The sequence below is a fragment of the Herbiconiux sp. J20-20 genome (assembly GCF_057365085.1).
Genome location: NZ_CP195122.1, coordinates 1,635,430 through 1,746,963, shown reverse-complemented (window position 1 = coordinate 1,746,963; position 111,534 = coordinate 1,635,430). Strand labels below are relative to the sequence as shown.

At 69.5% G+C, this 111,534-nt stretch carries 107 protein-coding genes and 3 tRNA genes (2 of these 110 cut by a window edge); 58 read left to right on the top strand and 52 right to left on the bottom strand.

The window, feature by feature from the left end; genetic code table 11:
* Both rocD and ddaH read right to left on the bottom strand, forming a co-directional pair.
* Window positions 1-1,065 carry the 5' portion of an ornithine--oxo-acid transaminase gene (gene rocD / locus ACR3ZA_RS08450; protein ID WP_473661529.1) on the bottom strand. Its footprint begins 165 nt before the window's first position, so the window shows 1,065 of its 1,230 coding nt (coding positions 1-1,065); its start codon is at window positions 1,063-1,065; the stop codon falls past the left edge of the window.
* Window positions 1,062-1,910, bottom strand: a complete 849-nt coding sequence (ddaH, locus tag ACR3ZA_RS08445) for a dimethylargininase (RefSeq protein WP_473661528.1) — start codon at window positions 1,908-1,910, stop codon at window positions 1,062-1,064. The genes rocD and ddaH overlap by 4 nt, the downstream gene beginning before the upstream one ends.
* Window positions 1,911-2,014: 104 nt before the next feature.
* Here ddaH and ACR3ZA_RS08440 point away from each other — a divergent pair, with 104 nt between their 5' ends.
* Window positions 2,015-2,452 (top strand): AsnC family transcriptional regulator, encoded by a 438-nt coding sequence (locus tag ACR3ZA_RS08440; RefSeq protein WP_473661527.1) that lies wholly within the window; start codon window positions 2,015-2,017, stop codon window positions 2,450-2,452.
* Window positions 2,453-2,513: 61 nt separating this feature from the next.
* Here ACR3ZA_RS08440 and aceB read toward each other — a convergent pair whose 3' ends face one another.
* A complete protein-coding gene (gene aceB, locus ACR3ZA_RS08435) occupies window positions 2,514-4,154 on the bottom strand; it encodes a malate synthase A (RefSeq protein WP_473661526.1) in 1,641 nt (546 codons plus the stop codon).
* Window positions 4,155-4,195: 41 nt separating this feature from the next.
* Complete coding sequence (gene aceA / locus ACR3ZA_RS08430; protein WP_473661525.1) at window positions 4,196-5,509, bottom strand: isocitrate lyase; 1,314 nt, start codon at window positions 5,507-5,509, stop codon at window positions 4,196-4,198.
* Window positions 5,510-5,637: 128 nt separating this feature from the next.
* Between aceA and ACR3ZA_RS08425 the strand changes: the two genes are divergently transcribed.
* Together ACR3ZA_RS08425 and ACR3ZA_RS08420 are read left to right on the top strand one after the other, a co-directional pair.
* Window positions 5,638-7,107: a helix-turn-helix domain-containing protein gene (locus ACR3ZA_RS08425; RefSeq protein ID WP_473661524.1), complete on the top strand. Its 1,470-nt coding sequence runs from the start codon at window positions 5,638-5,640 to the stop codon at window positions 7,105-7,107.
* On the top strand, window positions 7,104-7,460 hold the full coding sequence (locus ACR3ZA_RS08420; protein WP_473661523.1) for a GntR family transcriptional regulator: 357 nt from the start codon (window positions 7,104-7,106) through the stop codon (window positions 7,458-7,460). Before ACR3ZA_RS08425 ends, ACR3ZA_RS08420 begins: the two co-directional genes overlap by 4 nt.
* A gap of 368 nt (window positions 7,461-7,828) precedes the next feature.
* Here the strand turns inward: ACR3ZA_RS08420 and ACR3ZA_RS08415 are convergent, their stop codons facing one another.
* Complete coding sequence (locus ACR3ZA_RS08415; protein WP_473661522.1) at window positions 7,829-11,293, bottom strand: proline dehydrogenase family protein; 3,465 nt, start codon at window positions 11,291-11,293, stop codon at window positions 7,829-7,831.
* Window positions 11,294-11,433: 140 nt separating this feature from the next.
* On the opposite strand from ACR3ZA_RS08415, the gene ACR3ZA_RS08410 reads away from it, so the two are divergent.
* Both ACR3ZA_RS08410 and ACR3ZA_RS08405 read left to right on the top strand, forming a co-directional pair.
* Window positions 11,434-11,901, top strand: a complete 468-nt coding sequence (locus ACR3ZA_RS08410; protein ID WP_473661521.1) for a MarR family transcriptional regulator — start codon at window positions 11,434-11,436, stop codon at window positions 11,899-11,901.
* Entirely contained in the window at window positions 11,898-13,454 is a 1,557-nt protein-coding gene (locus ACR3ZA_RS08405) for an FAD-dependent oxidoreductase (RefSeq protein WP_473661520.1), read from the top strand. Before ACR3ZA_RS08410 ends, ACR3ZA_RS08405 begins: the two co-directional genes overlap by 4 nt.
* Here ACR3ZA_RS08405 and ACR3ZA_RS08400 read toward each other — a convergent pair whose 3' ends face one another.
* The 3 genes from ACR3ZA_RS08400 to ACR3ZA_RS08390 form a co-directional block, all read right to left on the bottom strand.
* Window positions 13,455-14,030 (bottom strand): thioesterase family protein, encoded by a 576-nt coding sequence (locus tag ACR3ZA_RS08400; protein ID WP_473661519.1) that lies wholly within the window; start codon window positions 14,028-14,030, stop codon window positions 13,455-13,457.
* 71 nt (window positions 14,031-14,101) lie between these two features.
* Window positions 14,102-15,025, bottom strand: a complete 924-nt coding sequence (locus ACR3ZA_RS08395; protein ID WP_473661518.1) for a DNA-3-methyladenine glycosylase family protein — start codon at window positions 15,023-15,025, stop codon at window positions 14,102-14,104.
* 99 nt (window positions 15,026-15,124) lie between these two features.
* The gene (locus ACR3ZA_RS08390) at window positions 15,125-15,391 is read right to left on the bottom strand and encodes a hypothetical protein (RefSeq protein ID WP_473553173.1); all 267 of its coding nucleotides are present in this window, start codon (window positions 15,389-15,391) and stop codon (window positions 15,125-15,127) included.
* Between the two features lie 148 nt (window positions 15,392-15,539).
* On the opposite strand from ACR3ZA_RS08390, the gene ACR3ZA_RS08385 reads away from it, so the two are divergent.
* From ACR3ZA_RS08385 to ACR3ZA_RS08375, 3 genes are read left to right on the top strand one after another with little or no spacing between them, the layout of a single operon-like run.
* A complete protein-coding gene (locus ACR3ZA_RS08385; RefSeq protein WP_473661517.1) occupies window positions 15,540-16,562 on the top strand; it encodes an ATP-dependent 6-phosphofructokinase in 1,023 nt (340 codons plus the stop codon).
* Window positions 16,559-17,557, top strand: a complete 999-nt coding sequence (locus ACR3ZA_RS08380; RefSeq protein ID WP_473661516.1) for an acrylyl-CoA reductase family protein — start codon at window positions 16,559-16,561, stop codon at window positions 17,555-17,557. The genes ACR3ZA_RS08385 and ACR3ZA_RS08380 overlap by 4 nt, the downstream gene beginning before the upstream one ends.
* Before the next feature lie 24 nt (window positions 17,558-17,581).
* Complete coding sequence (locus ACR3ZA_RS08375) at window positions 17,582-18,001, top strand: DUF1304 family protein (protein ID WP_473661515.1); 420 nt, start codon at window positions 17,582-17,584, stop codon at window positions 17,999-18,001.
* Between the two features lie 2 nt (window positions 18,002-18,003).
* Here the strand turns inward: ACR3ZA_RS08375 and ACR3ZA_RS08370 are convergent, their stop codons facing one another.
* The 10 genes from ACR3ZA_RS08370 to ACR3ZA_RS08325 all read right to left on the bottom strand — a co-directional run bounded on the left by ACR3ZA_RS08370 (window position 18,004) and on the right by ACR3ZA_RS08325 (window position 32,703).
* Window positions 18,004-18,762 (bottom strand): uroporphyrinogen-III synthase, encoded by a 759-nt coding sequence (locus ACR3ZA_RS08370; RefSeq protein WP_473661514.1) that lies wholly within the window; start codon window positions 18,760-18,762, stop codon window positions 18,004-18,006.
* 40 nt (window positions 18,763-18,802) lie between these two features.
* A complete protein-coding gene (locus ACR3ZA_RS08365; protein ID WP_473661513.1) occupies window positions 18,803-19,024 on the bottom strand; it encodes a DUF3618 domain-containing protein in 222 nt (73 codons plus the stop codon).
* Window positions 19,025-19,026: 2 nt separating this feature from the next.
* On the bottom strand, window positions 19,027-19,446 hold the full coding sequence (locus tag ACR3ZA_RS08360) for a phage holin family protein (protein ID WP_473661512.1): 420 nt from the start codon (window positions 19,444-19,446) through the stop codon (window positions 19,027-19,029).
* Window positions 19,447-19,469: 23 nt separating this feature from the next.
* Complete coding sequence (locus ACR3ZA_RS08355; protein WP_473661511.1) at window positions 19,470-19,778, bottom strand: hypothetical protein; 309 nt, start codon at window positions 19,776-19,778, stop codon at window positions 19,470-19,472.
* A gap of 276 nt (window positions 19,779-20,054) precedes the next feature.
* On the bottom strand, window positions 20,055-22,235 hold the full coding sequence (locus ACR3ZA_RS08350; RefSeq protein ID WP_473661510.1) for a hypothetical protein: 2,181 nt from the start codon (window positions 22,233-22,235) through the stop codon (window positions 20,055-20,057).
* Between the two features lie 358 nt (window positions 22,236-22,593).
* Window positions 22,594-24,762 (bottom strand): hypothetical protein, encoded by a 2,169-nt coding sequence (locus tag ACR3ZA_RS08345; RefSeq protein WP_473661509.1) that lies wholly within the window; start codon window positions 24,760-24,762, stop codon window positions 22,594-22,596.
* A gap of 323 nt (window positions 24,763-25,085) precedes the next feature.
* Window positions 25,086-27,089, bottom strand: coding sequence for a hypothetical protein (locus ACR3ZA_RS08340; protein WP_473661508.1), 2,004 nt, complete (start codon window positions 27,087-27,089; stop codon window positions 25,086-25,088).
* 512 nt (window positions 27,090-27,601) lie between these two features.
* Window positions 27,602-29,503 (bottom strand): hypothetical protein, encoded by a 1,902-nt coding sequence (locus tag ACR3ZA_RS08335; protein WP_473661507.1) that lies wholly within the window; start codon window positions 29,501-29,503, stop codon window positions 27,602-27,604.
* 327 nt (window positions 29,504-29,830) lie between these two features.
* Complete coding sequence (locus ACR3ZA_RS08330) at window positions 29,831-30,739, bottom strand: serine hydrolase (RefSeq protein ID WP_473661506.1); 909 nt, start codon at window positions 30,737-30,739, stop codon at window positions 29,831-29,833.
* Window positions 30,733-32,703: a M13-type metalloendopeptidase gene (locus ACR3ZA_RS08325; RefSeq protein WP_473661505.1), complete on the bottom strand. Its 1,971-nt coding sequence runs from the start codon at window positions 32,701-32,703 to the stop codon at window positions 30,733-30,735. Before ACR3ZA_RS08325 ends, ACR3ZA_RS08330 begins: the two co-directional genes overlap by 7 nt.
* Window positions 32,704-32,766: 63 nt before the next feature.
* On the opposite strand from ACR3ZA_RS08325, the gene ACR3ZA_RS08320 reads away from it, so the two are divergent.
* The 4 genes from ACR3ZA_RS08320 to ACR3ZA_RS08305 are packed head-to-tail and all read left to right on the top strand — an operon-like array spanning window position 32,767 to window position 36,736.
* Window positions 32,767-33,978, top strand: coding sequence for an MFS transporter (locus tag ACR3ZA_RS08320; RefSeq protein WP_473661504.1), 1,212 nt, complete (start codon window positions 32,767-32,769; stop codon window positions 33,976-33,978).
* A 9-nt stretch (window positions 33,979-33,987) separates the two neighbouring features.
* Entirely contained in the window at window positions 33,988-34,683 is a 696-nt protein-coding gene (gene nucS / locus ACR3ZA_RS08315; RefSeq protein ID WP_294178845.1) for an endonuclease NucS, read from the top strand.
* Between the two features lie 4 nt (window positions 34,684-34,687).
* Window positions 34,688-36,037, top strand: a complete 1,350-nt coding sequence (locus tag ACR3ZA_RS08310) for an MATE family efflux transporter (protein WP_473661503.1) — start codon at window positions 34,688-34,690, stop codon at window positions 36,035-36,037.
* Between the two features lie 9 nt (window positions 36,038-36,046).
* Window positions 36,047-36,736 carry an HAD hydrolase-like protein gene (locus ACR3ZA_RS08305; RefSeq protein WP_294178841.1) on the top strand — a complete coding sequence of 230 codons (690 nt, stop codon included), beginning with the start codon at window positions 36,047-36,049 and terminating at the stop codon, window positions 36,734-36,736.
* A gap of 24 nt (window positions 36,737-36,760) precedes the next feature.
* Here the strand turns inward: ACR3ZA_RS08305 and ACR3ZA_RS08300 are convergent, their stop codons facing one another.
* From ACR3ZA_RS08300 to ACR3ZA_RS08265, 8 genes are all read right to left on the bottom strand, one after another.
* Window positions 36,761-37,804: an NAD(P)/FAD-dependent oxidoreductase gene (locus tag ACR3ZA_RS08300; protein WP_294178840.1), complete on the bottom strand. Its 1,044-nt coding sequence runs from the start codon at window positions 37,802-37,804 to the stop codon at window positions 36,761-36,763.
* On the bottom strand, window positions 37,801-38,340 hold the full coding sequence (locus tag ACR3ZA_RS08295) for an isoprenylcysteine carboxylmethyltransferase family protein (RefSeq protein WP_473661502.1): 540 nt from the start codon (window positions 38,338-38,340) through the stop codon (window positions 37,801-37,803). Before ACR3ZA_RS08295 ends, ACR3ZA_RS08300 begins: the two co-directional genes overlap by 4 nt.
* On the bottom strand, window positions 38,340-39,401 hold the full coding sequence (locus ACR3ZA_RS08290; RefSeq protein ID WP_473661501.1) for a type III polyketide synthase: 1,062 nt from the start codon (window positions 39,399-39,401) through the stop codon (window positions 38,340-38,342). Before ACR3ZA_RS08290 ends, ACR3ZA_RS08295 begins: the two co-directional genes overlap by 1 nt.
* A gap of 32 nt (window positions 39,402-39,433) precedes the next feature.
* Window positions 39,434-40,540, bottom strand: coding sequence for a bifunctional 2-methylcitrate synthase/citrate synthase (locus ACR3ZA_RS08285; protein WP_473661500.1), 1,107 nt, complete (start codon window positions 40,538-40,540; stop codon window positions 39,434-39,436).
* 1 nt (window position 40,541) lies between these two features.
* On the bottom strand, window positions 40,542-41,450 hold the full coding sequence (gene prpB, locus ACR3ZA_RS08280; RefSeq protein ID WP_294178834.1) for a methylisocitrate lyase: 909 nt from the start codon (window positions 41,448-41,450) through the stop codon (window positions 40,542-40,544).
* A complete protein-coding gene (locus ACR3ZA_RS08275; RefSeq protein ID WP_473661499.1) occupies window positions 41,450-42,955 on the bottom strand; it encodes an MmgE/PrpD family protein in 1,506 nt (501 codons plus the stop codon). Before ACR3ZA_RS08275 ends, prpB begins: the two co-directional genes overlap by 1 nt.
* Window positions 42,952-43,608 carry an FCD domain-containing protein gene (locus ACR3ZA_RS08270; protein WP_473661498.1) on the bottom strand — a complete coding sequence of 219 codons (657 nt, stop codon included), beginning with the start codon at window positions 43,606-43,608 and terminating at the stop codon, window positions 42,952-42,954. The genes ACR3ZA_RS08275 and ACR3ZA_RS08270 overlap by 4 nt, the downstream gene beginning before the upstream one ends.
* A gap of 116 nt (window positions 43,609-43,724) precedes the next feature.
* Window positions 43,725-44,174 carry a rhodanese-like domain-containing protein gene (locus ACR3ZA_RS08265; protein WP_473661497.1) on the bottom strand — a complete coding sequence of 150 codons (450 nt, stop codon included), beginning with the start codon at window positions 44,172-44,174 and terminating at the stop codon, window positions 43,725-43,727.
* A gap of 127 nt (window positions 44,175-44,301) precedes the next feature.
* On the opposite strand from ACR3ZA_RS08265, the gene ACR3ZA_RS08260 reads away from it, so the two are divergent.
* Complete coding sequence (locus tag ACR3ZA_RS08260) at window positions 44,302-45,870, top strand: molybdopterin-dependent oxidoreductase (protein ID WP_473661496.1); 1,569 nt, start codon at window positions 44,302-44,304, stop codon at window positions 45,868-45,870.
* A gap of 28 nt (window positions 45,871-45,898) precedes the next feature.
* Here the strand turns inward: ACR3ZA_RS08260 and ACR3ZA_RS08255 are convergent, their stop codons facing one another.
* Window positions 45,899-46,540, bottom strand: a complete 642-nt coding sequence (locus ACR3ZA_RS08255) for a LysE family translocator (protein ID WP_294178827.1) — start codon at window positions 46,538-46,540, stop codon at window positions 45,899-45,901.
* A 68-nt stretch (window positions 46,541-46,608) separates the two neighbouring features.
* On the opposite strand from ACR3ZA_RS08255, the gene ACR3ZA_RS08250 reads away from it, so the two are divergent.
* Both ACR3ZA_RS08250 and ACR3ZA_RS08245 read left to right on the top strand, forming a co-directional pair.
* Window positions 46,609-47,544, top strand: coding sequence for an aldo/keto reductase (locus ACR3ZA_RS08250; protein WP_473661495.1), 936 nt, complete (start codon window positions 46,609-46,611; stop codon window positions 47,542-47,544).
* Window positions 47,545-47,578: 34 nt separating this feature from the next.
* Entirely contained in the window at window positions 47,579-48,466 is an 888-nt protein-coding gene (locus tag ACR3ZA_RS08245; RefSeq protein ID WP_473661494.1) for a bile acid:sodium symporter, read from the top strand.
* A 6-nt stretch (window positions 48,467-48,472) separates the two neighbouring features.
* Here ACR3ZA_RS08245 and ACR3ZA_RS08240 read toward each other — a convergent pair whose 3' ends face one another.
* Together ACR3ZA_RS08240 and ACR3ZA_RS08235 are read right to left on the bottom strand one after the other, a co-directional pair.
* Window positions 48,473-49,171, bottom strand: coding sequence for an RraA family protein (locus ACR3ZA_RS08240; protein WP_473661493.1), 699 nt, complete (start codon window positions 49,169-49,171; stop codon window positions 48,473-48,475).
* Between the two features lie 84 nt (window positions 49,172-49,255).
* A tRNA-Leu gene (locus tag ACR3ZA_RS08235) sits at window positions 49,256-49,341 on the bottom strand.
* 261 nt (window positions 49,342-49,602) lie between these two features.
* On the opposite strand from ACR3ZA_RS08235, the gene ACR3ZA_RS08230 reads away from it, so the two are divergent.
* From ACR3ZA_RS08230 to pknB, 7 genes are read left to right on the top strand one after another with little or no spacing between them, the layout of a single operon-like run.
* A complete protein-coding gene (locus ACR3ZA_RS08230) occupies window positions 49,603-50,301 on the top strand; it encodes an FHA domain-containing protein (protein WP_294178821.1) in 699 nt (232 codons plus the stop codon).
* Window positions 50,302-50,332: 31 nt separating this feature from the next.
* Window positions 50,333-50,863 carry an FHA domain-containing protein FhaB/FipA gene (locus ACR3ZA_RS08225; RefSeq protein WP_294178820.1) on the top strand — a complete coding sequence of 177 codons (531 nt, stop codon included), beginning with the start codon at window positions 50,333-50,335 and terminating at the stop codon, window positions 50,861-50,863.
* 3 nt (window positions 50,864-50,866) lie between these two features.
* Window positions 50,867-52,108: a protein phosphatase 2C domain-containing protein gene (locus tag ACR3ZA_RS08220; protein ID WP_473661492.1), complete on the top strand. Its 1,242-nt coding sequence runs from the start codon at window positions 50,867-50,869 to the stop codon at window positions 52,106-52,108.
* A 1-nt stretch (window position 52,109) separates the two neighbouring features.
* Window positions 52,110-53,498, top strand: a complete 1,389-nt coding sequence (locus ACR3ZA_RS08215; protein WP_294178818.1) for an FtsW/RodA/SpoVE family cell cycle protein — start codon at window positions 52,110-52,112, stop codon at window positions 53,496-53,498.
* Complete coding sequence (locus tag ACR3ZA_RS08210) at window positions 53,495-54,952, top strand: penicillin-binding transpeptidase domain-containing protein (RefSeq protein WP_473661491.1); 1,458 nt, start codon at window positions 53,495-53,497, stop codon at window positions 54,950-54,952. Before ACR3ZA_RS08215 ends, ACR3ZA_RS08210 begins: the two co-directional genes overlap by 4 nt.
* Window positions 54,949-56,622, top strand: a complete 1,674-nt coding sequence (locus tag ACR3ZA_RS08205; protein ID WP_473661490.1) for a protein kinase domain-containing protein — start codon at window positions 54,949-54,951, stop codon at window positions 56,620-56,622. Before ACR3ZA_RS08210 ends, ACR3ZA_RS08205 begins: the two co-directional genes overlap by 4 nt.
* A 56-nt stretch (window positions 56,623-56,678) precedes the next feature.
* Window positions 56,679-58,418 (top strand): Stk1 family PASTA domain-containing Ser/Thr kinase, encoded by a 1,740-nt coding sequence (gene pknB / locus ACR3ZA_RS08200; RefSeq protein WP_473661489.1) that lies wholly within the window; start codon window positions 56,679-56,681, stop codon window positions 58,416-58,418.
* Between the two features lie 30 nt (window positions 58,419-58,448).
* Here the strand turns inward: pknB and ACR3ZA_RS08195 are convergent, their stop codons facing one another.
* From ACR3ZA_RS08195 to ACR3ZA_RS08185, 3 genes are read right to left on the bottom strand one after another with little or no spacing between them, the layout of a single operon-like run.
* Window positions 58,449-59,087: an aminodeoxychorismate/anthranilate synthase component II gene (locus tag ACR3ZA_RS08195; protein ID WP_294178814.1), complete on the bottom strand. Its 639-nt coding sequence runs from the start codon at window positions 59,085-59,087 to the stop codon at window positions 58,449-58,451.
* Window positions 59,084-59,281 carry a hypothetical protein gene (locus ACR3ZA_RS08190; protein WP_473661488.1) on the bottom strand — a complete coding sequence of 66 codons (198 nt, stop codon included), beginning with the start codon at window positions 59,279-59,281 and terminating at the stop codon, window positions 59,084-59,086. The genes ACR3ZA_RS08195 and ACR3ZA_RS08190 overlap by 4 nt, the downstream gene beginning before the upstream one ends.
* 19 nt (window positions 59,282-59,300) lie before the next feature.
* Window positions 59,301-60,065 (bottom strand): class E sortase, encoded by a 765-nt coding sequence (locus ACR3ZA_RS08185; protein ID WP_294178812.1) that lies wholly within the window; start codon window positions 60,063-60,065, stop codon window positions 59,301-59,303.
* A gap of 84 nt (window positions 60,066-60,149) precedes the next feature.
* Here ACR3ZA_RS08185 and ACR3ZA_RS08180 point away from each other — a divergent pair, with 84 nt between their 5' ends.
* Entirely contained in the window at window positions 60,150-60,392 is a 243-nt protein-coding gene (locus tag ACR3ZA_RS08180) for a cell division protein CrgA (protein ID WP_294178811.1), read from the top strand.
* Window positions 60,393-60,456: 64 nt separating this feature from the next.
* Here the strand turns inward: ACR3ZA_RS08180 and ACR3ZA_RS08175 are convergent, their stop codons facing one another.
* A complete protein-coding gene (locus tag ACR3ZA_RS08175; RefSeq protein WP_473661487.1) occupies window positions 60,457-61,362 on the bottom strand; it encodes a rhomboid family intramembrane serine protease in 906 nt (301 codons plus the stop codon).
* A complete protein-coding gene (locus tag ACR3ZA_RS08170) occupies window positions 61,362-61,901 on the bottom strand; it encodes a peptidylprolyl isomerase (protein ID WP_473661486.1) in 540 nt (179 codons plus the stop codon). The genes ACR3ZA_RS08175 and ACR3ZA_RS08170 overlap by 1 nt, the downstream gene beginning before the upstream one ends.
* A gap of 136 nt (window positions 61,902-62,037) precedes the next feature.
* Between ACR3ZA_RS08170 and ACR3ZA_RS08165 the strand changes: the two genes are divergently transcribed.
* Both ACR3ZA_RS08165 and ACR3ZA_RS08160 read left to right on the top strand, forming a co-directional pair.
* Window positions 62,038-62,610 (top strand): hypothetical protein, encoded by a 573-nt coding sequence (locus tag ACR3ZA_RS08165; RefSeq protein WP_473661485.1) that lies wholly within the window; start codon window positions 62,038-62,040, stop codon window positions 62,608-62,610.
* A gap of 152 nt (window positions 62,611-62,762) precedes the next feature.
* Complete coding sequence (locus ACR3ZA_RS08160; RefSeq protein WP_473661484.1) at window positions 62,763-65,303, top strand: AAA family ATPase; 2,541 nt, start codon at window positions 62,763-62,765, stop codon at window positions 65,301-65,303.
* A gap of 124 nt (window positions 65,304-65,427) precedes the next feature.
* On the opposite strand, the gene ACR3ZA_RS08155 is transcribed toward ACR3ZA_RS08160, so the two are convergent.
* From ACR3ZA_RS08155 to dnaA, 9 genes are all read right to left on the bottom strand, one after another.
* Window positions 65,428-65,500 (bottom strand) — tRNA-Ala (locus ACR3ZA_RS08155).
* Between the two features lie 14 nt (window positions 65,501-65,514).
* A tRNA-Ile gene (locus ACR3ZA_RS08150) sits at window positions 65,515-65,588 on the bottom strand.
* 77 nt (window positions 65,589-65,665) lie between these two features.
* On the bottom strand, window positions 65,666-66,070 hold the full coding sequence (locus tag ACR3ZA_RS08145; protein ID WP_473661483.1) for a DUF3566 domain-containing protein: 405 nt from the start codon (window positions 66,068-66,070) through the stop codon (window positions 65,666-65,668).
* Complete coding sequence (gene gyrA, locus ACR3ZA_RS08140; RefSeq protein WP_473661482.1) at window positions 66,067-68,658, bottom strand: DNA gyrase subunit A; 2,592 nt, start codon at window positions 68,656-68,658, stop codon at window positions 66,067-66,069. The genes ACR3ZA_RS08145 and gyrA overlap by 4 nt, the downstream gene beginning before the upstream one ends.
* Window positions 68,648-70,621: a DNA topoisomerase (ATP-hydrolyzing) subunit B gene (gene gyrB, locus ACR3ZA_RS08135; RefSeq protein ID WP_473661481.1), complete on the bottom strand. Its 1,974-nt coding sequence runs from the start codon at window positions 70,619-70,621 to the stop codon at window positions 68,648-68,650. The genes gyrA and gyrB overlap by 11 nt, the downstream gene beginning before the upstream one ends.
* Window positions 70,622-70,764: 143 nt before the next feature.
* The gene (locus tag ACR3ZA_RS08130) at window positions 70,765-71,325 is read right to left on the bottom strand and encodes a DciA family protein (protein WP_473661480.1); all 561 of its coding nucleotides are present in this window, start codon (window positions 71,323-71,325) and stop codon (window positions 70,765-70,767) included.
* The gene (gene recF, locus ACR3ZA_RS08125) at window positions 71,322-72,494 is read right to left on the bottom strand and encodes a DNA replication/repair protein RecF (RefSeq protein WP_473661479.1); all 1,173 of its coding nucleotides are present in this window, start codon (window positions 72,492-72,494) and stop codon (window positions 71,322-71,324) included. The genes ACR3ZA_RS08130 and recF overlap by 4 nt, the downstream gene beginning before the upstream one ends.
* 39 nt (window positions 72,495-72,533) lie before the next feature.
* Window positions 72,534-73,679: a DNA polymerase III subunit beta gene (gene dnaN, locus ACR3ZA_RS08120; protein WP_473661478.1), complete on the bottom strand. Its 1,146-nt coding sequence runs from the start codon at window positions 73,677-73,679 to the stop codon at window positions 72,534-72,536.
* 449 nt (window positions 73,680-74,128) lie between these two features.
* On the bottom strand, window positions 74,129-75,556 hold the full coding sequence (dnaA, locus tag ACR3ZA_RS08115) for a chromosomal replication initiator protein DnaA (RefSeq protein ID WP_473661477.1): 1,428 nt from the start codon (window positions 75,554-75,556) through the stop codon (window positions 74,129-74,131).
* A 293-nt stretch (window positions 75,557-75,849) separates the two neighbouring features.
* On the opposite strand from dnaA, the gene rpmH reads away from it, so the two are divergent.
* The 8 genes from rpmH to ACR3ZA_RS08075 all read left to right on the top strand — a co-directional run bounded on the left by rpmH (window position 75,850) and on the right by ACR3ZA_RS08075 (window position 80,866).
* Window positions 75,850-75,987, top strand: a complete 138-nt coding sequence (gene rpmH, locus ACR3ZA_RS08110; RefSeq protein ID WP_022881903.1) for a 50S ribosomal protein L34 — start codon at window positions 75,850-75,852, stop codon at window positions 75,985-75,987.
* A 28-nt stretch (window positions 75,988-76,015) separates the two neighbouring features.
* A complete protein-coding gene (gene rnpA, locus ACR3ZA_RS08105) occupies window positions 76,016-76,327 on the top strand; it encodes a ribonuclease P protein component (RefSeq protein ID WP_486179528.1) in 312 nt (103 codons plus the stop codon).
* A complete protein-coding gene (gene yidD, locus ACR3ZA_RS08100) occupies window positions 76,324-76,641 on the top strand; it encodes a membrane protein insertion efficiency factor YidD (RefSeq protein WP_473552904.1) in 318 nt (105 codons plus the stop codon). The genes rnpA and yidD overlap by 4 nt, the downstream gene beginning before the upstream one ends.
* A gap of 9 nt (window positions 76,642-76,650) precedes the next feature.
* Complete coding sequence (gene yidC, locus ACR3ZA_RS08095) at window positions 76,651-77,631, top strand: membrane protein insertase YidC (RefSeq protein WP_473661475.1); 981 nt, start codon at window positions 76,651-76,653, stop codon at window positions 77,629-77,631.
* Window positions 77,628-78,146, top strand: coding sequence for a R3H domain-containing nucleic acid-binding protein (locus ACR3ZA_RS08090; protein WP_473661474.1), 519 nt, complete (start codon window positions 77,628-77,630; stop codon window positions 78,144-78,146). The genes yidC and ACR3ZA_RS08090 overlap by 4 nt, the downstream gene beginning before the upstream one ends.
* Window positions 78,147-78,185: 39 nt before the next feature.
* Entirely contained in the window at window positions 78,186-78,815 is a 630-nt protein-coding gene (gene rsmG / locus ACR3ZA_RS08085; RefSeq protein WP_473661473.1) for a 16S rRNA (guanine(527)-N(7))-methyltransferase RsmG, read from the top strand.
* Window positions 78,816-78,926: 111 nt separating this feature from the next.
* Window positions 78,927-79,913 carry an AAA family ATPase gene (locus ACR3ZA_RS08080; RefSeq protein WP_473661472.1) on the top strand — a complete coding sequence of 329 codons (987 nt, stop codon included), beginning with the start codon at window positions 78,927-78,929 and terminating at the stop codon, window positions 79,911-79,913.
* Entirely contained in the window at window positions 79,913-80,866 is a 954-nt protein-coding gene (locus tag ACR3ZA_RS08075; RefSeq protein WP_473661471.1) for a ParB/RepB/Spo0J family partition protein, read from the top strand. The genes ACR3ZA_RS08080 and ACR3ZA_RS08075 overlap by 1 nt, the downstream gene beginning before the upstream one ends.
* Window positions 80,867-80,898: 32 nt before the next feature.
* On the opposite strand, the gene ACR3ZA_RS08070 is transcribed toward ACR3ZA_RS08075, so the two are convergent.
* The 6 genes from ACR3ZA_RS08070 to ACR3ZA_RS08045 all read right to left on the bottom strand — a co-directional run bounded on the left by ACR3ZA_RS08070 (window position 80,899) and on the right by ACR3ZA_RS08045 (window position 88,140).
* The gene (locus ACR3ZA_RS08070) at window positions 80,899-81,849 is read right to left on the bottom strand and encodes a D-alanine--D-alanine ligase (RefSeq protein WP_473661470.1); all 951 of its coding nucleotides are present in this window, start codon (window positions 81,847-81,849) and stop codon (window positions 80,899-80,901) included.
* Between the two features lie 6 nt (window positions 81,850-81,855).
* Window positions 81,856-83,172: an aminotransferase class I/II-fold pyridoxal phosphate-dependent enzyme gene (locus tag ACR3ZA_RS08065; RefSeq protein WP_473661469.1), complete on the bottom strand. Its 1,317-nt coding sequence runs from the start codon at window positions 83,170-83,172 to the stop codon at window positions 81,856-81,858.
* Window positions 83,173-83,270: 98 nt separating this feature from the next.
* A complete protein-coding gene (trxA, locus tag ACR3ZA_RS08060) occupies window positions 83,271-83,594 on the bottom strand; it encodes a thioredoxin (protein ID WP_473661468.1) in 324 nt (107 codons plus the stop codon).
* Window positions 83,595-83,624: 30 nt separating this feature from the next.
* On the bottom strand, window positions 83,625-84,599 hold the full coding sequence (gene trxB, locus ACR3ZA_RS08055) for a thioredoxin-disulfide reductase (RefSeq protein WP_473661467.1): 975 nt from the start codon (window positions 84,597-84,599) through the stop codon (window positions 83,625-83,627).
* Between the two features lie 78 nt (window positions 84,600-84,677).
* Window positions 84,678-86,384 carry a lipid II flippase MurJ gene (gene murJ, locus ACR3ZA_RS08050; protein WP_473661466.1) on the bottom strand — a complete coding sequence of 569 codons (1,707 nt, stop codon included), beginning with the start codon at window positions 86,382-86,384 and terminating at the stop codon, window positions 84,678-84,680.
* A complete protein-coding gene (locus tag ACR3ZA_RS08045; RefSeq protein WP_473661465.1) occupies window positions 86,377-88,140 on the bottom strand; it encodes a DUF6049 family protein in 1,764 nt (587 codons plus the stop codon). Before ACR3ZA_RS08045 ends, murJ begins: the two co-directional genes overlap by 8 nt.
* 72 nt (window positions 88,141-88,212) lie before the next feature.
* Here ACR3ZA_RS08045 and ACR3ZA_RS08040 point away from each other — a divergent pair, with 72 nt between their 5' ends.
* From ACR3ZA_RS08040 to ACR3ZA_RS08005, 8 genes are all read left to right on the top strand, one after another.
* Complete coding sequence (locus ACR3ZA_RS08040) at window positions 88,213-89,646, top strand: CCA tRNA nucleotidyltransferase (protein ID WP_473661464.1); 1,434 nt, start codon at window positions 88,213-88,215, stop codon at window positions 89,644-89,646.
* A 122-nt stretch (window positions 89,647-89,768) separates the two neighbouring features.
* The gene (rpsF, locus tag ACR3ZA_RS08035) at window positions 89,769-90,167 is read left to right on the top strand and encodes a 30S ribosomal protein S6 (protein ID WP_473661463.1); all 399 of its coding nucleotides are present in this window, start codon (window positions 89,769-89,771) and stop codon (window positions 90,165-90,167) included.
* 3 nt (window positions 90,168-90,170) lie between these two features.
* Window positions 90,171-90,677, top strand: coding sequence for a single-stranded DNA-binding protein (locus ACR3ZA_RS08030; RefSeq protein ID WP_473552847.1), 507 nt, complete (start codon window positions 90,171-90,173; stop codon window positions 90,675-90,677).
* Between the two features lie 35 nt (window positions 90,678-90,712).
* Window positions 90,713-90,976 (top strand): 30S ribosomal protein S18, encoded by a 264-nt coding sequence (gene rpsR / locus ACR3ZA_RS08025; protein ID WP_294179586.1) that lies wholly within the window; start codon window positions 90,713-90,715, stop codon window positions 90,974-90,976.
* A 9-nt stretch (window positions 90,977-90,985) separates the two neighbouring features.
* Window positions 90,986-91,438, top strand: a complete 453-nt coding sequence (gene rplI, locus ACR3ZA_RS08020; RefSeq protein ID WP_473661462.1) for a 50S ribosomal protein L9 — start codon at window positions 90,986-90,988, stop codon at window positions 91,436-91,438.
* Window positions 91,439-91,878: 440 nt separating this feature from the next.
* On the top strand, window positions 91,879-93,255 hold the full coding sequence (dnaB, locus tag ACR3ZA_RS08015; protein WP_473661461.1) for a replicative DNA helicase: 1,377 nt from the start codon (window positions 91,879-91,881) through the stop codon (window positions 93,253-93,255).
* 52 nt (window positions 93,256-93,307) lie between these two features.
* Window positions 93,308-93,955, top strand: coding sequence for a DUF308 domain-containing protein (locus ACR3ZA_RS08010; protein ID WP_473661460.1), 648 nt, complete (start codon window positions 93,308-93,310; stop codon window positions 93,953-93,955).
* Complete coding sequence (locus ACR3ZA_RS08005) at window positions 93,952-94,188, top strand: hypothetical protein (RefSeq protein ID WP_473661459.1); 237 nt, start codon at window positions 93,952-93,954, stop codon at window positions 94,186-94,188. The genes ACR3ZA_RS08010 and ACR3ZA_RS08005 overlap by 4 nt, the downstream gene beginning before the upstream one ends.
* Before the next feature lie 18 nt (window positions 94,189-94,206).
* On the opposite strand, the gene purB is transcribed toward ACR3ZA_RS08005, so the two are convergent.
* The gene (gene purB / locus ACR3ZA_RS08000; RefSeq protein ID WP_473661458.1) at window positions 94,207-95,601 is read right to left on the bottom strand and encodes an adenylosuccinate lyase; all 1,395 of its coding nucleotides are present in this window, start codon (window positions 95,599-95,601) and stop codon (window positions 94,207-94,209) included.
* Window positions 95,601-96,122, bottom strand: coding sequence for an arsenate reductase/protein-tyrosine-phosphatase family protein (locus ACR3ZA_RS07995; protein ID WP_473661457.1), 522 nt, complete (start codon window positions 96,120-96,122; stop codon window positions 95,601-95,603). Before ACR3ZA_RS07995 ends, purB begins: the two co-directional genes overlap by 1 nt.
* A gap of 141 nt (window positions 96,123-96,263) precedes the next feature.
* Here ACR3ZA_RS07995 and ACR3ZA_RS07990 point away from each other — a divergent pair, with 141 nt between their 5' ends.
* Together ACR3ZA_RS07990 and ACR3ZA_RS07985 are read left to right on the top strand one after the other, a co-directional pair.
* Window positions 96,264-96,515 (top strand): hypothetical protein, encoded by a 252-nt coding sequence (locus ACR3ZA_RS07990; RefSeq protein ID WP_473661456.1) that lies wholly within the window; start codon window positions 96,264-96,266, stop codon window positions 96,513-96,515.
* Complete coding sequence (locus ACR3ZA_RS07985) at window positions 96,508-97,971, top strand: hypothetical protein (RefSeq protein ID WP_473661455.1); 1,464 nt, start codon at window positions 96,508-96,510, stop codon at window positions 97,969-97,971. The genes ACR3ZA_RS07990 and ACR3ZA_RS07985 overlap by 8 nt, the downstream gene beginning before the upstream one ends.
* Here ACR3ZA_RS07985 and ACR3ZA_RS07980 read toward each other — a convergent pair.
* On the bottom strand, window positions 97,968-98,369 hold the full coding sequence (locus ACR3ZA_RS07980) for a phage holin family protein (RefSeq protein WP_473661454.1): 402 nt from the start codon (window positions 98,367-98,369) through the stop codon (window positions 97,968-97,970). The two genes, ACR3ZA_RS07985 and ACR3ZA_RS07980, sit on opposite strands and share 4 nt — an antisense overlap.
* 61 nt (window positions 98,370-98,430) lie before the next feature.
* Between ACR3ZA_RS07980 and ACR3ZA_RS07975 the strand changes: the two genes are divergently transcribed.
* The 15 genes from ACR3ZA_RS07975 to ACR3ZA_RS07905 all read left to right on the top strand — a co-directional run.
* Window positions 98,431-99,516 carry a histidinol-phosphate transaminase gene (locus ACR3ZA_RS07975; protein WP_473661453.1) on the top strand — a complete coding sequence of 362 codons (1,086 nt, stop codon included), beginning with the start codon at window positions 98,431-98,433 and terminating at the stop codon, window positions 99,514-99,516.
* Between the two features lie 4 nt (window positions 99,517-99,520).
* On the top strand, window positions 99,521-100,639 hold the full coding sequence (locus ACR3ZA_RS07970) for a thiamine pyrophosphate-dependent enzyme (RefSeq protein ID WP_473661452.1): 1,119 nt from the start codon (window positions 99,521-99,523) through the stop codon (window positions 100,637-100,639).
* 17 nt (window positions 100,640-100,656) lie between these two features.
* Complete coding sequence (locus ACR3ZA_RS07965; protein ID WP_473662299.1) at window positions 100,657-101,616, top strand: transketolase C-terminal domain-containing protein; 960 nt, start codon at window positions 100,657-100,659, stop codon at window positions 101,614-101,616.
* Between the two features lie 49 nt (window positions 101,617-101,665).
* On the top strand, window positions 101,666-103,054 hold the full coding sequence (locus ACR3ZA_RS07960) for a 2-oxo acid dehydrogenase subunit E2 (protein ID WP_473661451.1): 1,389 nt from the start codon (window positions 101,666-101,668) through the stop codon (window positions 103,052-103,054).
* A gap of 237 nt (window positions 103,055-103,291) precedes the next feature.
* Window positions 103,292-104,293 (top strand): metal ABC transporter solute-binding protein, Zn/Mn family, encoded by a 1,002-nt coding sequence (locus tag ACR3ZA_RS07955; RefSeq protein WP_473661450.1) that lies wholly within the window; start codon window positions 103,292-103,294, stop codon window positions 104,291-104,293.
* A gap of 7 nt (window positions 104,294-104,300) precedes the next feature.
* Window positions 104,301-105,104 carry an ATP-binding cassette domain-containing protein gene (locus ACR3ZA_RS07950; protein WP_473661449.1) on the top strand — a complete coding sequence of 268 codons (804 nt, stop codon included), beginning with the start codon at window positions 104,301-104,303 and terminating at the stop codon, window positions 105,102-105,104.
* Entirely contained in the window at window positions 105,101-105,970 is an 870-nt protein-coding gene (locus ACR3ZA_RS07945) for a metal ABC transporter permease (protein ID WP_473661448.1), read from the top strand. The genes ACR3ZA_RS07950 and ACR3ZA_RS07945 overlap by 4 nt, the downstream gene beginning before the upstream one ends.
* Window positions 105,967-106,350, top strand: coding sequence for a transcriptional repressor (locus tag ACR3ZA_RS07940; protein ID WP_473661447.1), 384 nt, complete (start codon window positions 105,967-105,969; stop codon window positions 106,348-106,350). Before ACR3ZA_RS07945 ends, ACR3ZA_RS07940 begins: the two co-directional genes overlap by 4 nt.
* Before the next feature lie 215 nt (window positions 106,351-106,565).
* A complete protein-coding gene (gene rpmB, locus ACR3ZA_RS07935) occupies window positions 106,566-106,802 on the top strand; it encodes a 50S ribosomal protein L28 (RefSeq protein WP_473552766.1) in 237 nt (78 codons plus the stop codon).
* On the top strand, window positions 106,802-106,972 hold the full coding sequence (rpmG, locus tag ACR3ZA_RS07930; RefSeq protein ID WP_036301131.1) for a 50S ribosomal protein L33: 171 nt from the start codon (window positions 106,802-106,804) through the stop codon (window positions 106,970-106,972). The genes rpmB and rpmG overlap by 1 nt, the downstream gene beginning before the upstream one ends.
* A gap of 2 nt (window positions 106,973-106,974) precedes the next feature.
* Window positions 106,975-107,280, top strand: a complete 306-nt coding sequence (gene rpsN / locus ACR3ZA_RS07925; RefSeq protein ID WP_294179480.1) for a 30S ribosomal protein S14 — start codon at window positions 106,975-106,977, stop codon at window positions 107,278-107,280.
* 245 nt (window positions 107,281-107,525) lie between these two features.
* Complete coding sequence (locus ACR3ZA_RS07920) at window positions 107,526-107,810, top strand: HU family DNA-binding protein (protein WP_294179478.1); 285 nt, start codon at window positions 107,526-107,528, stop codon at window positions 107,808-107,810.
* An 88-nt stretch (window positions 107,811-107,898) separates the two neighbouring features.
* Window positions 107,899-109,866: a cytochrome c oxidase assembly protein gene (locus ACR3ZA_RS07915; RefSeq protein ID WP_473661446.1), complete on the top strand. Its 1,968-nt coding sequence runs from the start codon at window positions 107,899-107,901 to the stop codon at window positions 109,864-109,866.
* Window positions 109,867-109,926: 60 nt separating this feature from the next.
* The gene (locus ACR3ZA_RS07910) at window positions 109,927-110,481 is read left to right on the top strand and encodes a helix-turn-helix transcriptional regulator (RefSeq protein ID WP_473661445.1); all 555 of its coding nucleotides are present in this window, start codon (window positions 109,927-109,929) and stop codon (window positions 110,479-110,481) included.
* A 76-nt stretch (window positions 110,482-110,557) separates the two neighbouring features.
* Window positions 110,558-111,534: the 5' portion of an AarF/UbiB family protein gene (locus tag ACR3ZA_RS07905; RefSeq protein WP_473662298.1), read on the top strand. It continues 655 nt past the right edge of the window; only the first 977 of its 1,632 coding nucleotides appear in the window; its start codon is at window positions 110,558-110,560; its stop codon lies beyond the right edge, outside the window.

Below are 111,534 nucleotides of genomic sequence, written 5' to 3'. Positions count from 1 at the left end.
ACGGCCGGTGGCGAGCTCCGGGTCGATGTCGATGCCCGCCCACAGTCCGACGCAGCGCACCGCGACGACGCCATGCCCGAGCAGCGCGCGGAGCCGCTGGTGCAGGATCGCGCCCAGGTCGCGTGCCCGCGCCTGCAGCTCACCGGTCCCCAGCAGCTCCACGACGGCCCGGCCGACGGCGGCCGCGAGCGGGTTGCCGCCGAAGGTCGAGCCGTGCTCACCGGGACGCAGCACGCCCAGCACCTCGCGGTTCGCGACCACCGCGCTCACCGGCACGATTCCGCCGCCGAGCGCCTTGCCGAGCAGGTACATGTCGGGCACCACGCCCGCGTTGTCGCACTGGAAGGTGGCGCCGGTGCGCCCGAGCCCCGACTGGATCTCGTCGGCGATGAAGAGCACGTCGAACTCGGCGGTGATGCGCCGCACCTCGGGCAGATAGTCCGCCGGCGGAACGACGATGCCCGCCTCGCCCTGGATCGGCTCCAGCAGCACCGCCACGGTGTTCTCGTCGATTGCGGCGGCGAGCGCCTCGGCATCCCCATACGGCACGCTCACGAAGCCGGGCGTGTACGGCCCGAAGTCGGCGCGGGCCTCCGCGTCATTCGAGAAGCTGATGATCGTCGTCGTGCGGCCGTGGAAGTTGCCGTCGGCCACCACGATCTTCGCCTCGTCGTGCGGCACGCCCTTCACGCGGTAGCCCCAGGCGCGCGCCACCTTGATCGCGCTCTCCACCGCCTCCGCGCCGGTGTTCATCGGCAGCACCATGTCCTTGTGCGCCAGCCGGGCGAGCGACTCGAGAAACGGTCCGAGCTGGTCGTTGTGGAAGGCACGGCTGGTGAGGGTGATCCGGTCGAGCTGGTCTTTCGCGGCGGCGATGAGCCCCGGGTGGCCGTGCCCGAAGTTCACGGCCGAGTAGGCGGCCAGGCAGTCGAGGTAGCGGCGCCCCTCCACGTCGGTGAGCCAGGCCCCCTCGCCCCTCGCGATCACGACCGGAAGCGGGTGGTAGTTGTGCGCGCCGAACTCCTCGACCTGCTCGAGGTAGCTCCGCGCGTCGACCGCGGTCATCGCCGCAGCTCCAGGGTGCAGCACTTCACTCCCCCGCCGCCGAGCAGCAGCTCCGACAGGTCGACCGGATGCGGCACGAAGCCCCGTTCGCGCAGCCGGCGACCGAAGTCCTCGGCGCGGGCGGCGATCACGACGTTGCGCCCGTCGCTGAAGCTGTTGAGCCCGAGCACGGCGGCGTCCTCGTCGGTGACGTGGATGGCGTCCGGGAAGCGCTCGTCCAGGATGTCGAGGCTGGCGGCGTCGAAAGCCTTCGGGAGGAAGGCCACGCTGCCCGGTCCACCGTTCGAGTCGAGCACCGCGAAGGCGGTGTCCAGGTGGTAGAAGCTGGGGTCGACGAGGCGCAGGGTCACGACCTCCCGGTCGTAGATGCGACGCAGCTCGTCGTGGCTCGCGGCGTCGCTGCGGAAACCGGTGCCGGCGAAGATCGTGTCGCCGACGAGCAGGAAGTCGCCCTCCCCCTCATTGGTGAAGACCGGTTCGCGCACCTCGAAGCCGTTCGCCGCGAACCACTCCATGTAGGCGGGGCCCTCCGGCGCGCGCTCCGGGAACTGGAACCGGGCGCCGTAGGCGATGCCGTCGAGGGTGAAGCCGCCGTTGGCGGCGTAGACCATGTCCGGCAGACCGTCGACCGGGTCGATCAGGTGCACCTCGAAGCCGAGCTCCTGGTAGATCCGGTAGAGCTCGTCCCACTGCCGCACCGCCAGTCCGGTGTCGGTCGGCTCCTCCGGATGCATCCACGGATTGATCCGGTAGCTGACGGTGAAGTGCTCCGGACGACACATCAGCACCGTGCGCTGGGTCGCCACACGTTCGGGAGCGAGGGAAGCGGAGTCGGTCATCGTCATGGCTTCCAGTGTTGCACGCATGCATCCGATGGATTCGGGCTCCGCGCGCACCTTTTCGCCGTGATCGCTGGGTTTCACGCAGCATTTCCGCGTAGGATCGGCGCGTGGATAACCTCGACTACGGCATTCTCGACCTCCTCCGCCAGAACTCACGCGCCGGCTACGGCGATATCGGCGACAAGATCGGCCTCTCGGCCTCGGCGGTGAAGCGGCGCGTCGACCGCCTGGTCGCCGACGGGGTGATCCGCGCATTCACCATCCAGGTCGACCCGAAGGTCGACGGCCTGGCGACCGAAGCCTGGGTCGAGCTGTTCTGCCGCGGCACCGTCGCCCCCGACGAGCTCAAGCGCATCCTGCAAGGCGTGCCCGAGGTGGTGGACGCCAGCACGGTGACCGGGTCGGCCGACGCGGTCGTGCTGCTGCGCTCGCGCGACATCCCCTCGCTCGAAGACGCCCTCGAGAAGGTGCGCGTGGCGCCGAGCGTCGACCACACGCGCAGCGCGATCGTGCTCACCCGGCTGATCCACCGCAACTACGACTGAACACGAGAGCCGCGGTCCCGCTCGGCACTGAGCGGGACCGCGGCGAGTCGGTCGCGGCTGACTAGGCGGCGACCATCTCCCGTGCGCGGGGAGTCGCGGCGGCCGGCTCGACCAGGTAGCGCGAGTAGGCCGCGATCGTGAGGAACGTCGGGAAGTCATCGCCCAGCGTCACCTCGCGGAACAGCTCCGCCGCGTCATCGATGCGTGAGCCCTCTCCGCCGCGCTCGGCGACCTCGCGCTGAAGCAGCCGCTCGACGAGCTCGGCCGTCACCCGCGTGCCCTCGGCGGTGACAACGCCCTGGCGGATCCACTGCCACAGCTGAGACCGGCTGATCTCCGCGGTGGCCGCGTCCTCCATGAGGTCGTCGATCGCGGCGGCGCCGACGCCGCGCAGCCAGCTGTCGAGGTAGCGCAGCGCGATCGACACGTTGGCCGCGAGTCCCGCATCCGTCACCGCACCGTCGATGTCGAGGTCGGTGAGCTGCGCCGCCGTCACGTGCACCTCCTCGCGGAGGCGCTCCAACTGGTTGGGCCGCTCGCCGAGCACCGCGTCGAACTCGGCGCGCGCCGTCGGGATCAGGTCCGGATGCGCCACCCAGGTGCCGTCGAAGCCGTCGCCCGCCTCGCGGCGCTTATCGGCCTGGACCGCGGCAAGCGCACGCTCGGTGACCTCCGGGTCGCGCCGGTTGGGGATGAAGGCGCTCATGCCGCCGATCGCGTGCGCGCCCCGCTTGTGGCAGGTCTGCACGAGCAGCTCGGTGTACGCCCGCATGAACGGCACCGTCATCGTGATCTCCTTGCGGTCGGGGAGCGTGAAGCGCGCCCCGCGTCCGCGGAAGTTCTTGATGATGCTGAAGATGTAGTCCCAGCGCCCCGCGTTGAGCCCCGCGCAGTGCTCGCGCAGCTCGTACAGGATCTCGTCCATCTCGAAGGCGGCCGTGATCGTCTCGATCAGCACCGTGGCGCGGATCGTGCCGTGCGGGATGCCGACCGCGTTCTCGCTGAACGTGAAGACGTCGTCCCACAGCCGGGCCTCGAGATGGTTCTCGAGCTTCGGCAGGTAGAAGTACGGTCCCGTGCCGCGCGCGATCAGCTCCTGCGCGTTGTGGAAGAAGTACAGCCCGAAGTCGACCAGCGAGGCACTCGCCGGCGAGGCGATCCCCGCCTGGTCGGTGTAGCGGAGGTGCTTCTCGACCAGGTGCCAGCCGCGCGGGCGGAACACGATCGTTGGCGTCTCCTCGCCCAGCTCGTAGCGCTTCCCCTCCGGCGAGGTGAAGTCGATCTGGCGACGGATCGCGTCGAACAGATTCTGCTGGCCGCCGATGACGTTCTCCCAGGTCGGGCTGAGCGCATCCTCATGGTCGGCGAGCCACACCTTGGCTCCCGAGTTCATCGCGTTGACCGTCATCTTGCGATCGGTCGGGCCGGTGATCTCGACGCGACGGTCCTCGAGTCCGGGACCGGCGCCGGCGACGCGCCACTCGGTGTTCTCGCGCACCGGCTTGGTCTCGTCGAGGAACCGCAGGTTGCGGCCGTTGTCGATGGCGTGACGGAACAGCATCCGTCCGGAGAGCCGCTCCTGGCGGCGCCCGGCGAAGATGTCGTGCAGTCGGGTGAGGAAGCGCAGCGCTTCCGGCGTGAGGATGCGTGCGGTGCTCTCGTCCTGCGGACCGAGCACCTCCATCCGGATGGGGTGAGTCATGATCGTCTCCTGTTGTGTCGCGTGTCTCGTGCCTGAGCGGCCTAGTGGAATTGCGCAGACTCGGTGGAGCCGACGAGCGCGAGAGTGGCACTGTCCGGGTTGAGGGCAGTGGAGATCCGGTCGAAGTACCCGGTTCCCACCTCGCGCTGGTGCTTGGTCGCGGTGTAGCCGCGGGATTCGGCGGCGAATTCCGCCTCCTGCAACTCGACGTAGGCGCTCATGTGCCGCGTCGAGTAGCCCTGCGCCAGCTCGAACATCCCGTGGTTCAGGGAGTGGAAGCCGGCAAGCGTGATGAATTGGAAGGCGTAGCCCATCGCCGACAGCTCGCGCTGGAATCTCGCGATGGTGTCGTCGTCGAGGTGTCGCTTCCAGTTGAAGCTCGGCGAGCAGTTGTAGGCGAGCTTCTGGCCGGGGAACTCGGCGTGGATGCTCTCGGCGAAGGTGCGCGCGAGCTCCAGGTCGGGTTCGCTCGACTCCACCCACAGCAGGTCGGCGTAGGGCGCGTAGGCGTGGCCGCGGGCGAGCACCGGACCGATGCCGTTCTCGACCTCGTAGAAGCCCTCACTCGTGCGGCCGCCGGAGAGGAACGGGCGGTCCCGCTCATCCACGTCGCTGGTCAGCAGCGTGGCGGCGAGCGAGTCGGTGCGTGCGATGACGATCGTCGGCACGTCGGCGACGTCGGCGGCCAGCCGGGCGGCGTTGAGGGTGCGGATGTGCTGGCCGGTGGGGATGAGCACCTTGCCGCCCATGTGACCGCACTTCTTCTCGCTCGCCAGCTGGTCCTCCCAGTGCACACCCGCAGCCCCGGCCTCGATCATCGAGTGCATGAGCTCGTAGGCGTTGAGCGGGCCGCCGAAGCCGGCCTCGGCGTCAGCGACGATCGGCACCATCCAGTCGCGCGAGGCGTCGCCCTCGGTGAACTCGATCTGAGCCGAGCGCTGCAGCGCGTTGTTGATGCGCCGCACCACCGCCGGCACCGAGTTCGCCGGGTAGAGGCTCTGGTCGGGGTAGGTCTGGCCCGACAGGTTGGCGTCGCCGGCGACCTGCCAGCCGGAGAGGTAGATGGCCTTGAGCCCGGCGCGCACCTGCTGCACGGCCTGGTTGCCGGTGAGGGCGCCGAGCGCCGCCACCCACTCCTCCGGGTTCTCGCTGTTGGCCTGGATCAGCTCCCACAGGTTCTCGGCCCCGCGACGGGCGAGCGTGCGCTCCTCCCGGACCGGGCCACGGAGGGCGATGACGTCCTCGGCCGTGTAGTCGCGGCGGACGTTGGCCCACCGCGGATCGGTGTCCCACTCGTGCTGGAGTTCGGCGGCGGTCTGCGTCTGGTCGCCGGGACGCGGGGGGTTGATGCTCATGGACTGCTCCTTTGCTGACGTCGTGCTTCGACTGTGCGCCCGCCGTACCCGGAATTTCTCGGGACTTCGGGCAGAAATTCCCCGGTATTTCTGATGCGAAGAACAATCGGACCTGGGATGCTGTCGGAATGGCCCCCCTCGACGCCGCCGCCCTCGACGATGAAGGCATGCTCGATCCGCTCACCATCGGCCGCCGCATCCGACAGCTGCGCTCCGACCGCGGGATGACCCTCGAGGTGCTCGCACAGGCGATCGGCCGGGCGCCGTCGCAGGTCTCGGTGATCGAGAACGGCAAGCGCGAGCTCAAGGTGGGCGAGCTGCAGCGCTTCGCCCGCATCCTCGAGGTGAGCCTCGACGAGCTGCTCTCCCCCGAGCCGCCGAGCTCGCGGGATGCGCTCGAGATCGCGCTCGAGCGCGCCGGCCGCGGCCCGATCTTCTCCTCGCTCGAGCTGCCCCCGGTCCCGGTGCGCAAAGGCCTCAGCGACGAGGCGATCGCCACGATCCTGCGGCTGCACGACGAGCTGGAGCGCCTGCACCGGCAGCGCGCCGCCACCCCCGAGGAGGCGCGGCGGGCGAACGCCGAGCTGCGCGCCGAGCAGCGCCGGCGCGGCAACCACTTCCCGGAGCTCGAGCGCACCGCCCGCGAGCTGCTCGCGGCCGTCGGCCACAGCGGCGGGCCGCTCTCCCAGCGCGTCGCCTCCGAGCTCGCCGCGCACCTCGGGTTCTCGCTGCACTACGTGCCCGACCTTCCGGCCTCCACGCGCAGCGTCACCGACAAGGAGAACGGGCGCATCTACCTGCCGGTGCGGCACGGCGACACGGATCCGCGCTCCACACTGCTGCAGGCGCTCGCGGCGCACGTGCTCGACAAGAAGGAGCCGCACGACTACGCCGAGCTGCTGCGGCAGCGCGTCGAGACCAACTACCTGGCGGGCGCGCTGCTCATTCCGGAGGAGAGCGCCGTGGCGTTCCTCAGTGCCGCCAAGCAGGCCCGCGAGCTGAGCGTCGAAGACCTGCGCGATGCCTTCGCCGTCAGTTACGAGACCGCCGCCCACCGCTTCACGAACCTCGCCACCGAGCACCTGGGCCTGCCGGTGCACTTCCTCAAGGTGCACTCCAGCGGCACCATCTCGAAGGCCTACGAGAACGACGGCGCCGCCTTCCCGACCGACGCGCTCGGAGCCATCGACGGGCAGATCGTCTGCCGCTGGTGGAGCGCGCGCCAGGTGTTCGAGGTCGCCGACCGGCTGAGCCCGTTCCACCAGTACACCGACAAGCCGGCCGGCACCTACTGGTGCAGCTCGAGCATCCAGTCGACCGCCGCCGGTGACTTCTCGGTCAGCGTCGGCACGCCGTTCGCGCACGTGAAGTGGTTCCGCGGGCGCGACACCCAGCGCCGACTGCGCTCCACCTGCCCCGACCCCTCGTGCTGTCGGCGACCCCCGGCCGAGCTGTCGCAGCGCTGGGCCGAGAAGGCGTGGCCGAGCGCGCGCCTGAACGCCTCTCTGCTCGCCGCGATGCCGACCGGCACCTTCACGGGCGTCGACACGACCGCGGTCTACGAGTTCCTCGAGAAGCACTCCGGGGCGCGCGCATGAGACTCACGATCGATCACGAGGCCGCCGAGGCTCCCTTCGAGCAGCTGCGCCGGCAGATCCGGGATGCCGCCCTCTCCGGGGAGCTCGCCGCCGGATCCAAGCTCCCCACGGTGCGCGCCCTCGCCGCCGAGCTCGGCCTCGCCGCCAACACGGTCGCCCGCGCCTACCGCGAGCTCGAGTCCGACGGGGTGATCGAGACCCGCGGCCGCAACGGCTCCTTCGTCACCTTCTCGACGGATGCCGCCGAGCGATCGCTGCAGGAGGCGGCCGCCGAGTTCGCCGCCCGCGCCCGCGCGCTGGGCGCCGACCGGGCGGCCGCGCTGAACGCGGCCCGCGCCGCCCTCGACGCCTAGCCCCGGCCCGCGCCCGCACACCCGCGCGCCCGCAAACCCCCACGCCCACACCCGCTCCCCGCGCACCCCACCTCCCGGCGAGCGGTGCCAAACGTGGGGTGTACGGTCCCAACACCGCACTTTTCGCACCGCTCGCCGGAGGGTCAGGCGCGCGTCGGAGCACCATCCGCGCACGGGGCACGCCTCACCCCGTGCCGCGCACCCTGCACGCCCCGCGCACCCACGCGCCCACGCGCCCGCGCACGCTGGCGCCACGCGCCGCCCAGCACCCCGCGAGCGGTGCCAAACGTGGGGTGCACGGCCCCAACACCGCACTTTTCGCACCGCTCACGGGGATATGTGGTGGAGCGCGCGGGACGCGGGGCGGGCTACACGCGCAGGTCCAGGAACCCGTGGTCGGGGTTGCCGAAGCGGTGCGCGGTCACCGAGACCGCCTGTTCGCGCACGAACGTCAGCAGCTCGATGCGGCCGGCCGTGGTGACCGGCCCCGCCCACACGGCGACATCGGGATCGCCTTCGATCGCCTCGCGCAGCTCGGCGGCGAGCGCTCCCGTCGCCGAGACGAGCCGGACTCGGTGCGGCCGCTCGTCACGCACCCGGGAGGCCCAGGCCGCGTCCGACTCGATCAGGATGCGGTCGGTGCGCAGCTCGCCGAAATCGGTGTCCAGCAGCGGCACGAGCGTCGCCGGCAGCGGGCGCGAGGAGCTGATCGTGAGCGGCGAGCGCGCCAACGCCGCGGCGGCCAGCAGGCGCGCGAACTCGGCGATCGACCCGTCGGCGGCGAGCCTCAGCTCGACGACGGCCGGACGGTAGCGCAGCACGTTGCGCTCGACCCCGAGCTCGGAGGCGTCGCGCGCGACCCCGAACTCGGCATCCCAGGCCTCCGCGTCGCGAAGGGCGCCGCGGCGCACCAGGTCGAAGCCCACGTAGTCGAGCGCCGGCTGCACCGCTTCGACGACGGCGCGCACGCGATCGTCGAGGGCATCGAGCCGCAGGTCGCCGTCCGGCTCCTCCGTCACCGGCTCCCAGTCGCCGAGCACGAACAGCGTGTTCGGCCCGCCCGCCTTGGCCCCGGTGCCGACCGAGGAGCGCTTCCACCCTCCGAAAGGCTGCCGGCGCACGATCGCGCCGGTGATCGGCCGGTTCACATAGAGGTTGCCCGCCTCCACCTCGGCGAGCCAGTGGGCGACCTCGTTCGGATCGAGCGAGTGGATACCCGCCGTCAGCCCGTAGTCGACGTCGTTCTGCAGCGCGATCGCGTCGTCGAGGTCGGAGGCGGCCATGAGGCCGAGCACCGGCCCGAAGAATTCGACGCGGTGCGTGGTGCTGCCCGGGGCGACCTGGTCGCGCACCCCCGGCGACCACAGCCGGTCGGTGCCGTCGAGCTGGCGCGGACGCACCAGCCAGCTCTCGCCCTCGTCGAGCTCGGTGAGCGCACGTTCGAGCTTGCCGTGCGGCGGCTCGACGAGCGGGCCGACGAGCGTCGCCGGGTCGTCCGCCGGGCCGATCGCGAGACTGGACACGGCGTCGATGAGCTGCCGACGGAACCGCTCCGAGCGGGCCACCGATCCGACCAGGATCGCGAGGGATGCCGCAGAGCACTTCTGGCCCGCGTTGCCGAAGGCGCTCTTCACCAGGTCGCCCACGGCGAGGTCGAGGTCGGCGCTCGGCGTGATGATGATCGCGTTCTTGCCGCTCGTCTCGGCCAGCAGCGGCAGGTCGTGCTTCCAGGAGCGGAACAGCGCGGCGGTCTCGTAGCCGCCGGTCAGCACGACACGCCCCACCTCGGGCGCCGTGACCAGCTGCTGGCCCAGGTCGCCCTCCTCCACGTCGACGAAGCTGAACAGGTCGCGCGGAACACCCGCCTCCCAGATCGCCTCGGCGAGCACCGCGCCTGAGCGCCGCGCCTGCGGGGCGGGCTTCAGGATCGCGGCGCTGCCCGCGGCGAGCGCGGCGAGCACGCCCCCGGCGGGAATCGACACCGGGAAGTTCCAGGGCGGCGTGACGAGGATCACCCCGGCGGGCACGAAGCGGGCACCCTCGACGGCGTCCAGTTCGCGAGCGCGCTCGGCGTAGTAGCGGGCGAAGTCGACGGCCTCGCTCACCTCGACATCCGCTTCGGCCACCGTCTTGCCGGTCTCCGCCGCCATCACCTCGATGAGGCGACCGCGGAACGCCGCGAGCGAGTCCCCGACGCGCTCGAGCAGCGCCGCGCGATCCTCCGTCGACGCGCTCCCCCAGTCGCGCCCCGCACGGGCAGCGCGGCTGAGGCACGCGCGCAGCGCCTCCTCGGTGTCGATCCGTGCCTCGTCGAGCGGCGCCGTGCCGAGCGTCGTGTGCAGGCTGCGCTCGAGGGCCGCCGTCGCCCACGCCCGGTTGGGGGCGCGCGAGGGGTCGGTGTCGGGTTCGTTGTCGAACGGTCGGCGGCTCCACGGCAGGTCGGGCGTCATCCGATTCTGGGTGCGCATCGACGCGGGGATGGATGCCTCCAGCAGCGCGAGCGCGGACCGGAACCGGTTGGCCTCCCGCTCGAAGATCGCCGGATCGTCGAGCTCGAACGCGCCGGAGAGGAAGTTCTCGGTGCTGGAGTTCTCCTCCAGGCGCCGCACCAGGTAGCTGATGGCGCTGTCGAACTCGTCGCCGTGCACGACGGGGGTGTAGAGCAGGATTCCGCCCGACTGCGCGCGCAGCGCCTCCTGATGCGCTGACGCCATTCCGAGCAGCATCTCGATGTCGACCCGGTCGGTGACGCCGCGCTTCTCGGCGAGCAGCCACGCGAACGCCAGATCGAACAGGTTGTGGCCGGCGACCCCCACCCGCACCGCCTCCGCGTTGCGGGGCCGAAGGGCATGGTCGAGCAGGCGCTTGTAGTGCGCGTCGGTCGCCGTCTTCGACGGCCAGGTCGCGAGCGGCCAGCCGTGGATCGCCGCATCCACCCGTTCCATGGCGAGGTTCGCGCCTTTCACGATGCGCACCTTGATGCCCGCACCGCCCTCGCGGCGGCGGTTGCGCGCCCAGCCGGTGAGCTCTTCGAGCGCCCCGAGCGAATCCGGAAGGTACGCCTGCAGCACGATCCCGGCCTCGAGCTGGTGGAACTCCTCGCGCTCGAGCAGCCGTGTGAAGACCGCGATCGTGAGGTCGAGGTCGCGGAACTCCTCCATGTCGAGATTGATGAACTTGGGGGTCGGCGCCTCGGCGGCCTGCCGGTAGAGCGGCACCAGCCGCTCGATCACCCGGTCGACGGTGTGCTCGAATCCCCACATCGACAGCTGGCTCACGACCGACGAGACCTTGATCGAGACGTAGTCGACGTCGTCGCGGGCGAGCAGCGCGCGCGTCCCCTCCAGGCGGCGCTCCGCCTCGCGCTCGCCGAGCACCGCCTCGCCGAGCAGGTTCACGTTGAGGCGTGCGCCACCGTCACGGAGCTTGGCGAGGGTGCGCCCGAGCCGCCGGGGATGCGCATCCACCACGAGGTGACCGACCATGCGGCGGAACACGGCGCGCGCGATCGGCACGATGGGCCAGGGCAGCAGGATGCCGAACCCTCCCCCGACGACGACGGCAAGCCGCAGGAACCAGGGCAGGAAGTCGGGAACCTGACGCGACAGCGCCTCCAGGTTGCGGGCCGCGATGCGGAGGTCTTCGGGCCGCACCACGCGGTCGACGAAGCCGATCGTGAATTCGAGGCCCTGCGGATCCTGCAGCAGCCCGGCGAGCCGCTCGGCGTTGGCGTCGGCGCGGTGGCCGGCGCTGCGGCGCAGCCAGCGCTCGACGAGGTCGATCGTCTCCTCGGCCGTCGGAAGCTCGGTCGCAAGTTCGGGTTCCGGCACCATGGAGTCGAGAATAGGGCGCGCGCCCGCGCACAGCCGGTGTCCGGCGACGATTCGATGGAAAACTGCGGATCGTGCAATGCCGGGCCACCGCGCCGTGCTGAGCCGCACGATTCCGGCGCGCCGCCGCGTACCATGACGGCATGACGGAGGCGGGCATGCTCGACCCGGACGACTGGGCGCTCTGGCGGTCGTACATGATGATGTCGGTGCACCTCGAACGGGCACTCGAGCGCCAGACGCAGCGCGATGCGGGCCTCTCTCAGGCCGACTACGCGGTGCTGCACGTTCTCGCCCCCCTCGGCGGGCAGCGCCGCCGGTCGGGTGAGCTCATCGAACCGCTCGCGTGGGAGAAGAGCCGTGTCTCGCATCAGCTGCGGCGCATGGAGTCGCGCGGTCTCATCGAGCGCACTGCCTGCGAGGAGGATCTGCGCGGCACCTGGGTCGCCGTGACCGCGGAAGGGCGGCGCGCATTCCTGCGGGCGACGCGCGGACACGGCGAACTCATCCGCGAGCTGTTCTTCGAGGGTCTCACCGCCGCGGAGCGAGCGGCACTGGCGTCCGTGATCGCACGCGTGGCCGCACGCCTGGACATCCCGAGCACCTCGTGACGGGCACGGAGCGGGCCGATGTCGTGATCGTCGGCGGCGGGCACAACGGGCTCACCGCCGCCGCCTACCTCGGCCGCGCGGGCCTTCGCGTCGTCGTACTGGAGCGGCTCGATCAGTTCGGCGGCGCCGCCGTCTCGGTGGAGCCCTTCGCCGGCGTCGCGGCCCGGCTCTCCCGATACTCGTACCTGGTGAGCCTTCTCCCCCGCCGGATCATCGCCGACCTCGGCCTCGACATCACGCTCGCCCGACGCCGGTTCTCGTCGTACACCCCGGTTCCGGGTGAGGAGCGGGGCCTGCTGATCGACACCGGCGACGCCGCGGCGACCGAGGCCTCCTTCGCCGCGATCGGCGCGGGTGCGGATGCGCGGGCCTGGCGCGACTTCTCGGCGGGCACCGGACGCCTGGCGCGCGCGCTGTTCCCGACCATGACCGAACCGCTGCCGACTCGCGGCGAGGCCCGCGCCCTGCTCGGCGACGATGAGCTCTGGAACGCGCTCATCGAAGAGCCGATCGGCGCCGCGATCGAGCGCACCTTCGCCTCCGACCTGGTGCGCGGCGTGGTGCTGACCGACGCCCTGATCGGGACCTTCGCCGAGCCGGTCGATGCCACCCTGGCGACCAACCGCTGCTTCCTCTACCACGCGATCGGCGGCGGAACGGGTGACTGGGATGTGCCGGTCGGCGGCATGCAGAGCGTGAGCGGCGCGCTGTGGCGCGCCGCCCTCGACGCGGGGGCGGAGCTCCGCCGCGGCGCCGAGGTGACGAGCATCAGCCCGGACGGCGAGGTCGGCTACACCCAGCACGGCACCGATCGGACAATCGCTGCCGGCACGGTTCTGTCGAACGTGACGCCGTTCGAGCTGGCGCGGCTGCTCGGCGGGGATGCCCCGCGGGCCGAGGGCGCACAGGTGAAGGTCAACCTGCTGCTCTCCCGACTTCCCCGGCTGCGTGAGGCGGGGGTGGATCCGTCGGCCGCGTTCGGCGGCACCTTCCACGCGAACGAGGGCTGGGCCTCACTCGGCTCGGCGCATGCGGCGGCGAGCGCCGGGCGCATCCCCGACCCGCTCCCGTTGGAGATCTACTGCCACTCGCTCACCGACCCGACGATCCTCGGGCCGGAGCTGGCCGCCAGCGGCGCGCACACCATGACGGTGTTCGGGCTGCAGGTTCCCGACCGGCTGATCTCGGCCGACAACAACGACGCCCGGCGCGCCGAGCTGGAGGCGGCGGTGTTCCGCTCGCTCGACGCGGTGCTCGGCGAGCCGCTCGCCGACCTGGTGCTGCGCGATGCGGAGGGTCGTCCGTGCGTCGAGACGAAGACGACGCGTGATCTCGAGCTCGCCCTCGGGATGACCGGCGGCAACATCTTCCACGCGCCGCTCGACTGGCCCTTCCTCGAGGAGGACGCTTCCCGTGCGAGCGCCGCGGAGCGCTGGGGGGTCGCGACCGCCCACCCCCGGATCCTGCGCTGTGGCGCGGGCGCGCAGCGCGGCGGCGGGGTCAGCGGTCTCGGCGGTCACAGCGCCGCGATGGCGGTGCTGGAGACCGTCTAGCTACGAGACGCTCTCGTCCTCGTTCCACTGACTCGGCGCCGGCTGCCGCGTGCCGGGAAGGCGCACGTGCGCAGCCCACTCGTGCAGCCACGCGGGCACCTGGAAGTGCTCGGGATCGATGCCGGTGACCTCGGCCAGCTCGTCGGTCGGCACGGTGCCGCCGGCATCCCGCAGGAAGCGCGCCTGCACGAACGCCCGCGCGTAGATCTCCCCCTGCACGACGAAGCGCTGCTCCATGTACACGCAGCGGTCGTCGAGCCCGAGCAGGCGGGATTCGATCTCGTAGCGCTGCCGGAACGTCAGCGACTTGCGGTAGGTGATGGTCTGCGCCGTGACGACCGGGTACATCTTGGCGGTGCGCAGTCGCGCCCACACCCCGGTGCGGACGACGAGCTCCTGGCGGGCGTGATCGAGCATCGACAGGTACACGCCGTTGTTCATGTGCCGCAGCTCATCGATGTCGCCGAGCATCACGCGGCGCTGCACCCTCCCGACGTGGCGCGGATCGATGGGAGGCAATTTCGGCGCGCGCACCGCGAGCCAGGCGAGACGACCGAAGCGACGAAAGGGATTCACGCCGGGAACGCTAGCCCCGGTCGACGCGGCGCGCGAACCGTCTGTCACTGCACGACAGACCGCAGCGGCTCTCAGCGCGCGCGGTTGTCGACGATCGTCATGCGCGGGCCCCGGCGCTCGTAGCCGATCCCCGCCGCCTCGATCAGGCGCACCACACGGTGCCGGTGACCCCGCCACGGCTCCAGCAGCTCGAGCATCCCGTCGTCGTCGACGCCGCGACCGCGCACCGCATCACCGAGCAGCGCGGCGCCGACGCGGCGACTGACGTGGTAGTCCCCCACGCTGACGTGGTCGGGGTCGCCGTGCGAGCGCTGCACCACCTCGGCGGCGGTCCACACTCCGATGCCGGGAACCGTCGTCAGTCCGGTCACCGCGTCCGCGGCCGGGCGGCGCGCGAGGCGCTCCAGCGAGTCGCCGAGCTGCACCGCGCGCATCACCGTGTCGGAGCGCTGCGGCCCCACCCCGGCGCGGTGCCACTCCCAGCTCGGCACCCGACGCCACGTCGCCGCATCGGGCGCGACCCGCATCCCCTCGGGTGCGGGCCCCGGGGCGGGCTCCCCGTGCCGACGCACCAGTTCGCGCCAGGCGCTCTTCTGCTCCACGCCGGTCACCTTCTGACCGAGGATCGTCGGAACCAGGAACGGCAGGATGCGGTCGGCCCGCCCGTGCCGGAGCCCGCGGAACCGGCGGTGCAGTTCGGCGATGAGCGGATGCCGCTCCGGCTCGAACCCGCTCTCGTCGTCCTCGGCGCCGAGCAGTCGCGGAACCGTGTCCAGAGCCTCGGCGGCTCCGTCTCCCCAGGCGAGCGCGTCGACCGCACCGGAGGACTCCCGCAGCAGCAGCGTCGCGCTTCCGGCCGGGGTGGCAACCGCCAGCCACCAGCCCTCGGGCGTGCGCCGCAGGCACGGATCGGTGCGCCCCTGACCGAAGGGGGCGAGCGTCAGCGCCAGCCGCACCTCGCGATCGGGGGTGTAGCGCATCCGGAGCGGTTCCATTGCGAGGAAGCCTAGGCCCGGCCCCCGAGAACGACGAAGGGGCGAGCCACCGGCCCGCCCCTCCTCGCGCTGCCCTCCCGAAGGGGCAGCGCCGTGATGCTAGTAGCCGACCGTGGTGAAGGTGGCCGCGCTCAACGCGAAGGTCGCGATGAAGATGATGAGCCCGAGCACCATGAAGATGATGCTGAGGATGATGCCGACCTTGGCCGGGGTGTTGGGAACGCCAGCAGCCTTCGACTGGTTGGCCGCGACGATGCTCAGGATGAGGCCGAGCAGCGGGAACAGGAACGCCAGCACGAGGCCGACGATGCCCAGGGTCTTGCCGGGAACGGCGGGGGCAGCGGCGGGAACGACGGGGTCAGTCATGACTCTCCTCTAGGTCTCTCACAATGAAAATGAGTGACAGTCGATGCCACTCGCCGACGACCTTATCGGGGTCTGTGCGTGCGCGCGAGGGGTACTTGCTACCTATCCCGCGCCGCGGATGCGCCGAAACACGGCATGATGGACCCTGATGAAGATCGGAATCTTGACCAGTGGGGGCGACTGCCCCGGCCTCAACGCGGTCATCCGCGCGGCCGTGTTCACCGGCACGAAGCTGCACGGCATGGAGTTTGTGGGCTTCAAGGGCGGCTGGCGCGGCGTCGTCGAAGGCGACACCATGCCCCTCGGCCGACCCCAGGTGATGGGCATCTCCAAGCAGGGCGGCACCATCCTCGGCACCTCCCGCACCAACCCCTTCGAGGGAGGCGGCGCCCCGCGCGTCGCCGAGGTGATGGAGGAGCAGGGCATCGACGCGCTGATCGCGATCGGCGGCGAAGGCACGCTCGCCGCGGCGAAGCGCCTCACCGACGAAGGCATCCAGATCGTCGGGGTTCCGAAGACCGTCGACAACGACCTGTCGGCCACCGACTACACCTTCGGCTTCGACACCGCCGTGCAGATCGCCACCGACGCGATGGACCGCCTGCGCACCACCGGCGACAGCCACGGGCGCTGCATGGTCGCCGAGGTCATGGGCCGCCACGTCGGCTGGATCGCCCTGCACTCGGGCATGGCCGCGGGCGCGCACGCGATCCTGATTCCCGAGCAGAAGACGAGCATGGACCAGATCATCGAGTGGGTGCAGTCGGCCCACGATCGTGGTCGAGCCCCGCTCGTCGCCGTCGCCGAGGGGTTCAAGCTGGACACGATGGACGACGCGCACTCGGAGCGCGGCCTCGACGCCTTCGGGCGCCCGCGACTCGGCGGGATCGGCGAGCTGATCGCCCCCGAGATCGAGGAGCGCACCGGGATCGAGACGCGCGCGACCACGCTGGGTCACATCCAGCGCGGAGGAACGCCGACCGCCTACGACCGCGTGCTGGCGACCCGCTACGGCATGGCCGCGATCACCTCGGTGCTCGAGAAGCACTGGGGCCGGATGGTGGCGCTGCGCGGCACGCAGATCGTGCACGTTCCGTTCGAGGACGCGCTCGGTCGCCTGAAGACGGTGCCGCAGAGCCGGTACGACGAGGCCGCGGTCCTGTTCGGATGAGCTTCCGCGCGATCCGCGTGACGCGTGCCGCGGAACGCGGCGCGCCGAACCGGGTCGCTCTGGTCGACCTGCCCGACCTCCCCGAGGCTCCCGAGCCCGGCGACGCACTCGTCGAGATCGAGTACTCGAGCCTGAATTTCAAGGACGCGCTCGCACTTGCCGGCAAACCCGGGGTCGTGCGCGTCGACGAGCTGACGGCCGGCATCGACCTCGTCGGCGTCGTGCGCGCCTCGGCGGCCGACCGCTGGCGCCCGGGCGACCGCGTCGTGGTGAACGGCTACGGTCTCGGCGAGACCGAGCCGGGTGGGCTCGCCGAGCGGGCGCGCATTCACGGCTCCTGGGGCATCCGCCTGCCCGAGCGGATGACGAGCTCTCAGGCCGCCGCGATCGGCACGGCCGGCTACACGGCGGCGCTCTGCGTCGACCGGCTGGCACAGGCGGGCCTCGGCGACGGGGCTGAGGTCGTCGTCACCGGCGCGGCCGGTGGCGTCGGCACGATCGCGCTGCTGCTCGGCCGTGCCGCGGGGTGGCGGATGACCGCCGTTACCGGGCGCCCCGAGCTCGCCGATGACCTGCGTGCGCTCGGCGCCGCTGACATCGTCGATCGCACGGAGCTCTCCGGCGAGGGAAAGCCGCTGCAGTCGGCACGCTGGGACGGTGCGATCGACGCGGTCGGCGGCGAGATCCTCGCCAACCTCCTCGCCCAGACGCGCCCCGGCGGCACGGTCGCCGCGTGCGGCAATGCCGCCGATGCGCGGTTGTCGACGACGGTGATGCCGTTCATCCTGCGCGGGGTGACGCTCGCGGGCATCAACTCGGTGGAGCCGCCTCACGAGGTGCGGGCGGCTGCCTGGGAGCGACTCGACCGCGACCTCGACCTCGACGCCCTGGACTCGGTGACCGAGCAGATCCGGCTCACCGACGCGATCGACGCCGCCGCGCGCTTCTTCGCGGGCGGCGTTCGCGGCCGCCTCGTCGTCGACGTGCGCCGCTGATCGGCGGCGTGCCACACTGACGCCATGACCGTACCGTTCGATTTCACGGGCGCCCTCCTCGTCGGCGGTGTCTTCGCGGCCGTCGCCGCCGCGATCCACGTGGCGATCTTCGTGCTCGAGAGCGTGCTCTGGATGCGGCCGAAGGTGCGCCGGATCTTCGGCGTCCGCAGCGACGACGACGCGCGGGCGATCCGCCCGATGGCCTTCAACCAGGGCTTCTACAACCTGTTCCTCGCGCTCGGCATCGTCGCCGGGCTCGTGATGCTCTCCGCGTCGTCCGCCGCATCGGCGGGCCTGGCGGTCACGGTCTTCGCCGCGCTCTCGATGCTGCTCGCGGCGCTCGTGCTCGTCGTCTCGCAGCGTCGGCTCTGGCGCGCGGCGCTGATCCAGGGCACGGCCCCGCTCCTGGCGCTGATCGCGTTCGGCATCGCCGCGCTCGGCTGAGCTCAGCTGTCGCGAACGTACTCCTCGAGGGCCTCGAGCATGGACTCGACGGTCTTCTCCTCGGCGATCACGTGCACCGGGAGGCCGACCGCGCGGGTGTCGAACGCGGTGCGCGGCCCGATGCAGGCGACGATCACCGAGTCGTGGAGGGGCGCGAGCTGTTCGGCGATCTGGCGGGCAACGCTTCCCGAGGTGACCAGCACCGCGCGGATGCGCCCGCTCGCAACATCGGCCGCGACGGCCGGGGCAACCGGCACGCCGACCGTGCGGTAGGCCGAGACGAAGGTCGCCTCGAAGTTGAGGCGGGCCAGCCCGGCCACCAGGGTCGGGTCGCTCGCGTCGGACTGGGGCACGAGTGCGCGCCCGCGCACGTCGCCCACCGGCCACTCGGCGACAAGCCCGCGCGCCGAGTTGTCGCTCTGCGGAACGAAGTCGACGTGGTAGCCGGCGAAGGTCAGCGCCTGAGCCGTGGTCTCGCCGACCGCCGCCACGCGTGTCGTCTCGGGCAGGCGGATGCCGTGGCTGACGAACACGTCGACCGTGGTCGCGCTCGACACCACGAGCCAGTCGAACTCCCCCGCCTCGAGCCGTCGCAGCTCGGCGGCCAGCACGTCGGGGTTCTCGACGCTCGCGAAGTTGACGAGCGGTGCGATCACGGCGATCGCGCCGCGCGCGCGTACGGTGGCGGCGACGCCGTCGCCCCACCTTCCGCCGCGCGGCACCAGGATGCGCCACTTGGCCAATTCGCCAGAGGATCTCACTCGCCCATCCTCCCGCGTGCGCCGCGCCGACGCGAATCGATCAGTCGTCGCTGAAGATCGCCCAGGCGACGAGACCGACGGCGATCACGGCCACGGCCGCGCCTCCGATGATCCACGGAACGGGGTTCGACTTGTAGGCGGCCACCGCCTTGTCGCTCAGCTCCCCGACCCGCTTGGGAACGTTGACGCGGTCTTCGATCGCGTCCAGCGTCGCCGCGAGTTCGTGGCGGGCCTTGGCAGCTGCTGCTTTTGCGTCAGTCATGCTCATGGGGTGGTGCCTCGCTTTCCGATTCCTTGAATTGCTCTGAGGTCGCGCTTCCAGCTCTCGACCGATTCCGTGGGAACGGGCGGGATGCCTCGCATCAGCACGCGATAGCCGATGAATCCGACGATCGCGGCGATGATGAGCAGCACCAGCGCCACGAGGAGTGCCGCCAGCCACCCGGGCATCACGAGCGACAGCGCCAGGATGGCCGCGGTCAGCAGCACTCCGAGCATCGCCAGCAGCACGAGCGCCGCGCCGGCCAGGAGGCCGGCGCCGATCCCGATCGCCTTGAACTTGGCGATCAGCTCGGTCTTGACGAGCTCGATCTCGCGCTGCACGAGCGCGGTCACCTGATCGGGCAGCTCGGCGATCAGGGTCAGGAGTCCCCGCCGCGGGGAACGAGTACGGGTATCAGTCATGGGGTCACCCGGCGCTGCGGCGCCTAGCTCGACTTGGCGGTCGACTTCGAGGAGGAGCTCGACGTCGCCGGCTTCTTGGCGGCCGGCGTCGCGGACTTCTTGGAGGAGACCTGCGAGACGACCTTCTTGGCGTTCTCGGAGACAAACTCGGCGACGTCTGGCGCCTTGTCCTTCACGAAGGTCTCGACGGTGTCGACCTGGCGCTGGACGCGCGGGTCGTTCCAGAACTTCGCGGCGGTCGACTTGATCTGCTCGTAGCGCTCACGTCCCGCCCGAGTCCCCAGCACATAGCCGACGCCGAGTCCGGCGACGAACAGAATCTTGCCTCTCACGATGGTTCCCTCCCACGGGTGTGTCTCGAGTCACCAGGGACTCAAGCGTTCAGGTCTGGTTCCAGCGTCCTCCACGAATTGCATTCCGTCAACGGAATACCCCGAAGAGACACGGAAGTTTCAGGATGCTCGGATTCGGCATGCTATGCGGGCGCGCGCTGGCACCCGGTGACACGCAGGGGCCCCGCGGCGTCCGCCGCGGGGCCCCTGCGTTCACATCCGGACACCCCACCCCTCGAGTCTCAGCTCTCGAGAGGCGGGGGCCGAGTCAGATCCCTAGCTCTTGACCTGTGCCCGGCGGCGAGCCGCCAGGAGCACAGCGCCCGCGAGCAGGAGCGTCGCGGCAAGACCCAGGGATCCTGCTGCCACCGCGCCCGTCAGCGCCAGGGTGGGAAGGTCGCCGCACGTGGAGGGCGTCGCATAGGTGAACGTCCAGCTGTACGGCAGTTCGCGGTCACCCGGGAAGCCCGCACCCACCGCCGGCGTGGCCGTGATGGTGACCGTACCCGCGGCCGAGACCGTGAAGGTGCCGCCCGTGGTGAACGGCGTTCCGCCGTTCACCGTCCACAGGATCGCGTCCGGCTCACCCTCCTCGTTGCCGAGGGTGTACGAGCCGCCGCCCGAGCAGTCGAGCTGCACGAACGAGACGGTCGGGGTCACGACACCCAGAGTCGGCGGGCAGAACCCGTCGGTCTGGAAGGCGTGCTCCCAGCTCGAGGTCCCGGTCAGGCGGTAGCCCTCGTCGGCGTGAGCCGTGACCTGGATGTGGGTACCCGGCTCCACCGTGTAGGTGCCCGGCTCGATCGGAGCCGCGGTGGCGCCGTCGACGGAGACCTTGTAGGTGACGTGGTCGGCCGCCACGACCGTGTAGCTCTGCTCGAGCACACCGCCGTTGATCTCGTCGCAGAGGTCGTTCCAGGTCACCGGGTCACCGGGCACCGAGACGTCCGTGAGGCAGTCGGGGTCGGCCATCGTGTACTCGCCGAGCACGATGCGGTCGACGTTGCCGGGGAGGAAGTAGCCCGCGCCATCGGCGATCGCGATGACCGTGAACGTGGTGCCCGGTGCCACAGCGTGGAAGCCCGCCGCGACGCCGGTGGCAACGCCGTCGCCGATCTGCACGAGGTAGGTCACGTTCGCCGTCGCCGGGATGGTGTAGCCGCCCTCGGTCTGCGCCCCAGGCGTCGACTCGTCACACAGCACCTGCGTGATGGTCGGGTCCACCGGGGTGACCTCGATGCCGCAGTCCCCGGCGGAGGAGAACGTGTGCTCCCACTCCTTGAGAACGGCGCCGGTCACGGTCTTGAGCGCCCGCAGCTCGACGGTGATGTCAGCCGAGGTGGGGTTCACGTTGTAGGTGCCCGCCGCGACATCGCTCCAGGTGCCGTCCTTGAGCAGCTGGTAGGTCACGCCGGAGGCCGCCGTGATCGTGTACCGCGCCTGAGTGCGCTCGCCCGGCGTCACTCCGGTGCACTCCTGGTCGGTGAACGACGGGGTGACCGGCGTCACGATGATGATGCAGTCGCCCGCGCTGGAGAACGTGTGCTCCCAGCTCTTGAGCACGGCGCCGGTGGAGGTCGCCACCGCCCGCAGCTGGACCGTGATGTCGGCCGACGTGGGGTTCACGTCGTAGACGCCCGCCGCGATGTTCTCCCACGTGCTGCCGTCAAGCACCTGGTAGGTCACGCCCGACGCCGCGACGATCTCGTACGAGGCCTGCGTGCGGTCGCCGTCCGTGACGCCCGTGCACTCCTCCGCGACGAAGGTCGGCGTGACCGGCTCCGGGTCGTCGCAGTCGGCAGCGTCGAAGACGTAGGGACCCCACGTCGTGGTTCCGCCGAGCACGTAGCGCGACGCGTCGTAGTTCGGATCCAGAACGGCTCGGATCGACACCGTCGAGCCGATCGCCGGGGTCACCGTGCCCGCGGCGGCGTTCGCGAAGGATCCGCCGTTGAGCGAGACCTGGTAGACGACGCCCGCCGTGGTCGGAATCGCGTACGTCCCGTCGGTCGGGGCGAAGTCGACGCATCGCGACAGCTCGACTGTCGGTGCCGTCGGGATGATCTCCGTTGGCGCGCATGCCTCGGGGAAGTCGTACTTCGGCTTGATCGTCAGGTAGTTCTTCTTCTCGTAGCCGTTGCTCCAGCGCGCCGTGAGCTCGAGCTTCTTCTCGACCGCCTCGGTCATGTACTCGGTGACGACAAGCGTCCCGCCCTTGGCGATGACCGTGCCGACCGGAACCAGGCTCGTGTCGCTGGACGCGATGATCTCCTCGGACTTGTTGCTCTCCGAGTTCTGGATCGTCCAGGTGATCTTGTAGGTGGAGTCGTTGTCGGTGCTGCAGACGACGCTCGCGCCGATGGTGTTGTGGTGCGCGGCACTGGGGCCGGCAACCACGGCGATGATGCCCGCCGCGATCGCCAACGCGCCGAGGCCCGCGAGGATCTTTTTGAACATGGGGGATTTCCTTGCTGAGAGGGGGACGGCGGCTGCTGCGCGCGACGGCTCCGGGGGACGGAGCGCGCACGTCGATGCGCCGGGTTCCGGCGGGGGAGCCGGAGAAGAGGGAAGGCGTGGGGCCGCAGGGATTCGGGACGCGGCCTCAGCAAATGGGGGACAAGACGTGAGAGCTCGGGTCGGCACCTTTCCACGTCGCAAAGGCTGAGAGGCAACGCGCCCGGGGGTGAACGCGCTCTTCGCGACGAAGTTTCACCAAGCTAGCAGGTCCGCACTTTGGTGGACAAGGTGTTCCACAGGCTTTCTGCCCTCCGTCGTGCGGCGCCCGTTCTCAGCACGGGCGCCGCACGACGCCGGATCAGTGTCGCGGTGCCGGCCGCCGGCGAGCGAACAGCAGCAGACCGCCAGCGAAGAACATCGTCGCTGCGAGACCGAGAGACCCGCTCGCGATCGTGCCGCCCGTGAGCGCGAGGGTCGGAAGGTCCTCACAGACGCTCGGACGCTCGAAGGCGAGGTGCCAGGTGTACGGGAGCTCATCCTCCCCGGCGAACCCGGCGCCATCGGCCGGCATCGCGGTGATGGTCACGGCACCCGGTGTCGAGACGGTGAACGTTCCCCCGCTGGTGAAGGTCTCGCCGCCGTTGACGCTCCACAGGATCGCGTCCGGCGTGCCCTCCTCGTTTCCGAGCGTGTACGAGCCGTCAGCGTCGCACGTCATCTGCTGGGTCGCGACCGTCGGAGTCACCAGGCCCAGCGTCGGCGGGCAGAACCCGTCGGTCTGGAAGGCGTGCTCCCAGCTGACCGTGCCCGACAGCACATAGCCGTCCTCGGCGTGAGCCGTCACGACGACGTAGTCGCCGGGCGCTGCGGAGTGGACTCCTGCGGCGATCGGCGACGAGTCGCCGCCGTTGATCGACACCGTGTAGGTGACATGGTCCACCGCGACGATCTCGAAGCTCTGCTCCAAAACGCCTCCGTTGATCTCGTCGCAGAGATCGCTCCAGAACACCGGGTCTCCGACGACGATCTCGACGCCGCAGTCCGGGTCGGCGATCGTGTACGGGCCGTAGAACTTCGCCGTCTCACCCGGAGCCGTGATGTAGTAGCCCGCCGCCCAGTCGCCGACGGCCTTGATCTCGAACTCGTCGCCCGGGCTCAGCACCTGCAGGCTGCCGGTCGTCGCGGCGGTCCAGCTGCCGCCGTTGACCTTGACGAAGTAGCTGACGCCGGTGACGGCCGTCAGCGTGTACCCCGCGGTGCTGACCTCGCCCGGGGTTCCCGTGCAGACGGCCTGGCTGATGGCCGGCTCGATCGGGGTCACCTCGGTGTAGCACTCCTCGTTCGGCTCGGAGAAGCTGTGCGACCACTCGCCGACGAGCGTCGAGCCGCGGTAGGCCTTGATGGTCACCTCGGTCGCGCCGTCCGGCGAGGGCACCTCGTGCGCGACGCCGGCGGCGACGGTGGCGTAGCTCGCGGAGCCGATCTTCGCCTTGTAGGTGATGCCGTCCAGCGCGGCGAGGGTGAAGGTGCCGGTCGTGTCGTCACCGGTGCCCTCGATGCACACCGAGTCGGTGAACGTCGGGGCCGGCGGGGCGCACGGCGGCTCGCTCGTCGTCAGCGCCGCCTCGATCGTGTAGCTGACGGTCTTCGTGGTCTCGCCACCCGGGAAAGTGTGGCCGTCGTCCGCCGTCGCCGTGCGCTCATGGGTGCCGGCGGTGGTGGCCGCGGCCGAGTTCCACGTCGCATTCACGATCGTGAACTCGGCGGTGCCGGCGACGCCGCACGAAGCGGGGGTGACGACGACGCTGGCCGCGGCGTCCTCATCGAGGCAGTCGGGCGACTTGACGAGCTTGTAGGTGAGGTTCCAGCCGGACGGCGACGGGAAGTCCTCCGCAGGCTGGCCCGGGCCGGTCAGCACCTTGCCGTTCAACAGCGAGGTGGTGGTGGCGCTCACCTCGTAGAGGTCGACCTGGTAGTAGGCATCGCAGGTCTCGAGCAGCTGGTCGTCGAGCTTGGACAGCTCGCTCGGCTCGCAGGTGTCGGTTCCGACGTGCGTGAAGTACGCCTGGGGCCAGGTCGGCGTCGTGGAGTTGACCCATCCGGGCATCTTCCACGCGACCAGGACGCAGCCGTCCGGGTCCACCGGCGGCTCCTCCGGCTCATCGGTCGGCACCTGACAGACGATCACGTGGCTGATCGAACCCTTGACGGGGTGCACGAACGTGGCACCGGCCGCCAGGCCCGAGTCGTACAGGTAGCTGCCGTTGACCTGGCCGCCGTCGTTGCTGCTGCCGGCCTTGATCACGACCTTCGACCACTCCCAGCCGTCATCGGCTTCGGGGAGCGTGTACGGGTTCGCCGCGGAGTTCTCGGTCGAGAAGCTCGGCTTCTCGCAGCTTTCGCCTTCGAGCGTCTGCCAGTAGGCGGCGTGGTTGGAGTCGGTCGCGTTCGCGGGTGCCGCGACGACGCCGACGATGCCGGCGCCGAGGGCCAGCGCCAATGAGGTTGCAAACAGCTTTTTGTACATGTGGGGGAGGATTCCTTGCTGAGAGGATCCGCGTCCCGCGCGCAACACAGTGCATCACGTGGGGGACGTGGACAAGGGGGGCCTTGCCGCTTGGTCGAACTCAGCCGTCACGCGGGGGAGCGAACAGCCGATCGGGATATCGACGAAGCCTCGCCAACGTAACATGTCCGCCAAATGGAGGACAAGGAGTTGCCCACAACGGGGGGCCGCAACGCGGCCCCGCGTCGCCGAGTCTCAGCTCACGGCGACCGGACCGCGCCACCCGCACGTCCGCAGCGCTCCCGCCCACGATCGAGCGGGAGCGCCGCGAAGCGCGAGGCTTCTCAGTGACGGATCAGCGACCGCCGCTGGCGAGCCAGCACGAGCATGCCGCCGGCAAGCAGGAGCACGCCACCGAACCCGAGACCGCCCACAACCGACGAGTCATTTCCCGTCAGCGCGAGAGTCGGCAGGTCATCGCACGGCCTCGGATCTGTGAAGTCGAGCTCCCATTCGAGAGTCGACCCCTCTTCACCGGCGAAGCCGTAGCCTTCGGCGGCCGTCGCGGTCAGCAGCACCGTCTGCGTTCCGGCGATGTCGTAGCTGCCTTCCGTCGCCGGCAGACCTCCGACCGTCCACGAGACCGCGTCCGGGAAGAGATCCCCGTCGAGGGTCGCGAAGCTCAGCGATCCATCCGCGTCGCACGTCGGCTGCGCCGTGTCGACGTCCACCGTCACGGTCGGCAGGGTGCACAGGTCGTCGAGCGTGAACTCGTGCACCCAGCGGGCGAGCCGCGGATGCTTCAGCTCGTAGCCGTCCATCGCATGCGCCTTGATCACCACGGTGTCGCCGATGTTGGCCGCGATCGGGATTCCGTAGGCCTCCGCCGGCACGACTCCCTGGTCGACTCCGTTGAGCTTCCAGGTCAGGTACACCCCGTCCGTGCCGTACACGATGAAGTACGGATCGACCACACCGCCGCGCACCTGATCGTCGCAGTACGCGTCGAAGAAGTCGGGTTCCTCAGGCACGATGCACTGACTCGCGTCGAGGACGTCGGGAATCGTGTACTCGAACTCCTTCTGCAGCGATCCGTCAGCGAAAGCGTGACCGGGGTTCGCCGTCGCCGTCCGCGTGTGCGTGCCCGGCGTCATGTCGGCCGGGGCGTCCCACGTGGCGTTGTGGATTCGGAACCGCACCGAGCCCGGCTCGTCGCAGGTCGCTCGTGTGGGGTTCGCAGCGGCCCGCGCGTCGCGGACCTCACAGCCCGGAACCGTGGAGTCCAACACGTCCGGGACGGTGTATTCGACCTCCTTGGTCAGCATTCCGCCCGCAAACGCGTGTCCGGGGTCAGCCGTCGCCGTCACGGTGTGCGTGCCGGGCGAGGTGGGAGGAGTGCTGTCCCAGGTCGCGTTGGCGATCTCGAACTCCGGCGCACCCGGTTCATCGCAGGTGGCCTGCGACACCGTGACGCTGGCGGTCGCATCGTTCACGATGCAGTTGCCGTCCGGCGCGGTGACCGTGTGGCTCCACTTCCAGTTGTCATCGTTGCCTTGGAGCTCATAGCCCGGCAGCTCGACGGCCTTGATCTGGATGTAAGTGCCGACGGCAACGGGATAGGTCCCCGCACCGACATCGCCGTAGCCGCCGGTGCTGTTGAGACGCACCTGGTACTTCACGCCCGCGGTCGTCGGGATCGTGTAGCTGCCGTTGCCCCACTGGCCGGGATCGGTGCACTGCGCGTTCGCGAAGGTCGGAACGGCGGGCACGACCGTCGGCTTGTCGCAGCCCGCGGCGTGAAGCAGCTGGTTGTACGGCGTCCAGTTCTGGCCCGGGTAGCTGCCGCTCACGCCCTGCTTGACGTAGTTGAACGGGGGAATGATGTCCTGCGCGTGTGCGCCGTGGCCGCTGGGCTCCAAAACCGCGCTGATGGAGATCTCGTTCTCGGTGTAGTTCGGTCCGCCCGTCTTGTGACAGATCTTGACCTTGCGGTCGGTGTCATCCGGCGGACACGGCTCGACGACGACCGTCCCGGTGTCGCGGCTCCACTGGTCGCCGTCGTGGGCGACCACGACCACCCGATAGCTGTGCGACAGGCCGTCATCCGGGAAGCTCTCGACGCGCGTGAAGTTGCGCCCGAAGTCCGAGTCCTCGACGACCTTCACGTCGTCGATGTAGATCGCGACGTAGTTGTCGCCACCGTTCTGATAGTTGGTCAGAGTGACCGACACCGCGTCACAGGTGTGGCTGATCTGGGCCGTATGGGCGCTCGCCGGGCCGGCCGTCAGCGCAACGATGCCGAGCGAGAGCGCAATCACGCTCAGCCCGGCAAGGAGTTTCTTGAACATGGGGGACGTTCCTTTGACTGAGAGGCGTCGCGCCGCTCACGTCTTTCGGCGTGGGGGGACGCCAAAGGGGGGCGACGTCTGTCGCCGAGAGGGACCGGTGTCGCAGTGACCCGGGAGAGCACACACGCGGCGAGGTCAGGGAGGGGAATCCCGCGCTCGCCCGTCAGAGGGGGAGTTCTAAGCTTTTTCCATCTTTGGCAATCGCCTTCCCACGCCGGGGAACAATCAGCCACGTACCAGTCGCACGCGACCAATCCGACGTAATCTCGTCACGCTAACAAGCGAACTCGCCGGCTGCCAGATAGACAGAGCCGTCGCGAACTCCGCTCAGGTATCGCGAGGGTCTGCGGCCGCGGCGACCCCGTCCCGCCCGGGAACGCGCAACGCGGCCCCGCGATGCCATGTCTCAGCTCATGGCGGCGGGACCGCGCCACCCGCGCGTCCGCGGCTCCAGCGCATCCGTGGCGCTCCCGATCACGTTCGAGAGGGAGCGCCACGGGGCGCGTGGCTTCCTAGTGGTGGATCAGCGCTCGGCGCTGTCGGGCGAGAACGAGGAGACCTCCCGCCAGCAGCACGCCGCTCGCGAATCCGAGCCCGCTCACGACCGACGAGTCAGTACCCGTCAGCGCCAGCGTGGACAGATCGTCACACGGCCTCGGATCCGTGAAATCGATCTCCCATTCGAGAGTCGACTCCTCTTCACCGGCGAACCCGTAGCCCTCGGCCGCCGTCGCGGACAGTTCCACCGTCTGCGTTCCGGAGAAGTCGTAGCTGCCTTCCGAAGCCGGCAGACCGTTGACCATCCAGGAGACCGCATCCGGGTAGAGCTCACCATCGACCGTCTCGAAGGTCAGCGTTCCGTCCGCATCACAGGTCGGCTGCGTCGAATCGACGTCGACCGACACCGTCGGGAAGGTGCACAGCTCATCGAGCCCGAAGTAGTGCTTCCACTCGACACGGCGGTCCTTCAGCGTGTAGCCCTCCATGGCGTGCGCCTTGATGACGACCTTGTCTCCGATTTCGGTGGCGATCGGCACACCGTAGGCCTCCGGAGGCACCACGCCCTGGTCCACTCCGTTGAGCTTCCAGGTCAGGTACACCCCGTCGGTTGCGTAGACGATGAAGTACGGGTCGACGATGCCGTTCGGCACATACTCGTCACAGTACGCGTCGAAGAACTCCGGCGGCATCGGCTTGATCGGGCACGGACGCTCCGGTGCCTTGATCTTGTCGCTCCACTTCCAGTCGCCCTTCAGCTCGTACCCGTGGAGTGCCACCGCCTTGACCTGCACATACGTGCCGGCGGCGACCGAGTGCTTCCCGGCCTCGACGTCCATGTACGGTCCGTCGTGGCCGTAGCGCACCTGGTACTTCACATGGTGGACCTGCGGGATCCAGTAGCTGCCGTCACCGACATGCCCGTCGTGCGTGCACTGCGCGTCGCGGAAGACCGGCGGCTCTGCCGTCACCTTCTTGTCGCACTTGTGATCACGCCCGTCGCGACTCTGCGACTGGGTGTTCAGGAGCGAGTCGCCGACGTCGGAGGTCGGCCGCTGGTCGTCGCGGTCGCGATCCTCGCAGTGGTCATCGGGCTTGTCGCACTTGTCATCACGACCACCCGACTGCGTCAGCAGACCCGACTCCCCAGCACCCGACTTCGGATTCTGGTGGTCACCGTCGTGGTCATCGCAACGGTCATCGGGCTTGTCGCACTTGTCATCACGACCACCCGACTGCGTCAGCAGACCCGACTCCCCAGCACCCGACTTCGGATTCTGGTGGTCACCGTCGTGGTCATCGCAACGGTCATCGGGCTTGTCGCACTTGTCATCACGACCACCCGACTGCGTCAGCAGACCCGACTCGCCAGCACCCGACTTCGGATTCTGGTGGTCACCGTCGTGGTCATCGCAACGGTCATCCTTCTTTCCGTCGCCCTTCTTCCCGTCGTCCTTCTCTCCGTCGTCCTTCTTGTCGCAGTCGTCATCGCGCCCGCCCGACTGCCCGGACAGAACGGATTCGTCGAGGGCGACGTTCGGGTCGTCGTGGTTGCCGTCGCGATCCTCGCACCGGTCATCTTTCTTCCCTTCGTCCTTCTTCCCTTCGTCCTTCTTGTCGGAGTTGTCCTTCTTCTTGTCGGAGTCATCCTTCTTGTCGGAGTTGTCCGTCTTGTCGGAGTTGTCCTTCTTGTCGGAGTCATCCTTCAGTGCGACGAAGGCCTGATCGGCGTCGTCACTCTCGTCGTCGCCGAGCAGCACTTCCGTGCCGTCGGCGTCGAGACACAGACCGACCGTGACGTCATCGCACGAGGGGATGACCGGGTCGTCTTGCGCGCTGGCCGTGCCGGCCGTCAGCGCAACGATGCCGAGTGAGAGCGCCATCGCGCTCAGCCCGGCGAGGAGCTTTTTGAACATGGGGGATTCCTTCAGTGAAGGCGTCGCGGCGCAGCGAAGTCGCGGCGTGGGGGACGCCGGTGTGGCGACGAGATTCGTCGCAGAAAGGGTGCGGCTCGCTGAGAGGAGTCGAGTGAGACTTGACTCGACGGGGCGACGAGCTGAGACCAGCCCTAGTCGATCAACTGCGTGGGTCTATGCGTGATCCATGTGGGCGCTTGCCTTTCCACGCCGGGGAACAATCAGGCACGCGCTGTCGGAGCGTGACCAATCCGACGTAATCTCGTCACGTTAACAAGAGGATTGGCCATATACCAGATAGACAGACTGGTCGCCAAGCCGACACGCCTAGTGCACGTACTCCAGCAGATCGAAGCCGACGGTGCGCATCGCCTCAAGAGCGCGCAGTCGCGACGCGGCTCCCTCGTCCGCGAAGTGCACCGTCACGGCGTAGGCGACCGCGTGGCGCGGGCCGCGAAGCACCCCCGCCTCCGCACGCACCCCCGCATCTGTTCCGGTCTTGTTGACGAGCTGCAAGCCGTGATCGGGGGTGCGATGCGAGAACGGATCGAGGCCGAAGGCGCTGGCCACCATGGAGAGGTCGGCGTTCAGCGAGAGCCACCCGAGCACGCGGCTGCTCGTCGCGTGATCGACGACGCGGCCGTGCGCCAGCGCCACGAAGAGCTCGGTGAGCTCTGCGGTGGACCCCACCGAGAGCTGCGGGGCGTCGTCCGGCCCCCGCAGATCGCGCACCAGGTCGAGCAGCGCGGTGCGCGTGAGGCCGAGCCCCTCGGTGCGGGTTCGGACCGCGTCGAGGCCGACCTGACGCAGCAGCACGTTGGTGGCGAGGTTGTCGCTCGCGGCACCGATCAGCGTCGCGAGGTCTGCCACCGGAAGCGAGGGGGCCTGCAGGTGCTGCCACACGCCGCTGTCGCCCACGGTGTCGCTGGGAGACTTGTCGAGGATGGCGAATCCGCTCGCGTCGCGCTCGGTGATGCGCGCCGACAACTCGACAAGCAGCAGGATCTTGCCGATGCTCGCCGTCGGCAGGGCGATGCGCTCATCGATCGAGGCGAGCGGCTCGTTGGAGTCGAGGTCGACCACCGAGGCCGAGACCTGGGCGCCGTCGTACGCGATCTCGCCGAGCGCGGTGAAGCTCGCCGAGAAGTTCGCGACTCGCTCGATCGCACGATGACGAGGCGTACGCGGCCCGCGTACGCGATCTCGTCGCTCAGGCGACGGCGCGAGTTCTACCAAATGGTCACACGATCGTTCGGGTCGAGCCAGAGGGCGTCCGTCTCGCTGAGATCGAACGCACGAGAGAACTCGTCAATATTACGAACGATCTGGTTGCAGCGGAACTCGCTCGGCGAATGCGGGTCGATGGCGAGCAGCCGGATCGCCTCCTCGTCGCGGTACTTCGACCTCCAGGCCTGTGCCCAGCTGAGGAAGAAGCGCTGCGCGCCGGTGAGCCCCTCGATGACGGGAGGCTCGGCGCCGTCGAGCGACAGCTGGTACGCCTTCCACGCGATCCCGAGCCCGCCGAGGTCGCCGATGTTCTCGCCGATCGTCAGCGCACCGTTGACGTGATGGTCGGGGATGCCGCTCGGCGCGAGGGCGTCGTACTGGGCGATGAGACTGGCGGTGCGCTCTTCGAAGGCCGCGCGGTCCTCGGCGGTCCACCAGTCGGTCAGCCGGCCGTCGCCGTCGAAGCGCGAGCCCTGGTCGTCGAAGCCGTGCCCGATCTCGTGGCCGATCACGGCGCCGATCGCGCCGTAGTTGGCTGCCGCATCCCGGCTCTCGTCGAAGAAGGGGAACTGCAGAATGGCCGCCGGGAACACGATCTCGTTGAAGCCGGGGTTGTAGTACGCGTTGATCGTCTGCGGCGTCATGAACCACTCGTCGCGGTCCAGCGGCTTGCCGATCTTGCCGAGCTCGCGCTGGAACTCGAACTCCGATGCGGCGCGGACGTTGGCGACGAGGTCGTCGGCATCGATCGCCAGCGTCGAGTAATCGCGCCACCTCACCGGGAAGCCGATCTTGGGGGTGAACTTCTCGAGCTTGTCGAGGGCGCGCTGCCGGGTCTCCTCGGTCATCCAGTCGAGGTTCCGGATGCTCTGACGGTAGGCCTCCACCAGGTGCGCGACGAGGTCGTCCATCGCGGCTTTCGCCGTCGGGCTGAAGTGCTTCTCGACGTAGATGCGGCCGATCGCCTCGCCGAGCGCGCCCTCGGTGACGGCGACCCCGCGCTTCCAGCGCGCGCGCAGCTCAGGCGTACCCGTGAGCGTCTTGCCGTAGAAGTCGAAGTTGGCGTTCACGACCTCGCGGTGCAGGTAGGGCGAGGCGGAGCGGATGACCTGCCAGCTCAGCCAGTCGCGCCAGGCGGGCACCCGGTCCTCGACGAGCAGCTCGGCGAGACCGGAGACGAAGCTCGGCTGGCGCACAACGACCTCGTCGAAGGACCCGGCGGGCACATCGAGGGCGGCCAGCCACGAGTCGACGAACGACGCGGCGACACCGGCGAGAGCGGTCACCTCGCTCCAAGCGGTGAGGTTGTAGGTGGCCTGGCTGTCGCGCGATCGCACGTTGTCCCAGTGGTGGGAGGCGATCGCCGTCTCCAGCTCCAGGATGCGCGCGGCGCGCACGCCCGCGTCGTCGAGCCCGGCCATCGCCAGCATGCGCTCGAGGTGCGCGAGGTAGGCGGCACGGATCTCGGTGAACTTGTCCTCGCGGTAGTACGACTCGTCGGGAAGACCGAGGCCGCCCTGCTCGAGGAACACCAGGTAGCGCTCGGGATTCCCGGGGTCGTTGTCGACGAAGGCCTGGATGAAGCCGCCGACTCCGGCACGCTCCAGACGCCCGAGCGTCTGCGCAAAGCTCGTCAGGTCGGTGGCGGAGGCGGCCGCCGCCAGCTCCTCGGCGACCGGGCTCCAGCCCAGCTCCTCGATCCGCTGCTCGTTCATGAAGCTGGCGTAGAGGTCGCCGATCTTGCGCTCCTCGGTGCCCGGGGCGGCCGACTGCGCGGCCTCGATGATCTCGCGCACCGCCTGCTCGGCCTCTTCGGCGAGCACGTAGAAGGAGCCGTAGCGCGCCTTGTCGGCAGGGATCTCGGTGCGGTCGATCCACCGTCCGTTCACGTGCCGGAACAGGTCGTCCTGAGGGCGGACCGCCGGATCGAGTTCGTCGATTTCGATGCCGGAAGGAAGCAGTGCGTCGGTCATACCCGTCAGCCTAGATTCTTCTCCGTGCACGAATGCCGCGCCCTCGCCGGATAGCGTGAGGAGGTGAACACTGCTCCTCCTTCGGTGACGGCCTGGCGCAACGCCGTCTTCGTCGCCTTCACCGTCAACGGTCTGGGCATGGCGGCCTGGATCTCCCGCATCCCGGCCCTGCGCGATCAGCTGGACATCCCGGTCTCCCAGGTCGGCATTCTGCTGTTCGCCATCTCGACCGGGGCGATCCTCGGTCTGCTCATCTCGGGGCATCTCGTGCACGCGATCGGCGGCGCGCAGACGATCCGTCTGACGCTGCTCGCCTTCGGGCTCGGGCTGATCCTCACGGGCGCCGCGACGACGCTGCTCTCGAACTTCGTGCTCGCGCTGCTCGGCATGGCGATCACCGGCTTCGCCGGTGCGGTGTGCGACGTCGCGATGAATGTCGAGGGCGCGGGCGCGGAGCGCGCGCTTCGCCGCAACATCATGCCCTGGTATCACGCGAGCTGGAGCCTGGGCACCGTCGCGGGGGCCGGCATCGGCTCGGCGGCGGCGTTCGCCGGGGTGCCCGTGCTCGTTCACTTCGGGCTGATGGGCGCTCTTCTGGCGGTCGCCGCGGTCATCGTGCCGCGCTGGCTGCCCGCGCACATCACCGAGGAGGAGGGGCAGGAGCCCCGCCCCGACTTCCGCGAGCGGATGGCGATCTGGACCGACCCGCGCACCCTGCTGATCGGCCTGATCGTGCTGGGCATGGCCTTCACCGAGGGCAGCGCGAACGACTGGCTCGCGCTCGCGCTGATCGATGCGCACGAGCTGGAGAACGGAACGGGCGCGCTGCTGTTCGGCGTCTTCGCCACCGCGATGACAATCGGACGCATCGTCGGGGTTCCGATCCTCGACCGCTTCGGCCGGGTGCCGGTGCTGCGCGCCTCGGCATTGACCGCGGCGGTCGGTCTCGCGATCGTCATCCTGGTGCCGATCCCCGCGCTCTACGTCGTCGGCATCGTGCTCTGGGGGCTCGGGGCCTCGCTCGGCTTCCCGGTGGGCATGTCGGCGGCCGCCGACGACGCCCGCACCGCGGCCGCCCGCGTGAGCGCGGTGGCGACGGTCGGCTACTTCGCCTTCCTCGTCGGTCCCCCGCTGATCGGATTCGTGGGTGAACAGATCGGTCTGCTCAACGCGCTGTTCATCGTGCTCGCACTCATCGTGCTCTCCGCCGTCATGTCGCCCGCCGCGCGCGAGCAGACGCCGACGCCGGACGCCGAGCCGGTCGACGCCTCGTAGGATCGACGCGTGCGTCTTGTCATTGCCCGCTGCTCCGTCGACTACGCGGGGCGACTGAGCGCGCACCTGCCGCTCGCGACGCGACTGCTGCTGGTGAAGGCCGACGGCAGCGTCCTCGTGCACTCGGATTCACTGAGCTACAAGCCTCTCAACTGGATGAGCCCGCCCTGCACCTTCACCGTCGATGAGGTCGACGAGGAGCGCGCCTCGGCCGGCGTCGTCGAGCTCTGGCGCGTCACCCACGCGAAGACCGCCGACCTGCTCGTGATCTCGATCCACGAGATCCTGCACGACACCTCGCACGAGCTCGGCATCGACCCGGGGCTGCAGAAGGACGGCGTCGAGGCCGAGCTGCAGCGCCTGCTCGCCGAGCAGATCGACCTGCTGGGGGAGGGGCACGAACTGGTGCGCCGCGAGTACATGACCGCGATCGGTCCGGTCGACATCCTGGCGCGGGATGCGAGCGGCGCCTCGGTCGCCGTCGAGATCAAGCGCCGCGGCGACATCGACGGGGTCGAGCAGCTCACCCGCTACCTCGAGCTGATGAACCGCGACCCCTTGCTCGCGCCCGTCGCGGGCGTGTTCGCGGCGCAGGAGATCAAGCCGCAGGCTCGCACGCTCGCGGAGGACCGGGGCATCCGCTGCCTGGTGCTCGACTACGACGCCATGCGCGGACTCGAGACCGGCCACTCCCGGCTGTTCTGACGCCGTGACCACCGCTCGAGCCGAACGCCGCGCGCTCGATCGCGAGATCCTGCGCCTCGCCGTTCCGGCGCTCGGCGCGCTCGTCGCCGAGCCGCTGTTCCTGCTCACCGACACCGCGCTGGTCGGGCACCTCGGCGCCGTGTCGCTGGCGGGGCTCGGCATCGCCGGCACGATCCTGCAGACCGCGATCGGGCTGCTGATCTTCCTCGCCTACGCGACCACCCCGACGGTGGCGCGGCGCCTCGGGGCGGGCGACCGGGCGGGGGCGATCCGCGCGGGCATCGACGGCATGTGGCTCGCCCTGGCGCTGGGTGCGCTTCTCGCCGTGGTCGGCGCCCTCACCGCGCGCCCGCTCGCCGCCGCCTTCGGTGCGGCCCCGGCGGTGACCGACGCCGCGGTCGAGTACCTGGCGATCGCCGTCTGGGGGATGCCCGGGATGCTGCTCGTGATCGCCGCAACCGGGCTGCTGCGCGGCCTGCAGGACACCCGCACCCCGCTCGTCGTCGCGATCGCCGGCTTCACCGCCAACGCGGCGCTCAACGCCGTCTTCATCTACGGCCTGGGCTGGGGGATCGCGGGATCGGCCGCCGGCACCGTCGTCGCCCAGTACGGCATGGCCGCCGTCTATGTCGTGATGGCGGTGCGTGCCGCACGCCCGCACGGCGTCGCCCTCCGCCCGGGGCTCGCGGGGGTGAGCGCCTCGGCCGCGGCGGGCGGCTGGCTGTTGCTGCGCACCGCGTCGCTGCGCCTCGGCATGGTCGCCTTCACGGTCGTCGGCGCGGCGATCGGCACCGAGGAGCTCGCGGCGCTGCAGGTCTCGATGGCCGTGCTCTCGCTCGTCGCGTTCGTGCTCGACGCGGAGGCGATCGCCGCGCAGGCGATGGTCGGGCACGCGCTCGGCGCGGGCGACCACGTCCGGGTTCGCACGGTCGTGCACCGACTGATCCAGCACACCGTGCTCGCCGGGCTCGGCAGCGGCCTGATCCTCGCGGCACTCGCCCCCGTCGCCGGGCGGGTGTTCACCTCCGACCCGGCGGTGCTGGCGATGCTCCCCGGGCTGCTGCTCGTGCTGGCGGTGACCGCCCCGTTGGCCGGCTACGTGTTCGTGCTCGACGGCATCCTGATCGGCGCGGGCGATGCCCGCTATCTGGCGCTCACCGGCCTTGCCAACGTGGTCGTCTACCTGCCCGCTCTGCTGCTGGCCCTGCTTCCGCCCGAGGGCGGACTCGCCGCCGTGCTGCTCGCGCAGGGCGCCTGGTCGCTGGTCTATCTCGCGGCGCGCGCGCTCACTCTGGGGCTTCGGGCGCGCGGGGACCGCTGGATGACGACCGGCGCCGCACGCGCCGCGTCCTAGGCTGGTCGGGTGTCCGCCGCATCCGTCGCTCCGCCGTTCAGCTCGATCCTGTTCGATCTGGACGGCACGATCGTGGACTCCGCGCCGGGCATCACCTCGAGCCTCGCGCACACCTACGAGGCACTGGGGATGCCGGTTCCCACCCCCGCTGAGCTGCTGCGCTGGGTCGGCCCGCCGATCCTCGACTCCTTCCGCGACCTCGCGGGGCTGAACGAGGCGGAATCCGCTCGCGCGCTCGAGGTGTACCGCAAGCACTACGTCTCGACCGGCGTCTTCGACGCGGTCGTCTACCCGGGAGTGCGCGAGATCCTGGCCGCGATCCACGACGCCGGGATCCCGCTCTCGCTCGCCACCTCCAAGCCCGAGCTGCCGGCCCGGCTGATCCTCGACCACTTCGAGCTCTCGCAGTACTTCACCGAGTTCACCGGCGCGAGCGAGGACGAGTCACGCAGCGCCAAGAAGGACGTGGTGCTGGAGGCGCTGCGGCGCCTGCGCGTCGCGGGCGCCGATCTCAGCAACCCGATCATGGTGGGCGACCGCCACCACGACGTGGAGGGCGCCCACGAGCGCGGCATCCCCACCTTCTTCGTGACCTGGGGCTACGGCTCGCCCGCCGAGCAGGCGGGCGCGGTGGGTGTCGCCGAGACTCCGCGCGAGTTGGCCGCGCTTCTCGGTCTCGAAGCCTCCGCCGCCGCGTAGCTCGCGCAGCGGAGAACGGCGGCGTCAGCGGGCCAGCCGCTCGACCGCCGCGCCGAACAGTCGCGGCGCCGCGCGCGCGATCGGAACCACGCGGGAGCGCGCGGGGGAGTTCGCGAGCGCGACCGTCGCCCGGGTCAGCCAGCGGAAGTCCCGGGTGATCTGCCGCCAGCGTCGCTCGTAGTCGTGCGCGTCCCCGCGGCGCACCGCCTGCACGGCGGCCTCGGCCTGCGCGAAGCCGATGCGCAGCCCTTCCCCGGTCAGGGCATCGACATAGCCGGAGGCATCCCCGACCAGCAGCACCCGCCCGCGCGTGCGCGCGGAAGTCGTCTGACGGAACGGGCCCGCGCCGATCACCGGCGTCGCACGCGGTGCGCGGGCGATGCGGGCGGCGAGCTCGGGGCAGGCGGCGAGCGCCTCGCCGAACCGCACGCCGCGGCGGGTGAGCGCCGCGATCCCGACCACACCGTCGGCAGTGGGGGTGACATAGAGCTCGGCGTCGCTCGTCCAGTGCACCTCGATCAGGTCGCTCCACGGCTCGATCGCGAAGTGCTGGCGCTGTCCGAAGCGTCGACCGCGCTCCCGCGCCGGACGGTGCAGTCCCAGAAGGCGCGCGACGGGCGAGTGCAGGCCGTCGCAGGCGAGCATCCACTCCCCGCGCACCCGCGGCCCGGTCGTCAGCGCCGTGACGTGCTCGCCCTCCTGCTCGACGTCGAGCACGCGCGCGGCGACGCGGCGCACCCCGACCTGCTCCGCGCGCTCCAGCAACGCGGCGTGCAGGGTCGTGCGCCGCACCCCGAGCGCGGTCCCGCCGGCGAAGCGGTGATCCGCCGACGACCGGCCGTCGCGGTAGGCGACCCCGCGCAGCTCGAAGCCCGCCGGAGCGACCCCCAGCCGGTGCAGCGCCGGCACGGCGCCCGGCATCAGGCCCTCCCCGCACGCCTTGTCGATGACGCCCTCGCGGGGCTCGACCACAATCACGTCAAGACCGGCCTCGCGCGCCTCGATCGCGCTCGCCAGGCCGATCGGCCCGCCGCCGACCACCACGACTTCGGTCTCGTAGACCGTCACCGGGTCGGGCGCGCCGCGGCCAGGGCGCGATTCTCGGTGGGGATGCGGAAGCCGAGCAGCAGGATCGCGTTCAGCACCGTGAACACGATGGCGGTGATCCACGAGGTGTGCACCAGGGGAAGGGCGATCCCCTCGAGGGCGACGATCACGTAGTTCGGGTGGCGCACCCACGACCAGCGGTACGGTCCGCGTCGCGAGAGCGCGAGCCCGGGCACGACGATCACGCGCGTGTTCCATTGGAACCCGAGCGAGGCGATCACCCAGTAGCGTCCCGCCTGGCACAGCAGCGCGATCACCAGCGTCGGCCAGCCGAGCTCCGGGATGAACGGACGCTCGCCGAGCCAGGCCTCGAGGAACGCCGCGACCAGCAGCCCGGTGTGCAGCGCGACCATCGCCGGGAAATGGCGCTTGCCGCTCTCGATCCCGCCGCGGGCGAAGGCCCAGGCGGCGTTTCGGCGCGAGATCACCAGCTCGATCAGGCGCTCCACACCCGTGAGCAGCAGGAGAGCTGCGAACATCACCAGGGTGAGCGTCATCACGCCACCCACTTCAGCAGCACCGACTCGCTGGTGACTCCCGGCCCGACGGCGAGCACCACGCCCAAGGCACCGTCCGTCTGGACGAACTGATCGGCGAGCACGTGCAGAACGGAGGCGGAGGAGAGGTTGCCGACCGACTCGAGGGAGCGCCAACTCGGTGCGAGCTGCCCGCTGCCGAGATTCAGGCCCACCTCGAAGGCCTCCAGCACGCGCGGGCCACCCGGATGCGCGATCCATGCGGCGATGTCCGCGGTGCCGAGCGCGTGCCGCTCCAGCAGCGCGAGCACCTCGCGCGGCACACCGCCGCCGACCGTCTCCGACACCGAGGCGCTCAGCACGATGCGAAAGCCCGTTCCGCCGACGTCCCAGCCGATGACGCTCTGGCTGTCGGGGTGCAGCGCGGCGCGGGTGTCGAGGATCTCCGGGCCCGGCAGGCCGAGCTTCTCCGCGCGGTTCGCCCCGGCCACCACGACCGCTGCCGCGCCGTCGCCGAACAGGCCGCTGGCGACGAAGTTCGCCACCGAGAGGTCGTCGCGCTGCAGGGTGAGCGAGCAGAGCTCGACCGAGACGAGCACGGCGATCTCGTCGGGGTGGCCGACCAGGTAGTCGTGCACCCGGGCAAGCCCGGCGGCGCCGGCGACGCAGCCGAGGCCGAAGGAGGGCATCCGCTTGATGTCGGGGCGAAGGCCGACGAGCGGAACCAGGCGGGCGTCGATCGACGGGGCCGCGATCCCGGTCACCGAGGTGAACAGCAGGTAGTCGACCTCGCGCGGATCGAGACCGGCCGCGTCGAGCGCCGCGGTCAGCGCGCGCGCTGCGAGCGCGGTGCCCTCGCTGATCCAGATGTCGTTCGCCTCGGTGAACCCGCCGAGTTCGCGGTAGCGCTCCAGGGGCAGCACCGTGTGCCGGCGACCGATGCCGCTCGCGGCATGGAAGCGCTCGAGCACGGCGCGCTGCGGGCTCACCGGAGCGATCAGGTCGGCGAGTTCCGCCGTGATCTCACTCTGCGTGTAGGCATGCTCGGGCAGCGCCGGTGCCACCGCCACGATTCGCGACATGTGCGGAACGTACCACCCGAAGCCGCGCGGCGTCAGGGGACCTGACGCTGCTCCGGGCCGACGTACTCCGAGAGCGGGCGGATGAGCGCGTTCGACTCGAGCTGCTCCCGGATGTGCGCCGTCCAGCCGGTGACCCGGCTGGCGACGAACAGCGGCGTGAAGAGCTCGGTGTCGAAGCCGATGAGGTGGTACGCCGGCCCGCTCGGGTAGTCGAGGTTGGGCTTGATGCCCTTGCGGTCATCCATGGCCTGCTCGAGCGTCGTGTACAGCTCGGCGAGGTCGGGGCGGTCGTACTCCTGAATCAGGCTGTCGAGCGCCTGCTTCATCGTCGGCACGCGCGAGTCGCCGCTCTTGTAGACGCGATGGCCGAAGCCCATGATTTTGCGCTTCTCGGCGAGCGCGGTGTCGAGCCAGGCCTCCGCCTTCGCGGCCTCGCCGATCTCGTCGAAGACGTACATGACCGCCTCGTTGGCGCCGCCGTGCAGCGGACCCTTGAGCGCGCCGACCGCTCCGACAACGGCCGAGTAGAGGTCGGCGAGCGTCGAGGTGATCACGCGCGCGGTGAAGGTGGAGGCGTTGAAGGAGTGCTCGGCGTACAGGATCATCGACACGTCGAAGGCGTTGACGACCACCAGGTCGGGCACCTCGCCGAAGGTCATGTGCAGGAAGTTCGCCGAGTAGCCGAGGTCACCGCGGGGCTCCACGAGGTCGAGGCCGCGCCGACGACGCTGCGTGTAGGCGACGATCGCCGGCAGCTGGGCCCAGAGGCGGATCGCCTTGTCGAGGTTGGCCTCCGGGCTCGCGTCGGCCGCGGTCGCATCGGCGGCGCCGATCGCGCTGATGGCGGTGCGCATGACATCCATCGGATGCGCATCCTTCGGCAGCAGGTCGATCGTGTGCTTGGCCAGCGGGGTGAGCGCGCGGTGCGCCCGCTCCAGCTCCTGGAAGTTCTGCAGCTCGTCGTCGCTCGGCAGCTCGCCGTGCCAGAGCAGGTAGGCGACCTCCTCGAAGGTGCGGCTGGCGCACAGATCCTGCACCGGATAGCCGCGGTAGAGCAGCGAGTTGGTCTCGGGGTTGACCTTCGAGATCGCGGTGGTGTCAACGACGACACCCGCGAGCCCCTTCTTGATCTCTGTCATGTCAGCTCCTGTTGTTGTTCAGGTCGAAGGTGAAGATGTTGTCGTCGAACGAACCGTAGGCCGCATAGTCGACGAGTTCGTAGAGGCGTGCCCGGGTCTGCATCTCGGGCACCTTCGAGGTCAGCGATCCCTCGGCGAGGATCGTGTCGAGGCCACGTTCCGCCGCGCCCATCGCCAGACGCAGCAGCGACACCGGGAAGATCACGATGTTCACCCCGACGTCGGCCAGCTGCGCCGTGGTGAACAGCTCGCTCTTGCCGAACTCGGTCATGTTCGCCAGCACCGGCACGTCGACGGCCGCGCGGATCGCGGCGAACTCTTCGAGACTCGCCATTGCCTCGGGGAAGATCGCGTCGGCGCCCGCATCGACGAGCGCCTTGGCGCGATCGATCGCGGCGGCCATGCCCTCCACCCCGCGGATATCGGTGCGCGCCATGATCAGGAAGTCGGGGTCGCGCCGGGCCGACACCGCCGCACGGATCCGCTTCAGCGCCGTCTGCTCGTCGACGACCTCCTTGCCGTCGAGGTGACCGCAGCGCTTCGGGTTGACCTGATCCTCCAGGTGGATGCCGGCCACGCCCGCGTCCTCCATCACCTGCACGGTGCGCGCGACGTTCATCGGCTCGCCGAAGCCGGTGTCGGCGTCGACCAGCGCGGGCAGGTCGGTGACCCGCGCGATCTGCGCCGCGCGACCGGCGACCTCGGTGAGGGTCGTCAACCCGATGTCGGGAAGCCCCAGGTCGGCGCTCATCACGGCACCCGAGATGTAGACGCCCTCGAAGCCCTTGTCCTGGATGAGCTGGGCGCTCAGCGGGTTGAAGGCGCCGGGCATCCGCACCAGTTCGCCGCTCGCCAGGCGGGCGCGGAAGGCGGCGCGCTTGGCGCTCGCGGTGAGGTTCGCGTGCAGCATCAGAAGAGTCCCTTCGGCGAAACGGGCAGCCCCTCGGCGACCACGTTGAGCTGGTCGAGCTCACCCGCGCCGAGGGTCGGCAGCGCCTCGGCCGCGGCCAGGAAGCGCTCGATCTCGGTGTCGGCGAGCACGCCCGCGGCGAGGGTGCGGAACTTGGCGACGTATTCGGCGCGCGCGAACGGCCGGGCCCCGAGCGGATGCGCATCCGCCACCGCGATCTCGTCGACGATGCGCTCCCCGCTCACCAGCTCGATCTCGACCCGCCCGCCGAAGGCCTGCTCCTTCGGGTCGGTGGAGAGGTAGCGGCGCGTCCACTCCGGGTCTTCGACGGTGGTGACCTTCTGCCACAGCTCCACCGTGTCGGCGCGCTGCGCGCGCTCGGGTGCGTAGGAGCCGACGTGGTCCCAAGCGCCGTCCTGCAGGGCGACCGTGAAGATGTACGGAATCGAGTGGTCGAGCGTCTCGCGCGACGCGGTCGGGTCGTACTTCTGCGGGTCGTTCGCGCCGGATCCGATCACGTAGTGCGTGTGGTGGCTGGAGGCGAGCACGACGCGGGCGATGTTGGCGGGGTCGCGCAGCTCGGGCCACTCGGTGCCGAGACGGCGGGCCAGGTCGATCCAGGCCTGCGCCTGGTACTCGGCGGAGTGCTCCTTCGTGTAGGAGTCGAGGATGGCACGTTTGGCCTCCCCTGCCTCTGGCAGCGGGATCGTGTAGCGCGCCTCGGGGCCGCCGAGGAGCCACGCGATCACGCCGTCTTCGCCCTCCCAGATCGGCGAGGGCGAGGTCTGCCCGCGCATCGCCCGATCGATCGCTTCGACGGCCATCTTTCCGGCGAAGGCGGGGGCGTGCGCCTTCCAGGTGGAGATCTCGCCCTTGCGCGACTGGCGCGTGGCGGTGGTGGTGTGCAGCGCCTGGCCGATGGCCTGGTAGATCGTCTCGGGGGCGAGGCCCAGCAGGGTGCCGATGCCGGCGGCGGCGCTCGGGCCGAGGTGCGCGACGTGGTCGATCTTGTGCCGGTGCAGGCTCATCCCGGTGGCGAGGTCGATCTGGATCTCGTAGCCGGTGGCGAGGCCGCGCACGAGCGCGGCGCCATCGCTGCCGACGTGCTGCGCAACGGCGAGCACGGGCGGGATGTTGTCACCGGGGTGCGAGTATTCCTCGGCGAGGTAGGTGTCGTGATAGTCGAGTTCGCGGACGGCGACCCCGTTCGCCCAGGCGGCCCACTCGGGGCTGTGCTTGCTGGTCACGCCGAAGACCGAGGCGCCGGCACCCCCGGGGGTGGGCTGGTGCGCGAGGGCCTGCCCGCGCGCACTGGTCACCGGGGCGCGGCCGAGCGAGGCCACCGCGACCGAGGCGTTGTCGATGACACGGTTGATCACCATGTCGGTCACTTCGGCGCTCACCTCGACCGGGTCGACCGCCACTTCGGCGATCTTCCACGCCAGCTGCTCCTCCCGGGGCAGCGGCTCCGAGCTCTTGAAGGTGCGAACGAGGTGATTCTTCACGCGGGGGTCTCCTGTCGGTCTCGCACGGCCAGCGTGGCGAGGATGGTGATGAGGGCATGGCGCAGATGCGCCGACACGGCGGAGGCGGCGAGCGCCTCGTCGCCGTCACGGATGGCTTCGCAGATGAGGCGGTGCTCGCTCGCCGAGCGACGCAGGCGATCAGCGTTGTCGGCGGCCATCCGGCGGGCGCGCGCGAGGTGCGCGCGCACGGCGTCGAGGCTCGCGGCGAAGGCGGGGTTTTCGATCGCGACGGCGAGCGCCTGGTCGAACTCGGCGATCAGCGCGTAGTACGAGTCGATGTCGCCCGTGTCGAGCAGAGCCGTCGCGCGATCGAAGCGCTCGGCGAGGTCGGCGAAGACGGCGCCGTCGCGGCGGCGGGCCGCGAGTTTCGCGGCGTGCGTCTCGAGGGCTTCGCGCAGTTCGAAGTAGCCGCGCACGCTGTGCTCCGAGACGTCGGAGACGATCGCAGTGCGGCCTCGGGTGGTGTCGACGAAGCCTTCGACGGCGAGCCGGGCGAGCGCGGCGCGCAGCGGGGTGCGCGAGACGCCCAGGCGCTCGGCGAGGTCGATCTCGCTGAGCGGGGTGCCGGGGCGCAGGCGCCAGGCGAGGATGTCTCCCCGCAGCGCCTCGTAGGCCCGATCGCTCGCACGCACGGGCCCACTGTACGCCGCTTCCCCGGTTCTGTATACAGAAACCGGGGTCCAGGGCGCTCATTGCCGCGGATGGCGGCTTTCAGGATACATTTGGGCCCCGATTGCCCGAAGCAAGCTCAGCAGTCGCAGGAGATCGCGCCCGCACCCGCCGTCGCGCGCGGGCCGGTCAGCTCGTCCACCGGGCGCGTGATGTCGCCGGACTCGTCGACGGCCGGCAGCCCCTCGCGCGCCCAGTACTCGAAGCCGCCGATCATCTCGCGCACCTCGAAGCCGAGCCGGCTCAGCTCGAGCGCCGCCTTGGTCGACCCGTTGCAGCCCGGGCTCCAGCAGTAGACGACCACCGGCACCTCGCGGGGGAGCAGGTCGAGTGCGCGCGCGGCGACGTCCTGCCGCGGCAGGTGGATCGCACCCACCGCGCGACCCTGTCGCCACGCGACCTCGTTGCGCACATCGACGAAGCTCAGCGCCTCGCCGGCGTCCAGCGCCGCCTGCACATCCGAAGGGTCGGTCTCGAAGCGGAGCTTGGCGGCGAAGTGGTCGACGGCGGTCTGCTGTGCGGGAGTCATGGTGCGAGCGTACGAACCTCCGCGCCACAGCTCCATCGATGCGCGGACAGCCAGACGGGATATCCCGCCAACGCGCACGCGCCACACGACCCGGACGGTTCAGAGGCCCGCGACCTAGGCTGACACCATGCGAAGCAGCGGCACGTCTTCTCCCGCACGGCAGTTCGCACTGCCCGCGGTGGCGGGTCTCGCCGCCGGGGTTGCCGCGGCGGGCGCGGGTGAGCTGGCCGCCGCACTGCTCGTGCCGACCGGCAGTCCGTTCACCGTCATCGGCGCCGCCGCGATCGACCTGGCGCCGACCTGGGCGAAAGACGCCGCGATCGCACTGTTCGGCACCGCCGACAAGATCGCCCTGCTCGTCGGCATCGGACTGGTCGTCGCCGCACTGGCAGGACTGGCGGGCGTGATCGAAAGTAGCCGCTCGCCGCTCGGCCGCGTGCTGTTCGGCGTCGCCGCCGCCCTCGGGGTGGCCGCCGCGATGACCCGCTCGGACGCGGGCCTGCTCTCGCCCCTGCCCTCCGCCGTCGCCGGTGTCGTCGGGGCGATCGCGCTGACGATGCTGCTGCGGAAGCGCCCCGAGTACCCCGGCGAGCACGCGGCATCCCCCGCCGCGGACACCGCGGGACTGAGCCGCCGTGGCTTCCTCGGCTGGTCGGCGGGAACCGCCGTCGTGGGCGCGCTCGCCACGCTGGGCGCCAACGCCCTGCAGGCCGCCACCCGCACCGCCACCACCGTCCGCGAGGCATTCACCCTGCCGAGCGCGGCCACGACCGCCGCGGCCGTCCCGGCGAGCGCGGAGCTCAGCATCGACGGCCTGGCGCCGGTGATCACCCCGAACGAGCTGTTCTATCGGATCGACACCGCGCTCCGAGTGCCGCAGGTCGACCCGGCCGAGTGGAGCCTGCGCATCCACGGCCTCGTCGACGAGCCGTTCGAGCTGAGCTGGGACGAGCTGCTGGCGCTGCCGCTCGAGGAGTCGTACACGACGCTCATGTGCGTCTCGAACGAAGTCGGCGGCGGGCTGATCGGCAACGCCAAGTGGCTCGGGTATCCGATCCGCGAGCTGCTGGCGCGCGCCAAGCCGCAGGCGGGTGCCGACATGGTGCTGTCGAAGAGCATCGACGGCTGGACGGCCAGCTCGCCGCTCAGCGTGCTGCAGGACGCGGAGCGCAACTCGGTGCTCGCGATCGGCATGAACGACGAGCCGCTGCCGGTCGAGCACGGATTTCCGGCGCGGCTGGTGGTGCCCGGGCTCTACGGCTACGTGTCGGCAACCAAATGGGTGACCGAGCTCGAAGTCACGCGATTCGCCGACCAGACGGCGTACTGGACGGATCGCGGCTGGAGCGCCGAAGGTCCGGTCAAGATCTCGAGCCGCATCGACGTGCCGTACAGCGGACGCACCGTGGAGGCCGGAGCCGTCACGATCGCGGGCGTCGCCTGGGATCAGCACACCGGCATCGCCGCGGTCGACGTGCAGATCGACGAGGGCGCGTGGCAGCCCGCGGAGCTCGCCACCGCCATCTCGGTCGACACCTGGGTGCAGTGGCGCCTGGACTGGACGGCGACGAGCGGCGACCACCGCATCCGAGTGCGCGCGACGAGCGTCGACGGCGAGGTGCAGACCGACGACATCCAGGGCGTCATTCCCGACGGGGCGACCGGCCTGCACGAGATCGTGGTCCGGGTGGCCTGACTCCTCCGCGGATAACCGCGTTGGGCGGTTACGCCTTCGCGCCCGCGAACGCGAGGGTTCCCCCGAGTCCGATCATCATGACGCCGCCCACCGCACCCAGGTTCGCGATCCGCGCCGGCGACTTGGCGAACCAGTCGCGCGCCGACCCGGCTGCGATCGCCCACGCGGAGTCGGAGATGACCGCCAGCACGAAGAAGATCAGCCCGAAGACGAGCATCTGAACCCACGCCGGCCCGACGCTCGCCACCACGAACTGGGGCAGCACGGCGACGAAGAACGCGATCGTCTTCGGATTGGTGATGCCGACGACGAAGCCCTCCCCGAGCAGACGCCGGCGCGAGCGGGAGACCGCCGCTCCCTCCAGGAGCGCGGCGCCGTTGCGGTGCCGGTGGCGGATCGCCTGCACTCCGAGGTAGATCAGGTAGGTGGCGCCGGCGATCTTGATGATCGTGAACAGCAGCACCGACTGCACGATGATCGCCCCGAGGCCCACCGCGACCGCGACGATGAGAGGGATCAGCCCGACCGCGTTGCCGAGCACGCTCAGCACACCGCCCCGACGCCCGAGCGCGAGCGCCCGACCGACGCTGAACAGCACGCTCGGTCCGGGAATCACGATCAAGACAAGAGCGGCGAGAGAGAAGGCGACCAGGTGCGGCCAATCGGGCATAGCGCTGAGATTACCCCCGCGCGAGAAGTGTTTCGGCACCGTTCGACGCGGCGCGCTACCGTCGAATCGTGAGCGAGAACACGGCGTCGCGGATCGGCCTCGGGCTGGCCGCCATCGGACGCCCCGCCTACATCACGAGCGGGCGCGACCGCGACCTCGGCGACCCGGCCGAGCGCACCATCGACGGCATGCGGCGACGCGCCCACGAGCTGTTGGAGGCCGCCTGGGAGTCGGGCATCCGCTACGTCGACGCGGCCCGCTCCTACGGCGATGCCGAGGGTTTCCTCGGCTCCTGGGTCGCCCGTCATCCGGGTCGGCGCGACCGGCTGACGATCGGGTCGAAGTGGGGCTACGAGTACGTCGGCAACTGGCGGATGGATGCGCCGCAGCACGAGCGCAAAGAGCACTCGCTCGCGATGTTCGAGCGGCAGTGGCCGCACTCGGTCGCGGCGCTCGGCACTCATCCCGACCTCTACCTCATCCACTCGGTCACCCCCGAGAGCCCCGCCCTCTCGGATGGTCCGCTGCTGGACGCGCTGCGTCGCCTCGCCGACGACGGCGTGCGCGTCGGGATCTCGACCAGCGGACCCGAGCAGAGCGCCGTGATCGAACGTGCCCTCGACGTGACCGACTCCCCGTTCTCGGTGGTGCAGGCGACCTGGAACCTGCTCGAGCCCTCAGCCGGCCCCGCGCTCGCGCACGCCGACGCCACCGGCTGGCTCGTCGTCGTGAAAGAGGCCCTCGCCAATGGCCGCCTCGTCGAACCCGACGCGGCCGCCGCCCGGCTCGCCGACGGCGAGGGGCAGAGCGCGGACGCCTTCGCGATCGGCGCCGTGCTCGCCCAGCCTTGGGCCGACATCGTGCTGAGCGGCGCCGTCACGGTCGAGCAGTTGCACTCGAATCTCGCCGCCCGTGAACCCGGCGTCGCCGCCGACGACCTCGCCGCTCTCATGATCGACCCCGCCCAGTACTGGGCGGAGCGCTCGGCGCGCGGCTGGGCCTAGCGCTCGGAGCATTGCTCAGGCCAGACTGACGGCCATGGGATCAACGTTGACCACCATCGGCCTTCCGGTCGCGCTCGGCATCATCATGTTCGGGCTCGGCCTCTCGCTCACCCCCGGTGATTTCGCCCGGGTCGCCAAGCATCCGAAGGCGGTGATCATCGCCCTCGGCTGCCAGCTCGTGCTGCTGCCGGCCCTCTGCTTCGGCCTGGTGCTGCTGTTCCAACTGCCGCCGATCCTCGCCGTCGGCATGCTGCTGCTGGCCGCCAGCCCCGGCGGCTCGACCGCGAACCTCTACAGCCACCTGTTCCGCGGCGACGTCGCCCTGAACATCTCGCTGACGGCCATCAACTCGATCATCGCGATCTTCACCCTGCCGCTCATCACCAATCTGGCGATCACGATCTTCCTACCCGGCGACGACGGCCTCGGCATCCAGTTCGCCAAGGCGGTGGAGGTGTTCGCGATCGTGCTCGGCCCGGTGGTGCTCGGCATGCTGGTGCGCTGGTGGAAGCCCCGATTCGCGGATGCGATGGACACGCCGGTGCGGATCGCCTCCATGCTGATCCTGGCGATCGTGATCGCGGGAGCCGTCATCGCGAACCTCGACCTGCTGATCTCGAACATCGCCGGCCTGGCCGGGATCGTGGTGCTGTTCTGCGTGCTCAGCCTGACGCTCGGCTTCGTCGTGCCGCGCCTGTTCCGTGTCGAGCGCCGGCAGGCGGTCGCCAGCTCGTTCGAGATCGGCATCCACAACGCGACGCTGGCGATCGTGATCGCGCAGACCGTGATCGGCAGCGTCGAGATGTCGCTGCCGGCCGCCGTCTACGGCGTGCTGATGTTCTTCATCGCCCTCGCGTTCGGGTTCGTCATTCGCGAGCGGAAGGGCGCGCGGGAGCCGGTGGCGGCGAGCGCCGCGATGTGACGGCGGTCACACCTCGATCGCGCCTCCGCGCTCGGCAAGATGGCGGCGCAGCGTGAGGTCGGGATCGGTCGCCTGGCGGGCGCGATAGCCGGCGAAGTCGAGCTGCGCGCGCAAGCTCTCACCGGCGCGCATCCGCTCGGCCTGTGCGGTCTCGGTGCGCACGATCTCGGCCGCGGTGGCGATGAGCGCGTCGAGATGCTCGGCGGCGAACACGAGCACGCCGTCGTCGTCGGCGACGATCCAGTCTTCGGTCGAGACCGGCACCCCGTCCAGCATCGCGCTGCGCATCGCGCGACCCGCGGGCGGAACCCGGCGCGGGCCGAACGGATGCGCGCCGCGGCTCCACACCGGCAGCCCGATCTCACGCAACTGCGCCTCGTCGCGGTGGCGTCCCCAGATCACCGCCGCCGCCAGACCCGCGGTCGCCGCCTCCAGCGCGATGAGGTCGCCGACGCAGGCCTCGTCGTCACGGCCGCCATTGTCGACGACGAGCACCGCGCCCTCCGGGGCATCGTCGATCGCCTCGAGGATCACGTCGACACTGCCGAGGTGCGTGACGGGCGCCGCGCGACCGGAGACGATTCGGCCCCGCGCCAGCGGCGCAAGGCTGACCGGCGCAAGCTGCACCGGAAGACCAAGGCGCAACGATGCATCGGCGAGTGCTGCGGTCGGCGGGGTTGCTGGGGGGTGTGCGAGCGGAGGCATGCGGCCAGGCTAGGAACCGGCGACCCGGTTGTCGCCAGCCAGTCGGGCGGCACTGGACCGCGTGCCGCTTCCGTCGATTTCTCTTGGTGCGCGAGGCGGGACTTGAACCCGCACGCCCTTGCGAGCACTGGCACCTGAAGCCAGCGTGTCTGCCATTTCACCACTCGCGCGCATGTGACCACCGAGGCGATCAACTGACAGAGATTATCACAGCGTGCCGGGGCGCTCGCGCGCCCCCACCCCCGCGAGCGGTGCGAAACGTGCGGTCCCGGATGCGCACACCGCGCTTTTGGCACCGCTCGCGGGGCGGGAGCGGGGTGGGAAGGGGCGCGGGAATCGAAGTCCGAGAGCCAACCCGGCTCGGCCCGTTACGATCAACATATTCGGGCTTGGGGCGCCACGGCCCGAGCCTGCACGCCGGAAGGGGACCCGTGGGGATTCTCGACAGCTTTGAGCAGGGCTTGGAACGCGTCGTCAACGGCGCCTTCGCCAAGACCTTCAAAAGCGGTCTGCAGCCGCTGGAGGTGACGGCCGCGCTCCGCCGCGAGCTCGACACCAAGGCAGCCGTCGTCTCGCGCGACCGGATCCTCGCCCCCAACCAGTTCACCGTGCGCCTCGCCCCCGCCGACTTCGAGCGGATGAGCGGGCTCGGCGAGCCGCTGATCGATGAGTTCACGCAGCTGGTGCAGCAGCACGCCGCCGCCCAGCATTACTCCTTCGCGGGCGGCATCACGATCACGCTCACCGAAGACACGACCTTGAGCCAGGGCATCGTGCGGATCGATTCGGTCAACGTGAAGGGCGAGGTCGACTGGGTGCCCACCCTCGACATCGCGGGAGAGCAGCACCGGCTCCCGACCGGTCGCACCGTGATCGGACGCGGAAGCGACGCCGACATCACGATCGATGACCCCGGAACCAGCCGGAAGCACATCGAGATTCTGTGGGACGGCAAGCGCGGCCAGGTCAAGGACCTCGGCTCGACCAACGGCTCGAAGCTCAACGGGGTGCGCCTCGGCACCGCGCCACTCCAGCCCGACAGTGTCATCGAACTGGGCAGAACCCGTATCGTGTTCCGAGTGCTCGCCCATGCGGCCGGCACCGACCCGCGGAACCCGAGAACGCCATGAGTGTTCACGAGCTGAAGGAGCCTGGCCGCCCGTGAGCGAACTGACTCTGCTTCTGCTGCAACTGGGGTTCCTGCTCCTGTTGTGGTTCTTCGTCTTCGTCGTCGTGTACTCGCTGCGCTCCGATCTCTTCGGCCAGCGCGCCCGCAAGCTGCCGGATGCGGCACCCGTCGCCGGCGCCCAGGACACCGCGGTGGCGCCCTCCGCCCCCAGCGACAAGCCGAGCGCCCCGCGCGTGGAGGCGCACCGCGCGCCCCCCGGTCCGAGCGAGACCACCCCGCGTCGACTGGTCATCACCTCCGGCCCGCGCGAGGGCATGGAGATCGACCTGCCCGCCGAGCAGCTCACCATCGGGCGCTCCAGCGAGTCCGGGCTGGTCATCCGCGATGACTACACCTCCACGCACCACGCGCGCCTCATGCTGTGGAACGACTCCTGGGTCATCCAGGATCTCGACTCGACCAACGGCACGGTTGTCGACGGCGCGCGCGTGACGCTGCCCACCCCGGTTCCGCCGAACGTCCCGGTGACGATCGGCACGACGAGCTTCGAACTGCGGCGGTAGCCGATGACGACACCCACGAGCGCGGCGGTCTCCCACGTCGGTCGGATCCGGGCCAACAACCAGGACTCCGGCTACTCCGGCACCCACCTCTTCGTGGTCGCCGACGGGATGGGCGGCCACGCGGGCGGCGACGTCGCCTCGGCGATCACGACCAAGCGCCTCGTCGACGCGGATGTCGCCTACGCGACGGCGGAGGACGCCGAACAGGCCCTGCATGACGCGCTGATCGCGGCGAACGGCCTGCTCGCCGAGACCGTGTTCGAGCACCACGAGCTGACCGGCATGGGCACCACCGTCAGCGGCATCGTCCGCGTCGGCAACCGCGTCGCGCTCGCCCACATCGGCGACTCGCGCGTGTACCGCTACCGTGACGGCGAGCTCGAGCAGCTCACCGCCGACCACACCTTCGTGCAGCGCCTCGTCGACTCGGGACGCATCACGCCCGAGGAGGCCGCGGTGCATCCGCGTCGCTCGGTGCTGATGCGCGTGCTCGGCGATGTCGACGCCGCACCCGAGATCGACACCAAGATCCTCGACACCCGCGTCGGCGACCGCTGGATGCTCTGCTCGGATGGTCTCTCGAGCTACGTCTCCGACGAGAAGATCGCGTCGATTCTCGGCTCGTTCCGCACCCCGCAGTCGGCCGCCGACCGCCTGGTGCGCGAGAGCCTCGACCACGGCGCCCCCGACAACGTGACGGTCGTGCTGCTCGACATCGACGACGAGGAGGAGGTGCACCCCGCGCCGCCCGTGCTGGTCGGCTCGGCGGCGGCGCCGCTGAGCTTCGACGCCGAGCCCGCCCGCCGACCCATCCGCCTCCCCACGCTGCTGCTGCATCCGCTGAAGGCCTCGCAGTCGGAGGATGCGCACTTCGAACCCGAACGCGAGGGCTTCCTCGAGGAGCTCATCGAGGAGGATCGCCGGCGCGCGATCCGGAGGCGCATCTCGGCGCTGCTGCTGCTCGTGCTGGCCATCGCCGCCATCGTGGCCGCCGCCTTCCTGTCGTACCGCTGGACCCAGTCGCACTATTACGTCGGCGAGGAAGACGGCCGGGTGGCCGTGTTCCAGGGGGTGCAGGCGACGATCGGGCCGCTCGAGCTGTCGAGCGTGTACCAGACGACCGCGATCGAGTTGCTCGACCTGCCCGAATACCAGCAGGAGGCGGTGACCAAGACGATCAGCGCGGACAACTTGCGCGATGCGCTTGACATCGTCGCGCGGCTGCAAGCGGCGGCGGGCGGCTGACATGACGTCACCCGACACCGCGACCCGCCCCCCGCTGACGACGACGATCCGCCTTCGCCTCCGCCAGCCCGCGCGCCGGCGCAACATCGAGCTGGGCATGCTGCTGCTCGCGATCGCGATCAACGGCGTCGCGCTCGGGCTGGTGCAGATCGGCGCCCTCGGCCGGATCGGCGGCACCATGCTCGCCCTCGGCGCCGGCCTCGGCATCCTCGTGCTCGCCGTGCACGTCGCGCTGCGGGTCGTCGCCCCCGACGCCGACCCGTTCGTGCTGCCGATCGCCACCGTGCTCAACGGGATCGGCATCGCCGGAATCACCCGCATTGACATCGCCAAGGAGCTTGTCGGCTGGGATGCGTCCGGCGTCCGCCAGATCGCCTGGTCGGCGATCGCGATCATCATCGCGTTCGCCGTCCTGCTGCTCATCCGCAACCATCGGGTGCTGCTGCGGTACCGCTACGTCATCGGTCTCGCGGCGCTCATCCTGCTGCTTCTTCCGCTGGTTCCGGGGCTCGGGCGCCCGGTCAACGGGGCCTACGTCTGGATCAGCGTCGGCGGGCTCTCCTTCCAGCCCGGTGAGATCGGCAAGATCCTGCTGGCGGTCTTCTTCGCCGGCTACCTCGTCACCGCGCGCGACTCGCTCTCGCTCGTGGGGCGCACGATTCTCGGCATCCGGTTCCCTCGCGCGCGCGACCTCGGCCCGATCCTGGTGGTCTGGATGTTCGCGATGGTCGTCCTCATCGGCCAGCGCGACCTCGGAACCTCGCTGCTCTACTTCGGCCTGTTCCTGGTGATGCTCTACGTCGCCACCGGGCGCCCGAGCTGGATCATCCTCGGCATGCTGCTCTTCGTCGGCGGTGCGTTCGCGGCGAGCCGGCTCTTCACCTACGTCGGCAACCGCTTCACCGCCTGGCTCGACGCGTTCAACCCCGAGTACGCCGACGACCAGAGCTATCAGCTCGTGCAGGGCATCTTCGGCCTGGCCAACGGCGGTCTTCTCGGCACCGGACTCGGCCGCGGGCGCCCCGACATCGTGCCGCTCGCCGAGAGCGACTTCATCATGGCGACCCTCGGCGAAGAGCTGGGACTGATCGGCCTGTTCGCGATTCTCTGCCTCTACCTGCTGTTCGTCTCGCGCGGATTCCGCATCGGCTTCACCGGGCAGGATGACTTCGGCCGGCTCCTCGGCGTCGGCGTCTCGTTCGTGGTCGCGCTCCAGGTCTTCATCGTCATCGGCGGCGTGACGCGGGTGATTCCGCTCACCGGACTCACCACGCCGTTCCTCGCCGCCGGCGGTTCCTCGCTCGTCGCGAACTGGATCATCGTGGCGCTGCTGCTGCGGCTCTCCGACTCGGTGCGAAGCCAACCGCGCTGGGTGGTGGTTCCCTCATGAACAAAGAACTTCGCCGGGTGAGCGTGCTCGTGCTGCTGATGTTCCTCGCGCTGTTCACGTCCAGCTCGATCATCCAGGTCTTCCAGCAGGACGAGCTCGCCGCCAACCCGTTCAACGCCCGCACGCTGTACGACAGCTTCTCGGCCGAGCGCGGCTCGATCCTCGTCGACGGCATCGCCATCGCGAACTCTGTTCCGGTGGACGACGAGTACTCCTACCAGCGCGAGTACTCGAACGGGCCGCTGTACGCCGCGGTCACGGGCTACTTCACGCTCGATCAGGGCACGACCGGCATCGAGGGCGAGCTCAACGACTTCCTGAGCGGCACGGCGAGCGAGCAGTTCCTCGACCGGGTGAACGCCATCCTCACCGGCCAGAACCCGCAGGGCGCCGCCGTGCAGGTCACCATCGATCCGGCGGTGCAGCAGGCGGCATGGGATGCGCTGGGCGATCTGAAGGGGTCGGTCGTCGCGATCGACCCGACGACCGGCGCGATCCTGGCGATGGTCTCCACACCGAGCTTCGACCCGAACGATCTGGCCAGCCACAATTCGAGTGTCGTCATCGACAACTACACCGAGCTGCTCAACGACACCGACGATCCGCTCATCAACCGCGCGATCTCGGGCGACCTCTATCACCCCGGCTCGACGTTCAAGCTGATCGTCGCCGCAGCCGCGCTGGAGTCGGGGGAGTACACCCCCGACAGCGAGCTGCCGAACCCGCGCACCATCACCCTGCCCGAGAGCAGCTCGGTCGTCTCGAACTCGGGCGGCGGCGCCTGCGGCGGCGGCGACACGGTCACGATCGCCGACGCGCTGCGGTTGTCGTGCAACGTGCCGTTCGCCGAGCTCGGCCAGGAGCTCGGCTACGAGGCGATCGCCGCCCAGGCGGCCCGCTTCGGCTTCGGCGATGAGAGCATCAGCGTTCCGATGAGCGTCACGCCGAGCATCTTCCCGCAGACGGAGAGCGAGGCGCAGCTCATGCTCGCCTCATTCGGCCAGGCGAACGTGCGGGTGACTCCGCTCGAGATGGCGATGGTCTCCGGCGCGATCGCCACCGGCGGAACACAGATGCTGCCGACGCTCGTCGACAAGATCGTGGCGCCCGACCTGTCGATCGTTCAGGCGCTGGAACCGCAGGTGTACGGCACGCCGCTCAGCAGCGAGACCGCCGCGCTGATGCGCGACATGATGATCAACAACGTCGCGAGCGGCGCCGCCAGTAATGCGACAATTACGGGGGTTGACGTCGCGGGCAAGACCGGCACAGCACAGAATGGCGAGGGCGAGCCGTACACGCTCTGGTTCACGGGATTTGCCCCGGCTGACAACCCACAGGTTGCGGTTGCGGTGGTGGTGGAAGATGGCGGTGGACTCGGGCAGTCCGGGTTCGGCAACACCGTTGCGGCGCCGATTGCGAAGAAGGTCATTGAGGCGGTGCTGAACAGATGAGACCCACAAGCGGGCTCACCTTCGGGGGGCGCTATCAGCTGTCGTCCCGCATCGCCATCGGCGGCATGGGCGAGGTCTGGCAGGCCACCGACCTCGTGATCGGGCGCACCGTCGCGATCAAGATCTTGAAGGACGAGTACCTCGGCGATCCCGGGTTCCTGGAGCGCTTCCGGGCGGAGGCGCGCCACGCGGCCCTGGTGAACCACGAGGGCATCGCGAACGTCTTCGACTACGGCGAGGAGGACGGCTCCGCCTTCCTCGTCATGGAGCTCGTGCCCGGCGAGGCGCTGAGCGCCGTGCTCGAGCGCGAGCGCGTGCTGCCGAGCGACAAGGTGCTCGACTTCGTGGCACAGACCGCCTCGGCGCTGCAGGCTGCGCATCAGGCCGGCCTCGTGCACCGCGACATCAAGCCGGGAAACCTCCTCATCACGCCGGATGGCCGCGTCAAGATCACCGACTTCGGCATCGCCCGGATCGCCGACCAGGTGCCGCTCACGGCCACCGGTCAGGTCATGGGGACGGTGCAGTACCTCTCGCCGGAGCAGGCTAGCGGCCACTCGGCCTCGCCCTCGACCGACATCTACTCGCTCGGAATCGTCGCCTACGAGGCCCTCGCCGGCCGTCGCCCGTTCACCGGCGAATCGCAGGTCGCGATCGCCATGGCGCAGATCAACGACGCCCCGCCGGAGCTGCCGGTCACCGTCTCCGAGATGGTGCGCAACCTCGTCTACTCCTGCATCGCGAAGCGCCCCGAAGATCGGCCGGCCTCGGCCGCGCATCTGGCGCGCGCCGCGCAGGCGCTGCGACGCAACGACATCGCGGGCGCCATCGCCGCGGTGCCGATCCTCGCCGAAGGAACCGATCTCACGGCCGCGACCGCCGTCATGGGCACCGCTGCAACCCGCATCCTGCCCGGCGGGGTCGGCGGCGCCGGCGCCGGGGTGTCGACCGCGACCGCGCCGCTCGACACCACGCCCCGACGCAATCCCTGGACCTGGCCGCTCGTCGCCCTCGTCGGGGTGCTCACCGTCGCGCTCGTGGCGATCATCATCGTGCTCGCGATCAGTCCGAGCGGCACCGACCCGGAGGCGACGCCCAGCTCCCCGGCGCCCACCTCGGCCGAGGCGACGCCGGATCCGACGCCGGAGCCCAGCGAGACCCCGGTCGTGATTCGCGCCGCTGACTACGAGGGCCAGCCGTTCAACCAGGTGCAGGCCGCGCTGGAGGAGCTCGGCCTCAAGGTGGTTCGCCAGGATGGCTCGGTCGCGAGTTCGCCCGCGCAGAACGACACCGTGCAGTCGATCAGCCCGACCGGCAATCTGGCCGTGGGCGAAGAGGTCACCGTCCGCGTGTACCAGTCCTACCCCGGGGCACCCACCCCGAGCACGCCGACCTCCTCGACGGTCGGACCGTACACGGCGGGGCAGACGATCGTCATCAACTTCGCGCAGTACTCGGGATGCCCCGCCGGCTACACGCGCGCGGGCTACAACTTCACCCTCACGAACGCGACCTTCGCCAGCGGCGGCAACCCGGTCGCCGCCGACGCGACGTCGATCAGCATCGTGCTCGGAAGCCCCGGCACCGCGTCGGTGAGCTACACCGCCTCGTGCAGCCCCGGCGGCCTGACCACCGATCCCTCCGACTCGCTCGACATCACCGTCAACTAGCGGTTCAGCGCGAGCCACTACACTTGCTCCGACTCAACGACCGATAGGACTACGCCGTGACCGAGGGGCCGATCGCCGGAACCCATCTTCTGGCTGACCGCTACCAAATCGGAGAGCTTCTCGGCCGGGGCGGCATGGCCGAGGTGCACGCGGGCTACGACGCCCGCCTCGGTCGCAACGTCGCCGTCAAGCTTCTGCGCCCCGCGCTCGCCTCCGACCCGGCCTTCCGCACCCGCTTCCGCCAGGAGGCCCAGGCCGCCGCGCGGATGTCGCACCCGACGATCGTGCGCGTCTACGACGCCGGGGAGCAGACCGTCCCCGATCCCGCGGGCGGCGAACTCCAGCTCCCGTTCATCGTGATGGAGCGGGTCGAGGGCAAGCTGCTGAAGGACGTGCTCGAGGCCGGCCCCGTGGAGCCGGCCGAAGCTGTGCGCATCGCCGAGGGAATCCTGACCGCGCTCGAGTACTCGCATCGCGCGGGCGTCGTGCACCGCGACATCAAGCCCGGCAACGTGATGATCACCCAGAACGGTCAGGTGAAGGTCATGGATTTCGGGATCGCACGCGCGATCTCGGATTCGTCGGCCACCATCGCGCAGACCAGCGCGATCCTCGGCACCGCCCAGTACTTCTCGCCCGAGCAGGCGCGCGGCGAGGCGGTCGACGCTCGCACCGACCTCTACTCGACCGGGGTCGTGCTCTACGAGATGCTCACCGGCCGGGCGCCGTTCCGCGCCGAGGGCGCGGTCGCGGTCGCCTACCAGCACGTCAGTGAAGCGCCCGTTCCGCCGAACACGCTCAACTCGGCCATCTCTCCGGCGCTCAGCGCCGTGGTGCTGCGCGCGCTCGCGAAGGACCGATTCGAGCGCTACCAGTCGGCCGCCGACTTCCGCGCCGATCTCGAGATCGCCCTCGCTGGCAAGGTGCCCGACGCGGCGCCCGCCACCGACGACTTCGGTGCCGCGCTGTTCGGGGTCAACCCGAACTCCTCGGCAGCCTCGGTCGCCACGATGCGGCGCCTCACCGAGGACTCCGGCGGCGACCGCGCTCCGCGCACGCAGTCGCGCCCTCCGGTCGCCTGGATCTGGGGATCCATCGCGCTCTTCGCCATCATCGTGGGTGCTGCGCTCTACTGGGTCTTCACCCTCACCGGGCCGACGCTCTCCGGCCCCGGAACCGCCATCGAGGTGCCGGATGTCGTCGGCGAGCAGTTCACCGACGTGAGCCAGTCGATCATCGACAGCGGCCTGCAGATCGATCAGGTCAACCGCACCGATGTGACCGCGCCCGCAGGCCAGATCCTCGAGACGACGCCCGAAGCGGGCACCCGCGTCGGGCCCGGCTACGAGATCACGATCGTCGTCTCCGCCGGTCCGCCCGCCGTCACCCTGCCGAGCCTCACCTACTCCACCGAGGCCGATGCGATCGCCAAGATCGAGGAGCTCGGGCTCACCTACGGTTCGACGCGATCGACCTATTCGGCGAACGTCGCCAAGGGCGTCGTCATCGGCGTCGAACTGCCCGGGAGCACCGAGGTCGTGACCCGCGCGGTCGAGGTCTCGCCAGACGGCGATGCCGTTCCCGATGTGAACCTGGTGATCTCGAACGGACTGGTCAACATCCCCGACTACGTCGGGGAACCGGTCACCACCGCCCGCGACGGTCTGGGCGTGCTGCAGCTGACGGTCAAGCTCCAGCAGGACACGTCGTGCTCCGGCGGCCAGGTCGTGTCGCAGTCGATCAAGGGCGATCAGCCGCAGAAGTCGACCGTGACCGTCGTCTACTGCCAGCCGTAGCTCTGCCTCGGTCGAGAAGCTCCGGCGCGGTCAGCCGAGCTTGACCAGCGGGGTCAGGTCGCGCGCGCGCTCGGCGGCGACGGCAAGCCCCGCGGTCGCCAGCCAGTTGCCGAGCATCCGGTAGCCGCCCTCGGTCAGCACCGATTCGGGGTGGAACTGCACCCCGAGCACGGGAGCCTCGCGGTGCCGCAGCCCCATGATCACGCCGCCGGTCGTGCGCGCCGTCACCTCGAGCTCCGCCGGGACGGTGCCGTCGACGACGGCGAGCGAGTGGTAGCGCGTCGCGCGGAACTCGCTCGGAACGCCGGCGAAGAACTCGCTGTCGTCGTGCGTCACCTGCGACGTCTTGCCGTGCATCAGCTCGTCGGCGTGCGTGACCGTGGCGCCGAGCGCCTCGGCGATCGCCTGGTGGCCGAGGCAGACGCCGAGCAGCGGCAGCTTGCTGTCGATCGCGGCGTGCACGATCGGAATCGAGATGCCCGCGTGGGCCGGGGTCCCCGGTCCGGGCGACAGCAGCACCGCGTCGTACTCGGCGATCCGGGCCGGCACCTCCGCCTCGGCGATGTCGTCGTTGCGGATCACGTCCGTCTCGGCACCCAGCTGCTGCAGGTAGCCGACGAGCGTGTACACGAAGCTGTCGTAGTTGTCGACGACAAGAACTCGGGTCATCGACCTCCGCCAATCTGGTTCAAGGCCTGAGGAGCCCCATCTTCCACGGTCACATCCTGCGGCGCGACGAAGCCATCGATGATCGGGAAGACCCAGATCACCAGCGCCGTCATGACGGCGGTCAGCAGCACGAGCAGGATGAGCACGCGCACCCACCACGGGCCCGGCAGCACATACCAGAGCGTCGCGTACATCAGTTGTCTCCTCGGTCGGTCACGACGACGCCTGCACCGTCTCGGCGATCTCGGCCGGGGGCCCATCCGCACGCGGATAGAACTGGTCGAAGACGCCGTAGGCGATGATGCGCTCCGCCGTGGAGAAGAACGGGTTGCACGTGGTCATCGTGATGAGTCGTTCCTCGGGGCTGACGCCCTCCATCTGCGGAACCGGGTCGATGACACCGACGCCGCGCGGCGTCACGTACTCCAGGTTGCGGAACACGTAGCCGTACCAGCCGTCCTGGGTCTCGACGTAGACCGTGTCGCCGACCTGCAGCTTGTGGATGTTCTCGAGGTTGCCGCCGTAGGCCTTGCGGTGCGCGGCGATCGCGAAGTTGCCGACCTCGCCGGGCATCTGCGTACCGGGGTAGTGGCCGAGGTTGTTCTTGTTCAGCACGCTCCAGGTGCCGACGCCTTCGGCGATCGGTCGATAGTAGTCGTCCCCGAACCGCGGCACGATGAGCAGCGCGAAGCGCTCGGTCTCGGCGACCGGCTTCATGACCGGCGGATCGTCGGTGTCGCCGCGCACGGCCTCGCCGATGGTCTTGTCCCACTCCTGGGTGATCTCCAGCGACTCGGCCTCGAGCTGCTGGCCGACGATGATGTCGTTGAGCCAGAGCTGCCAGCCGACGAAGGCGAGCACCAGGAATCCGGCCGTGACGAGCAGTTCCCCGAGAACCCCGACGACCGTGACCCGAGGGCGGCGCCGACGCGGCTTCGCGCGGTGCCCCGCCTCTCGCAGCTCTCGACGCGACGTCATGCGGCGATTCTACTGGGGTACGTCACAGCTGACTGCCCTGCGTTCGAGATCGACGGCGCAGAGCGGTCCGCTAGAATCCCCAACATGGCCCGAGACACCACCCGCACCTCCGCCGACTCCCCTGAGCCGAAGGCGGGCAACGACGCGCCGAACCCGGTGTGGTTCAAGCCGGTCATGTTCGGATTCATGCTGCTCGGACTCGTGTGGATCATCGTGTTCTACCTGAGCCAGACGTCGTGGCCGGTGCCGCAGCTCGGAAACTGGAACATCCTGGTCGGCTTCGGCATCATGTTCATCGGCTTCCTGATGACCACCCGCTGGCGATAAATCGTCGAATTACACCCGTGTCATTCCTCCACACTGTGGAGAGGCCTGGGGATAACTCGCGACCCTAGGCGTACGCGCCGGGCGCGATCAGCACGCTGGTGAGGCAGATGACCACCAGCACGGCGCCGATCGTGACGAGCCCGAAGACGCGACGCCGCTTCTGCGCCGGCCGGCGCGTCCGCGAGAACAGCGTGCCCACCGCGAAGCCGACGGCAAGGCCGCCGAGGTGCGCCTCCCAGGCGATGTTCGGCACCAGGAACCCGATCACCACGTTGAGCCCGAGCACCACCAGCAGCTGGGTGATCTGCACGCCGAGCGCCTTCCGCAGCCCGAGCAGCGCACCCATGAGGCCGAAGATCGCCCCCGACGCCCCGAGCGACAGCGACGGCTGCAGGAATCCGTTCGTCAGCACGATCGTCGCGCCGCCGCTGACCACCGCAGCCTGATACAGCAGCACGCCCGCGACGTTGCCGCCGAGCGCCGAGAGCAGGTAGAGCGCGAGGAACCGGCCGCGACCAAGGAAGCTCTCCAGCACCGGCCCGAAGATCGCGAGCGCGTACATGTTGAACGCGATGTGCAGGAACGAGCTGGGCGAGTGCACGAAGGCGCTCGTCAGCAGGCGCCACGGCTCGCTCGCGATCGCGCTCGGGTTCATCAGCAGGGCGCTCGTGACCGCCCCGCCGGTGACCAGCTGCAGCACGTAGAGCAGAACGCAGGCGGCGCCGATCGAGATCGTGACCACGGGGGTCGTCCCGCCGGGGCGGAACATGCGAGCAAGGCGCGACCTCGAGGCGGTGGGGCGGGTCGCCGCGCGACCCTCCCGCACGCACTCCGGGCACTGGACGCCGACCGCAGCCTGCGTCTGGCATTCGGGGCAGATCGTGCGACCGCAGCGCTGGCAGAGCACCCAGCTCTGACGGTCAGGATGCCGGTAGCAGACCCCCGCCGAGGTCGTCGCCTCGCCGCTCACTACAGGGATTCGACGGTGACGCTCGAGATCACGACGTCGGCCAGCGGCTTGTCGCGCCCATCCGTCTCGACGGCCTCGATCGCGTCGACGACGCGCTTCGACTCCTCATCGGCGACCTCGCCGAAGATGGTGTGCTTGCCCTGCAGCCAGGTCGTCGGCACCGTGGTGATGAAGAACTGCGAGCCGTTCGTGCCGCGGCCTCCGCGGGTGCCGGCATTGGCCATCGCCAGGATGTAGGGCTGGGTGAAGTCGAGCTCGGGGTTGATCTCGTCGTCGAACTCGTATCCCGGTCCGCCGATGCCCATGCCGAGCGGGTCGCCGCCCTGCAGCATGAACTGCTTGATGATGCGGTGGAAGATGACGCCGTCGTAGAGCGGCGCGTTCGAGGTCGCGCCCGTCTGCGGGTGCGTCCACTCCTTGGTTCCGGTCGCCAGGCCGACGAAGTTGTCGACCGTCTTCGGGGCGTGGTTGCCGAACAGGTTCAGGCGGATGTCGCCGAGGCTCGTGTGCATGGTGGCGATGGCAGTGGGTTGAGGCATTCCACGATTCTCGCATGCGCGCCGTGAGGCTTGCTCTCAGCGGATGCCCAGCCGCGCACGGCTCCGGATCCCTTGACCGCGGGGGTCGACCTGGCAGGATGGAGGGGTACGCCGCAGACCGCAGACGGAGGACGCCATGGGACTGTCACGCAAACGCCAGCGGGAGCTGAAGAAGCTCAAGCGATCGGCCGACCAGTTGTGGGACGAGCAGCGCGAGACGCTCGAGCACGCGGCCGACGTTCTGCGCGACGCCCGCCGCCAGGCGGCGAACTACGCACGCGAAGAGGTCGCCCCGCGCGTGCGCGGCGGCTACGAGGACCGCGTCAAGCCGCTCTTCGCCACCGGCGTCGCCAAGAGCCGCGCCGTGTCGCGTGACGCACGCGGCAAGCTCGCCGACGACGTGATCCCCGCCGTCTCCGGCGCGATCGGCTCGGCCCTCGCGGTGCTCGAGGCAGCCAAGGATCCGCACGTGCGCGACGTCGTGAAGCGCGCCAGCTCGGCGACCGTCGAACTCAGCTCGCGCGCCCGCAAGGCGGTCGCGCCCGCGCCCGTGAAGTCGTCGCCCGGCCCCGGCACCTACGTGCTCATCGGCCTCGGTGTGCTCGCGGTGGCCAGCGTCGCCTACGCCGCCTGGCAGACGCTGCGCGCCGATGACGACCTCTGGGTCGAGGACATCGAGCCCGGCGAAGCCGACGTCGACGAGGTCTGACCCGTCCGCACTTCCCGAAGGCCCCCGAGGCCGGTCGCCCGACCGCCTCGGGGGCCTTCGTCGTGCGGGGCGACATCCGGCCCGCACGATGACCCGGTGATGCGCTAGCTTCTGGTACGAGCTGCTGGTCCGGAAGCCAGGGGGGTGCACGGATGACCGGTGACCATCGCGCGTCGTGGCCGCTGATCGGCCGCGACCGCATCCTGAGCCGGTTCGACGACGAGGTCGCCCAGAACCGGGGCGTCATCCACCTGCTCCACGGCCCCGCCGGGGTGGGAAAGTCGGCGCTCGCTCGTGCGCTGTCGCAGCGTCTCGCCGACTCGTCGCCGATCATTGTGCAAGGTCTGGCGGAGCAGTCGTCGGTCCCGCTGGGCGCCTTCGCCTCCCTCGTCGACGAACTCGCTCCCCCGACCCGGGAGCAGGCGCTCACCGAGTTGGTGCAAGCACTCGGATCCGGGCCCACCCCGCCCCTGATGGTGGTGGATGACGCGCCCCGCCTCGACGAGCTCTCGGCGGAGGCCGTCGCGCGCCTCATCACCGGTTTCGGCGCGACGGTCGTCGCCACGGCGCGCGCGCTCGAGGAGCTTCCCGCGCGGCTCGGCGGGCTCGACGACTCCGGCCTGGTCCGTCGTCACGAGCTCGTCGGTCTCGAACTCGAGGAGATCGCCGACCTGCTGCACCGCCGGTTCCGCCTCCCTGCCGCCGATGACGACGTCCGCCGGCTGGCGTGGGAGACCGACGGCAACGCGCTGCACCTGCGCATGCTGGTCGAGAGCGCGATCGACGCCGGGCGCGTGGTGCACCGCGGAACGCACGTCGAGATCCGCGCGGATGATTCGCCGACACGACTGGCGCAGCTCGTCGAGTCGCGGGTCGCCGAGGTCGACGCGGAGGCGCGACATGTCTTGTGCCTGGTGGCGATCTGTCAGCCTGTCGCCCCGAACGAGATCATCGAGACGTTCGCGGCGCGGCGCGTCATCACGGAACTCGTTCGGCGCGGACTGCTTGTTGAGGACGCCGGCCGTGTGAGCATCGCGCACCCGCTCATCGCCGAGACGATCGAGCGCGGGCCCGAGGTGACGGCCGTCCTCGGGGAGGCGCTGCGACTCCTGCGCCGCGACGCGGCGCCCGCCCGGCGCTTTCGCGCGGCCGAATGGGAGCTGCGCGCCGGGCGCCCCACCGATCCGACGGAACTGACCTGGGCCGCCACCTACGCGACCGCGACCGGCGATGCGCGGGGGGCGGCTCGGCTGGCCGCGGCGGCCGCACGACTCCCGGCCCGCCGTGCCGCCGCGTTCACCGCTCAGCTCACCGCCGCGACCGCCGCCTCGGCGGTCGGTGACCTCGACGTCGCCGATGCGCGTTTCGATGAGGCCGCCGCGGTGGCCGAGAAGCCGCGAGAGAAGATCGCGCTCGCGCGACGACGCGGTGAGCATCTCGCCTTTCGCCGCCACGATCCCGCCGCCGCGATCGCGCACGGGGAGCAGGTTCGGGGGGAGCTGACGGCGGGAGATACCGCTCCGCTCGATGCCGACCTGTGGCGCTGGCGCATCCTCGCCGACGGGTCCTCGGCCGTGGAGGTGCGCAGCGCGATCGCGACCACGATCGCGGCCGCCGCACGCGGCGAGTTCAGCACGGCCCGATCTGCCGCCGCCGTGCTCATGGTTCCCCGGGACGTCCTCGGAGCCGACGCGCCCACGGCGGCGATCGCCCTCGGTGTGGAGCGATTCTGCGCACTCCGGGCCGCCGGCGACGCTGCCGCCGCGGCCTCGTATCTCGAGTCGGTTCGTGCCGAGGCGCACGACGAGGTCGGGTTCTTCACGGCGATGCTCGCCTGGCAGCGCGCGCACGACGGCAGGTTCGCCGAGGCGCAGGCTCTCGCCGACCTCGCACTCGAGCAGTTGCACCGCTGGGACGGCGGCGAGCTGACCCCGTTCGCCCGCGCGCTGCGGGCCGCGATCGCCGCGCAGCGCCTCGACACCGCCGACGCCGAGCGGATGCTGGCGGAGCTCGACGCCGCCGGACCGGTGAGCGGAGTGGCTTTGCTCGCCCGAGCGGAGTGCGAAGCCTTTCTCGCCGCCGCCGACGGCGACACGAGCCGTGCCGCCGACCTCATCCTTCGCGCCATCGAAGATGCGATCGACTCCTCGTACGACTTCCTCGGCGCCCTCACTCTCGCCCATGCGCTGCGCTTCGGTGAGATCGAGCGCACCGCTCGTGTCGCCGAGACGCTGTGTCAGAACTCGATCGAGAGGATCGACCCGGCGCTCGCGGTGCTGGACGCGGCACGCGCGCTGAAGTCCGGCCGCATCGACCACGTGATCGCCGCATCCACTCGTCTGGAGAAGAACGGACTGACCGCGTGCGCGGTCAACGTGCTGGCGATGGCGGATCGCGGGGAGCTCTCCGACGCCGGCCGGCGACGCCTGGCCGCGAAGGCGCTCGCCCTGCGCGCCGACGTCGACGCACCGCCGCGTCACTCGGTGGATCGACCCCTGCTGACGCCGCGCGAACTCGACGTCGCCCGCGCCGCGGCCCGCCGACTTCGCTCTCGGGAGATCGCTGATGAGCTCGGGATCTCGGTGCGCACCGTCGACAACCAACTGCAGTCGGCCTACCGGAAGCTGGGGGTGCGCTCGCGCGACGCCCTCCGAGACGTGCTCGCCGAGACCGGCCTGCTCACCGCGCCCTGACCGCGCGAAGCGGCACACACCGCAGAAGCGGCGGCGCGAAGAGAAGCCCAGCGAAGCGCAGCGACCACGCTCGGTGCGCGGAGCGGCACACGCCGCAGAAGCGGCGGCGTGGAGAGAAGCACCGTGGAGCCTAGGGGAATCGAACCCCTGACCTCCTGCTTGCAAAGCAGGCGCTCTACCAATTGAGCTAAGGCCCCGAATGGGGATGGAGTGGGGCTACCAGGACTTGAACCTGGGACCTCTTCGTTATCAGCGAAGCGCTCTAACCGCCTGAGCTATAGCCCCTCTTCGGCATGTTCCGCAGAACAGCCTCGCTTACATTACCCCACGCCGTCAGCGTGAGCCAATTCGGATGCCTCGGCTCAGTTGTTCTGGAAGCCGACGAGCAGTCCGCCGGTGAGGCGCACGCTCAGGTTGTAGAGCAGAGCGCCGATCGCGCCGAGGATGGTGCCGATCACCGCGTTCAGCAGACCGACCAGAATCGAGAACATCGCCACCTGGCCGAGCCCGAACTGATCCGCGATCTGGAAGCTCTGGTCACCGAGGATGTCCTGGAACAGTCCGTCGACGGTGCCGAAGATCCCGGTCGAGAACAGCACCACCCAGATCAGGATGGAGGCCACGATCAGGACGACGGCAAGGCTGATCCACACCAGGAAGGACAGCTTCACGGCGGACCAGAAGTCGATGTAGACCAGGCGGAGTCGGACCTGCTTGCTCGGGGCCTGACGCTCGGTCTTGCGCTGAAGACGTGCTGCGACGCTCATTCCTCGATCTGATCCTTTCCGGTGTCCCCGACCTCAATGCCCGGAGTCTCGACGGCTTCGGCATCGGACTCGCCTTCGACGGCGATGGCGGCGAGGTTTCGCTCGCTGTTGCGGGCAACAGCGATGATGCGATCATCGTCGGCAAAGCGGGCGAACACGACCCCCATGGTGTCCCGACCCTTGGGCGGGACCTCGGCCACGGCAGAGCGTACCACCTTGCCACTGGCAAGAACCACGAGAACCTCGTCGGTCTCATCGACGATGAGCGCGCCCGCCAGGCGGCCCCGATCATCGTTCAGTTTGGCGACCTTGATGCCCAGTCCGCCACGCCCCTGCGCCCGGTACTGGTCGACCGCGGTGCGCTTGGCGAACCCGCCCTCCGTGACGACGAAAACGTAGCCGTCGTCGTTCGCCACCGAGGCCGACAGCAGCTCGTCACCGTCGCGGAACTTCATGCCGATGACACCGGAGGTGGAGCGCCCCATCGAACGGAGGCTCGCCTCGGTCGCCTGGAAGCGCAACGACATTCCCTGGCGCGAGACGAGCAGCAGCTCGTCATCGTCGTTGACGAGCATCGCCGAAACCAGCTCGTCGTTCTCGCGCAGGTTGATCGCGATGATGCCGCCGGTGCGGTTGGTGTCGTACTCGGTGAGCGCGGTCTTCTTGGTGAGTCCGCCGCGCGTCGCGAGCACCAGGTATTGGGCGACGCCGTAGTCCCGGATGTCGAGCACCTGGGCGATCTCTTCATCGGGCTGCAGCGCGAGAAGGTTCGCCACGTGCTGGCCCTTCGCGTCGCGGCCGGCCTCCTGCACCTCGTAGGCCTTGGCGCGGTAGACGCGACCGGTGTTGGTGAAGAACAGCAGCCAGTGGTGCGTGGTGGTGACGAAGAAGTGCTCGACCACATCATCGGCGCGCAGCTGCGCGCCCTTGACGCCGCGGCCGCCGCGGTGCTGCGAGCGGTAGTTGTCGCTGCGCGTGCGCTTGATGTAGCCGCCGCGCGTGATCGTGACCACCATCTCCTCTTCGGGGATGAGGTCTTCGACGCTCATGTCGCCGTCGAAGCCGAACATGATCTCGGTGCGACGGTCGTCGCCGTACTTGTCGACGATCTCGGTGAGCTCCTCCGTGACGATCGCGCGCTGGCGACCCACGTCGGCGAGGATCGCCTTGTACTCGGCGATCTCGCGCTCGAGATCGGCCAGGCGATCCTGGATCTTCTTGCGCTCGAGCGCCGCGAGGCGACGCAGCTGCAGTGCGAGGATCGCGTCGGCCTGCAGCTCGTCGATCGAGAGCAGTTTGATGAGTCCCTGCCGGGCCTCGTCGACATCGGGCGAGCGGCGGATGAGAGCGATGACCTCGTCGAGCGCGTCGAGCGCCTTGACGTAGCCGCGCTGGATGTGGGCATCCGCCTCGGCCTTGTCGAGCCGGAACTGGGTGCGCCGGACGATGACCTCGATCTGGTGCTCGATCCAGAGCGTGATGAAGCCGTCGATCGAGAGGGTGCGCGGCACGCCGTCGACGATCGCCAGCATGTTGGCGCCGAAGTTCTCCTGCAGCTGGGTGTGCTTGTAGAGGTTGTTCAGCACGACCTTCGCGACGGCGTCCTTCTTGAGGACGATCACCAGGCGCTGGCCGGTGCGACCCGAGGTCTCGTCGCGGATGTCGGCGATGCCCGAGAGCTTGCCCTCCTTGACGAGGTCGGCGATCTTGATCGCCAGGTTGTCGGGGTTCACCTGGTACGGCAGCTCGGTGACGACGAGGCAGGTGCGACCCTGCAGCTCCTCGACCGTGATGACCGCGCGCATCGTGATCGACCCGCGGCCGGTGCGGTAGGCATCCTGGATTCCCTTGACGCCGAGGATCTGCGCGCCGGTCGGGAAGTCGGGGCCCTTCACCCGGGCGATGATCGCCTCGAGCAGCTCCTCCTGCGAGGCGTCGGGGTGCTCGAGCGCCCAGAGCGCGGCCGAGGCGACCTCGCGCAGGTTGTGCGGCGGGATGTTGGTCGCCATGCCGACCGCGATGCCGACCGAGCCGTTGACCAGCAGGTTCGGGAAGCGGCTGGGGAGCACGACCGGCTCCTGGGTGCGACCGTCGTAGTTGTCCTGCAGGTCGACGGTGTTCTCGTCGATGTCGCGGACCATCTCCATGGCCAGCGGGGCCATCTTGGTCTCGGTGTATCGGTGGGCGGCTGCGCCGTCGTTGCCGGGCGAGCCGAAGTTGCCCTGGCCGAGCGCGAGCGGGTAGCGCAGCGACCACGGCTGCACGAGTCGCACGAGCGCGTCGTACACCGAGGAGTCACCGTGCGGGTGGAACTGTCCCATCACGTCGCCGATGATGCGGGTGCACTTGGAGAACGCGCGGTCGGGACGGTACCCGCCGTCGTACATCGCGTAGAGCACGCGACGGTGCACCGGCTTGAGGCCGTCGCGCACGTCGGGGAGCGCACGGCCGATGATCACGCTCATCGCGTAGTCGAGGTAGCTGCGCTGCATCTCCAGCTGGATGTCGACCTGGCGGATCTTGTCGTGATCGTTCACGTCGGGCGCCCCGCCCTCCGGGCCGCCGGGGGTGGTGATGTCAGATGTCAAGGAAACGCACGTCCTTCGCGTTCTTCTGGATGAACTGGCGGCGCGACTCGACGTCGTCACCCATCAGGGTGGAGAAGACGCTGTCGGCGATCGCCGCATCATCGAGGGTCACCTGCAGGAGGGTGCGGGTGACCGGGTTCATCGTGGTCTCCCACAGCTCCTGGTGGTTCATCTCGCCGAGACCCTTGTAGCGCTGGACCCCGTTCTCCTTCGGGATGCGCTTGCCGTTCGCGATGCCCTCCTTGATGAGGGCGTCGCGCTCGGCGTCGGAGAACACGTAGTCGTGCTCGGCGTTCGTCCACTTGATCCGGTACAGCGGCGGCTGCGCGAGATAGACGTAGCCCATCTCGATGAGCGGTCGCATGTAGCGGAAGAGCAGGGTGAGCAGCAGGGTGGTGATGTGCTGTCCGTCGACGTCGGCATCCGCCATCAGCACGATCTTGTGATACCTGGCCTTGGCGCCGTCGAACTCCTCGCCGATGCCGGTGCCGAACGCGGTGATCATCGCCTGGATCTCGGCGTTGCCGAGCGCGCGGTCGAGGCGCGCCTTCTCGACGTTCAAGATCTTGCCGCGCAGCGGCAGGATCGCCTGCGTCTCGGGGTTGCGCCCCTGCACCGCGGATCCGCCGGCCGAGTCGCCCTCGACCAGGAAGATCTCGCTCTCCCACGGGTTGCGACTCGAGCAGTCCTTGAGCTTTCCGGGCATGCCGCCGCCCTCGAGCAGGCCCTTGCGGCGGGTCTGCTCGCGCGCCTTGCGCGCGGCGATCCGCGCGGTCGCGGCCTGGATCGCCTTGCGGATCACGTCACGCGCCTGGTTGGGGTTGCGGTCGAACCAGTCGTTGAGCTGGTCGCCGACGACGCGCTGCACAAAGGACTTCGCCTCGGTGTTGCCGAGCTTCGTCTTGGTCTGGCCCTCGAACTGCGGCTCGCCGAGCTTGATCGAGATGACGGCGGTGAGACCTTCGCGCACGTCGTCGCCGGAGAGGTTCTCGTCCTTCTCCTTGAGGATGCCCTTCTCGCGCGCGTACTTGTTGACGAGCGTGGTGAGTGCGGCGCGGAATCCCTCTTCGTGGGTTCCGCCCTCGTGCGTGTTGATCGTGTTGGCGTAGGTGTGCACCGACTCGGAGTACGCGTTGGTCCACTGCATCGCGACCTCGAGCGCGATGCGGCGCTCGGTGTCCTCCGACTCGAAGCTGATGATCTCGGGGTGGATCACCTCGGTCTTCTTCGCGGAGTTCAGGTACTCGACGTAGTCGACGAGTCCCTGCTCGTAGAGGAACACGTCGTGGCGCGGCTCCTCGCCCTCCTCGATCGGGCGCTCGTCGGCGAGCGTGATGGTGAGGCCCTTGTTGAGGAAGGCCATCTGCTGGAAGCGGGTGCGCAGCGTGTCGTAGTCGAACTCGACGGTCTCGAAGATGTCGGAGTTCGGCCAGAACGTGATCGTGGTTCCGGTGCCGTCGGCATCGCCGGCGTTGGCGAGGGGCGCATCCGGAACACCGTCGTGGTAGCGCTGGGTCCAGAGCGAGCCCTGCCGCCGAACCGCGACCTCGAGCTTGTGCGAGAGCGCGTTGACAACGGAGCTTCCGACACCGTGCAGACCACCGGAGACGGCGTAGCCGCCGCCGCCGAACTTTCCGCCGGCGTGCAGGATGGTGAGCACGACCTCGACGGTCGACTTCTTCTCGACCGGGTGCTCGTCGACGGGAATGCCGCGGCCGTTGTCGACGACGCGCACGGCACCGTCGGCGAGGATCGTCACCTCAATGCGATCGCAGTGCCCGGCGAGTGCCTCATCGACCGAGTTGTCGACGATCTCGTAGACGAGGTGGTGAAGACCGCGCGGACCGGTCGACCCGATGTACATGCCGGGTCGCTTGCGGACCGCCTCGAGTCCTTCGAGGACCTGGATCTGATTCGCGCCGTAGCTGTCGTCGCCGGGCGCAGGGGTAGCGGGTGGTGTCATGAAAAGGGCTTGCTCCTGCCGGATCGACGCCGCCGCCATGAAGGTCGAACGGACCGTCCGATTCTACCCCAGCGGGGGTATCGGCGAGGGGCGAAACGGCGATCTGGGGCCTTTTCTGGCGCCCTGTGACCAGATTTGCCTTCCTAACCGTAGGTATCGCGTGGACCGCGCCCTGGGATTGCTCTGGGGCCGCGTTTCCAGGAGGGGGCGTCCGGCCCCAGAAAGCGGATGGACTCGATCTCTGCCGCCGGGTAGCGCTCGGCGATGCGCGTCGTGATCGTCGACCGCATCGTCCGAAGCTGTTGAGCCCACGCCGTCGAGTCGCAGCGAACCGTCAGCACGCCCTCCTCGACGCCGATCGGCTCGGAGTGCGCGGCGGTGTCCTCGCCGACGAGCTCGGACCAGTCGGCGACCAGCTCGGCGCGCGCGATCGGCGACTCCCAGCCGAGCGAGACGGTGAGGCGTCCGAGTACATCGCCGATGCCGTGCGGATCGCGGCCGGTGCCATACGGCACGCTTGCGCCGTCCTCCGCGGCGCGGCTGCGCCGGCGGGCGTCGCGGCTGCGCATCCCCGGGGCGCCGAACACGGCGCGCAGTCGACGATAGACACCGAGGTGCTCCGGGGCGGGTTCGCTCGGAGCAGTGGCGGGAGCCGTCGCGCCAGGTTCGGGCGACGCCTCGCCGGGGGGCAGGTCGCGGCTCATTCGTGCGCTCCGGTGTCGACGACCTCGCCGGCGTGAATTCGGATCGTCGTCCCCCGCAGCTCCGTGGGGACGTCGTTCTCGACCGCCGCGGTGATGAGCACCTGCTCGAACCCGCTGATCGCGGCCGACAGGCTGGCGCGGCGACGCTCATCCAGCTCGGCGAAGACATCGTCGAGAATCAGCACCGGATCGCCGAGGGGCGCGTCGGTGCGCAGCACCTCCGCCGAGGCGAGCTTCAATGACAGCGCGAACGACCATGATTCCCCGTGGCTCGCGTAGCCGCGCGCCGGCAGCCCGTTGAGGGTCAGCACGAGATCGTCTCGGTGTGGTCCGACGAGTGTGATTCCGCGATCGAGCTCGGCTCGACGCTGAGCAGCGAGGCTCGCGCGGAAGCTCTCGGCCGCGCTCATCGGGGTGAGACCGGCGGCGGCGCCGAGCACTTCGGCGCTCGCCTCGTCGTCGGGTTGGGATCCCAGGATGCTGAGTCGTGCCGAGAGATCAGCGCGGTGCTCGGCGCCCGCGATGCGCTCATAGGCATCGCGCACCGGATCCCGAAGCCGTTCGACCAGCTCGAGCCGACCGATCACGATCTCCACGCCGAGCTGCACGAGCCTCTCGTCCCACACATCGAGGGTGGTCAGTTTCTCGGCCGGCGTGCGAGAAGCGCGAGCCGACTTGAGGAGAGTGTTGCGCTGGCGCAGCACACGGTCGTAATCGGAGAGAACCCCCGCGAAGCGGGGCGATTTCTGAACGAGCAGCTCGTCAAGAAAACGGCGCCGGCCGGACGGCTCTCCGCGCACCAGCGCGAGATCTTCGGGAGCGAACACCACCGTGGCGACGTGGCGGGGAAGCTCGCGGGGCTTGATCGGACCTCGATTGACTTGGGCACGGTTGGCGCCGCTTCGGTTGAGCTGCACCTCGACGAGCACGTTGCGATCACCGTGCTCGAGCCGTGCTCGCACGATCGCCGAGTCGCGGCCGAAGCGGATGAGCGCCTGATCGCTCGAGACGCGATGCGACCCAAGCGTGCTGAGGTACGCGAGTGCTTCGACCAGGTTCGTTTTGCCCTGTCCGTTGATGCCGACGATCAGATTGGGGCCGGCATCGAAGCCGACCTCCGCGCTCTCGTAGTTGCGGAAGTCGGTGAGGCCGAGATGAGCAACCCTCACTGAATCGTCTCGCCTTCCGAATGCGGGGGCAAGCGAGGACTAGCGCAGCAGCAGGTTGGGCTGCAGCAGGTAGCGGTAGTTGTCGGCGCCCGGCGCATCCTTCGACGACTGACTCGTCAGCAGAACCGGACCGGGCTTGTTGGGGTTGTCGGTCTTCGTGAACGAGATCCGGACGAACTCCGAGTGCACGGCGCCGAGACCGTCAAGCAGGAACGACGGCTTGAGCGACACGACCGTGTCGTCGCCGACCAGGTGGGCATCGATCGTCTCGGATGCCTGCGCCTGCTCGGATCCGGTCGCCTCGAGCGTGACCCCGTCGATCGAGAAGCTGAAGCGCAGAGCCGCTTCGCGCTCGAGGACGAGCGAGACACGGCGCGTGGCTTCGACGAGCTCTGCGGTGTTGACCACCGCGTAGTTCTCGACCGTCTCGGGGAAGAGCCGCTTGACCGGCGGGAAGTTGCCCTTGATCAGCAGCGAGGTGACGGTGCGCTTGTCGGCCGTGAAGGCGATGAGCTCCCGATCGTCGTTGTGCACGATCGAGACGCCGATGGTGCCGGAGTGCCCGAAGGTCTTGCCGATCTCGGACAACGTGCGGGCCGGCACGAGTGCGGTCGCGCCCTCCGCGGAGTTGGTGCCCGAGTCCCAGTCGATCTCGCGCACCGCGACACGGTAGCGGTCGGTGGCGACGAAGGACAGCTTGTTGTCGCCGACCTCGAGCTGCACACCGGTGATGACCGGGGTGACATCGTCGCGCGAGGCGGCAACGGCGACCTGCGACACGGCGTCGGCGAAGTCCTCAGCCGGGAGCACTCCGGTGCGGTCATCGATCTGCGGCAGGCTCGGGTACTCCTCGACCGGCATGCTCAGCAGTGTGAACTTCGCGGAACCGCAGCTCACCGCGATGCGGCCGTCGTCGTAGGAGAAGTTGACCGGTGCGTTCGGCAGCCGGCTCGCGATATCGGCGAGGAGTCGGCCGGAGACGAGGGCGACACCCGGCTCGTCGACCTCGGCGGGGATCTCGGTGCGTGAGGAGACCTCGTAGTCGAAGGACGACAGCACGAGAACGCCATCGCCCGCCTCGAGAAGGACGCCGCTGAGGATCGGCTGCGTGGTGCGCTGCGGCAGAAGCTTGACGGCGAACGACACGGCTTCGCTCAGGACGTCGCGATTGACGTGGAACTTCACACCGAACTCCTTGTACGTCGACTCGAGCTGACCCCCGCGCTCGGATGACCGCGAGGACAGGTGTCGGCCCGGACCGCCCATCCTGTCATGTCCGATCTTGACACAGGAAGAGGCTTCGTCGATTCGCTCGACTTCGGCCCGACGCGACCTCTCAAAGTTGTGGACGAGATCGAATGGGTTAAAGACAAATCACAGTGTTAACCGCTGTGGAACATGTGGATAAGCCGGTTGCGGTCAACGAATGACAGGAAACTACAGCCGTGTGAGATGTTGACGAGCGGTGGACAACATGTCATTCGGCGGTGGGGTGCCCGCGCCGAGGATTTTGTCATTCCACATTCCGCCCCCGAGTTGTCCCCACGGGAGCGGTCATTCGTCCCGATGTTATCCACAGGTTGTACACACGCTGTGCAATCAGAGATTCGACGCGAATGCGGGCGCGTCCCGGCTCAGCTGCGTGAGTAGCGCTGGTTCTGCTTGATGCGGCTGGTCAGCTCGGTGACCTGGTTGTAGATCGAGCGGCGCTCCTTCATGAGCTCACTGATCTTCTTGTTGGCGTACATCACCGTGGTGTGGTCGCGGTTGCCGAACAGCTGGCCGATCTTCGGCAGCGACAGGCTCGTGAGCTCACGGCACAGATACATCGCGATCTGTCGCGCCGTCGCGACCGCCTGCGAGCGGCTCGAGCCGTAGAGGTCGTCGACCGTCAGCTTGAAGTACTCGGCGGTGTGATTGATGATGTCGACCGGCGCGATGACGTTGTCCTCATCGAGCGTGATGATGTCCTTGAGAACGGTCTGCACCAGCTGCAGGTCGACGCGCGTGCGGTTCAGGCTCGCGAAGGCCGTGACGCGGATGAGTGTTCCCTCGAGCTCGCGGATGTTGCTCGAGACCTTCGTCGCCATGAACTCGAGGATCTCGTCCGGCACCTGGAGCTTCTCGCTCTGCGCCTTCTTGCGGAGAATCGCGATGCGCGTCTCGAGATCGGGCGCCTGCACGTCGGTGATGAGGCCCCATTCGAAGCGCGACCGCATCCGGTCCTCGAATCCGGTGAGGTGCTTCGGCGCGACATCGCTCGTGATCACGACCTGCTTGTTGTGGTCGTGCAGCGTGTTGAAGGTGTGGAAGAACGCTTCCTGCGTCGAGTCCTTGCCCTGCAGGAACTGGATGTCGTCGATCAGCAGAATGTCGATCTCGCGATAGCGCGACTGGAACACGCTGGCTCGGTTGTTGGCGATCGAATTGATGAAGTCGTTGGTGAACTCCTCGCTCGACACATATCGAACGCGGATTCCCGGGTACAGACTCTCGGCGTAGTGGCCGATGGCGTGCAGGAGGTGAGTCTTGCCGAGACCCGAGTCGCCATAGATGAAGAGCGGGTTGTACGCCTTGGCCGGCGCTTCGGCGACCGCGACCGCCGCCGCGTGGGCGAAGCGGTTCGATCCGCCGATGACGAAGTTGTCGAAGTTGTACTTCGGGTTCAGGCGGGAATCCGAGCGACGGTTGATGTCGGTGATCGGGGCGAGCGGCGGAGTCGGTCCGGTGCTCTCGTCGAACTCCGTCTCGGTGATCGTGTCGACATCGCCGAGCATCTGGGTCGGTCGGATCTCCGGGTTGACGACGATGGCGAAGTTCGTGAGTTCGGGTTCGTCGTCCAACTGCGCCAGTGCGTTGAGCAGAGGCACTCGGATGCGCTGCTCGAGCATCCCGCGGGTCAGCTCGTTCGGGACCTCGAGATAGAGCGTTCCGGCCAGCACACCCTTCGGCTCGACCAGATTGAGGAAGCCCTGCAGCTGCGGGGTCACGCGGTCGTCGCCGTTCAGCTGGGTCAGTACGGAGTTCCACAGCTCGTGGGTCTCGTCCGGCGTCTCGCTCATGATTCCTCTCGGTTCTGTCTGTCAGTTATACACAGGGTTATCCACTTGGTGGGAGGCTTGTGGACAGAACGATCGGCGGGGTATCGATGCTCCGGGGGGCGTCAGTGAGCCTAATCGCACGCGGCGCGTCGTGCGCCGGTGGCCGCGAATCGCATGCGAGTATGTCCGCTTTGCCCACTCAGGTTTGATTAAGCCGGGTTCAGGCCCTATTTTTAATCAGTTGCCGACGGCGCAGCGTTCCGCAATCAGCCGTCCCTGTTCTTACCCGGACCCCGGGTGTTGGAGATATCACCATGTCGAAGCGAACCTTCCAGCCGAACAACCGGCGTCGTGCCAAGGTGCACGGCTTCCGTCTCCGCATGCGCACGCGTGCGGGTCGCGCGATCCTCGCGGCACGTCGTCGCAAGGGCCGCACCGAGCTCTCCGCCTAGTTCTCTCGTGCTCGCGCGGGCGAATCGGGTGGTCCACGCGGTGGACTTCCGTCACGTCGTCCGCCGCGGCCGCCGGTCCGCCACGCCTCACGCCGTCTACTACCGCGTGACGCGTGACTCCAGCGACCCGATGCGCTTCGGCTTCATCGTGTCCCGAGCTGTCGGTGATGCGGTGACCCGCAACCGGCTTCGACGTCGCTACCGTGCGCTCGCGCGCGAGCTCGTCGATGCGGGTGGTCGCGGCCAGGACGTCGTCGTCCGCGCGCTTCCGCCCGCCGCTGAACTGAGCTGGACGGAACTCGCGCACGAGGTCCGCGATGTTCTGGGGCCTCGCGCATGACTCCCGCCTCGATCGCGCGTGCCGTCTGGCTGGCGCCGCGCAATGCCGCAGTTCTGATCCTTCGCGGCTACCGCGCGGCAATCTCGCCGCTGTACGGTCAGGTCTGCCGCTATTACCCAAGTTGCTCGGCGTACGCGCTCGGTGCGATCCAGCAACATGGACTCATCAAGGGTGTTGCCCTGGGTTCGTGGCGGATCGCCCGCTGCCACCCGTGGGCCAAGGGCGGCATCGACGATGTCCCCGAGCCTCGTCACGGATTTCTGCACACCACCGAATTCGGCTTCGTCACCGAGACAAGCCACGGAAAGGGTTGAACCCGCACTATGCCTGACATCATCGGCACGATTCTCTGGCCCATCAAATGGGTCATCGAAGCGATCCTCGTTGCCTTCCACTGGGTGCTGAGCGCCGCCGGTCTGGACCCGGCCGCCGGGCTCACCTGGGTGCTCTCGATCGTGGGTCTGGTGCTCGTGGTGCGGGCAGCCCTGATCCCGCTGTTCGTGCGGCAGATCCACAGCCAGCGCAAGATGCTGGAGGTCGCACCGCAGCTCAAGAAGATCCAGGACAAGTACAAGGGCAAGCGCGATCAGTACTCGCGTGAGGCGATGCAGCGCGAGACCATGGCGCTCTACTCGAAGGCGGGCACCAACCCCTTCGCCTCCTGCCTTCCCCTGCTGGTGCAGATGCCCATCTTCTTCGGCCTGTTCTCGGTGCTCAACGAAGCGAACCAGAGCAAGGCTGGCGTCGGCCTGCTCAGCCAGGACCTTGCCGACCAGTTCGGCTCGGCGTCGCTCTTCGGAATCGCTCCGCTGCACGACAGCATCCAGAGCGCGCTGGCCGCCAATCCGGTCGAGACCGTCGTCATCGTCATCGCCGTGGTCATGGTCGTCCTGATGACGGCGTCGCAGTTCATCACGCAGCTGCAGATCATGTCGAAGAACCAGTCGCCGGAGATGAAGGAAAGCCCGATGTACCGGCAGCAGCGCATCCTGCTGTACCTGCTGCCGCTGGTCTTCGCGTTCTCCGGCTTCGCCTTCCCGATCGGCGTGATGTTCTACTGGCTGACCTCGAACATCTGGACCATGGTCCAGCAGTTCATCGTGATCCGGAACATGCCGATGCCGGGCAGTGAAGCGGCACTCGCTCGCGAAGCGCGTCTGGCGAAGAAGCGCCGCGCGAAGATGGGCGACGACGCCGAGGAGCTGGCCGAGGAGACCGTCGAAGAGACCAAGGCGCGACTTCAGCGCCAGCAGCCCGTGAGCAAGAAGCGCGCGAAGAAGCAGAGTGGGAGCAAGCGCTCGTGACCGATACCGAAACCACCCCGGTGAGCCCGGCCCCCGTCGCGGATGACGCCCCGAGCCAGGACCAGCTGGTCGAGGAGGGCGATGTCGCCGCGGACTACATCGAGGAGCTCCTCGACATCGCGGACCTCGACGGCGACATCGAGATCGACGCTCGCGCCGGTCGCGCGTACCTCTCCGTCACGGCGACGGACGAATCGAACCTGCGAATGCTGTCGAGCTCGGACGCGGTCAACGCGCTGCAAGAGCTGACGCGTCTGGCGGTGCAGAACCGCACGGGTCGCTTCTCCCGCCTGATCCTGGACGTTGGCGGCTCCCGTGATGCGCGCGCAGCGGAGCTCGCGCGCATCGTCGATCATGCCATCGAGCGGATCGAAGCCGGAGCCGCATCGGCGTCGCTGCCGCCGATGTCGAGCTACGAGCGCAAGCTCGTGCACGATCTCGTTGCCGGGCGTGGATTCGTCTCCGCCTCGGAAGGCGAGGGGCGTGATCGCCACACGGTGATCTCGCGCGGCTGATGTTTCACGTGAAACATTGCCTCGTGGTGAGCGCCCGGCATGGTTGACGTCGAAGTCGAGCCGTCCGTCGCCGCGGCGATGTTCGGCGACCAGATCGAGCAGGCGCGCGCCTTCACGGCCGACCTCGGGGCACGCGGCGAGGAGCTGGGGCTGATCGGTCCGCTCGAGCCGCCTCGGATCTGGACTCGCCACGTGCTGAACAGCGCTCTCGTGGCGCCGCTGATCGCCGAGGGCTCGCGCGTCGGCGACGTCGGCAGCGGCGGCGGACTTCCCGGACTCGTGCTGGCGATCGCACGACCGGACGCGCACTTCACCCTCATCGAGCCGATGGAGCGCCGGACGGACTGGCTGTCCGAGCAGGTCGAGCGGCTGTCGCTCGGCAATGTCGATGTGCTCCGCGCGCGCGCCGATGAGGCCGGCGTCGAGGGCATCCTGGACCAGGTCACCGCCCGCGCCGTGTCGGCCCTCAGCAAGCTCATCCCGATGACCGCGCCGCTGCTGCGGCCCGGAGGCGAGCTGATTCTGCTCAAGGGCGAGCGGGTCGCGGCCGAGACGGAAGCCGCTCAGAAGGTCATCCGAAAGTACCGACTGCGGAACGTTGAGACCCTGGTTCTCGGCGAGGGGATGATCCCCGAGGTCACGCGGGTCTTTCGGGCTACAGTTGACTGATCTCGGCGCTCGAGCCGGCGTGACCGCCACGATGTTTCACGTGAAACATCACGCGTCCCGGCCGAGAAGCTGGCGGAATGGCCACCGCGCCGATCCCGCGACCGACCACCAATGCTGCGAGAAGGATTCACTGCGGTGACTGCCCACAACAACTACGACGAGACTCCGTTGGCTCGAGAGGTGGCTGAGTTGACGCGCCGCCGGATCGCGTTGGCGGAGGCTGTTCTGCCGCGCCCGACGCACACCCGCGTGTTCACCGTTGCGAACCAGAAGGGTGGTGTCGGCAAGACCACCTCGACGGTCAACCTCGCGGCGGCGCTCGCGCAGAGCGGCGCCCGCGTGCTGGTCATCGACCTCGACCCGCAGGGGAATGCCTCGACAGCGCTCGGAGTGGAGCACCGCTCCGACACCGCGAGCGTCTACGACGTGATGATCGACGACGTTCCGATGCGCGACGTGGTGCAGTCCAGCCCGGAATTCGCCGGACTCGACTGCGTTCCCGCCACGATCCACCTCGCCGGGGCCGAGATCGAACTCGTCTCGCTGGTCGCCCGCGAGCAGCGACTGCGGACCGCGCTGCAGAACTTCCTGCGCGAGGCCGAGGAGCCGTACCACTACGTCTTCATCGACTGCCCGCCCTCGCTCGGACTGCTGACCCTCAACGCCTTCGTCGCCGCTCGCGAGGTGCTCATTCCCATCCAGTGCGAGTACTACGCGCTGGAGGGTCTCAGCCAGCTGCTCAACAACATCGAGCTGATCCAGAAGCACCTGAACCAGAAGCTGCGACTGAGCACGATCCTCCTCACGATGTACGACTCGCGGACGAATCTCGCGAATCAGGTGGTGGACGAGGTGCGCGAGCACTTCCCCGAGCAGACCCTCACCACGGTGATCCCGCGCTCGGTGCGCATCTCCGAGGCGCCCAGCTACGGGCAGAGCGTGATCAGCTACGACAGCAACTCTCCCGGCTCGCTCTCCTACCGTGAGGCGGCCGCGGAGATCGCCCGGCGGGGTGCCGGCGGCGCCACGCTGAACGGGGGAGTCGCGACGACGGGTCCGACTGAGGTTTCGACGGCTCATGCAGGGGAGACGAACTGATGGCAGCACCCAAGCGCACAGGTCTGGGGCGCGGAATCGGCGCCCTCATTCCGACGAGCTCCGACGCGAGCGACCGTCCGGTCGACGTCTTCTTCGCCGGGGATGTCGACGTTCCCGAGGAGGGGCTCGTCGCCGTCCCCGGTGCGCGCCTGGCAGAGCTCTCGCCGGATGACATCGTTCCCAACCCGCAGCAGCCGCGCACCGAGTTCCGCCAGGAGGAGCTCGACGAACTCGTGGTCTCGGTGCGCGAATTCGGCGTGCTGCAGCCCATCGTCGTCCGGCCCCGCCCGGGCGCCGGCATCGGGGAGGCGCAGTATGAGCTCATCATGGGCGAGCGCCGCCTGCGCGCGACGAAGATCGCCGGGCTCGATCGCATTCCGGCCATCGTCAAGAACACGGCCGATGATGCGATGCTGCGCGACGCCCTGCTCGAGAACCTGCATCGTGCCGAGCTGAACCCGTTGGAAGAGGCGTCGGCCTACCAGCAGCTTCTCTCCGACTTCGGCATCACGCAGGAGCAGCTCGCCGAGCGCATCGGCCGCTCGCGCCCCCAGATCACGAACACCCTCCGTCTGCTGCGTCTGCCCGAACCGGTGCAGCGTCGTGTGGCGGCCGGCGTGCTCAGCGCGGGTCACGCGCGCGCCATCCTCTCCACGGGATCGCCCGACGAGATGGAGCGCCTCGCCGACAAGATCGTCAACGAGGACCTGTCGGTGCGCGCCGCCGAGGCTGCCGCGGGGACATCGCCGACGGCGAAGGCGAAGAAGCCGAAGCCCACTGCGGGTCGTCGCCAGGGTCAGCTCGACGAGATCGCGGAGGCACTCGGGGATCGGCTCGACACGAGGGTTCGCATCGCGCTCGGTGCGAACAAGGGCACCGTGACGATCGAGTTCGCCACCGTCGCCGACCTCAACCGCATCCTCGGCGAGCTCGGCCAGCCCGGATTCCAGTAGCGCGTGCGCGGCGCGTCGCGCGTGGGGGCGCCTTACTCGGCGGCGGCGGCTTCGGCGAGACGCGCGTAGACCCAGCCCAGATCGTGGCCGGCCGCCTCGAGCGACTGGGGCAGCAGCGAGGTCTCGGTGAGCCCGGGAAGCACGTTCGCCTCCAGGAACCACGGCGTTCCGGCGCCGTCGATGATCAGGTCGACTCGCGAGATGTGCCGCAGTCCCAGGGCGCGATGCGCGGTGAGCGCCGCGGAGGCGGCGCGCTCCGCGATCTCGTCTGAGATCCGAGCCGGGGTGTAGAACCGGGTCTCCCCGGCGTTGTACCGCGCCTCGAAGCTGTAGACGCCCGAGAGCGGTTCGATCTCGACCGCGGGGAGGGCGACGGGACCGTCGCCGGTGTCGATGATGCTGACAGCGATCTCGGTGCCGGTGATGCGCTGCTCGACGAGCGCGACCTCGCCGTAGGTGTAGGCGTCGACCATGGCGCGCGGGAGGCCCGAGGCCTCGGCGACGAGGGTGACGCCCTGCGCCGAGCCGCCCTGCGCGGGCTTGACCACCAGCGGGCCGGTGAGCTCATCGGTGATGGTCGCGAACACGGCGTCGGCGCCGAGCTCCCGGAAGACGTCGCGCGGAAGCGTGATCGAGCGCGGGGTCGAGACGCCGGCGCGGGCGACGAGTGTCTTGGCGGTGGGCTTGTCCCAGGCGAGGCGCGCCGCCTCGGCGCGGGAGCCGACGAACGGAACGCCGATGAATTCGAGCAGACCGCGCAGGGCGCCGTCTTCGCCGGAGGCGCCGTGCAACGCCGGCCAGACGACGTCAGGGCGCTCGTCACGCAGCCACGGGAGCAGCGAGGCGTCCGGGTCGCGCAGCTCGACCTTCAGGCCGTGATGCTGCAGGCTGTCGGCCACCCGACGGCCGGAGCGGAGCGAGACGTCTCGCTCGTGCGAGATCCCGCCCGCGAGAACGACGATGCGGAGCTTCGATGCGGTCATGGTTCCTCAGCCGACGTTCGGGGGGAGCACGCCCTGGCGCTCCTCGGTCTGGATGCTCAGCGGTCCGGTCTGAGCGAACTCGTTCAGCAGCGACAGCTCGCCGTTGATCACGGTGGCCAGGCGCCGCACGCCCTCGCGGATGAACTCCGGTGTCGGGTAGCAGAACGACAGCCGCATGGCGTTTCGGCCGCCTCCGTCGGCGAAGAACGCGGTGCCGGGGGTGTAGGCCACGAGCTCCTTGACCGCGCGCGGCAGCATCGCCTTCGAGTCGAGATGACTGGGCATCGTGAGCCAGACGTAGAAGCCGCCGTTCGGCACCGTCCAGTGCAGCCCGGGCAGGTAGTCCTTCAGCGCGGTGAGCATGGCGTCCCGCCGCTCCTTGTAGCTGGCACGGAACACATCGATCTGGCCGCGCCAGTCGGCGCTGGCGAGGTACTCCGAGATGACGATCTGCGCGAACGAGCTCGGCGAGAGCACGGCCGCCTCGTTGGCAAGAATGAGCTTTTCTCGAATCGCGTGAGGAGCCAGCGCCCACCCGACGCGCAGGCCCGGAGCGAGGGTCTTCGAGAAGGTGCCGAGGTAGACCACGCCATCCTCTTCGAGCGAGCGCATCGCATGCGGCGGCGCCTGATCGAAGTACAGCAGCCCGTACGGGTTGTCCTCGATGACCAGGATGTCGTTCGCCCGCGCGATCTCGAGGACCTCCATCCGGCGCTGCCAGCTGAGGGTGACCCCCATCGGATTCTGGAACGACGGAATCGTGTAGAGGAACTTGAGGCGCTTGCCCGCGCTCCTCAGATTCGCGATCGTCTCGCGCAGCGACTCCGGGATGAGCCCGTGCTCGTCCATCGCGACATGGGCGACCTCGGCTTGGAACGAGCGGAAGACCACCATGGCCGTCACGTAGCTGGGGCCCTCGGCGATGACGACGTCGCCGGGATCCAGGAACAGCTTCGAGACGAGCTCGAGCGCGTGCTGCGAGCCGGTCGTCACCACGACGTCGTCGACGCTGGCGTGGATGCCCTCGAGCGACATCACGTCGAGGATCTGCTCGCGCAGGCGCGGCGTTCCCTGACCGGAGCCGTACTGCAGCGCGACGGGGCCCTGGTCGCGCACCGTGCGCAGCACCGCGGTCTCGACGAGCTCCTGGGGGAGCGCCGAGACGTTCGGCATGCCGCCCGCGAGCGAGACCACCTCGGGCCGGCTCGCGACGGCGAACAGAGCTCGGACCTCGGACACACTCAGGCCCGCGGTGCGGGCGGCATAGTGCGAGTACCAGGGATCGAGGTTCGTTCCCGGGTTCGGCGGGGTCGCGGCGGTCATCTCAGGTCCGTTCGTCGGAATGACATCAAGGGTAGCCCGAGGACGGCAGTGGCCCCGTCCCCATCAGGGGGGAGCGGGGCCACGGGAGTCGAACTGGCTCAGGCCAGGAAGTCCGCCAGATCCGCTTCGAGGGCCGGCTTCGGCTTGGCGCCGACGATCCGCTTCTTGATCTCGCCGCCCTGGAAGACGTACATCGCCGGAATCGACGTGATCCCGTACTTCATGGCCGTCTCCGGGTTGTCGTCGACGTTGAGCTTGACGATGTCGATCTTGTCGGCGTGCTCCTCGGCGATCTTGTCAAGGATCGGCGAGACGGCGCGACACGGGCCGCACCACTCGGCCCAGAAGTCGACCATGATCGGCTTCTCGGACGCGAGCACATCGCTGGCGAAGGTGGCATCGGTGACGTTCTTGGCAGACATTGCTGACCTACTTTCTTGACAGTGCGCCCGTCAGGCGGGCTGGGTTTCCGTGCTGGGGCTGACGCGCGTGACCGCGTCGGCATCCGCCAGGGCGGCGAGGTAGTGCTCGGCGTCGAGCGCCGCGACGACGCCCGAGCCCGCGGCGGTTGCCGCCTGCTTGTATGTCGGGTCGACGACGTCCCCCGCAGCGAACACGCCCGGCAGGCTGGTCTTCGAGCTGCGGCCTTCGACGGCGATGGTTCCCTCCGGAGCCAGGTCGAGCTGGTCGTGCACGAGGTGCGTGCGCGGGTCGGCGCCGATCGCCACGAACAGGCCGGTCACATCCAGCGTCGTCTCGGTGCCGTCCTCGGTGTTCGTCAGGCCGATGCCGGCAACCTTCTGGTCGCCGTAGATGCTGGTGACCTCGTTGTTCCAGACCACCTCGATCTTCGGATCCGCGAAGGCGCGCTCCTGCATCGCGGCGGAGGCGCGGAAGGCATCGCGACGGTGAATCAGGTACACCTTGTCGGCGAAGCGGCTGAGGAAGGTCGCCTCCTCGAGCGCGGAGTCGCCGCCGCCCACCACGGCCACGTTCTGCTTCTTGAAGAACGCACCGTCACAGGTCGCGCACCAGGAGACGCCGAAGCCGGACAGGCGCTCCTCGTCGGGAAGACCGAGCTTGCGGTACGCCGAACCGGTCGCGTAGATCACGGCGCGAGTCTCATGCACGCTGCCGTCACCGAGGTGGACGCGCTTCACGTCGCCCTCCAGTTCGAGCTTCGTGACGTCGTCGTAGACGATCTCGGTGCCGAAGCGCTCGGCCTGCTGCTGCATCCGCACCATCAGGTCAGGGCCCATGATCCCCTCGGGGAAGCCGGGGAAGTTGTCGACCTCGGTGGTCTTCATCAGTTCACCGCCGAACTCGACCGAGCTGGCGATGAGCAGCGGCTCGAGGTTCGCGCGCGCCGCATAGATGGCGGCGGTGTATCCGGCGGGACCGGAGCCGATGATGATGACCTGACGCATGGTTCGTACTCCTTGAGGGCGGATCACTCAGTTCAACCCATCCTAGGTTCGGCGCATTCCCGGACCGTGAACAGCGGACTACGAGTTGGGGCGGGTGCGGCGCCGGTTCAGCAGGTTGACGGACTGCCGAGCGAGTTCGCGCACCTCGGGGACGCCGATCACCGCGAGCACGCCGACATATACCGCGAGGCTGCCGACGCCGACCGCCGCCACCGCGACGATCGCCGTGAGCGGGCTGGCGAGGGCGAACCCGGTCCCCGCGGCGATCAGGGTCGGGCCGCCGAACTCGACGCCGCCGAGCAGCCACAGCACGAGGAGCCCGGCGCCGAAGGCGGGCAGCGCGGCGATCGCGAAGGAGGCGAAGCGCCGGGCGACGCGAGCGCCGCCACGCGACGCACCCGGTACCGCGAGGCGGCGACGCAGCACGAGCGCGGCGATGACCGCCTGGATGCCGCCGACGATCGAGGTCACCGCGGCGATCCCCGCCGCGACCCACTCGCCCGGGCTCAGCAGCGCGATCAGGCTCGCGCCGGTGACGAACAGCAGGGACTGCACGATCTGGATGAGGAACGGCGTTCGGGTGTCGCCGAGCGCGTAGAAGGCGCGATGCACCAGGTAGATCGCGCTGAAGGAGCCGAGGCCCACTAGGTAGGCCATCAGCACGAAGGCGGTGCTGTTGAGCTCTCCCGGGTCGCCCGAGAACAGGCGGAGGAACGGCAGCGCGGCGGCCGCGAGAGCGGTGCCCGCGCCGACGGTGAGCAGCACCACGGTGCGCAGCGAGGTCGACAGGTCGGCCCGTACCGCGGCGAGGTTGCCGTCGCGCACGTGCCCGCTCATCCGGGTGAAGTACGGCGTGGCGATCGAGACGGTGATGAGGGAGTGCGGCAGCACGAAGATCGCCCACGTCACGCGCAGCGCGTTGACCGAGGCATCCGACTCCCCGGCGGTCAGCGCCAGGTTGACCTGAACGATGCCGGCCAGCTGGTTGATGACGATCATGCCGAACGCCCAGCCCGCGGCGCGGCCCGCCGTGCCGAGGCCGACCCCGCGCCAGCGGAAGTCGGGACGGTAGCGCAGCCCCGAACGGTGCCAGAAGATCATCAGGATCACGGCCTGAGAGATCACACCCAGCGTCGCGCCGCCCGCCAGCACGATGACCTCGGCGGTGCTCCAGCCCGCGGGGTCGTCGTGAGCCGGCGCGACCCCGAACAGCGCGGCGAACAGCAGCAGGCCGGCGATCGCCACGACGTTGTTGATGACCGGAGCCCAGGCGTACGGCCCGAACACGCCGCGCGCGTTCAGCACCTCGCTCAGCAGGCTGTAGAGCGCGTAGAAGAAGATCTGCGGCAAGCACCAGTAGGCGAGCACCACCGCGAGGGCCGTGCCCGAGGAGTCGAGCGCGTCGTCGGCGAAGGTGTACACGCCGATCAGCAGCGGGGCGCCGAGCGTCGCCAGGACGGTGACGGCGAGGAACACGACGATGCCGAGCGTGACGAGGCGGTTGATGAACCGCTGGCCGCCGTCGCTGTGCAGCCCCGCCTTCACGATCTGCGGAACCAGCACCGCCGACAGGAATCCGCCCGCGATCAGCAGCAGGATGTTGTTGGGCAGCGTGTTGGCGATCGCGAAGGCGTTCGCGCTCGCGTTGTTGAGGCCGATCGTCCAGGCGAGCACCGCGGCGCTCACGAAGCCGAGCACGCGCGACACCGTCGTGCCGGCGGCGAGCAGCAGGCTGGCGCGCCGGACGTTCGCGGGCCGCGCCGGCAGCGCGCTCGGCTCAGTCATCCGGTTGCGTCTCATCGTCGGACGGAGACCCCGTGGCGCGCGCCTGACGGCGCCGACGAAGAATGTTGTGGACGATTCCCGCGCCGAAGACGATCGCGAGTCCGATGAGAATGATCGTGCCGACCGTCTCCCATTGCGCCTGCAGGTCGACCTGGATCACGCGATCGGTGCCGACGGTGAGGCCGCCCTCGCCGCGCAGCTGCACCAGCACCGACACCTCGCCGTTCGTCACGGCTTCGGCCGGGAGATACACGGTATGCGAGGAGCCGGGCTCGACCGTGACCTCCACCGGGCCGCCGGTGAGGCGCAGCAGAGGCCGCAGAGGCCGGCCCGAGACGGACACTGTCACCGCGACGTCGAGGGCGTTGCTCACCGACACCGGGAGGCCGGTGCTGTTGCTGAGGATCAGCAGGTCGCTGCCCTCCGCGATCTGAACCGCGCTCAGGATGCTCTCCGCCTCCTCGATCGCAGTGTCGACGGCGAGCGTGACGCCGACGCGCTCCTCCACGGCGCCGGCGGCGAAGACGCTCACCAGGTCGAGCCGGTGTTCGGCGCGGAAGTCGTCGGGCTCGGCGACGATGCCCGCGAAGCGAGACACCGCGGCCTCCGCGTCCGCGAGCTCCTCGAAGGCAGTGAGCACCGCATCGTCGAAGGGCTCCGTGGTCAGGGCGCCGGCACTCGCAGCGGTCTGCATCGCGGTCGAGATGCCGACGACGTCGACATCGACGCGGGCTTCGAGCTCGTCGAGGAGCGATGCGAGCCGAGCGGTTCCCGTGTTCGCATCGCGCGAGGCGGTCACGATCAACGGGCCGACCGAGGAGGCGAGCTCGTCGGAGAGCACGGAGAAGAACGCGTCGCGCGAGGTGGTTCCGCTGGCGGAGAACGGGCCGACCTCCACCGCTTCGAGCAGATCGTCGAGGTCGGAGCTCGAGGCGAGGACGCTGGCACCGCCGACGCTGAGGTGCGAGGCGGCCGCGTCGCCGACGGAGGCGGAGTCCAGCAGCACCGACGCGGCCCCGGCGGCGTCGAGGGCGGCCAGTCCCGCAGTGGTGAGGTTGCCGCGCGCCGGCCACTCCAGTCCCTCGATCCCGAGCGGCCAGGCGGTCAGCTCCTCATCGCTCGGCGGGAGCGTGGGCTCCGGCTCCGGGGTTGCTGTCGGCGACGGCGAGCCGATCGGGGTGGGCGTGGCCGAGGGCTCCGGCTCCGTCGAGTCCGTCGGATCCGGAAGCTCGTCGAAGCGCGAGGGGTCGACGGCGAACTGGAAGCTCAGCGGAGTCGCGAGCTCGAGCGCGTCGGCGGCGGCGAATCCGGAGACGTCGGCGTCAGCGAAGTGGAGCAGAAAGCTGTCATTGGGCAGCGACTCGAGGCGTGCGAGCCAGGCGGCCGCCGACTCGGGAACGGCCGTGCCGAGCACCCGAATCGACACCAGGATGCGCGGATCGATCGCCAGGGTCGCGCCGGTTCCGTCGAGGGCGTCCAGGCGCTGCGTCAGCAGCCCCTCGGGGGCGGTGTACTCCTCCAGGAGCGACGCGCCGAGCAGGGTCGGGGCATCCGCCGGCACGGTGACCGGCACGACCAGCACCAGCTCAGAGGTGCCCGCCGCCGGGGCGCGGGATGCGCTGTCGGCCGAGACCGCGGCGGTTGCCGAGAGCGGTGCGGCGAGGAGGGCGAGGGACGTTGCGAGAACGGCGGCACGGCGGCCGAGACGAGCGGTCCACGGCACAGAGATCCCCCCTGTGACGTTCGAGCCCGGCATGAGGCGAGTGTAGACCGAGCGGGGCCGCCTCCGACTCCGACGCACGCCGCGACCTCAGTAGACTCGGTGCTCATGGAGAGCGTCGCGGGGGCCCTTGCGCGCCTGCGGGAGTTGGCCGAGCAGCCGACCCTGGTCACTCTGGCGGAGCGCTTCTCTGCCGCGGGCCACGAGCTGTCGTTGGTCGGCGGTCCGATCCGGGATGCGTTCCTCGGTCGGCCGGTCACCGATCTCGACCTGACGACGGGCGCCACACCCGACGAGATCCTCGCGATCGTCGCACCGGTGGCGGACGCCCATTGGGACATCGGCCGCGCGTTCGGCACGATCGGCGCGCGGATCGACGGACACACCGTCGAGATCACGACCTACCGCAGCGACGACTACAGCACCGACAGCCGCAAACCGGAGGTCGCCTTCGGCGACACGCTCGAGCACGACCTGGTGCGGCGCGACTTCACGGTCAACTCGATGGCGCTGCGACTGCCGGGAGCGAACGGCGAGCCGGTGCTCGTGGATCCGACCGGCGGGGTCGACGACCTGCTCGCCCAGCGCCTGCGCACCCCGAGCGCACCCGAGGTGTCTTTCGGCGACGACCCGCTGCGCATGATGCGCGGCGCCCGCTTCGCCGCACAGCTCGGCTTCGAGCTCGACGCCGAGGTGCTCAGCGCGGCCCAGGGCATGGCCGAGCGCATCACGATCGTGTCGGCCGAGCGGGTGGGCGACGAGCTCACCAAGCTGATGCTCGCCCGTGACCCGGTGGCGGGGATCCGGGTTCTCGTCGATTCGGGCGTCGCCGCCCATGTCCTGCCGGAGATCCCGGCGCTGCGGCTCGAGATCGATGAGCATGCGCACCACAAGGACGTCTACGAGCACTCCCTGACCGCGCTCGAACGGGCCATTCAGCTCGAGCACGACCGCGGTCATCAGCCCGACCTGATCCTGCGGCTGGCCGTGCTGCTGCACGATGTCGGCAAGCCCGCGACGCGCAAGATCGAGCCGAACGGCGCCGTGACCTTCCACCACCACGACGTGCTCGGCGCCAAGCTCGCGGCCAAGCGGCTGCGCGAACTGCGCTTCGACAAGTCGGTCGTGCAGTCCGTTGCCGAACTCGTGCGTCTGCACCTGCGGTTCTTCGGGTACGCCGAGGGCGTGTGGACGGACTCGGCGGTGCGACGCTACGTCCGCGACGCGGGAGATCAGCTCGAGCGGCTGCACATCCTCTCCCGCGCCGATGTGACGACCCGCAACCGGCGCAAGGCCCACCGCCTCGCCACGGCGTATGACGATCTGGAGGCCCGGATCGCCGAGCTCTCGGCTCAGGAGGAGCTTGCCGCCATCCGTCCCGACCTCGACGGGCAGCAGATCATGCAGCTGCTCGGGGTGCGCCCCGGGCCGGTCGTCGGGGAGGCGTATCGGTTCCTCATGGAGCTGCGGCTCGAAGAGGGCGCGCTCGGGGAGGCCGAGGCGGAGGCCCGTCTGCGGCGCTGGTGGGCCGAGCGCGGTTGAGCCGCGCCACGTCAGCGTCTACACTACGAAGGTTGCCCTGACGCTTCGTGGCGTCGTGGGCCGATGCACACCCTCCTGTTGCAGACAGTCTGCAGCCGTTCTAGACCAAAGGAGGTGGGTGAATGACGCATCAGTACGAATTGATGGTGATCCTGGATCCCGAGATTGACGAGCGCACGGTCGCTCCCAGTCTCGACAAGTTCCTCAATGTCATCCGCAACGACGGTGGCACCATCGAGAATGTCGACATCTGGGGCCGTCGCCGGCTCGCCTACGAGATCAAGAAGAAGACCGAGGGCATCTACGCCGTCGTCAACTTCACCGCGACCTCGGAAGCGACGGTCGAGCTCGACCGCCAGCTGAAGCTCAGCGAAGCCGTGATGCGCACCAAGGTGCTGCGCGCGGAAGAGGCCGTCGCTCGCGCCGGCAAGATCGCGGTCGAGGACGAGCAGCGCGCAGCCCGCAAGGCCGCCGCCGCCGCCAAGAAGCCGAAGGTCGCCGCCGAGAAGGACGCCGAGTAGGTCATGCCGGACACGATCATCACGGTCGTCGGCAACCTCACGGCCGACCCTGAGCTGCGCTACACGCAGTCCGGGCGCGCGGTCGCCAACTTCACGATCGCGTCGACGCCGCGCATCTTCGACCGGGCTGCGAACGAGTGGAAGGACGGCGACGCGCTGTTCCTCCGCGCGTCGTGCTGGGCGGAGTTCGCGGAGAACGTTGCCGGCTCGCTGACCAAGGGAACCCGCGTGGTCGCCCAGGGCAAGCTCAAGCAGCGCTCCTTCCAGGATCGGGATGGCAACAACCGCATCTCGATCGAGCTGGATGTGGACGAGATCGGCCCGAGCCTTCGCTACGCGACCGCCTCGGTCACCCGCACCTCGGGTGGCGCTGGTGGCGGTCGTCCGCAGCAGAGCTCGGTCGGTGGCGGCCAGGCGGCGGAAGAGCCGTGGGCAGCCAGCGGCGGCGCCGCATCCGGCGGGGATGTCTGGAACAGCCCCGGCAACTACAACGACGAGACCCCGTTCTGATCCTCGATCAGACGTAAACATTCAAGGAATCACTCATGGCAGGAAAGAGCAGCGGCGGCCAAGACCGTCGCAAGCGCGGCCCGAAGGGTGGCAAGAACGCCGCTCCGGCGAAGGCCATCCGCGTTGGTGTCATCGACTACAAGGACGTCGCGACGCTTCGCAAGTTCATCTCGGAGCGTGGAAAGATCCGCGCCCGCCGTATTACCGGTGTCTCCGTGCAGGAGCAGCGCCTCATCGCCCGCGCCGTCAAGAACGCGCGCGAGATGGCGCTTCTCCCGTACGCGGGCTCGGGCCGATAGGAGCATCGAATGTCCAAGCTCATTCTCACGAACGAGGTCTCGGGCCTCGGCTCCGCCGGCGACGTCGTCGAGGTCAAGAACGGCTACGCCCGTAACTACCTGATCCCCCAGGGCTTTGCCGTGGCGTGGAGCAAGGGAGGCGAGAAGCAGGTCGAGCAGATCAAGTCGGCTCGCGCCGCGCGCGAGCTCGCCACTCTCGAAGAGGCGCAGGCCCTCAAGGCCAAGCTGGAAGGCGCGACCGTCAAGCTCGCGGTGAAGTCGGGAAGCGAGGGTCGACTCTTCGGCTCGGTCAAGACCGCCGACATCGTGGCGGCGGTTGCGGCTGCCGGTCTCGGTGCGATCGACAAGCGCACGGTCGAGCTGTCGGCTCCGATCAAGGCGCTCGGTTCGCACGAAGCGACCGTGCGTCTTCGCGAAGACGTGGTCGCCACCCTCAGCATTGAGGTCGTTTCGGCCAAGTAGTTCACGCACCCGAACGGCGCATTCCCTCGTGGAGTGCGCCGTTCGTGTTTTCGCCTGGGGTAGTCCGATCTGTACACAGGTGGACCCGAAACTGGCGAAGTCTCAACCCGAACTCTAAACATGTTTTTACACACATGGTGTGAACAGAAAAAAGCCTGGTCAGAGCGGCTTTCCGAATCGGAATCGGCCAGTTACTCACAGTCCAGTCCACAGCTTCTTCACACGCTGCACGGCGTTTCCCGCGTTTTGTCCACACTCCTATCCACAGGGGCCGTGGCGGACCGGGGGTGCGCTCCCTAGCCTTGCCAAGGTCTCGGGGAGAGGCCGACATCTCGACCCGTGCGTGTGCACATGGGGGGTGTCGGCGGAGCAACCTAGGCTTCGACCACAAGGACAACGCATCGCTCGCCGGAATCCGGCCGGAGCGGAGAGAGGGAGACATGTCGATCGCCCATTTGGGGCTCGCGGGCGAGCAGCGCGGCGGGGGTGACTCGTGGGCGGGTGAACGCACACCGCCGCACGATCTGCTGGCCGAGCAGAGCGCGATCGGTGGCATGCTCCTCAGCAAGGACGCGGTGGCGGATGTCATCGAGACCGTGCGCGGCGTCGACTTCTACATCCCCAAGCACGAGGTCATCTTCGAGGCGATCCTCTCCCTGTACTCCCACGGCGAGCCGACCGACGTCATCGCGGTCACCGACGAGCTCACCAAGAGCGCGAATCTGCAGCGCGCCGGCGGCGCCGAGTACCTGCACACGCTCACCGGTCTGGTTCCCACCGCCGCGAACGCCGGCTACTACGCCTCGATCGTCGCCGAGAAGGCGGTGCTGAGGCGCCTCGTCGAGGCCGGCACGCGCATCGTGCAGATGGGCTACGCGAGCGAGGGCGAGGTCACCGACCTCGTCAACAACGCGCAGGCCGAGATCTACGGGGTCACCGGCGGCGTCGAGACCGAAGACTACGTTCCGCTCGTCGAGGCGATCTCGAACGCCGTCGACGAGATCGAGCTGGCGCGCGGGCGCGACGGCGAGATGGCGGGAGTGCCCAGCGGATTCCGCGAGCTCGACGAGCTCACCAACGGCCTGCACGGCGGGCAGCTCATCATCGTCGCCGCGCGACCCGGTCTCGGAAAGTCGACGCTGGCGCTCGACTTCGCCCGATCCGCGAGCGTCAAGCACCAGATGCCGTCCATCTTCTTCTCTCTTGAAATGGGGCGCAGCGAGATCGCGATGCGCCTGCTCGCGGCCGAGGCCTCCATCCCCATGCACCACCTGCGCAAGGGCAACATGGACCAGCGCGATTGGGACAAGATCGCGAACACCCGCGGCGAGATCGCCGACGCGCCGCTCTACATCGACGACAGCCCCAACATGACGCTCGTCGAGATCCGCGCCAAGTGCCGGCGACTGAGTCAGCGTGTCGGGCTCAAGCTCGTCGTCATCGACTACCTCCAGCTGATGACCAGCGGCAAGAAGGTCGAGAGCCGTCAGCAGGAGGTCAGCGAGTTCTCGCGTGCGCTGAAGCTTCTGGCGAAGGAGCTCAACGTTCCGGTCGTCGCGCTCAGTCAGCTGAACCGTGGCCCCGAGCAGCGCGCCGACAAGAAGCCGGCGCTCTCGGACCTCCGCGAATCGGGATCGCTCGAGCAGGACGCCGACATCGTCATCCTGCTGCACCGTGAAGACGCCTACGAGCGCGATCACCCGCGCGCGGGTGAGGCCGACCTCATCGTCGCCAAGCACCGCAACGGCCGCCAGGACACGATCGGCGTGGCCTTCAGCGGCATGTACTCGCGCTTCAGCGACATGGCCAAGGTCTAGCCCAGCCGACCGGCCTAGAATCGTCGGGTCCGTCTCGACGAAAGAGAGCTTCGTGTCTTCGTTGTCGCCCGCTCCGGCGATCACCCCGCCTCGGGCGCGTGTCGACCTCCCGCAGCTCGGCCGCGGACTCGTGGCGGTCGCGCTGGGCCTGGTCATCACCTTCAGCCCGGATCACTCGGCCGGCTTCGGTCTGATCGCCTTCGGCGGCTATGCCGTGGTCGCCGGCGCGATCCAGCTCGCGGCGCTGCGCCTGACCCGTGCCGACCGGCACGCGGGCCGCGGTCTCGTCGCCGTCCAGGCCGTCGCGACAATCGTCGCCGGCGTCGCGGCGCTCGCGATCCCGGTCGCGGCCCCGGCCGTCTTCGTCGCCATCGTGAGCGCCTGGGCCCTCATCGTCGGCGGCATCGACATCACCACGGCGATACGCCTGCGGCGCTCGGGCGGCAGCGCCCGCGACGCGCTCGTGCTCGGCGGCCTCGCTCTCGTTCTCGCCCTCGCCGTGCTCATCGTGCCGCCGGACTACCTTCAGCCCTGGCAGGTCGCCGATCGCACGGGAGCGATCGAGGCCAGCGGCGCCGTGACCGCCTCGATCATGGTCGTCGGACTGCTCGGCGCGTGGGCCGTGATTCAGGGCCTGCTGCTGGTGATCGCCTCGATTCCCGCCTCGACCCCGGCCGCCAAGACGACGGAGGAGTCATGACCGACCCGAGCGCGCGCGACAAGCGCCGCCCCTTCGAACTGGTGGGGCTCGCGGCGGTCGTCGCCGTCTTCGTCGGCGCCGGCGTGCTGCTGGGCACCCGGGAGTGGCTGATCGCCGCGCAGTTCGCCGGCGGCGCCTTCATCGTCGCGCTCGTGGTGCTCGCGATGCTGCTCGTCGCGGCCGGCCCGCAGGACATGGCGTCCGACGACGACGACCGGCCGAGCACGCACTAGCCCGGCGCCGGCGCGCCGCTACGCCTCGGGGTGCTCCAGTTCGCCGACCAGTTCGCTGGCGAGGCCCGTGTAGGCGGCCGGAGTCAGCTCGCGCAGCCGCGCCTTCGCCGCGTCGCCGATGTCGAGACCGTCCACGAACTCGCGCAGGTCGTCCGCGGTCACGCGGCGTCCGCGGGTCAGCTCCTTGAGCATCGCGTACGGGTCGGCGATCGAACTGCGCCCGGCGGTCACCTCGGCACGGATCACCGTCTGGATCGCCTCGCCGAGCACCTCCCAGTTGGAGTCCAGATCCGCCGCGAGCACCGCGGGCGCCACGGCGACCTCGCGGAGTCCGCGCTGGATGTTGTCGAGCGCCAGCAGCGAGTGGCCGAAGGCCACGCCGATGTTGCGCTGCGTCGTCGAGTCGGTGAGGTCGCGCTGCAGACGGCTCGTGACGAGGGTCGAGGCGAGCGAGTCGAACAGCGCGCAGGAGAGCTCGAGGTTCGCCTCGGCGTTCTCGAAGCGGATCGGGTTGATCTTGTGCGGCATCGTCGACGAGCCGGTGGCCCCGGCCTGCGGGATCTGCGTGAGGTAGCCCAGCGAGATGTAGGTCCACACGTCGGTGCACAGGTTGTGCAGGATCCGGTTCAGGTGGCTGACGCGGGAGAACAGCTCCGCCTGGCCGTCGTGCGATTCGATCTGGGTGGTCAGCGGATTCCAGGTGAGACCGAGTGAGAGCACGAAGTCGTGCGAGATGGCGCGCCAGTCGGCCTCCGGCTCGGCGGCGAGGTGCGCCGCAAAGGTGCCCGTCGCGCCGCTGAACTTGCCGAGGAACTCGGCGCGCTCGACGTGGCCGAGCACCCGCTCGAGCCGACCGACGACGACCGCGATCTCCTTGCCGAAGGTCGTCGGCGTGGCGGGTTGGCCGTGCGTGCGGGCGAGCATCGGGGTGTCGCGCTCGGCGACCGCCCACTCGCGCAGCGCGGCGACGACCTCGCGCAGCTTCGGAAGCCAGACATCGTGCACCGCCCCGCGCACCACGATCGCGTAGGCGAGGTTGTTGATGTCCTCGCTCGTGCAGGCGAAGTGCGTGAGCTCGGCGATCTTCGTCAGCCCGAGCTCGGTGAGCTTCTCGCGGACGAGGTACTCGACCGCCTTGACGTCGTGCCGCGTGGTCGCCTCGAGCTCGGCCAGCCGCTCGATCTCGGTCTCGCCGAACTCGCTCGCGAACCGGCGCAGCTGGCGCGCCTGCTCGGCCTCCAGCGGGGCGGAGCCGAACATCCCCCGGTCGGAGAGGGCGATCAGCCACTCGACCTCCACGAGCACGCGCGCGCGGTTGAGTCCCGCCTCCGAGAAGTACTCGCCGAGATCCTCCACGACCGCGCGATAGCGACCGTCGAGGGGGCTCAGGGGTTGCGGGGGAAGAGGACTCATCAGGCTCCCTGTCGGATTCCGGGTTCGAGCTGGCGGAAGAGCGACCAGCTCGCCCGTTCGATCATCGCCAGCACGCTGTCGAAGAGCGCCGCATCCGAGTAGTACGGATCCGGCACGTCGACCGGGCCGTGGGACTCGGGGTCGAAGCTCATCAGCAGCTGCACCTTGCCCCGATCGTGGTCGGTCGTAGCCCATTGTCGCAGGATGCGCTCCTGCCCGCGGTCGAAGGCGATCACGAGGTCGAAGGCGGCGAAGTCCGCCGGGTCGAACTGCCGAGCCCGATGCGCGGTGCCGTCGTAGCCCCGCGCGGCCAGCGCGGCGATCGTGCGCTCGTCGGCGCACTCGCCGACGTGCCAGTCACCGGTCGCCGCCGAGCTCACCGCCAAGGTGCGTTCGAAGCCGTGGCGAGCGATCAGGGAGCGGAAGATGGCTTCGGCCATCGGCGAGCGGCAGATATTGCCGGTGCACACGAAGCAGATCCGAAACGCCGTCGCCGTACCACTCGCGCGGTCGTACGACATGGCCACTCCGTTGTTCGAGGCAGGGAAGGTGTTCGAGCGACTCGTCCACCGCGGCGAGATCTCGCCGTCGCCCACGCTACCCGCCCGCGCCAAGCACCGGGAGGGGGCGATCGGACGAAAATCCGGTGGGGAGGCGAACCGATGCTGGCACAGGACCCGGAGGAGACGAGCACGCGGCTCGAGCAGCTGCGGCTCGTGCGTCGCGCGCAGGAGATCTTCGAGTCGGCCTGGCGCGACATGCCCGACGGGGCGACGCTCGGCTGGCGGGGGCCCGCGGCCGAGCTGGCGAGTGCGCGCGCGACGGAGCTTCGTGTGGCCGCGACGAGCGCACTCGCGACCATGAGCGCCGCCGAGCAGGCGCTGTCCAGGGCGCTCGGGCTCGGCGATGGCTGACCCGATCCCGGGCGGCGATCTCGTCGTCCGTCCGCCGGCCGGGAGCGGGATCGCCGTCGCGACCGATCAGCTGCATCGCGCGGCGGAGCGCGGACTGTCGGTCGCGGAGGCGGCGCATCGCGCGCACGGCGACATTGCGCACGCGGCGGTGCTGGGGCCCGCGCCGGACCTCGGTGTCGCCGACGAGCTGTTCGCCGCAGGGCACCAGCTCGCCCGGGTCGCCGACCTCGCGGAGTCGTTCACGCGCTCGCTCGCCCTCGCCGCGGACAGCTACGAGACGGCGGAGCAGCTGCTCGACCGCGCGATGTGGAGCGTCTCCGCGCTCGCCGGAGCGGCCGTGGGCGCCGCGGCGCGGGTGGCGCTTCTGGCGATCGTCACCAATCCGGGACTCCTGCTCGGCATCGCCGCCCGCGACACGCTCGAGGCGTCGCGCGGTCCCGAGCGGCGCGCGACCGGACGTGTGGGCGCCGGAGACGCGGGCATCGTGGCCGAGTTCCTGCGCACGCATCCGGAGCTGGTCAGCTCGCCCGTGCTCGTTGAAGCGGTTCGCCTGATCGCGGCGAGCAGTGACGATGCGGTGCTCGGCGCGGTCGGTGCGCCGCCGGCGGTGGGTCTCGCCCTCGGCGATCAGGCGCTCGGCGTGACGGGGGTCGCGGTCGGGGCAACCGGCGTCATGGCGCTGGGGGCGACGCGGGGCGTGCTCATCGAGACGCCGGTGCGCCTCACCCAGACGTCCGTGCGCACCGGAGCGGAGGCGGCCGAAGGGGCGCCCGGTGGCAGCGCCGACCGGCTGGAGCGCATCCCCGACGATGCCAACCAGATCCGCATCGAGCGGTACACGGCGCCGGGCGAGCCGGCGCGGTGGTCCGTGTACGTGTCGCCCACCGTGACCTTTGACACCACCGGCAGCGAGCCCTTCGACATGACCGCGAACCTGGCGGGGGTGGCCGGCAAGAGCCCGGCGTCGCTGCGCGCGGTGGAGGCCGCGATGCGCGAGGCAGGAGTTGCTGCCACCGACGAGGTGCAGTTCATCGGCTACTCGCAGGGCGGCATGGTGGCCGCACGCGCCGCAGAGTCCGGCGACTGGAACACCGTCGGTCTCGAGACCTACGGCGCCCCGATCGGCAACGTGCAGATCCCCGACGGGGTGCGCGGGCTCACCGTGAGCCACACCGACGATCTGGTGCCGGCGACCGCGGGGCCGGACGGACGCGACGCGCTGGTGCACGTGGAGCGCCGGGCTTTCGCCCCCGGCGACGACCTGCCGCACCTCGCGGTGCCGCCGCATCAGAAGGAGAGCTACGCCGCGACGGCGCGGATGATCGACGACGCCGAGTCAGCGCTCGTGCGCGACGAGGTGGCGCGGCTCACCCGCTTCGGGCAGGACTACCTCGACGGCGGCGGAGAGCTGACCGTGTTCGAGTTCCGCGCCGAGCGCGTCGAGACCGGCGGCTAGCGGGTCTTGCCGGTGAACGGCCGCAGCAGGATCCCGATCAGCCACGAGAAGACACCCAGCAGCAGCGCCCCGAGCACACCCCACCAGAAGTTCTCGATCGTGAGTCCGAAGCCGATCAGCGTGCTGATCCACGCCACCAGCAGCAGCATCAGACCGTTGACGACGAGGGCGACCAGGCCGAGCGTGAGGATGTAGAGGGGGAACGCCACGATGCGGACGATTCCGCCGATGATGCCGTTCACGAGTCCGAAGATCACCGCCACCAGCACGAGCGTGATGATGAACTCGAGGGTGCCGCCCGGCGAGAAGGGGACGACGTCGACGTGCGACGCGAGGATCAGCGTCGTCAGCCACAGCGCGAGAGTGTTGATGAGCAGGCGGAGAAAGAGTCGTCCCATGCGTTCATTCTGGCAAAGCCCCGGCCGGAAGGACCAGGGCGCGCGGCTCTAGGCTGAACGCATGCCTGTTTCGCTTCGCCCTGCCATCGCCGCTCTGGCGCCATACCGTCAGGGTCGCCCGGCCGCCGAGGATGCGTTCAAGCTGTCCTCCAACGAGAACCCGTTCCCGACGCTGCCGAGCATCACCGCCGCGATCGCCAACGCGAGCGTGAACCGGTACCCCGACGGCGCGGCGCAGGCCCTCCGTTCGCGCCTCGCCGCCCGGCACGACGTCGAGCTCGACGCCGTGCACGTGGGCGCCGGCTCGGTGTCGATCCTGTCCCAGCTGATCCTGGCCGCGGCGGCGCCCGGCGACGAAGTGCTCTACGCCTGGCGGAGCTTCGAGGCCTACCCCGGACTCGTGACCGTGGCGGGCGCGACGAGCGTCACCGTGCCGGTGCGTGAGGACGGCTCGCATGACCTGGAGGCGATGGCGGAGGCGATCACCGATCGCACCCGCGTCATCATCGTCTGCACCCCGAACAATCCCACCTCGGCCATCGTCACCCGCGACGAGTTCGAGACCTTCATGGCGCGCGTCCCCGACGATGTGCTCGTCATCCTTGACGAGGCCTACGTCGAGTTCGTCACCGACCCGACGGCGGTCAACGGTCTTGAGGTGCGGGGTGAGCACGAGAATCTCGTCGTGCTGCGCACCTTCTCGAAGGCCTACGGTCTGGCTGGCCTTCGGATCGGCTACGCGATCGGCGCCCCGTACATCCTCGACGCCGCCCGGTCGACGGCAATCGCTCTCTCGGTGACCGAGGCGGCGCAGCGCGGGGCGCTCGCGGCGCTCGACGCCGAGCCGGAGCTGCTCGGGCAGGTCGCGACCCTCGTGAGCGTGCGCGAGCGCATTGCGGCCGCGCTCGCGAACCAGGGCATCGCGATCCCGGAGCCGCAGGGAAACTTCGTCTGGCTGGCCACCGGCGAGCACACGGTGGAGGCCGGTGAGGTGCTCACCGAGCACGGAATCGTCGCCCGCGTGTTCCCGGGAGACGGAATCCGGGTCTCGGTCGGTGAGCCGGAGTCTGTGGACAAACTCCTAGATGCCACCGCGGAGCTTGTCAGGACCCTCCCACAGGCGCTTCCGGGCGCCGGGCTAGGGTAGGCACATGTCCTACACCGAGGCGACTGTTCAATTGCTTTCGCCGGAGGGGACCCTCGTCGAGAGCGACGCGACGGCGGAGTACCTGCCGATCATTGAGGGCATCTCCGAGGAGCGACTTCTCGACTTCCACCGGCACATGGTCGCGGTGCGGCGCTTCGACATCGAGGCCGGCAACCTGCAGCGGCAGGGCCAGCTCGCGCTGTGGATTCCGAGCACCGGCCAGGAGGCGGCGCAGGTGGGCTCCGGCTTCGCCGCGAAGCCGCAGGACCACATCTTCCCCGCCTACCGCGAGCACGCGGTCGGGCGCATCCGCGGGCTCGACCTGATGCGGCTCATCGAGATGCTGCGCGGCCTCAGCCACGGCGGCTGGGATCCGGCCGAGACCGGCAACTTCCACCTCTACACCCTCGTGATCGGCTCGCAGTCGCTGCACGCGACCGGCTACGCGATGGGCATGCAGTTCGACGGCGTCGTCGGCACCGGCGACCCGGAGAAGGATGCGGCGGTGCTCGTCTACTTCGGCGACGGCGCGACCAGCCAGGGCGACGTGAACGAGGCCTACGTGTTCGCGGCCAGCTACCAGACCCCGCAGGTCTTCTTCCTGCAGAACAACCACTGGGCGATCTCCGTGCCGGTGGAGCGCCAGTCGCGCACGCCGCTGTACCTGCGGGCCGCGGGCTTCGGCATCGACAGCGTGCAGATCGACGGCAACGACGTGCTCGCCAGCTACGCCGCGACGACACTCGCGCTGGATGCGGCGCGCTCGGGGAAGGGTCCGCGCTTCATCGAGGCGCTCACCTACCGCATGGGCGCCCACACCTCGAGCGATGACCCCACCAAGTACCGCGAGCACGAGGACGTCGAGTTCTGGAGCCACCGCGACCCGATCACGCGCTTCGAGTCGTACCTGCGCGGCCGCGGCGTCGCCGACTCGTTCTTCGCCGAGGTCGCCGCCGAGGCGGAGGACCTGGCGGCCGACACCCGCGCTCGCGTCGCCTCGCTCACCGATCCGAGCTCAGAGAAGATCTTCGAGCACGTCTACACCGAGCCTCACCCCGGCGTCGAGGCGCAGCGCGCCTGGCACGCCGCCTACGAGGCGTCGTTCGAGGGAGACGCGTCGTGAGCGTCGAACAGCTGACGATGGCGAAGGCCATCAATGAGGGTCTCCGCGATGCGCTCGCCGCCGATGACCGCGTCCTGCTGATGGGCGAGGACATCGGCCGGCTCGGGGGCGTCTTCCGCGTCACCGAGGGGCTGCAGGCGCAGTTCGGCGAGTCCCGCGTGCTCGACACCCCGCTCGCCGAGTCGGGCATCGTCGGCACCGCGATCGGCCTCGCCATGCGCGGCTACCGCCCGGTCTGCGAGATCCAGTTCGACGGATTCATCTACCCGGGCTTCGACCAGATCACCTCGCAGCTGGCGAAGCTCACCTACCGCCATGAGGGAACTCAGGACTTCCCGGTCGTCATCCGCGTGCCCTACGGCGGGCACATCGGCGCGGTCGAGCACCACCAGGAGAGCCCGGAGGCGTACTTCGCGCACACCCCGGGCCTGCGCGTGGTCAGCCCGGCGACCGCCAACGACGGCTACTGGATGATGCGCCAGGCGATCGAGAGCCGTGACCCGGTGCTGTTCTTCGAGCCGAAGAGTCGCTACTGGCACAAGGGCGAGGTGGATCGCAGCACCCCTGCCGCGCCGCTGCACGAGAGCCGCGTGGTTCGCACCGGCACCGACGTCACGGTGGTCGGCCACGGCGCGATGGTGACGGCGCTGCTGCAGGCGGCCGACATCGCCGCGGCCGAGGGCACGAGCATCGAGGTCGTGGATCTGCGCTCGCTCTCGCCGGTCGACTACGGGCCGCTGCTCGCCTCCGTTCAGAAGACCGGCCGGCTGGTCGTCGCCCAGGAGGCACCCGGACACGTCAGCGTCGGCTCGGAGGTCGCCGCGACGATCGCCGAGCGCGCGTTCTATTCGCTCGAAGCGCCGCCGTTGCGCGTGAGCGGATACGACACCCCGTTCCCGCCCGCGAAGCTCGAGGGGGACTACCTCCCCGATGCCGACCGCATTCTCGAGGCCGTGGACCGCGCCCTCGCCTACTGACCCAACCGTCGTGGTCCCCGCGGGGACCTGAACCACCAGGGAGTCGACCGTGGCACATTCAGAGTTTCCGTTGCCGGATGTCGGCGAGGGCTTGACCGAGGCCGAGATCGTGGCGTGGAAGGTCAAGCCCGGCGACGTCGTCACCGTCAACCAGGTGCTGGTCGAGATCGAGACCGCGAAGTCGCTCGTCGAGCTGCCGTCGCCGTTCGCCGGCACGGTCACCGAGCTGCTTGCCGAGGAGGGGGCGACCGTCGAGGTCGGCGCCCCGATCATCCGGGTCGACTCGAGCGGCGGCAGCATCGAGCTGCAGGCCCCCGGCAACGAGGGGGATGCCCTCGGCACGATCGCCGACACCGCGACGACGATCGGTCCGGCCGAGAACGGCGACAGCGAGCCCGCCGCCGAGTCGGGCTCGGGTGCTGTGCTCGTCGGCTACGGCTCGAAGGGCGCCCACGCCACGACGCGGCGTCGACGCGCCGGCGCGACCGTCGCCCCCGACGGCGGATCGGATTCTCCGCAGGAGGTCGCCGCCAAGTCGACCCCCGCGAAGCCGAGTTCGGTGCCGGCCGCCTCGGCGATGCCGGTGATCGCGAAGCCGCCGATCCGCAAGCTCGCCAAGGACCTCGATGTGGACCTGGCGAACGTGACCCCGACGGGGCTCGCGGGCGAGATCACCCGCGACGACGTCATCCGTCAGGCCGGGCAGGCGAGCGTGTTCCGCAACCTGGAGACGCCGGAGTGGGGCGAGGAGCGCGAGGAGCGCATCCCCGTCAAGGGCACGCGCAAGGCGACCGCCGCGGCGATGGTGAAGAGCAAGTTCACCGCCCCCCACGTGAGCGTGTTCACCGACGTGAATGCGACCCGCACGATGGAGTTCGTCAAGCGACTCAAGGCGAATCCGGAGTTCGCGGGCGTGAAGGTCTCGCCACTGCTCATCGCCGCGAAGGCGCTGATGTGGGCGATCCGCCGCAACCCGACGGTCAACTCGACGTGGACCGACAAGGAGATCGTCGTCCACCACTTCGTGAACCTCGGCATCGCGGCAGCCACGCCGCGCGGTCTGATCGTGCCGAACATCAAGGATGCGCAGGATTTCTCGCTGCGCGAACTCGCCGAGGCGCTGGAGAAGCTGACCCTCACCGCGCGCGACGGCAAGACCTCCCCGGCGGAGATGTCGGGCGGCACGATCACGATCACGAACCTCGGGTCGTTCGGCGTCGACACGGGAACGCCGATCCTGAACCCGGGCGAGGTCTCGATCCTGGTGCTCGGTGCCATCAAGCAGAAGCCGTGGGTGGTGGATGGCGAGGTGCGACCCGCCTACGTCACCACGGTCGGCGGCAGCTTCGATCACCGCGTGGTCGACGGCGACGTGGTGAGCCGGTTCATCGCCGACGTGGCGAGCGTGCTCGAAGAGCCGGCGCTCCTCCTCGACTAGCCCGCGCCTCCGCGCACCCCTCGGCCTCCCCGCGAGCGGTGCGAAAAGTGCGATCCGCGGGACGCGCACCGCACGTTTCGCACCGCTCGCCGGGGGTCGGATTGCGCGGAGGAGGCTCGCGCGGGACGGAGACGACCTTATTGAGAACCATTTTGACAATGGTTATCAATAAGGTCTAGCGTGAACTCGTCGCCGAACGTCGGCGTCGGGAATCAGGAGTTCACGTTGTCTGCTCGCATGCCTCTGCTCGCTCTCGGAACGGCGAGCCTGCTCGCCCTCACCGGATGCGCCACCACCGTCCCTGCGGACGACGGCACGCTGACGATCGTCACCTCCACCGACGTGTACGCGGATCTCGCCGCGCGCGTCGCCGGAGACGACGTCGAGGTCACGAGCATCATCGAGGGGACGGTGCAGGACCCGCACTCCTACGAGGCCACCGCCCGGGACCGTCTCGCTATCGAGAGCGCCGACCTCGTGATCTCGAACGGCGGCGGGTACGACCCGTTCGTTGAGGTGATCACCGACGCCATGGATGACGCGCCGCACACGCTCATCGCCGTCGAGGTGCTCGGGCTCACCGAGGATGACGACGAGCACGCCGAGGACGACCACGCCGAGGACGACCACGCGGAGGACGAGCACGCCGAGGACGAGCACGCCGAGGACGACGCCGACCACGACCACGACCACATCGAGGGCGTCAACGAGCACGTCTGGTACTCGCTCGACGCCATGATCGAGGTCGTGCACTCGATCGCCGAGGAGCTCGCCGAGCTCGACGCCGCGAATGCCGAGGTCTACGAGGCCAACGCCGAGGCGCTCGAAGGCGAGATCGAGGCGCTGCACGAGCGCGCCGAGGAGCTGGCGACCGCGTACGCGGATGCCGCCGACGAGGTCGTCGTGACCGAGCCGGTCGCGCTCTACCTGCTCGCCGACGCAGGACTCACCGACGCGACACCGGACGGCTTCAGCGAGGCGATCGAGGAGGGCACCGACGTGGCCCCCGCGCTGCTCGCCGCCGTGCTCGACGAGGTGAAGAGCGGACACCTCGCCTTCCTCGCCTACAACTCGCAGACCGAAGGCGCCGAGACCCAGCTCGTGCGCTCGGCGGCCGAAGAGGCCGGCGTCGCCGTGGTCGACTTCGCCGAGAACCTGCCGGAGGGCGAGAGCTACGTCAGCTGGATGCAGTCCAACCTCGACGCGATCGAAAGCGCCCTTGCCGCAAACGCGGCATGATCGACAAGTGACCACGCCCGACCACGCTCAGCCGAGCGCCGCCCTCCGCATCCGGGGGGCGTCGCTCGGTTTCGGCGTGCGCACCCTCTGGCGCGAGCTCGAGCTGACCATCGCCGCCGGGGAGTTCATCGCCGTGCTCGGCCCCAACGGCGCCGGCAAGTCCAGCCTGCTGCGGGCGATCCTCGGTCTCACCAAGCTCGACGCGGGCACGATCGAGCTGCCGAGCGGTCGCGATCGGGTCGGCTACATCCCGCAGCAGCGGCCCTTCGCGCCCGGCACGCCGCTGCGCGCTCAGGACCTCGTTCGACTGGGCATCGACGGCACCCGCTTCGGCATCCCGTGGCCGAACCGCACCGCCCGGCGCCGCGTCGACGAGCTGCTGGCCGAGGTCGGCGCGAGCGAGTACGCGCGCGTGCCCGTCGGGCTCCTCTCGGGCGGAGAGCAGCAGCGGCTGCGCGTCGCCCAGGCGCTCGCCGGAGACCCCGCGCTCGTGCTCGCCGATGAGCCGCTGCTCAGCCTCGACCTGCATCACCAGCGCACCGTCGCGGGACTGCTCGAGCGCGTGCGCCACGAGCGGGGAGCGAGCGTGCTGATGGTGACGCACGACATCAACCCCGTGCTCGGCATGGTCGATCGGGTGCTCTATCTCGCCGGCGGATCGTTCCGCGTCGGCACCCCCGACGAGGTGCTGCGCTCCGAGGTGCTCGGCGAGCTCTACGGCACCCCGGTCGAGGTCATCCGCACGAAGGGACGCATCCTCGTCGTCGGCACGCCCGAGATGCCCGGCCATCTGCACGGGGTGCGCGCATGAGCTTCGACCAGATCTTCGACTTCACCGACTACGGCGCCATTCTCGCGCTCGTCGCCAACTCGGTGCTCGCCGGCGCCGTGCTCGGCATCGTGGGCGGACTCATCGGCGTGATGGTCATGCAGCGCGACATGGCGTTCGCGGTGCACGGCATCAGCGAGCTCTCCTTCGCCGGCGCCGCCGCCGCGCTGCTGATCGGCGTGGACGTCGTGATGGGCTCGATCTTCGGGTCGATCGTCGCGGCGCTGCTGATCGGCGTGCTCGGAGCGCGGGCCCGCGAGCGCAACTCGATCATCGGTGTGCTGATGCCCGCGGGACTGGGGCTCGGCATTCTGTTCCTTGCGCTGTACTCCGGGCGCAGCGCCAACAAGTTCGGCCTGCTCACCGGGCAGATCATCGCCGTGGATGACCCTGCCGTGTGGCGCCTGATCGGCATCAGCGCCGCCGTGCTGGTGGTGCTGCTGGTGATCTGGCGCCCGCTGAGCTTCGACAGCCTCGACCCGGAGGTCGCGGTGGCTCGCGGCGTGCCCGGCCGGGCGCTCTCGATCGTCTTCATGCTGCTGCTCGGTCTCGTCGTCGCCGTCTCGGTGCAGATCATCGGCGCGCTGCTGGTGCTGGCCCTGCTGGTGACCCCGGCGGCTGCGGCGCTCCGCGTGAGTGCTTCCCCGGTGCTGGTGCCGATCCTCAGCGTGACGTTCGGCCTGGTCTCGGCGCTCGGCGGCATCCTGCTCGCGATCGCCGGATCGCTGCCGATCAGCCCGTTCATCACCACGATCTCGTTCCTCATCTACGTCGTCTGCCGCGGCATCGAGGCGGCCCGCGTGCGCACCGCGGCGGGCCGTAAGGTGGAGGCGGAGGTAGTGGCATGAGCGCCAAGCGCAACACCTGGCAGCGCGAAGCGGTGCGCTCCGCACTCGGCACGACCGAGGGCTTCGTGAGCGCGCAGGCGCTGCACGCCTCGATGCGCGGCACCGGCTCATCGGTCGGACTCGCCACCGTCTACCGCGCACTCGCCGACCTGGCGACCGAGGGGGAGGCGGATGCGCTGCAGCAGGACGGCGAGAGCCTCTACCGCGCCTGCACGCCCGGCACCCACCACCACCACCTGATCTGCCGCAACTGCGGCAAGACGGTGGAGATCAAAGCCGACAAGGTCGAGGTGTGGGCGCGTGAGGTGGCCGCCGAGCACGGCTTCAGCGATCCGCACCACGTCGTCGACGTGTTCGGCCTCTGCACCGACTGCGCCTGATCGCGGGTGTGGCCGGTCCGCGGCGCCCGCCGCGGAGGTGACAACGGCCGGAACCTCGGCTATTCTCGGAGAGTTGTGCGCGAAAGCGCGCTTCTTGTGTGCCGTCCGGCCGCTCGCGACCGGATCTCGGCATGCCGACAAGTGACCTTGGGTGGGGCGATCGTCTCACGGTAGATCAGGCGGAGTTCGCTTCGCCGCAACGATAAGGAAGAACCATGGCTGCAGTGTGCCAGGTGACCGGAGCCACTCCCGGCTTCGGACACAACATCTCGCACTCGCACCGCCGGACGAAGCGCCGCTTCGACCCGAACGTGCAGAAGAAGACCTATTACGTCCCGTCGCTCAAGCGCAACGTGACCCTGACGCTGTCCGCTAAGGGCATCAAGGTGATCGACGCTCGCGGCATCGAGTCGGTCGTCAAGGACCTGCTCGCCCGAGGGGAGAAGATCTGATGGCGAAGAAGTCGCAGGACGTTCGTCCGATCATCAAGCTCCGCTCGACCGCCGGTACCGGGTACACCTACGTGACCCGCAAGAACCGACGCAACAACCCCGACCGCATCGTGCTCAAGAAGTACGACCCCGTGGTCCGCAAGCACGTCGAATTCCGCGAGGAGCGCTAAGCATGGCCAAGAAGAGCAAGATCGCGCGCAACAACCAGCGCGCCGTCATCGTGGAGCGGTACGCCGCGAAGCGTCTCGAGCTGAAGAAGCAGCTCGTCAGCCCCACCTCCACCGACGAGCAGCGCGAGGAGGCCCGCCTGGGTCTGCAGAAGCTGCCCCGCAACGCGAGCCCGGTGCGTCTGCGCAACCGCGACGCGATCGACGGCCGCCCGCGCGGTGTCCTCAGCAAGTACGGCATCTCGCGTGTCCGCTTCCGTGACATGGCTCACCGTGGCGAGCTGCCGGGCGTGACGAAGTCGAGCTGGTAGTCGAAACCGACCACAGCGCGAGGGGCGAAAACGTGAGTTTTCGCCCCTTTCGCGTTCGCGGGCGCCGAAATACCCAGCAAATCCGGATGTGGAACACCGTGCGACATCCCCAGAAACACGGGCCGCGGGTGCTAGTTTCACTGTGGCTTCGGGGCGCAGGCGCTGAAGCCGACACCGCGAAAGTTCCGTCGCTCTGACGAACTCTTCGTGCCACATGAAATGCATTGAGTCCGAGGAGGACACCCATGGCTGACACCCTTAACAAGAGCGATCTCGTCGCAAAGATCGCGGCCGAGACCAACCAGAGCCAGGCCACCGTTGCCAGCGTCGTCGACTCGTTCTTCAACGTCGTCGCCGAGTCGGTCGGATCCGGCACCAAGGTCGCGATCCCGGGCTGGATCTCCTTCGAGCAGATCAGCCGCGCCGCGCGCGCGGGACGCAACCCCGCGACCGGTGAGACCATCCAGATCGCCGCCAGCAAGGGCGTGAAGGTCTCGGCCGGCAGCAAGCTCAAGGCCGCCGCCAAGTAGTTCAGACTTCCCGCAGGGGGATCGAGGCGCACTGCGCCCCGGTCCCCCTGCGGCATTTTCGGGGCGCGCATCCGCCTACGCTGGAGGGGTGCCGCGCCTGATCGGGGTCCTCGGACCCGCCGCCCTCCTCGTCGTCGCCCTCGTCGCGACGGTGCTGGCGCTCCTCGTCGGCGGCGGTGCGGAAGCCCCCCTCGTGATCGATCCGGGGCCGCTGGTGCGCTGGGGTCTGCCGATCGCGAAGCTCGTCTTCAACCTCGGGGTTGCAACGGCGCTCGGCTCGCTGGTGCTGGCCCTCTTCGCTCTCTCCACCGCGAAGCCCGAGTTCGACCGCGCACTGGACGTGGCGGCCGCCGGCGCCGCGGTGTGGACCGTCGCCGCCGCGGCATCCGCGTTCTTCTCCTTCACCACCGTCTTCAACACCGCCCCGAGCCTCGATGAGCGCTACGGCGAGGCGCTCGGCACCTTCCTCACCGAGATCGAGCTGGGGCAGGCCTGGCTGATCACAATGCTCGTCGGCGCCGCGCTCACCGTGCTGTGCTTCGCGGTGCGCAACGTCACCGCGCTCGGGATCATCACCGCCGCGACCGCGATCGGTCTTGCGCCGCTCGCCGAGCAGGGTCACGCGGGCGGGGCGGCCGACCACAACCTGGCCGTCACCGCGCTGTGGCTGCACCTGATCTTCGCGGCCGTGTGGGTCGGCGGGCTGCTGCTGCTGGTGGTGCTGCGCGCCAGCGCCGGCGCCGACCGGCTGGCGGCCATCCTCCCGCGCTACTCCACGCTCGCGCTGGTCAGCTTCCTGGTGGTGGCGATCTCCGGCTACGTCAGCGCGGCGATCCGCGTCGGCGACCTGCCCGACCTGTTGACTCCCTACGGTCTGCTCGTCATCGCCAAGGTGGTCGCGCTTCTCGTGCTCGGGCTGCTCGGCGCGCTGCAGCGCCGCGTGTTCGTCGGGCGCATCGTCGCCGGGGCCGGGCACCGGCTCTTCGCCGTGTTCGTGGCCGTCGAGCTCGCCGTCATGGGCGTGGCCAGCGGTGTCGCGGCCGCCCTCGCTCGCACCGCCCCGCCGGTGGTCGAGATCCCGGCCTCCGACCTGGCCGACCCGACGCCGGCGGAGTACCTGACCGGCGCCCCGCTGCCGCCCGAGCTGACCCCGATCCGCTATCTCACAACCTGGGATCTCGACCTGCTCTGGGCGCTCGTCGTCGGGTTCGGGCTGTTCTTCTACCTCGCCGGGGTGGTGCGGCTGCACCGTCGCGGCGACCGGTGGCCGTGGTACCGCACCGTGTTCTTCGTGGTCGGCATGCTGACGCTGCTCTGGTCGACGAGCGGATCGCTCGGCGCCTACCAGGAGTATCTGTTCAGCATCCACATGCTGGAGCACATGCTGCTCACCATGGTGATCCCGATCTTCCTCGTGCTGTCGGCGCCGGTGACGCTCGCGCTGCGCACCATCCGCAAGCGCGACGACGGCAGCCGCGGGCCGCGCGAATGGATCCTCGTGCTCGTGCACTCGGGCTTCTCGAAGTTGCTCACCAACCCGATCGTCGCGGCGGTGCTGTTCGCGGCGTCGCTCTGGGTGTTCTACTACTCGCCGCTGTTCCGCTGGGCGACCGAGCAGCACGCCGGGCACGTCTGGATGGTCGCCCACTTCCTCATCACCGGCTACCTGTTCGCGCAGGTGCTGATCGGCGTCGACCCGATCGGCGGCCGCCCGCCCTACGCGCTGCGACTGCTGCTGCTGCTGGCGACGATGGCATTCCACGCCTTCTTCGGGCTCGCGATCATGTCGCAGGAGGCGCTGTTCCTGGCCGACTGGTACGGAGCGATGGGACGCACCTGGGGGCTGCCGCCGCTCGAAGACCAGGTGTGGGGTGGCGGCATCGCGTGGAGCGTCGGCGAGATTCCGACGGTCGCGCTCGCGATCATCGTCGCCGTCATGTGGGCGCGCAGCGACGACCGCGAGGCGAAGCGTCGCGACCGGGCCGCCGATCGTGACGGCGACGCCGAGCTGGAGGCGTACAACGCCGCCCTCGCCGCCCGGGCCGCCCGCCCGTAGGTCACGGCGTCATCCCAGCGTTGTGGCGTTGACTGGTCCTCCGCGGTGAAAGGACCTCGCATGAGCAGCTCGACATCCTCCGGCTTCGATCTCTGGGAGGCGCTGGATGACCTTCGTGACACCTTCGCGCCTCGGATGCCGGGACACTCGCCCCGTCGCGAGGTGCGCTCCGACATTCTGATCGTGCTCCTCGACGACGCCCAGAACGGGCACCAGATCATGCAGGCGCTCGCGGCGATGAGCGCTCGCGGCGACGGACCGACGGCGAGCGTCGTCTATCCGACGCTCGAGCTGCTGGTCGATGAGGGGCTCGTCACCGCGGAGCACGTCGGCGAGCGGCGCGTCTTCTCGCTCACCGAGGCCGGACGCACCGCAGCGCACGCGGCCTCCGGCGACGAGGGCGACGAATCGCACGACTCCGGCGGCGAGCACGACTCCGGCTGGCGCATGCCCCGGTTCGCCGAGCACTCCGCGGTCGTGCCGAAGGCGGGCGCCAAACTGGCGCAGGCTGCCGCGCAGGTCGCCCAACACGGCAGCGCCGAGCAGAAGGAGCGCACCGCCGCCCTGCTCGACGAGACCCGACGCAAGATCTACGGCATCCTGGCCGAGGACTGACCGAGTGCCGCCCGCCCGCGGCAGCTCGTCCGCCCCGACACAGGATCGCGCGCTGCGCGCCCGCTACCGCCGCATCATGCGCTTCGCCGCGCTCGCGCTGGCGCAGGCGTGGTGGTTCGAACTGGTGCTGCCGCGCATCGGGCTCGGCCGGTTCGCGGCGTCGGGCCGCATCCCCCGACTGCAGCGGCTGGCCCGCCGCTTCCACGCGCTCGCCGCCGACCTCGGCGGACTGATGATCAAGGTGGGGCAGTTCCTCTCCTCGCGCCTCGACGTGCTGCCGCCCGAGATCACCCGCGAGCTGGAGGGGCTGCAGGACGAGGTCGCCGCCGAGCCGATCGAGCGCATCGTCGCGCAGGCCGAACGAGAATTGGGCATGCCGCTGGACCGCGCCTACGCCCGGTTCGAGAGCGCGCCGATCGCCGCGGCCTCGCTGGGGCAGGCGCACCGCGCTCGGCTGTCTCCGCAGCTCGCCGCCGACGTCGGCTTCGCCGACGTGGTCGTCAAAGTGCTGCGCCCCGGCATCGAGGAGATCGTCGAGGTCGACCTGGCGGCGCTGCGCCGGGTGGCGCGCTGGCTGTCGCGCATCCGGCTCGTCTCGCGTCGCACCGACGCGCCCGCGCTCGTCGAGGAGTTCGCGACCACCAGCCTGGAGGAGATCGATTACGTGCACGAGGCGGCCAACGCCGAGCGCTTCGCGGCCGACTTCGCCGCCGATCCGCGCATCGCCGCCCCGGCCGTGGTCTGGGAGCGCAGCGCGCTGCGGGTGCTGACCCTCGCCGATGTCACCGCGATCAAGATCACCGATGTCGAGGCGCTGCAGGCGGTCGGCATCGACCCGGCGGCGGTCGCGGCGGAGCTGGCCCGGTCCGCCTTCCAGCAGATCTTCGTCGCGGGGTTCTTCCACGCCGACCCGCACCCCGGCAACATCTTCGTGACGCCGGGCGGGTCGGGCGAGCCCGACGATTGGCAGCTCACCTACATCGACTTCGGGATGATGGGCGAGATTTCGGACGAGCTGCGGGAGGGGCTGCAGCAGTTCATCTTCGCCGTCGT

Coding starts and splice junctions, on each gene's coding strand:
- ACR3ZA_RS08265 (WP_473661497.1), bottom strand. CDS start 44,174: ATGACTCCCGCACAGCAGACCGCCGTCGACCACTTCGCCGCCAAGCTC.
- ACR3ZA_RS08215 (WP_294178818.1), top strand. CDS start 52,110: ATGACGTCACCCGACACCGCGACCCGCCCCCCGCTGACGACGACGATC.
- gyrB (WP_473661481.1), bottom strand. CDS start 70,621: ATGACACCACCCGCTACCCCTGCGCCCGGCGACGACAGCTACGGCGCG.
- ACR3ZA_RS08070 (WP_473661470.1), bottom strand. CDS start 81,849: ATGACCGCATCGAAGCTCCGCATCGTCGTTCTCGCGGGCGGGATCTCG.
- ddaH (WP_473661528.1), bottom strand. CDS start 1,910: ATGACGATGACCGACTCCGCTTCCCTCGCTCCCGAACGTGTGGCGACC.
- ACR3ZA_RS08240 (WP_473661493.1), bottom strand. CDS start 49,171: ATGCCTCCGCTCGCACACCCCCCAGCAACCCCGCCGACCGCAGCACTC.
- ACR3ZA_RS08075 (WP_473661471.1), top strand. CDS start 79,913: ATGGCAGCACCCAAGCGCACAGGTCTGGGGCGCGGAATCGGCGCCCTC.
- ACR3ZA_RS08080 (WP_473661472.1), top strand. CDS start 78,927: ATGCTGCGAGAAGGATTCACTGCGGTGACTGCCCACAACAACTACGAC.
- ACR3ZA_RS08345 (WP_473661509.1), bottom strand. CDS start 24,762: ATGTACAAAAAGCTGTTTGCAACCTCATTGGCGCTGGCCCTCGGCGCC.
- ACR3ZA_RS08040 (WP_473661464.1), top strand. CDS start 88,213: ATGGAGAGCGTCGCGGGGGCCCTTGCGCGCCTGCGGGAGTTGGCCGAG.
- ACR3ZA_RS08245 (WP_473661494.1), top strand. CDS start 47,579: ATGGGATCAACGTTGACCACCATCGGCCTTCCGGTCGCGCTCGGCATC.
- ACR3ZA_RS08180 (WP_294178811.1), top strand. CDS start 60,150: ATGGCCCGAGACACCACCCGCACCTCCGCCGACTCCCCTGAGCCGAAG.
- dnaB (WP_473661461.1), top strand. CDS start 91,879: ATGTCGATCGCCCATTTGGGGCTCGCGGGCGAGCAGCGCGGCGGGGGT.
- ACR3ZA_RS08160 (WP_473661484.1), top strand. CDS start 62,763: ATGACCGGTGACCATCGCGCGTCGTGGCCGCTGATCGGCCGCGACCGC.
- ACR3ZA_RS07920 (WP_294179478.1), top strand. CDS start 107,526: ATGGCTGACACCCTTAACAAGAGCGATCTCGTCGCAAAGATCGCGGCC.
- ACR3ZA_RS08380 (WP_473661516.1), top strand. CDS start 16,559: ATGAGCTTCCGCGCGATCCGCGTGACGCGTGCCGCGGAACGCGGCGCG.
- prpB (WP_294178834.1), bottom strand. CDS start 41,450: ATGCTGCACGCGAACCTCACCGCGAGCGCCAAGCGCGCCGCCTTCCGC.
- ACR3ZA_RS08130 (WP_473661480.1), bottom strand. CDS start 71,325: ATGAGCCGCGACCTGCCCCCCGGCGAGGCGTCGCCCGAACCTGGCGCG.
- rpmG (WP_036301131.1), top strand. CDS start 106,802: ATGGCGAAGAAGTCGCAGGACGTTCGTCCGATCATCAAGCTCCGCTCG.
- rplI (WP_473661462.1), top strand. CDS start 90,986: ATGTCCAAGCTCATTCTCACGAACGAGGTCTCGGGCCTCGGCTCCGCC.
- ACR3ZA_RS08165 (WP_473661485.1), top strand. CDS start 62,038: ATGGGACTGTCACGCAAACGCCAGCGGGAGCTGAAGAAGCTCAAGCGA.
- rpsN (WP_294179480.1), top strand. CDS start 106,975: ATGGCCAAGAAGAGCAAGATCGCGCGCAACAACCAGCGCGCCGTCATC.
- ACR3ZA_RS08205 (WP_473661490.1), top strand. CDS start 54,949: ATGAGACCCACAAGCGGGCTCACCTTCGGGGGGCGCTATCAGCTGTCG.
- ACR3ZA_RS08325 (WP_473661505.1), bottom strand. CDS start 32,703: ATGACCGACGCACTGCTTCCTTCCGGCATCGAAATCGACGAACTCGAT.
- ACR3ZA_RS07945 (WP_473661448.1), top strand. CDS start 105,101: ATGAGCTTCGACCAGATCTTCGACTTCACCGACTACGGCGCCATTCTC.
- purB (WP_473661458.1), bottom strand. CDS start 95,601: ATGAGTCCTCTTCCCCCGCAACCCCTGAGCCCCCTCGACGGTCGCTAT.
- rpsR (WP_294179586.1), top strand. CDS start 90,713: ATGGCAGGAAAGAGCAGCGGCGGCCAAGACCGTCGCAAGCGCGGCCCG.
- ACR3ZA_RS08145 (WP_473661483.1), bottom strand. CDS start 66,070: ATGAGCGTCGCAGCACGTCTTCAGCGCAAGACCGAGCGTCAGGCCCCG.
- murJ (WP_473661466.1), bottom strand. CDS start 86,384: ATGACTGAGCCGAGCGCGCTGCCGGCGCGGCCCGCGAACGTCCGGCGC.
- ACR3ZA_RS08375 (WP_473661515.1), top strand. CDS start 17,582: ATGACCGTACCGTTCGATTTCACGGGCGCCCTCCTCGTCGGCGGTGTC.
- ACR3ZA_RS08335 (WP_473661507.1), bottom strand. CDS start 29,503: ATGTTCAAAAAGCTCCTCGCCGGGCTGAGCGCGATGGCGCTCTCACTC.
- ACR3ZA_RS08395 (WP_473661518.1), bottom strand. CDS start 15,025: ATGGAACCGCTCCGGATGCGCTACACCCCCGATCGCGAGGTGCGGCTG.
- aceB (WP_473661526.1), bottom strand. CDS start 4,154: ATGACTCACCCCATCCGGATGGAGGTGCTCGGTCCGCAGGACGAGAGC.
- ACR3ZA_RS07980 (WP_473661454.1), bottom strand. CDS start 98,369: ATGGGACGACTCTTTCTCCGCCTGCTCATCAACACTCTCGCGCTGTGG.
- ACR3ZA_RS08350 (WP_473661510.1), bottom strand. CDS start 22,235: ATGTTCAAAAAGATCCTCGCGGGCCTCGGCGCGTTGGCGATCGCGGCG.
- ACR3ZA_RS08185 (WP_294178812.1), bottom strand. CDS start 60,065: ATGACGTCGCGTCGAGAGCTGCGAGAGGCGGGGCACCGCGCGAAGCCG.
- ACR3ZA_RS07975 (WP_473661453.1), top strand. CDS start 98,431: ATGCCTGTTTCGCTTCGCCCTGCCATCGCCGCTCTGGCGCCATACCGT.
- ACR3ZA_RS07910 (WP_473661445.1), top strand. CDS start 109,927: ATGAGCAGCTCGACATCCTCCGGCTTCGATCTCTGGGAGGCGCTGGAT.
- ACR3ZA_RS07995 (WP_473661457.1), bottom strand. CDS start 96,122: ATGTCGTACGACCGCGCGAGTGGTACGGCGACGGCGTTTCGGATCTGC.
- ACR3ZA_RS08030 (WP_473552847.1), top strand. CDS start 90,171: ATGCCGGACACGATCATCACGGTCGTCGGCAACCTCACGGCCGACCCT.
- ACR3ZA_RS07990 (WP_473661456.1), top strand. CDS start 96,264: ATGCTGGCACAGGACCCGGAGGAGACGAGCACGCGGCTCGAGCAGCTG.
- trxA (WP_473661468.1), bottom strand. CDS start 83,594: ATGTCTGCCAAGAACGTCACCGATGCCACCTTCGCCAGCGATGTGCTC.
- yidC (WP_473661475.1), top strand. CDS start 76,651: ATGCCTGACATCATCGGCACGATTCTCTGGCCCATCAAATGGGTCATC.
- ACR3ZA_RS08065 (WP_473661469.1), bottom strand. CDS start 83,172: ATGACCGCCGCGACCCCGCCGAACCCGGGAACGAACCTCGATCCCTGG.
- ACR3ZA_RS08210 (WP_473661491.1), top strand. CDS start 53,495: ATGAACAAAGAACTTCGCCGGGTGAGCGTGCTCGTGCTGCTGATGTTC.
- ACR3ZA_RS08005 (WP_473661459.1), top strand. CDS start 93,952: ATGACCGACCCGAGCGCGCGCGACAAGCGCCGCCCCTTCGAACTGGTG.
- rpsF (WP_473661463.1), top strand. CDS start 89,769: ATGACGCATCAGTACGAATTGATGGTGATCCTGGATCCCGAGATTGAC.
- ACR3ZA_RS08365 (WP_473661513.1), bottom strand. CDS start 19,024: ATGACTGACGCAAAAGCAGCAGCTGCCAAGGCCCGCCACGAACTCGCG.
- rsmG (WP_473661473.1), top strand. CDS start 78,186: ATGGTTGACGTCGAAGTCGAGCCGTCCGTCGCCGCGGCGATGTTCGGC.
- ACR3ZA_RS08295 (WP_473661502.1), bottom strand. CDS start 38,340: ATGACGCTCACCCTGGTGATGTTCGCAGCTCTCCTGCTGCTCACGGGT.
- ACR3ZA_RS08290 (WP_473661501.1), bottom strand. CDS start 39,401: ATGTCGCGAATCGTGGCGGTGGCACCGGCGCTGCCCGAGCATGCCTAC.
- ACR3ZA_RS08045 (WP_473661465.1), bottom strand. CDS start 88,140: ATGCCGGGCTCGAACGTCACAGGGGGGATCTCTGTGCCGTGGACCGCT.
- ACR3ZA_RS08190 (WP_473661488.1), bottom strand. CDS start 59,281: ATGTACGCGACGCTCTGGTATGTGCTGCCGGGCCCGTGGTGGGTGCGC.
- dnaA (WP_473661477.1), bottom strand. CDS start 75,556: ATGAGCGAGACGCCGGACGAGACCCACGAGCTGTGGAACTCCGTACTG.
- ACR3ZA_RS08360 (WP_473661512.1), bottom strand. CDS start 19,446: ATGACTGATACCCGTACTCGTTCCCCGCGGCGGGGACTCCTGACCCTG.
- ACR3ZA_RS07985 (WP_473661455.1), top strand. CDS start 96,508: ATGGCTGACCCGATCCCGGGCGGCGATCTCGTCGTCCGTCCGCCGGCC.
- rpmB (WP_473552766.1), top strand. CDS start 106,566: ATGGCTGCAGTGTGCCAGGTGACCGGAGCCACTCCCGGCTTCGGACAC.
- ACR3ZA_RS08390 (WP_473553173.1), bottom strand. CDS start 15,391: ATGACTGACCCCGTCGTTCCCGCCGCTGCCCCCGCCGTTCCCGGCAAG.
- aceA (WP_473661525.1), bottom strand. CDS start 5,509: ATGAGCATCAACCCCCCGCGTCCCGGCGACCAGACGCAGACCGCCGCC.
- trxB (WP_473661467.1), bottom strand. CDS start 84,599: ATGCGTCAGGTCATCATCATCGGCTCCGGTCCCGCCGGATACACCGCC.
- ACR3ZA_RS08385 (WP_473661517.1), top strand. CDS start 15,540: ATGAAGATCGGAATCTTGACCAGTGGGGGCGACTGCCCCGGCCTCAAC.
- ACR3ZA_RS08420 (WP_473661523.1), top strand. CDS start 7,104: ATGAGACTCACGATCGATCACGAGGCCGCCGAGGCTCCCTTCGAGCAG.
- ACR3ZA_RS08425 (WP_473661524.1), top strand. CDS start 5,638: ATGGCCCCCCTCGACGCCGCCGCCCTCGACGATGAAGGCATGCTCGAT.
- ACR3ZA_RS08220 (WP_473661492.1), top strand. CDS start 50,867: ATGACGACACCCACGAGCGCGGCGGTCTCCCACGTCGGTCGGATCCGG.
- yidD (WP_473552904.1), top strand. CDS start 76,324: ATGACTCCCGCCTCGATCGCGCGTGCCGTCTGGCTGGCGCCGCGCAAT.
- ACR3ZA_RS07955 (WP_473661450.1), top strand. CDS start 103,292: ATGCCTCTGCTCGCTCTCGGAACGGCGAGCCTGCTCGCCCTCACCGGA.
- ACR3ZA_RS08260 (WP_473661496.1), top strand. CDS start 44,302: ATGCGAAGCAGCGGCACGTCTTCTCCCGCACGGCAGTTCGCACTGCCC.
- ACR3ZA_RS08255 (WP_294178827.1), bottom strand. CDS start 46,540: ATGCCCGATTGGCCGCACCTGGTCGCCTTCTCTCTCGCCGCTCTTGTC.
- ACR3ZA_RS07965 (WP_473662299.1), top strand. CDS start 100,657: ATGGCGAAGGCCATCAATGAGGGTCTCCGCGATGCGCTCGCCGCCGAT.
- ACR3ZA_RS08170 (WP_473661486.1), bottom strand. CDS start 61,901: ATGCCTCAACCCACTGCCATCGCCACCATGCACACGAGCCTCGGCGAC.
- ACR3ZA_RS08285 (WP_473661500.1), bottom strand. CDS start 40,540: ATGACAGAGATCAAGAAGGGGCTCGCGGGTGTCGTCGTTGACACCACC.
- ACR3ZA_RS08340 (WP_473661508.1), bottom strand. CDS start 27,089: ATGTTCAAGAAACTCCTTGCCGGGCTGAGCGTGATTGCGCTCTCGCTC.
- rpmH (WP_022881903.1), top strand. CDS start 75,850: ATGTCGAAGCGAACCTTCCAGCCGAACAACCGGCGTCGTGCCAAGGTG.
- ACR3ZA_RS07970 (WP_473661452.1), top strand. CDS start 99,521: ATGTCCTACACCGAGGCGACTGTTCAATTGCTTTCGCCGGAGGGGACC.
- ACR3ZA_RS08195 (WP_294178814.1), bottom strand. CDS start 59,087: ATGACCCGAGTTCTTGTCGTCGACAACTACGACAGCTTCGTGTACACG.
- ACR3ZA_RS07940 (WP_473661447.1), top strand. CDS start 105,967: ATGAGCGCCAAGCGCAACACCTGGCAGCGCGAAGCGGTGCGCTCCGCA.
- ACR3ZA_RS08415 (WP_473661522.1), bottom strand. CDS start 11,293: ATGGTGCCGGAACCCGAACTTGCGACCGAGCTTCCGACGGCCGAGGAG.
- ACR3ZA_RS08410 (WP_473661521.1), top strand. CDS start 11,434: ATGACGGAGGCGGGCATGCTCGACCCGGACGACTGGGCGCTCTGGCGG.